Source organism: Kitasatospora paranensis, from assembly GCF_039544005.1.
Lineage (GTDB): Bacteria > Actinomycetota > Actinomycetes > Streptomycetales > Streptomycetaceae > Kitasatospora > Kitasatospora paranensis.
The window spans coordinates 7,058,548-7,170,187 of record NZ_BAABKV010000001.1 but is presented as its reverse complement, the minus strand read 5'-3'; the positions used below and the strand labels follow the sequence as shown (position 1 = coordinate 7,170,187).

Below are 111,640 nucleotides of genomic sequence, written 5' to 3'. Positions count from 1 at the left end.
ATCCGGCGTCAGCCCGGGTACCTGGTGGCGCTGCTGCAGGGGCCGGAGGGGCGGCGGGTCTCGGAGCCGGAGCGGCTACGCCGGCCGCCGACGCGCACGACCGGTACGAGCATGGCGAAGGCGCTGGAGCGGTGGCTGGTCTCCCGGCCCCGGGTCGCACGGGCCTCGCGCACGGTGCAGGCGGTGTACCGGCTGTGGAGCGGCAGCTGGACCTGATCACCGAGGCCGGCGCCGACTTGGAGGCGCCGGCGATGCTCCGGGCGCTGGAGGTTGAGGTCGGGCCGCGCACCGAGGTCGAGGCGGCCATACGGCTGCTGGACGAGCTGCTGCCACCGGGCGACGACGACTCCGAGGCGGAGATGCGCCGCCAGCCGGCCGACCGCTGCAGCACCGTGCGCCCGTTCCTACGGTCATCGACGCGAACGACAAGGCGCTGACGGGAGCCCGGCTCGCGCGTTGACCAGTACTCCCTGCGCGCCGACACGATCGCCGCCGCGAACGCGTCGCTCATCACCGCCCAGGGCCGGGGCGAGGACGACAGGAGGACGAGCAGCCGCACGCGGCGACAACTCGCCGGCGCCATCGGCTACGGACAGGCAGCCTGTTCCCGAACGGGCGTCGCCTCCCGCTCACGGCCATCGCCGCCAGTGCGGATCCAGGCAGGATGCAGGACCGCGAGAATCAGACACGTCAAGGACATGGCGCACCACAACCCGACAGCTCCGGCATGCTCGAGCAACTGTGTGCCGACGACCGGGGCAGCGATTCCGCCGATTCCCCAGCTTGTGCCGTAGACCGCCAGGTATCGCGCCTTCCCGGCGGCGGGGGCCAAGCTTGCGACCAGTGCGTACGCGCGGCCGGTGAGGAGCAGGTCGCCCAGGCTCCACACCATGGTCGCTGCGGTCCAGGCAAGCAGGCCGGGAGCAAGCGCGTATCCGGCCAGGCCCAGGGCCATCAGGAGGTAGCCGCCGGCGAAGGCTGCGGGTGTCGGGAGTGCGGCGAGTCGCTTGCGCCTCAGCAGAGGCTGTCCAGCGGTGATGGTGAGGGCGGACGTGGTGAACAGCAGTCCGGCGTCGGCGGGTTGCAATCCGCGCAGTTCCAGGGACAGGGGTAGCGAGATCATGATCTGGAGATGGACCACCGCGAACAGAGTCCCTGCCGCGAGCATCGCCAGCAACGAACGGTCTCGCCAGGGCGCTACGGCGGCCGCCTGCGGAACTGCCGCCGGCGCGGCGCGGTGGTCTGCGGGCAGGACCAGGTGCACGGTCAGCGCGCAGAGCAGGCAGGTGAGGGCATCGACCACGAACAGCCATCGCAGCTCCCGGCGCCCGATCCCAGCCGCCAGCAGGCCCGCGCCCATGCCGGCCACCGCCAGGGCCGCGTTCATCAGGCCATGGGCGCGGACCTGCTCGCCCGGCGCCACAGCATCCGCGATCATCGCTTGGCTGGGCGGCTCGTAGATCTCGAAGGCCAGCCCCATCAGCACCGCGAAGCAGGCCGCCGGCACCAGGCCGCCGGCCGAGGCGATACCCAGTTGCGCGACCGCGCACCCGGTCAGCCCGACCACGATCGTGCGGCGCCGACCGATGCGGTCGGCCAGTCGGCCGCCGGCCAGGCGCGAGGGGATCGTGGCGAGCCCGAACGCGGCGCCGATGTACCCGGCCACGGCGGTACTGGCACCGAAGCTCGTCGTGATCAGCACAGTGAGAAACGACAGGGAAAACGCTCCCAGTCGGTTCACCGCTCGCGCCGCGATCAACAGCCGCACCGTGCGCGGCAAGCTCTTCCGGCTCTGCGCGGACCTCACGAAGTCAGCCCCCTCGTGCGTGACCGACGAAACGGATATCGTCGGTTGCGTAGGCACGCTAGGGTTCGAAGGAGTGACCGGTCAAGTGATGTTCGATGGTCACGTGGTGAGGCTGCTCGATACAGCCGTCTCCCTCGTCAATGCACTGACCGACGGTGCCCGACAGGGTCGCCCCTACGCCGCACCGAACGGGGATCGGCTCCCATCGGCGGTCCACGAGGCGCTGCAGCTCTCACCCCGTGCCGAGGTCGGGTCGAGCCATGCCGTCTACCTCGCGAACACCGCCCAGCAGATGCGGGCGGTGTTCGCGGCAGTCGACGGCGGCCACATGGATCAGGCGGCCCAGATGGTGAACGCCCTGCTGCGCACCACTGGCGCCCGCCCCCAGCTCGATCGCGTCGACGGTGAGCCCTGGCAAGTCCACTTCCACGGCTCCGACGACAGTCTCTCCGTGGGATGGAGCGCCGGATGCGCCACGGCCCTGGCCCTGGCGATCGGCAGCGATCTCGCCGGACGCCTCGGCGTCTGCACGGCCCCGCATTGCGACCGCGTCTACGTGGACGCTTCCCGGAACGCGGTCCGCCACTTCTGCTCCACGGCGTGCCGGGGCCGAGTCAAGGCCGCAGCCTTCAGGGCACGCAAAGCGTCCCGGGACTGAGGATCTCTCAGGCTCCGGCGTCGGGCCGGCCGGCATTCCTCGCCACGACCGCCATCTCCCGTGCCTGTCGTCAACCGATCGTCTGACGACAGGCGGTCGGCGTCCAATGAACCCGGACATTCCGGGGCACTGAGGCGGCGCCGATCCCATCGGATCCGATGACGATTGCTGACAGGGTTCGACGACAGAAGGGGTCCGATTCTCCGCACGGAAGGGGCGACCGGTCTGGAGTTCACCGGCGGCGGCGAGGCGGCCACGGTGCCCCGGCGGTTCCGGCCCGGCGCAAGGCCCGTCGTGGGCACGAGAGCCGCGTCAGAGCCCTCGCAGCGATCGGACCATGATCGTTCTCGCCGATATCCACGGTTCCATTGATCCCCGGGGCCGAACACCCGGCGCCGGCCGGGTCCGGGCCGGGTAATTAGCTGACCGCTCAATTGCTGATCAGTCAGCGATTCCCCTACGCTGAACCGGGTGACCACTCCCCCGCCCCGCGGACCCGCAGCTCCGCGCCCGGCACCGCCCCCGGACGCACCGGCGGCCCGCGCCGGCTGCGGCTGATCCTGGTGCTCGGCGCGCTCTCCGCGTTCGGGCCGCTGTCCCTGGACATGTACCTCCCGGCGTTCCCGTCGCTGGCCGCCGACCTCGGCGTGCACGACGCCGACGTGCAGCTCACCCTCACCGCGTGCCTGCTCGGGCTCGCCCTCGGCCAGCTGGCGGTCGGCCCGCTCAGCGACAGCCGCGGCCGCCGGACGCCGCTGCTGGCCGGCCTCGCCTGCTACGCCGTCGCCTCGCTGGCCTGCGCGTTCGCCCCCACGGCCGGCACGCTGACCGGCCTGCGGTTCGTCCAGGGGATGGCCGGTGCGGCGGGCATCGTGATCAGCCGGGCGGTGGTCCGGGACCTGTACGACGGGGTCGAGGCGGCCCGGTTCTTCTCGCTGCTGATGCTGGTGAACGGGCTGGCGCCGATCCTGGCCCCGGTGCTCGGCAGCCAGCTGCTGAGGTTCGCCGACTGGCGTGCCGTGTTCGCCGTCCTGGCCGTGATCGGCGTGCTGCTGCTGGCGGCGGCCGCGCTCGCCCTGCCCGAATCGCTCCCGGCCGAGCGCCGGACGGCGGGCGGCCTGGGGCGCAGCGTGCGCAGCTTCGGCGGGCTGCTGGCCGACCGCCGATTCATGGGCCACGCCCTGTCGGCCGGCGCCGTGTTCGCCGCGATGTTCGCCTACATCTCCGGTTCCTCGTTCGTCCTCCAGCAGGTGTACGGGCTCAGCGCGCAGCAGTTCGGCCTGGTCTTCGGCGGCAACGCGCTGGGCCTGGTGCTGCTCGGCCAGCTGAACGCCCGACTGCTGCGCAGCCGGTCCCCGGAGGCGCTGCTGCGGGTCGGGCTGGCACTGTCGGCCGCGGGCGGTGCGGGGCTGCTGACCGCGGTGACGGCGGGCCTCGGCCTGTGGGCGGTCTGCGCCTCGCTGGCACTGGTGGTGGGCGCGGTGGGCTTCGTGATGCCGAACGCAACGGCGCTGGCGCTGTCCGGACAGGCGCAGGCCGGGACGGCCTCCGCGCTGCTCGGCCTGCTGCAGTTCGCGTTCGGCGCGCTCGCCGCGCCGCTGGTCGGTCTCGGCGGCTCCGGGTCGGCGCTGCCGATGGCGTCGGTGATCGCCGCTTTCGCGGCCGCGGCGCTCCTGGTACACGGCTGCTGGCTGCCGCGCCGGTCCGCCTGACGGGCCGCGCGGCGCGTGGAACCCGGCCGTGGGCCTGCGGTGCCCGGCGGGCCTCGTTGCCGCGGCCCGCCGCCGGGCGCAGGCTGAGGGAGGCGGCGCGGTTCGGCGGCGGCGGGCGAGGAGAGCCATGAGCACCCTTGAGGAGCAGATCGAGATCGGGGCTCCGGCGGACGCGACCTGGGAGCACCTGCACCGGGTCGTCGACTACCCGCGCTTCGTGGACGGCGTGCTGCACGCGCACGCCCGCGGCAGCCACCGTGCGCACCTGGACGTGGCCGTGGACGGCGGCCACCGCGAGTTCGACGCCTACTTCACCGACCTCGGCCGGGGCCGGGTGATGACCTGGCAGACGGTCGACGGCCCGCCGCTGCGCGGCGCGATCGCCCTGCGCCCGCTGGGTGCCGGGCGCACCCGGGTGCAGGTCCGCATCGAGTACGAGCCGGCGGCGGTGGCCGAGGTGTTCGGCGGCGGCCACGGGTTCGCCCAGGCCAGCGCGATCGAGCGGACGGTCCGCTCGGACCTGGAGCAGTTCAAACAGCTGGTGGAGGACGAGCAGCGCTGAGCGTCCCCAGGGCCGGGCGTCCTCAGGGCCGACCGCTCTCAGGGCGGACCACTCTCAGGGCAGCGCCTGCTCGGCCCAGATCACCTTGCCGGTGGCGGTGTAGCGGGTGCCCCAGCGCTCGGCGAACTGGGCGACCAGGAACAGGCCGCGGCCGCCCTCGTCCGTGCTCGCCGCGTAGCGGAGGTGCGGGGCGGTGCTGCCGGTGTCGGAGACCTCGCAGATCAGCGTGCGGTCCAGCAGCAGCCGCACGCCGATCGGCTCGCCGCCGTAGCGGATGGCGTTGGTGACCAGCTCGCTGAGGACGAGTTCGGTGGTGAAGGCGAGGTCGTCCAGGCCCCACTCCTCCAGCCGGCGGCTGACCTCGCCGCGGATCACGGAGACGGCGCTCGGGTCGGCGGGGACGTCCCAGACCGCGACCTTCTCGGCGGGCAGCGCCCTGGTGCGGGCGACCAGCAGGGCGATGTCGTCGGTCGGGCTGGCGGGGAGCATCCGGGCGAGCACGGTGTCGCAGGTCTGGTCGGGGGTGCCGTCCGGGTGCTCGGCCAGGGTGACCCGCAGCGTCTCCAGGCCCTCGTCGATGTCCCGGCTGCGGTCCTCCACCAGGCCGTCGGTGTAGAGGACCAGCCGGCTGCCCTCGGGCACGTCGATCTCGACGGCCTCGAACGGCATGCCGACGGTGCCGAGCGGCGCCCCGGCGGGCAGCTCGGGGAACTCGACGCTGCCGTCGGGGTGGACGAGGGCGGGCAGGAGGTGACCGGCCCGGGCCATGGTGCAGCGCAGCGCGACCGGGTCGTAGATCGCGTAGAGGCAGGTGGCGCCGGTGATCGGGGAGTCGCCGTCCGGGGAGGAGTCCTGGTCGAGGCGGTTCACCAGGTCGTCGAGGTGGCCGAGGAGTTCGTCGGGCGGCAGGTCGAGGGCGGAGAAGGTGTGGACGGCGGTGCGCAGCCGGCCCATGGTGGCGGCGGCGTGCAGGCCGTGGCCGACCACGTCGCCGACCACCAGGGCGACCCGGGCGCCGGACAGCGGGATGACGTCGAACCAGTCGCCGCCGACGCCGGCCTGCGCGGGGAGGTAGCGGTAGGCGGTGTCGAGGGCGCTCTGCTCGGGCAGGCCGCCGGGCAGCAGGCTGTGCTGGAGGGTGACCGCCATGGCGTGCTCGCGGGTGTAGCGCCGGGCGTTGTCGATGGAGACGCCGGCCCGGGCGACGAGTTCCTCGGCGAGCGAGCGGTCCTCCTCGTCGAACGGTTCGGGCCGCTCGGAGCGCCAGAAGCTGGCCATCCCGAGGACGACGCCGCGGGCCTGCAGGGGCACGGTGAGCAGCGAGTGGACGCCGTACTCCAGGACGCCGGTGGCCCGCTCGGGCTGGTAGGCCTGCCAGGCCCGGACGGCGGCCCGGAGGTCCTCGGCGATGACGGCGCCACCGGTGACCATGGACCGGGCCCGCGGGGTGCCGGGCACCAGGGGGACGCTGTCGCCGACCGGGATGAACGGCGAGTCGTCGCGGATCCCGCTGTGTCCGACGCGGCGCATCTGGAGGGGGCGCCGTCCAGCCCGACGGCGGGTTCCTCGCCGCGCAGGACGGCCTCGGCGAGGTCGACGGTGACGAAGTCGGCGAAGGCGGGGACGGCGGCGTCGGCGAGTTCCTGGGCGGTACGGGAGACGTCCAGGGTGGTGCCGATGGCGCCGCTGGCGTCGTAGAGCAGTTGGAGGCGCCGGCCGGCGAGTTCGACCCGGCCGGAGAGGGCCAGCAACTCGGTGGAGTCGCGGAGGGTGACGACGTGTCCGGGCGGGCCGCCGTTGACCTCGGTGGAGCGGATGTTGACGGCGAGCAGGCGGTCGCCGGCCCGGACGACCTCGTCGGTGACGGTGCGGCCCGATCCGAACAGGGCGGTGAGCGGCCGGTCGAGGCCCAGGTCGGCGACGGCGCCGCCCTCGGCCTCGGCGGGCAGGCCGAGCAGGCGCCTGGCCTCGTCGTTGGCGAGCACCAGCCGGCCGCTGCCGTCGAGGATGAGCACGCCCTCGCGGACGGCGTGCAGGACAGCGTCGTGGTGCTCGTACATCCGGGTCATCTCGGCGGGGCCGAGTCCGTGCGTCTGGCGGCGCAGCCGGCGCATGACCAGGGCGGTGCCGGCGGTGGCGAGGGCGAGCGCACCGGCGCCGGCGAGCAGCAGCAGCGGAAGCTGCCGGTTGGCGGTGGAGCTGATCTCGGCCGTGCGGATTCCGGCGGAGACGAGGCCGACCACGGTGCCGTCGGGGGCGTCGACCGGCACGGTGGCCTGGACGAGCTGGCCGATGGTGCCGTTGACGGTCTCGATCACGGGCTGGCCGGCGAGGGCGGGGGCGATGTTGCCGACGAACTTCTTGCCGATCCGGTCCGGCTTGGGATGGGTGTAGCGGATGCCGTCGGTGTTCAGGACGACGATGAAGTCGACGCCGGTGGCCTTGCGGGCGGCCTCGGCGCTTGGCTGCAGGACGGCGGTGGGGTTCGGGGAGCGCAGCGCGGCGACGATGCCCGGCGAGTTGGCGTAGGTCTGGGCGACGGCGAGCGAGCGGTTGCGGGCCTCGGCGGAGGTGTCGTGCCGCGACTGCAGCACGAGCTCCGTGCCGGCGGCGACGACCAGCAGGAGCACGATGACCACCTGGAGGACGAAGACCTGGCCTGCGACGGTGCGCACGCTGATCGGCGACCACGGACGTCGACCGGTGGAGTCGGGGACCGGCAGGGTCCGGGATCGGCCCCTAAACCGGACCATATGCCTATGTGTACCCCCGGCGGACCCGGCGGGCCAGAGGTTGGGGCCGATCACCTCGTTCCGGAGATCCGGAGGTCACGGAGGGTGTCCGGCCGCGGGCGCACCGCAGCCGCCCCGGGCGCGGGGCCCGGTGCGGGGGTCGGCGGTGACGGTCAGTAGATCAGGTAGGAGGGCCGGTGGCCCTCGTCGGCGATCTCCCCGTCGGCCACCGAGCGCAGTCGGCGGGAGAGGTCGTCGAGGGCGCGGGAGGCGGCCATCTCCTCGCCGATCCGGGCCAGTGGCCGGTCGTCGCGGCTCTTGACCGCCTCGCCGTGTCCGCTGACGCCCGGCGCGTGCGAGCCGACCAGGCGCGCCTCGCAGAGGGTGTTGACACCGTCCTCGTCGAAGCTGAGCTCTACGTCCCACTGGTTGTGCATCCCGCACCTCCTGGTGCCGTGGCTTCGCTTCCAGCGTGCGCCGCCGGTCGGTGCCCGGGCAAGCAGGGACGCCGGCGGGCCGCGGAATGCCCGCATGTCGGTGAACGTTCAACCGATCGGTGCGGGTCCGCGTGGAGCGCGGATCCGGCCGCCGCGGAGAGGAGTCGCAGTGATCGACGCATACGTGGCCGGGGACGCCGCCGAGCAGTGGCGCTGGGCCGGGCTGTACTTCGACGCCAAGGACTACGCGCAGGCGGCGCGGCTGCTGGCCGAGGTGGTGGAGCACTCCCCGAGCAGGTCGGGCCGCGGCTGCTGCTGGCCCGCGCCTACTACCACTCGGCCCAGCTCACCCGTGCGGAGGAGCAGCTGCGCGAGGTGATCGAACGCGACCCGGTCGAGGGGTACGCCTACCTGATGCTCGGCCGCACGCTGCAGCGCCAGGGCCGGGCCGCCGAGGCCGCCCGGTGGCTGCGGCTGTCGGCCGCCCTCTCGGGGGAGCCGGCCGCGGACCGCTGAGCGGTGGCGCCGGCCCCGGGCCGGGCCCGCGGAGGGGATCCGCGGGCCCGGCCCGGCGGTGCTGCCGGATGGCGGAGGCCTTATTGCATGGGCATGTCATACCCGTGAGACTGGGCGTCCGACCCGGCGACGGCCCGACCGGCCCGCCGCCGGGCCGCCCGTGCCCCGCCGACCGCACCGGAGGACCCCTGTGCGCACGAGGACGATCGTCACCGCCGCAGCCGCCGCCCTGATCCTGCTCGCCGATCCGGCCGCGGCGGCCGCCCCGACGCCGGGCGCACCGGGGATCGGCGACCCGTACTACCCGACCTACGGGAACGGCGGCTACGACGTCTCGCACTACGACATCCGCCTGAAGTACCAGCCCGCCACCGACCGGCTGGAGGGCACCACCACCATCCTGGCCACCGCCACCCAGGACCTCTCCCGCTTCGACCTGGACTTCGCCCTCGGCGTCACCGAGGTCCTGGTCGACGGCCTGCCGGCCCGGTACGCGGCCACCGGCGAACAGGAGCTGGAGATCACCCCCGCCGCACCGCTGGCCCAGGGGCACCGGGCCACCATCGTGGTGCGGTACGCCGGGACGCCGTCCACGGTCAGCCGCTACGGCTTCACCGCCTGGCTGCGCACCCCCGACGGCGGGGTGGCGGCGGGGGAGCCGGAGGCGGCCTGGTGGTGGTTCCCCAGCAACGACCACCCCGCCGACAAGGCCACCTTCGACGTCTCGGTGCTCGTGCCGGACGGCACCCAGGCGATCAGCAACGGCGACCTCGTCTCGCAGAGCTCCCGGCTCGGCTGGACACGCTGGAACTGGCGCGAGGACCGTCCGCAGGCCACCTATCTGGCCACCCTGGCGCTCGGCCGGTTCGACATCACCCGCTCCACCAGCGCCGGCGGCCTGCCCGTGCTCAACGCCTACAGCCGCGACCTCGGCCCGAACGACGGCGCGGCACGCGCCAGCGTCGAGCGGACGGGTGAACTCGCCGACTGGCTGGCCGGCTGGTTCGGCCCGTACCCGTTCGGCTCGGTCGGCGGCTATGTGCCGAACGTCCCGACCGGCTACGCGCTGGAGAACCAGACCCGGGTGTTCTACAGCCCCCGGCAGTTCTCCCGGGGCTCCAACACCTCGGTGGTGGTGCACGAGCTGGCCCACCAGTGGTTCGGCGACACGGTGTCCGTCCGGCACTGGAGCGACATCTGGCTGAACGAGGGGTTCGCCACCTACGCCCAGTGGCTCTGGTCCGAGCACGAGGGCGAGGGCACCGCCCAGGAGCTCGCCGACTGGGTGTACTCCTCGCACGCGGCCGACGACCCGTTCTGGACGGTGAAGCCGGGCGACCCGGGCCCGGAGCACCAGTTCGACGCGGCCGTCTACGACCGCGGCGCGCTCGCCCTCCAGGCGCTCCGGGTGCAGGTCGGCGACGACGCGTTCCTCCGGATCCTCAAGGGCTGGCCGGCCGAGCACCGCTACGGCAACGCGAGCGTCACCGACTTCCGGCAGTACGCCGAGCGGATCTCCGGCCGGTCGCTGACCGGGCTCTTCCGGACGTGGCTGGACACCCCGGCCAAGCCCGCGGCGGGCGCCGTGCCGAACGGCGCCGGCACCGCCCGGCCGCTCGCCGCGCCGCAGGAGCCCCGCTCCTGGGCGCAGATCCACAGCGCGCAGCAGCACTGACCTCGCACGCGGCCCAGCACCGGCCCCGCCGGGCGGTGCGGGGCCGCGCGGCCGGTCAGACCGTGCAGATCCCGCGCTCGCGGTCGACGGTGGCCGCGGCCCGCGAGTACTGCCACTCGGGCGCCAGCACCTCGGCGTCCAGTCGCCCGGCGGCCGCGCCGTCCTCGATCACGTACCCGAAGTCCTCCAGCCAGGCCGGGTAGAGGTTCTTCGAGCCGGCGTAGAAGGCGGCGCCGTCCACCGACACCAGCTTGTGGTGCAGGGCGTACGGGTGGCCGTCCGCCCAGGCGGCGCCCGGCGCGGACCGGAAGGGCGCCAGCTGGAGGCCGCCGCAGAGCACCTCCCGGGCCTTCGCCCCGTCGCCCGTCAGCGTCACCAGCCGAGCCTTCAGGACGTCGCTGATCTCGCTCAGCGAGCGGATCTGCGAGTACCCGCCGCTGCCGACGGCGCCGCGGTTGGCCGGGTCGCTGACCACGATCCTGACCTTGACGCCCGCGGCGAGGCGTTCGGCCAGCACGTCGTAGAGCCGCTGGTCGTAGCGGGGCAGCGGCGGGCAGGTGGCGTTCAGGTCCTGCTGGGAGATCTCGACGTGCCCGGTGGCGCTCGCCACCAGGGCACGCAGCGCGTTCTCCTCCGGGTTGACCGTCTCGTAGTCACGGTCGGCGTTCGTCCGGTCGGGCAGGCCGACGCCGCACCGGGTCGGTGCCGGGTCGAGCGGCGCGGGGCGGTAGGCGGAGGCGGGGTCGGCGGTGCGGATGCCGATGCCCAGGCCGCCGACGGCGATCACCGGGACGTCCCCGGCGGCGGGCGCCACGGGCTCGGCGAGGGCTCGCGGGCAGCGTCCGCCGGCCGGGCCGGCCAGCCAGACGTTCTGGGTGAGGCCGCCGGCGTTGTCGCAGGTCCAGGACCACAGCGTGTCGAGGTAGCGGCTCGCCGAGGTGGCGGCCGGCCCGGTGAGCTCGACATCGGCATCGGTGACCGGGTGCGCGGTGTCGAGGTAGTCGCCCTTCCAGCCGTTGACGCCGCCGGTGATCGCGGTGGCACCGTCCACCACCAGGATCTTGGAGTGGTTCCAGGAGAGCCCGGTGCGCGAGGTGGTGGCGGAGGCGACGATGAGGTCGACGGAGCCGGCGGCCGGCCCGAGCCGGGCGAGCAGTTCCGTCCGGTAGGCGGCAGGGCGGACGTCGAGGTGGTAGAGCGGTGCGGCGCCGACCAGGATCCGCACGGTCAGCCGGCGCCCGTCGGCGGTGGCCGCCCGCAGGCCCGCGACCAGGGCGTCCTCGAAGCCGCCGTTCGGGAACGGGGCGAGCGAGGAGACGTCCACGGTGCGGGTGGCCGCGGCGACGGCAGCGGTGGTCGCCGCGAGGAGGCGGTCGCTGCCGGTCCGGACGCGGCAGGCGTCGTCGCCCCAGCAGCCGGGGGTCTGCAGCACCCCGTCGAAGCGGTTGCCGCCGGTGCGTTGCCAGACCTGTCCCTCCAGGCCCGGGGAGACCTCGCGCAGCGCGGCCTCCACCGCGTCCAGGTGCGGGGTGGCGGACGCGGCGGGCCGGGCCGGGCCGGGCGCGGCGGCGGCCGGCCCGGCGGCGGGCAGCACGCCGAGCGCGGCCGCGAGGACGAGCAGGGGACGGGTGACGCGCCCGTGCGGGCGCGGTCGACGGTCAGACACGGAAGGGAGTCCTTTGGCAGATCACCAACAATCTACCCGATGGTAACTTGACGGACCGCCAGGTGGTCACGCGCACCGGTCACACCCTCCCGGACCGCCCCTTCCCGCCGCTCCGCACCCCGGCCGGCTCCGCGTCGTCCCGCACCAGCAGGCCCGCCTGATCGGCGGTCAGCGGACGGGCGAACAGGTACCCCTGGCCGAGCGGGCATCCCATCGCGGCCAGCAGGTCGCGCTGCACGGTGTTCTCGATGCCCTCCGCGATGACCTGCACCCCGAGCGTGTCCGCGATCCTCGCGATGCCCTCCACCAGGGCGTACTGCTGCTGGGAGTGGCCGAGCCCGTCGATGAACGACTTGTCGATCTTGAGGATCGAGATCGGGAACTCGCGCAGGTAGCTGAGCGACGAGTAGCCGGTGCCGAAGTCGTCGATGGCGATCCGCACACCGAGGTCGCCGAGCATCTGCATGTCGGTGCGGACCCGCTCGTCACGGCGCATCAGCACGCTCTCGGTGAGCTCCAGCACCAGGGTGCCCGGCGCCATCCCGCTGTTCTCGACCACGCGCCGCACAGTGTCCACGAAGCCCGCGTCGCGGAACTGCCGGGCCGAGACGTTGACGCTGACCCGCAGCTGCGAACGCCCCGCCGTCTCGCGCAGCCCGCCGATCTCCCGCTGCCACCGCGCCGCCTCGGCGGCCGCCCGCTCCAGCACCCAGGCGCCCAGCGGCACGATCTGCCCGCTCTCCTCGGCCAGCGAGATGAACTCCTCCGGCAGCACCATGCCGCGCCGCTCGTGCGGCCAGCGCACCAGGGCCTCGAACGCCACCAGCTCGCCGCCGGCCAGGTCGACGATCGGCTGGTAGTAGAGCGCGAAGGCGGATTCGGCGATGGCCGTGTCCAGGCTCTCGTTCAGTTCGTGCCGCTCGACCAGGCCCGCCTGCAGGGCCGGCTGGTAGGTGCACCACTGCCGCTTCCCGGCCGCCTTCGCCGAGTACAGCGCCAGGTCGGCGTGGGTCAGCAACTCGGCGGAGTCCTCGCTGTCCTCCGTGGTCGCCACACCGACGCTGGCCGCCACCCGCACCGCGCCGGAGCTGAGCCGGAAGGGCTCCTCGAAGACCGACAGCACGGCGGAGGCGGTCGCCCCGACGTCCTCCGGCGAGAGCGCGTCCTCCACCAGCACGGCGAACTCGTCGCCGCCCAGCCGGGCCGCGGTGTCCGAGGTGCGCAGCGCGGTGGAGATCCGCAGCGAGACGGCGACCAGCAGCTCGTCGCCGACCGCGTGGCCCTGGGTGTCGTTCACCATCTTGAAGTCGTCGAGGTCGATGAAGAGCACCCCGGTGACCGTGCCGCGCCGGCCGCTGCGGGACAGCGCGTGGCCCACCCGGTCCTGGAACAGCACCCGGTTGGCGAGGCCGGTCAGCGAGTCGTGGAAGGCACGGTGGGTGAGCTCCCGCTCCATCTGGCGCTGGTCGGTGACGTCGCGCAGGGTGAGCACCAGTCCGCCGACGGTGGGGTCGTCGCGCAGGTCGTTCCAGCGCACCTCGGCCTCGATCACGCTGCGGTCGCCGCGCAGCAACCGCCAGTGCTCGCGCTGCTCGGCCTGCTCACGGGTGCGCATCCGGATGAGCGCCTGGTTGACCGCGCGGCTGTCCTCCGGCGGGACGAGGTCGGTCAGCGCGCGGCCGTCCAGGGCGGCATGGCCGAGCACCCGGTCCGCCGAGGAGGAGGCGTACCGGATGGTGTCGTCGGCGCGCAGGATCAGGATGACGTCCGAGGCGCTCTGCACCAGGGTGCGGAAGTAGAGCTCGCTGTTGCGCCGGTTGATCTCGGCGCTCAGCCGGACGCGTTCGACGGCCAGCGCGGCCTGCGCGGCCAGGATGTCCAGGGTGCCCCATAAAGCGGTGAGCCGGTGCTCGGTGCCGCCCACCACGAGGACGCCGATCAGCGGATCGTCCAGCACCCGCTGCTCCAGGACGAGCGGGCAGACCAGCGCACTGGGTGCGCCGTCCAGCCGCCGCACGAGGGCGTCGTCGAGCTCGGTGGCCGGCACCAGCCGGCTCCCGCGGGCCGGGGCGTCGATGGCCGGCAGCTCGTCCTGGCCGGGCTTGGGCCGGCCCTCACCGTTGACGGCCAGCAGCGCCACGTGCGCGGGCTCCGCCGGGAGCAGCGCCGAGGCGGCCGTCCGGACGACCTCCGCGACCTGTTCCACGGTGGCGGCGCCGCCCAGGCCGGCGCCGGCCAGCCGCAGCACGCGTTCGCGCTCCACCGCGTGCCGGTAGGCCAGCACGACGCCCGCGAGCCGGGAGAGCACCAGCAGGAAGAGCACGGCGGAGAATCCGCCGATCACCGCGGCGTTGGTGGCGTCGTTGTGGGTGACGTCGGCCAGCAGCATGGCCGGGGCGATCAGCGAGGCGAGGGTGAGCAGGGCGATCCGGCCGCGGCTGATGTCGGCCGGCTGGGTGGGGATCGGCCGGGTCAGTTCGACCATCGAGGGGTGCAGGGCCGCGGCGCCCCAGGCCAGGTAGAGCACCGCCCAGCCGAGGTCCACCGGTGTGCCGATCCGCCAGGTGCCGTAGAGCTGGATCACCCCGTACAGCACGTCGGAGACGAGCAGTCCGACCGTGCCGACGGTGAGCAGCAGCAGCGCGGGGCTCTTGCCGCCGCGCGGCACCAGCAGCCGCAGCAGCAGGGCCAGCACCAGCACGTCGCCGAGCGGGTAGGCGATCGAGACGGCCTTCTGGAACCAGGTCAGCGAGGGGTCCTGGGCGTACGGGACGATCAGGTACGTCCAGCTGAGCAGGGCCAGGCCGACGGTGAGGGTGAGGGCGTCGATCAGGCTGCCGCGGTCCTGGTGCGCGGTGCGCCAGCGGATGAAGCCCCAGACGCCGAAGCCGTAGAGCAGGTACTCGGCGAGGTAGAAGCCGTCGGCGATGGAGGGGAAGTCGTTCTGGTGCAGGTAGTCCGTCTGGATCACCTGGACGACCTCGCCCGCGGTGAAGCTCAGGTTGGCGACCGCGAGCAGGTACCAGGAGAGCGCGTGCACCGGCCGGTTCAGCCGCACACCCACCAGGATGGCGGCGAAGCCGCTGGTGCCGATCAGCGTCCACCAGACGATGCGGTCGGCCGGGAAGCGGTAGTAGACCGCCGTCAGCAGCACCATCCATGCGATGTAACATGCCATCAGCCGTTGTCGTCGACGCGTCAACCCGGCTACCCCTCGAAGGCGGTGAGCCGCTCGGCTCGGTCGGGCTCGGGAACTGTCAGGGACAGAACGATCCCAATCATACATAGCAGGCACCGGGTGCCTATAGTCGAAATGTCAGAGCGCGTGAATGTCGGGAACGGGCGTGGCGGGCGGCGGAGTCCGTGTTCGTAATCCCGCACCCGAGCCCCGTTTGCGCCACCCTCTCCGCCGTCTGTCGAGGTCACCACCGGTGGACCAGTCGAATCACGTCCAATCTCCCGATTCCGGACAGCACTCCGTTCTGGTGAACGGAGACGGTCAGTACACGATCTGGACGGGCGAGATCCCGGTTCCCGACGGATGGCGGCGGGTCTACGGCCCGACCGGGCGGGAGGCATGCCGGCGCGAGGTCGCGGCCCGCTGGCGCGATCTGCGGCCCACCGGCCGCGGCGCCCCGGGCCGCACCGTGCACGGGCTGTTCCGGGAGCAGGCGGCCCGCAGACCCGGCGCGGTCGCGGTGCTCTGCGACGACGGGCCGCTCAGCTACGCCGAGCTGGACGGGCGCAGCGACCGGCTCGCCGAGGAGCTGCGGGCCGTCGGCGTCGGCCCGGACCGGATCGTCCCGGTCTGCCTGGAGCGCAGCGGCGACATGGTGGTCGGCCTGCTCGCCGCGCTCAAGGCGGGCGGTGCCTTCCTGCCGCTCGACCCGGCCCACCCGGACCTCCGGCTCCAGCAGCTCGCCGAGGACTGCGGCGCCGGGGCGGTGCTGACCAGCAGCGAGCACGCCCGGCTGTTCCCCGGCGCGATCATGGTCGAGGCGTACCGCTCGGCGGGGCCCACCGGCGCCGCCCCGCCGCCCGACCTCACCGACCCGGACGACCTCGCCTACCTCATCTACACCTCCGGCACCACCGGACAGCCCAAGGGCGTGCCGGTCAGTCACCGCACCATGGTGTTCACGCTCTCCCGGGTCGCCGAGGCCTACGGCATGTCCCCCGCCGACCGGGTGCTCCAGCTCGGCGCGCTCGGCTTCGACACCTCGCTGGAGCAGATCTTCACCCCGCTGCTGAACGGCGCCACCCTGGTGCTGGGCGGCCGGCACACCTGGGCGCCGATCGAACTCGCCCACCGGCTGCCCGAACTCGGCATCACCGTCGCCGACCTGACGCCCACGTACTGGCACCGGCTGCTGTCCGTCCTGCCGACCACCGGACGGGCCGCCAGCCCGCTGCGGCTGCTGATCGTGGGCGGCGACACCGTCCCCGCCGAGGACTGCCGCACCACCCTGCGCCGGCTGCCCGGCACCCGGCTGCTCAACGCGTACGGCCTCACCGAGACCGGCATCACCTCCACGCTGGCGGAGATCCGGCCGGAGCTGCTGGCCTCGCCCGCGCACGCGCCCGTCCCGGTGGGCCGGCCGCTGATCGGCACCTTCGTGCACGTCCTCGACGGCGACCTGCGCCCCGTCCCGCCCGGCCAGAAGGGCGAGGTGTACCTCGGCGGTCCGGCCCTGGCCCGCGGCTACTGGCGCAGACCCGTGCTGACCGCCGAACGCTTCCTGCCGGAGGCCTACGCGGGCACGCCCGGCGGGCGGATGTACCGCACCGGCGACACCGGCCGCTGGCGGCCCGACGGCAACCTGGAGCTGATCGGCCGGGCCGACGACCAGGTGAAGATCCGCGGCTACCGGGTCGACCCCGGCGAGGTGGAGTCCGTCCTGGCGGAGCATCCGGGCGTCGGCCTGGCCCGGGTCGTCCCCGGCGAGGGCCCGGACGGCGGACGGGTGCTCGCCGCGTACTACACCTCGCGCGGCCAGCAGCCCGAGGACCTGCGGCCGTTCCTGGCCGCCCGACTGCCGGACCACCTGGTGCCGAGCGTCTTCGTCCCGGTCGACCGGATGCCGGTCACCCCGAGCGGCAAGATCGACCGCGGCGGGCTGGCCGGCAGCGGCCGGACCTCCGGCGGCAACGGCGGCGGGCGCGCCACCGGCACCACGGTCGAGGCGGGGCTTGCCTACCTGTGGGCACAGATCCTGGACGTCGAACACGTCGGGGCCGACGACGACTTCTTCGAGCTGGGCGGCAACTCGCTGCTGGCGATGGAGATGCTGGCCCGGGCCCGGATCATGTTCGGCATCGGCGTGGACCGGATCCGGCTGCTGACCCGCGCGCTGCTGCAGGACCCGACCCTGGGCGCGTTCGCCGCCGTCGTCCGGGACGCCCGGACGGCCCACCCGGCCGAGCCGGGCCAGCTGGTCGACTACGCCACCGAGGCCGAACTCGGCGTCCCCGTGCACCGGTCCGACGGGCCGCCACCGCGCTGGCACGAACCGGGCGACATCCTGCTGACCGGCGCCACCGGCTTCTGCGGCACCCACCTGCTGCACGCCCTGCTGGAGACCACCGGTGCCCGGATCCACTGCCTCGTCCGCGCCCCCGACCGCGAGCACGCCATGGAGCGGCTGCGCGCCGCCCACCAGCGCTACCTCCGCCGCGACCTGCGCTCCGAGCGGGTGGTGCCGGTCGTCGGCGACCTCGCCGAGCCGCTGCTGGGCCTCGGCCGGCAACGCTTCGAGCGCCTCGCCGGCACCGTCGACCTCGTCCACCACCTCGGCGGGCAGGTCAACTTCCTCTACCCGTACCACCAGTTGCGGGCCGCCAACGTGGCCGGGACGCGCGAGATCATCCGCCTGGCCGGGCACTCGCGGGCGATACCCGTGCACTACCTCTCCAGCATGGCGGTGCTCGCGGGGTACGGGCCGGCCGGCGTCGACCGGGTCACCGAGGGCAGCCCGCTGGCCCACGCGGAACGGCTCTCCGTCGGCTACGTGGAGAGCAAGTGGGTCGCCGAGGCACTGCTGCACCACGCGGCGGCCGCCGGGCTGCCGGTCACCGTGCACCGCGTGAACGACGTGACCGGCGACCTGCGGCACGGCGTGATGAACCCCGGCACCGAACTCTGCGCCATCATTCGCTACTTGTGGGACAGCGGCACCACGCCCGCGGTGCACCTGCCGCTGGACTTCGTGCCGGCCGACGTCTTCACCCGGGCCCTGGCGCTGATATCCACCCGGGAGCAGGCCCGCGGCGAGGTCCTGCACCTGACCAACCCCAGCCCGGCCCTGCTCCCCGACCTCGCCGAGCGGCTCCGCGCCCGCGGCCGGCCGATCATCGAACTCCCTTACGACCAGTGGGTGGAGCGGCTGATCGCGTTCGCCAGCAACAACCCGGCGCACCCGATCACCCCGTTCGTCCCGCTGTTCGTCGACCGGGCCGTGGACAGCGAACTCACCATCAGCGAGATGTACTTCCGGCCGACCTTCCCGCTGTTCGACCGGGACAACGCCGATCGCGCGCTGGCGGCCACCGGGGTCGCCGTCCCTCCGGTGGACGCCGCCCTGCTCGACTTCTACCTGGAACGCCTCGAAGCCGCAGGACAGTTGGAGCACGCAGCGTGAGCACTGGCGCCCCCGGGGCAACCGACACGGCCGCCTGGTGGGCCGCCGTCGACCTGTCCGCCGCGGCGGCCGACGGGCCCGCCGCCTTCTGCGCCGACCTCGGCCCGGCCGGCCTGCTGGCCGCGTACCGAGCGGGCGCCTTCCCGATGCCGGCCGCGGACGACTACGCGATGTTCATGAACGAGGCCCGCTGGGAGGACCGGGTCGCGGCGGGCTCGATCGCCATCGTCGATCCCGGCGGCGACGGCGAGGCCTTCCGGGTGCCCTGGTGGTCGCCGGATCCGCGGCCCGTGATCGAGGTCGGCGCCGTCCGCCTCGGCAGCCGGCTCGCGCGGCGGCTGCGCGGCCGGGACGGCTGGACCACCACCGCCGACCGGGCCTTCGACGAGGTGACCGGGCGCTGCGCCGAGGGCCGCCGCCCGACCTGGCTGACCCAGGAGTTGCGCGGCTCGCTGTCCGCGGTGCACGCCATGGGCCGGGCGCACAGCGCGGAGGTGTGGGAGGACGGCGCACTGGTCGGCGGCGTCTTCGGGATCCGGGTGGGGCCGGTGCTCAGCCTGGACTCGATGTTCGGGCTGCGCCCGGACGCCGCCCGCATCGCCGTCGTCGACCTCGCCCGGCGGTTCGCCGAGGCGGGCGGGCTGCTGCTGGACGCCCAGTGGGACAGCCCGCACATCCGCAGCCTGGGTGCGGTCGGCATGCCCCGCGCACGCTATCTCGGCTTCCTCGGCAGCTCCGGGGAGGACGCGGGACCGCCTCCGGGCGACGAGCGTCCCGCCGCCCGGCTGGGCATCGATCCCTGACTCCGGCCGGTCCGCCCGCGCGCGGCCGCCGATCACCGGCCGGCGCCCCACCGGCCGAGCCCGACGGCCCCGCCTCAGCGGCTCCGGTACCAGGCGACCACCTCGGCGAGCACCTCGTCCCAGGGGGTCGGCTCCAGCCCGAAGGTGCGGCGGGCGGCCGTCGAGTCCAGCACGAACGGCCGCTCGAACTGGTACGCCATCTCGTGCACCTCGCGCACCACCGGGTTGACCAGGCCGAGCAGACGCAGCATCACCGCCGGGATCTCGCCGACCTTGACGGGCGCCACCCCGGCCGCCTTCGCCAGGTCGCCGACCGCCTCCCGCTGGGTGCGCGGCTCGTTGCTCGGCACGTGCCAGGCGCGTCCCCAGGCCCGCTCGTCCGCGCCGACCGCGACCAGCAGCCGGGCGACGTCCCCGGTGTACGTCCAGGTGTGCGCGGCGTCGGCACTGCGCAGCACCTGGACACCGCGGCCGGCGAGCAGCCGCGGCACCAGGCGGTCCCCGAGGTGGCTCTCGGCGCCGGGGCCGACGTAGTCCGAGCCGCGCACCTCGGTGGCGCGGATCCGGCCGGCCTCGTGCCGTGCGAGCGCGTCCTGCCACATCTGCGCCCGCACCCGGCCCTTGACGGAGTTCGGGTTCAGCGGGGTCGCCTCGGTCATCGGCGCGGCGACGGCGCCGTAGCCGTAGAGGTTGCCGACGGTGGCCAGCACCGCGCCGGAGCGCTCGGCCGCGGTGAGCATCGCCTCGGCCAGCGGCGGCCAGTCGGTCGCCCAGCGCTGGTAGGCGGGGTTGGCGCAGTTGTAGAGCGCGGCGGCGCCGTCCGCGGCCCGGGCGAGGGCCGGGCCGTCCGTGGCGTCCAGGGCCACCGCCCGCACACCGGCCGCGGTGGACGCCGTGCCGGAGCGGGTGACGACCACGACCTCCTCGCCGCGCTCGGCCAGCAGGCGGGCGGTCTCCCGGCCGACAGGGCCTGCGCCGACGATCACGTGCTTGCTCACGGGGACTCCCAGATGTCGGAATGAGAGAACACTGTTCTCGATGTAGACGAGCGTTGCGCACGCTGGCCAGGCTTGTCAAGAACAGTGTTCTCGGTAGTTGCCCCCGTTCTCGCCTCGTGCGAGGATTCGGCCATGCCGACCCCGCCCAAGACGCCCACCCCCGGGAACGCGCCCGTGTCGAGTTCACCCGGGACATCAAGCAGGTCGCCCGCCGCCAGCTCGCCGAGGTCGGGGCGGCCGCACTCTCCCTGCGGGCGGTCTCCCGCGAGCTGGGCCTCGCGTCGCCCTCCGCCCTCTACCGCTACTTCCCGGGGCGGGACGCGCTGCTGACGGCCCTGATCGTCGACAGCTACGCGGCGGTGTCGGAGGCGGCCGAGTCCGCGGCGGGGAACTCGCCGACCGGCCCCCCTTCGACCGCTGGGTCGGCATCGGCCACGCCGTCCGGGACTGGGCGCTGCGCAACCCGCACGAGTACGCGCTGATCTTCGGATCCCCCGTGCCGGGCTACGCCGCGCCGGAGGACACCGTCACGCCGGGCATCCGGGTGCCGTTCCTGCTCGGGAGCCTGTTCATGCCCGGCGCGCCGGGCGACGCGCAGCCGCAGGACGGCACCGGGGCCGCGCCGGCGCCCCCGGCGGCCGCCGTACCCCGGCGGCCCGCCGAGCGCTTCGGCCGCTGCTCGACCGGCTGCCCGACGGCGTGCCGCCCGAGCTGGTCGTCAGCGGCCTGATGGCCTGGACGTACCTGTTCGGCGCGGTCTCCTTCGAGATCTTCGGCCACCGCAGCGCCGTGGTGGCCGAGCCGCGGGTCTTCTTCGACCACGAGATCCGCCGGCTGGGCGGGCTGCTCGGACTGGCCGGCGCGCCCCGCTGAGCCCCGCCCGGCACGGTCGCCGCGCGGGAATGCTCAGGCCTGCCGGGAGGCCAGGGTGACCACCGTGATGTCCGAGGGCGCCCCGACCCGCACGGGCGGGCCCCACGCCCCGCGCCGCGGGTGACGTACAGCTCGGTGTCGCCGTACCGCTCCAGCCCGGCGACCGTCGGGTTGGCGAGCTCGGCAAGGTAGTTGCCCGGCCACAGCTGGCCGCCGTGGGTGTGCCCGGAGAGCTGCAGGTCGACCCCGTGGCGGACGGACTCGTACACCGTGACCGGCTGGTGGGAGAGCATCACGGCCACCCGGCTGCGATCCCGGTCCCCGAGCGCCCGGTCGAAGTCCGGGCCGTGGCCCTCGGCCGTCCCGGCCAGGTCGTTGACCCCGGCCAGGTCGAAGTGGGCCAGTTCGGTCCGCGCGTTCTCCAACGGGTGGACACCCAGGCTCCGGACGAACTCCACCCAGGGCGCCGCGCCGGAGAAGTACTCGTGATTGCCGGTGACGAAGTACGCGCCGTCGCGGGCCCGCAGCTGCGCCAGCGGCTCGGCGGCCGGGCCGAGGTCGGGCACGCTGCCGTCGACCAGGTCGCCGACGATGGTGATGAGATCCGGCTGGACGCGGTTGATGGTGTCGACGATCCGCTGGGTGTGCGAACGGCCCAGGATCGGCCCGAGGTGGATGTCGCTGACCACCGCGATCCGGTAGCCGTGCGCCCGGCGCGGCAGCTTCGCCAGCGGCACGGTCACCTGCTTCAGCCGCGGCCCGCGCAGCACCCCGTACGCGCCGTTGCCCACCACGGCCAGCGCCGCGCCGCCGGCCGCCACCGCCACGCCGCGCGCCACCAGCAGCCGCCGGGACGGGTCCACGGGGCCACCCGCCACCGGAGTCGGCGCGGGGCCGGACACGGACTCGGACACGGGCTCGGAGGCACCGGTCCCTGCGGACGCGGCGGGCACGGCCACGTCCGCAGGGACCGGCTCCGGCGAGCCGGGCCCGCGCCGCAGCAGCCGGTTCAGCAGCGGCCGGACGGCCTCGCCGACCAGCAGCGCCAGCACGAGGTACAACAGGACCGCGAGCCACAGGTAGCCGGGCCAGGCGAACCACCGCTCCACCGCCAGCGGGAACGCCCGTCCACCGACCAGCGCACCGACCGAGAGCAGGGGCAGCACGACCAGCAGCACCGTCCCGGACCGCCGCCAGCGGCTGCCCGGCGCGGAGACGTCGCGCACCGTGCGGCGCCACACGTACCAGTGCACGGACGTGAGCAGGGCGACAGCCACCACGAGCAGGAGCGCGATCATCATGCGGTCAGTATCGGCGGCCCGGCCGGCCCGCCGGCGCCCGGGGCGCGCACCGAACGCCGCGCCGAAGGCCGCTGCGGACGGCGGCGCAGTCGCCGGGCGCTCCCGGTGACCGTCCGGACACCCTCCGCCGACCGGCGGCGGACGGCGGCCCGACCGGCCTGTGAGGCCCCCACACCGGTCGTCACGACTACTGCCCCCGATAGTCGTCACACTCCGTTGCGGCCATCCGACGGCCGCCGGGCCGCGCCGGGCCGCGGCCACCACGCGACAGAACCCGCTGGTCAGGCCGATTCTCCGGGTCGATCGCAGGGTCGGGGTTTGCCGACGATAAGGGGCGGGTAAACCGCGTCGAAGCGCCCGGGTCCGCCCCGGGCGCTTCGTCATGTCTACGATGCCGCGTCGTAGCGGAGGTCGTTGCCGCCGTCCGGCGGGTCTGCCAAGAATGACCCGGTCGCAAGGCAGCGCGGCCCGATTCCGCCGCGTGCCCCCGCCCACTCCGGCCCGTCGGCCGGGGTGCCCAGGCCGTCCGCACGGCCCCGCGGGCTGTTCCCCCGAACACGCTTCGCGATACCCGTGTGCCCGGAATCGGCCCCGTCCGACGGAAGAGGTTGTCCCCCGCCATGCAGTTGCCCACGAACCTACCGCCGAAGCACCGCCGCAACGCCCTGGTCACGGGCATCGCCACGCTCGCCGTGGCCGGTACGGCAACCCTGGCGCTGGCCCTGCCGCAGGACACCTCGACGGCCGCCGCGGCCGCTCCCGCCGCCGCGGCCGCTCCCGCCGCCGCAGCCGCCCCGGCCACCGCCGCTGCGCCCGCCCCCACCATCGCCCAGCAGCTGGCCGCCGCGCAGGCCCAGGCCGCCGGTCAGAGCGACCCGGCGAAGGCCAAGGCGGACGCGGACGCCAAGGCCGCCGCCGACGCCAAGGCGAAGGCCGACGCGGACGCGAAGGCCAAGGCGGACGCCGACGCGAAGGCCGCCGCCGATGCCCGGGCCAAGGCGGACGCCGACGCCAGGGCGAAGGCCCAGGCAGCCGCCCGCTCCCAGCAGCGCCAGGCCCTCAGGCCCGCCGCCCCCAGCGGCACCCCGCAGCAGATCGCCGCCCAGCTGGTGCCCGCCGGCCAGCTCGGCTGCTTCAGCAACATCGTGTTCCACGAGAGCAGCTGGAACGTCCACGCGGTCAACCGGTCCTCCGGCGCGTACGGCCTGGTGCAGGCCCTGCCCGCGTCCAAGCTGGCCTCGGCGGGCGCAGACTGGCGCGACAGCGCCGCCACCCAGATCAAGTGGGGCCTGAACTACATGAACAGCCGCTACGGCAGCCCGTGCGGCGCCTGGTCGTTCTGGCAGGCGCACCACTGGTACTGACCCGGCCCGGCCCCGCGGCCGCGCACGAGAGAGGCGGGCTCCCCGGGGAGCCCGCCTCTTCGTACACCCCGGCACCGGCCGCCACCATGCATGATCACCCAAGGTCACGACTTGTCGGCAGGGCGTGCGGCCGGAGTGAAGATCCTGCAGACGTTCGATGCCATTTGTCCGTGGTTGTCGCGCTTCACGGCAGTTCCGGGCATTGCGTGGGCGTGTACACGCCTTTAGCCTCCCCGCCATGCCACCCCTCATATCCGTCGTGCTCCCCGCCCACGACCCGAACGGCGGGCTCAAGGAGTGCCTCGACGCACTGCTCGGGCAGTCCTTCCGCGACTTCGAGGTCGTGCTGGTCGTGGACCGCTCCCCCGAGTGCCCGGAGCGGACCGCGGACGCCTACGGCATGCGCGACCCCCGGGTCACCGTGCTCCGGCTCAACGCCGCCGTCGGCATCGGCCGGGCGCGCAACGCCGGCGCCGCCCGCGCCCGGGGCGACTACCTGCTGTTCCTCGACAGCGACCACCTGGTGGACCCGGAGGCGTTCGCCGCGATGGCCGAGCGGCTCGACGCGACCGGCCCGGTGGACGTCCTCCACTTCGGCCACCTGCGCGAGCACGGCGACCGGCTCTGGCCCGGCGGCGCCGACGACGTCCTCGCCGCCGCGGGGCCCGCCGTGACCACCCCCGCCGAGCGCCCCGAGCTGATCGGCACGCCGCCCCTGGTCTGGGACCGGCTGCTGCGGCGCGGCACCGTGCCCGCCTTCCCGGACGGCCACTACGACGAGATCCCGGTGGTGCACGCCACCACGCTCGCCGCCCGGCGGATCGCCGTGCTGCCCCGCCCGTGCGTGACCATCCGCCGCCGGCACACCCTGCACCCGACCGGGTCGCCCGGCGCCAGCCACTTCGACCTGTTCGAGCAGTACGGACGCAGCTTCGAGGCGCTGAACGCGGCACCGGACGCGGAGGCGCTGCGGCCGCACCTGTTCACCCGGATGATCCGGCACTTCCTGTTCGTCTTCGACCTCGCCGGGTGCGTGGACCGGGCCCAGCGGCCGCAGTTCTTCCACCGGGCGGCGGAGCACTACCGCGGCCACCTGCCGGCCGGCTACCGACGGCCCGACGGCCGCGAGGGCGTGAAGTTCTCCCTGCTGGCAAGCGGGGCTTACGCGGCCTTCGAGGTGGCCAAGCTGTCCCACATCGCCCGCGGCGCGGTGTCCGGCCGCCGGTAGTCCCGCGGCGTCCCCCGGCGTCAGAGGTGCGCGGTGCCCCCGTCGGCGGCCATCGCGGCGGCGATCCGGCGGCGGTTGTCCTGCCACTCGTCGTCCGGCACCTTGGGCAGCAGGTCGTCCCAGATCGGCAGGCAGGTGCCGCGCAGCTGCATCATCCCGGCGGGCCTGGCGATCAGCCAGAAGTGCAGGTGGGCCGCACCGTCGCCCCACTTGTTCTGGTGCACCCGGCCGATTCCGCCGAGCGCGGTGACGGCCCGCTCCACGCGCTGGAGCATCGGGCCGAGTTCGGCGGCCCGCTCGGGCGGGAGGTCCACGAGATCGTGGTGACCGCGCGGCTGGAGCAGCACCATGGCGGGCAGCGCCGCAGCCTCGGCGGGCATGGCCAGCCGCCAGTGCTCGTCCGTCCAGACAAAGTCGCCGTCGGGGCGGGCGCACTGGCTGCACGTGGCGGCGCCGTCCTCGCCGTCCCGGGGCGGTTCGGGCAGTTCGGGCGTGTCCAGCACCTTGATCCGGAGGTCGCCCTCGAACGGGAAGACCTCCCAGAACGGGATGCCGTCCGCCGGGAAGGGGATCCGCTCCCCGATCGGGAGCCGGGCGAGGTACGGGGTGACGTGATCATCGCTCATGGTCGGCGAGTCTGCCGGATGACACCCTGTCAGCCCTCCACCGGGGCCTCCTCCCGGTACGCCTCCCGCACCCTCCGGTCGGTGACGCCGCCGCCGCGGGTGGCGGTGGACCGGCCGGCGGAGCCGTTCCTGCGATGATCGGCGCATGACCGCCGCCCTGGAACGCGCCCTGTCCGCCGCCCTGCGGGGTGAGGTCCGCTTCGGCACAGCCGAACGCGCGGTGTACGGCTACGACGCGTCGAACTACCGGCACCTGCCGGCCGGCGTGGTGAAGCCGGCCGACCGGGACGACGTCCGGACGACGCTCGCGCTCTGCCGCGAGTTCGGGGTACCGGTGGTGCCGCGCGGTGCGGGCACCAGCATCGGCGGGCAGGCGATCGGCCCGGGCGCGGTGGTGGTGGACTTCCGGCGCCACCTCGGCAGGGTGCTGTCCGTCGACCCGGACGCCCGGACGGCCCGGGTGGAGCCCGGCGCCGTCCTCGACGACCTCCAGCGGGCCGCCCGCCCGTACGGGCTCAGGTTCGGGCCCGACCCGTCGACGCACAGCCGCTGCACCCTCGGCGGGATGATCGGCAACGACTCCTGCGGCGCGCACTCGGTGGCCTGGGGACGCACCGGCGACAACGTGCGGTCCCTGGACCTGCTGCTGGCGGACGGTACCGAACTGACCGTCGGCGGCCCGCTGGACGCGGCCGGACGCGCCCGGCTGCGCGGCCTGCCCGGCCGGGCGGGCGAGGTGCACCGGGCCGTGCAGGACCTCGCGGAGCAGAACCTCGCGCTGCTCCGGCGCGGTATGCCGGATCTGCCCCGCCGCACCTCCGGCTACACCCTGGACGCGCTGCTCCCGGAACGCGGCCACGACCTCCCCCGCGCCCTGACCGGCACCGAGGGCACCTGCGCCGTCGTGCTCGGCGCCACCGTCGCCCTGGTGCCCGAACCGCCCGCCCGCGCCCTGGTGGTGGCCGGCTACCCGGACGAGACCGCCGCGGCCGACGCGGTGCCCGCGCTGCTGCCGCTGCGGCCGCTGACCGTGGAGGGCATGGCGGCCGACCTGATCGCCGCCCTGGTGGCCGCCGGGCCGCGTCCGCCCGCCCTGGACCGACTGCCCGACGGCGCCTGCTGGCTCTTCCTGGAGGCCGGCGGCGACACGCCCGCCGAGGCGCTCGCCGCCGCCCGCGACCTGGCCGAGGCCGTCCGCCGCGCGCCGCGGGCGGCCGCCGCGGTGGTCACCGACCCGAGCGAGCAACGGCAGTTGTGGGCAATCCGGGAGGCGGGCGCGGGCATCGTCACCCGGCTGCCGGACGGGGGCGAGGCCTGGCCCGGCTGGGAGGACTCCGCTGTCCCGGTGGAGCGGCTCGGCGACTACCTGCGGGAGCTGCGGTCGCTGCTCGGCCGGCACGGCCTGCGGGGCGTCCCCTACGGGCACTTCGGCGAGGGGTGCGTGCACCTGCGGCTGGACTTCCCGCTGACCGATCCCCGGCGGCTTCCCGCGTTCCGGGCCTTCCTGGAACAGGCCGCCGATCTGGTGGTGTCGTACGGCGGTTCGCTCTCCGGGGAGCACGGCGACGGGCAGGCGCGGGCGGAGCTGCTGCCCCGGATGTACCCGCCGGAGATCATCGACCTGTTCGGGCGGTTCAAGCGGATCTGGGATCCGGAGAACCTGCTCAACCCCGGTGCACTGGTGGATCCCCGCCCGTTCGACGCCGACCTGCGCTTCCCCGGCCGCGACCTGCCGCTGACCCTGCCGTACGAGCAGGACGGCGGCAGCCTGCTGACCGCGGTGCACCGCTGCGTGGGAGTCGCGAAGTGCGTGGACACCACGAGCGGCGTGATGTGCCCGAGCTACATGGCCACCGGTGAGGAGCGGCACTCCACCCGCGGCCGTGCCCGGCTGCTGGCCGAGATGCTGCGCGGCGAGGCGGTCACCGACGGCTGGCGGTCCGAGGAGGTCCGGGAGGCGCTCGACCTCTGCCTCGGCTGCAAGGGCTGCGCGAGCGACTGCCCGGTCCATGTCGACATGGCGACGTACAAGGCCGAGTTCCTCCACCAGCACTACCGCCGCCGACTGCGGCCCGCCTCGCACCTGTCGCTCGGCTGGCTGCCGCTGTGGCTGCGCGGCGCCGCGCTCGCCCCGGGCCCCGCCAACCGGCTGCTGCGGCACCGGGGTTCGGCGTCGGTACTGAAGCGGCTGGCCGGCATCGACCGGCGCCGGGAGCTGCCGCAACTCCCGGAGCAGCGATTCACCGCCTGGTTCCGGGCCTGGCGGGCGGCCCACCCCGTCCCGCCCGGCGCAACGCCGGTGCTGCTCTGGCCGGACAGCATGGCCGAGCTGCTCGACCCGGAGCCGGCCCGGGCCGCCGTGGAAGTGCTGGAGCACCTGGGGTACGAGGTGCGACTGCCGCACGGCCCGGTCTGCTGCGGGCTCACCCTGATCTCCACCGGCCAACTCGCGCTCGCCCGAAGGGTCCTGAGGCGCAGCCTGCGGGCCGTTCCAGCCGGGCTGCCGGTGGTCGGCGTGGAGCCGAGCTGCACGGCGGCGCTGCGCGAGGAACTGCCGAGGCTGCTCGGCCCCGACGGCGCGGGCGACCTGCCCGGCCGGATCCGCACGTTCGCGGAGTTCCTGGACGGGTCGGGGGCGGAGCTCCCCGGCTGGCGACGACCGCGATCGCCCAGGTGCACTGCCACCAGCACGCGGTGCTGGGCACCGCGGCGGACCGCCGGGTCGAACGGCGGCTCGGGGTGGAGACCGAGGTGCTGGACTCCGGCTGCTGCGGGCTGGCGGGCAACTTCGGGATGGAACGCGGACATTACGAGGTGTCGGTGGCGGCGGCCGAGCGGGTGCTGCTGCCTGCGGTACGGGCCGCGGGGCCGGAGGTGACGGTCCTCGCCGACGGACTGAGCTGCCGGACTCAGATCGCCCAACTCGCCGACGGCCGAAGGGCGGTGCACCTGGCCGAGCTCGTCCGGCGGGCTCTCCGGGAGGCATCGGGAGCCGCAACCGGGGAGAGCCGCTGACGCGGCACCCGACGGTCGGCGCGAGCGGCCCGCCCACGGCTGCGCGAACGGATCGCGTCCGACCCCTACTCACCGGGACTACCGAGCAGTAGCCTCACCGGGCCGCACCACCCCGCGGCCCGACCGCCCTGGAGGCCCGATGCGCCCGCTCCTGTCCAGACGCGCCCGACTCGCCGTCGTCACCGCCGCGTTCGCCGCCTCGGCGCTCGGCCTGTCGGCCGTCCCGGCCGCCGCGGCGCCCTCGTCCCGCTCCTCGGACCTCCCGCGCCACTACCTGGCCCTCGGCGACTCGCTGGCCGCCGGCTACCAGTCCACGCCGGACGGCGGGCACGTGGTGGGCCGCGGCTACGCGCAGGACATCGCCCGCACCCTGGGAGAGCGCGCGGCGGCGAAGAAGCGCGCCTTCGACTTCACCGACCTCGGCTGCCCCGGCGAGACCACCGGGTCCATGATCAACGGCGGCTGCCCCTACCCGCACCCGTACGCCGGCTCCCAACTGGCCGCCGCCGTCCGCTACCTGCGCGAGCACCGCCACGACAAGGTCCTGGTGACGATCGACATCGGCGCCAACGACGTGGACGGCTGCGCGGCGGGCGGGACGATCGACCTGCCCTGCGCGCTGAACGGCGTCGCCCAGGTCGGCCGCGGCCTGTCGGCCATCCTGGCGCAGCTGCGCGAGGCCGCGGGCCCGCAGACCCGGATCGTCGGCATGAACCTCTACGACCCCTTCCTCGCCGCCTGGATGACGGGCGACCAGGGCCGTACGACGGCCGCGCTCTCGGTGCCGCTGGCGAACGTGCTGAACGCCACCATCGGGCTCGCGGACGCCGCGCACGGCGTGCCCACCGCCGACGTGGGCGCCGCGTTCAGCACCAATGCGTTCTCGCCGACGGTGCCGCTCGGCGGGCAGCAGGTGCCGCTGAACGTGGCCCGGATCATGCAGTGGACCAACATGGCCCGCGGCGACATCCACGCCAACGACACCGGCTACCAGGTGATCGCGGACACCTTCCTCGCGAAGATCTGACCGCGGCGCCGCGCGCGGAGGGCCGGGCGGCGCACCGCCGCCCGGCCGTACACCCCGCCGGCCCGCTCAGTCCTTCTCGGCGCAGATCGTGGTGACGAACTCGGCGACCCGTTCCTGCGGCATGTGGCGGGCGATGTCGGCCTCGCTGATCATTCCGACCAGCTTGTGGTCGGGGTGGTTGATCACCGGGAGCCGCCGGACCAGGTGCTGTTCCATGATCCGCAGAACCTGCTCGGCGTCCTCGTCCTCCTCGATCACCATCGGACGGCCGATGGCGAGGTCGACGGCCCGGACCCGGTTCGGGTCGAGCCCTCTGCGACGCACTTCAGCACGATGTCCCGGTCGGTGAGGATGCCCAGCAGCTTCTGGTCGTCCCCGCAGATCGGCAGTGCACCGACACCCCGCTCCCGCATCGTCCGGGCGGCGTCGGCCAGGGTGTCGTACTCGCCCACGCACTCCGCGCCCGGGTGCATGATCTCTCCGGCTGTGGTCATGGTCGAACCTCCCGACTGGCTCACGCCCCTGCCCCTCCATCGTGGTCCCCGCTCCGGGGCACCGCCACCTCGGCGCCGTCGGCCTGCCCGTCGGCCTCCGCCGGGCCGGGCGCCCGCTCGAAGGCGTCCTGCAGCGGGGGTCGAACGGCGAGTGGGCCAACACCTCGTCGAGGGCGGGCAGATCGGGCAGCTCCAGCTGCTCGGGCCCGACCGGCCCCGGCGCTGCCGCGGCCGCGGCGGCCGGCTTCTCGGTCACGCTGTCGAGGAAGCGCAGGAGCTCCACCGGGAAGGGCAGCACCAGGGTCGAGTTCTTCTCCGCCGCGACCTCCACCACGGTCTGGAGCAGCCGCAGTTGGAGCGCAGCCGGGGTGGCGCTCATGATCGCGGCCGCCTCGGAGAGCCGTGCGGACGCCTGGAACTCGCCGTCCGCGGTGATGATCCGGGCGCGCCGCTCGCGCTCCGCCTCGGCCTGCCGGGACATCGAGCGCTTCATCGACTCGGGGAGTGCGACGTCCTTGATCTCCACCCGGTCGATCTCGACGCCCCAGCCGACGGCCGGGGTGTCCAGCATCAGCTCCAGACCCTGGTTGAGGGGCTCCCGGTTGGCCAGCAGGTCGTCCAGCTCGCTCTTGCCGATGATCGACCGCAGCGAGGTCTGCGCGACCTGGGAGATCGCGAAGCTGTAGTCCTGGACGTTGACGGTGGCCTTCACCGGGTCGATGACCTTGAAGTAGACGACCGCGTCGACCCGTACCGTCACGTTGTCCCGGGTGATCCCCTCCTGGGCCGGGACGGGCATCGTGACGATCTGGACATTGACCCGGCGCAGCCGGTCGGCCACCGGCATGATCATCGCCAGCCCGGGCCGGCGGACCTCGTCCAGCACCCGGCCGAACCGGAACACCACACCGAGCTGGTACTGCTGCACCACCCGCAGGCTCAGTCCGGCACACACGGCCAGGACGATCAGCAGCCCCAGGATCGCTTCGACCACCAACATCGCGTCACCTCGCACACCCGCAGGCCGCCCCACTCTCCACGCTACTCCGGCCGCCCGCCGGAGCGCGGACGGCCGGGCGGGGCCTGCCGGGCGGACGGGTTCTAGGATGCGGGCATGGCCTCCCCTGCACCCGGTCGTGCCCGGTCAGCCGCACCGGGCTGGCCGGAGCCCCCGGCGCCGGTCCTGGACCCGGTCGAGGCCGTCGCCGCGACCGGCAGTCTGACCGAGCTGGACACCGCGGTGACCGGCTGCCGGGCCTGTCCGCGGCTGGTGGAGTGGCGGGAGGAGGCGGCCCGGACGAAGCGGCGCGCCTACCTGGACGACGACTACTGGGCGCGCCCGATCCCCGGCTTCGGGCCTGAGGACGCCGCCCTGGTGATCGTCGGCCTGGCCCCCGCCGCGCACGGCGCCAACCGGACCGGCCGGATCTTCACCGGCGACCCGTCCGGCGACCTGCTCTACGCCGCCCTGTACGAGCTGGGGCTGGCCTCCCGGGCGGAGGCCGTCCGGCGCGGGGACGGCCTGCGGCTGCACGGGGTGCGGATCACCGACCCCGTCCGCTGCTGCCCGCCGGAGAACCGGCCGAGCCCGACCGAGCGCGACACCTGTCGGCCGTGGATCACCCGCGAGTTCCGCTACCTGCGGCCGAGTGCGCGCGCCGTCGTCGCCCTGGGCGGGTTCGCCTGGCAGGCCGTCCTGCCCGTGCTCGCGGAGTCCGGCTGGCAGGTGCCACGGCCGCGCCCGGTCTTCGGCCACGGCGCCCGGGCCGCACTGCCGGCCGCGGACGGCGGCCCGGGGCTGCACCTGTTCGGCTGCTACCACGTGAGCCCGCGCAACACCTACACCGGGCGGCTCACCCCGGCGATGCTCACCGACCTGCTGGCCACCGCGGCCGCCGCCGCAGGCCTGCGCTGACCCCCGGTCGCGGACGGGCCGCCGGCCGCCGCGTGCTCAGAACGTCGGCCGTCTGCGGGCCCGCCGCCAGACCGCCGGCAGCTCGGCCCGGGCCCGCGCCGCGGCCGCCCGCTGCTGCTCGAAGAGGACGCCGTACGCGAAGGCCGGGCCCGTCCCGGCGAGACCGTGCAAGGTCCGGCGGGCGAGCACGGCGTCCTGGTGGGCGCCGAGCAGGTCCTGGAGCTCCTTCATCCGCCGCGTGAACGACTGCGCCGCGGCGCCGGCCGGCTCGCCCGCGTACCGGGCCCGCTTGGCGGCCTTCCGGGCCTCGTGCAGCGCCTGGTCGGTGGGCTCGCCGGGGGCGGCCTCCCGGGCGGCCCGGATCCGGCGGCCGGTCCGGCGCTGTTCGCGACGGGCGATCCGGGCGAGCTCGCCGCTCGCGGGCCGATCCGCGCGAACGGTCAGCCGCGGTTCGGCCACCAGGGCGCGCAGCCCGGCCAGCAGGGCCGGCAGCCGGGGACCGTCCAGGGCCGCGAGCGCCTGCGGCCTGGCGCGGGCGGTCTGCTCGGCGGACCACCGGCCGAGCGCCGCAGCGGCCTCCTGCGGCCCGCACTCCGGCGGCAGCTCCCGGGCGGCCGCGGTGAGCCGTTCGCCGAGCACCTCGCTGTCCCGGGCGAGCCCGAGCGCCGCAGCGAGCTCGCGGAGCTCGCCCACCAGCGCCGTGGTGTCGGCGGCCAGCAGCGGCCGGTACGCCTGGAGGGTGCTGCGCAGCCGCCGGGAGGTGATCCGCATCCGGTGGACGGCGTCGGGCTCGTCGGCCCGGACGGGGCCCTCGAGCGCGGCCAGCGCCTCGGTCTGGCGGGCGAGCCAGGCGGTCAGCAGCTCCCCCGCGGTCGGTTCGTCCCGGTGCGGCACGGCGGTCACCCTTCTGCGGGGTCTCCAGCGTAGGCCGGACCCGGTCCGGGGCGGCGACCCGGCACGCCCGGGGCGCCCGGGGCGGGGCGGCCGGCTTGCCACCGGCCGGCGGGCGACGCTTATGCGGGCTTGATCGGCGCACTGGCATACTCGCTGTCCATGACCGGTGACAGGACGACGAGAGCCCTGCGGGCCGCGGTGTTCACCGCGCTCGCCGTGCCGCTCGCCGCCCTGGGCCAGGTCGTGCTGACCGGCCGGCAGCTGCCGCTGACGCTCGTCGCGCTCTGCACGGCGGCCGTGTTCCTGCTGGCGGTCGCGCTGGCGGGGGCCGCCAGAGCCTGTGGCGGCTCTGCGCCGTGATGGTCCCGGTCGAGCTGCTGCTGAACACCGCCTTCAACCTCGGCCAGGACGGCTGCACCGCGGTCGCCGCCCGGTCGCACGGCGTCGACCTGCTGGTCTGCGGCGGCGGCTCGGTGCACGGCGACACCCTGCTCTCCGGCTGGTCGGGCGGCTCCGCCGGATCGGTCCGGCTGCTGGTCCTGCTGGTGCACCTGGCGCTGGCCCTGGCCGCCGCCCTCTGGCTGCGGCTCGGCGACAGCGCGCTCGGCGCCGTCGGCGAGGCGCTGCGCACCCTGCGGTCCGCGGCGCGCGCCCCTGGCGGGCGCTGCTGCTGCTCGCACCGCTCCCGGCCTGCCCCGCCGTCCTGGCGGCGCTGCCCGACCGCGAGCGGGCGCTGCCCCGCCCCGACGACGTCCTCCTCACCCCGGCACCCCGGCGCGGCCCGCCCGCGTACGCCCTGGCCTGCTGACCGCCACCGGCCCCCGCCGGTCCGCCCGTCGGCTCGCCCCCGTACGCAGGACGCCCCCTTTCCGGTGTGCCCCCGCGCGGCCGTACGGCCCGGCGGCACGCCCGTACCGTGAGGATCGACGGACACCATGACCACGCAGCAGCCCCGCCCCGCCCAGTCCGCCCGTGAGCGCATGCAGGAGGCGCACCGCCGCGAGCAGCGCGCCGCCACCGTCCGGCGGCGGACCGCCGTGGGCGTCGCCGTCGCAGCGGTGATCGCCGTCGTCGGCGGCACCGTGGCGGCCATCTCCACCGCCTCGGACGGCTCCGGCACCGCGGCGGCGGCCGTCCCGGTGACCACGCCCGCCCACACGTCCGGCACCGACGGCACGGTCGTGGTCTACGGCCGCGCCGACGCCCCGCACACGCTCACCGTGTACGAGGACTTCCGCTGCCCGGTGTGCCGGGAGTTCGAGACCTCGGCCGGGCAGGCCGTGCAGCAACTGGCCGACAGCGGCACCTACAAGATCGAGTACCACCTGGCCGCCTTCCTGGACGACAACCTCGGCGGCAAGGGCTCCAGGACCGCGCTGGCCGCCGCGGGCGCGGCCCTCGACCAGGGCGTGGACCAGTTCAAGAAGTTCCACGACGTGCTGTACGCCAACCAGCCCGCCGAGACCAGTGACGGGTTCGGCGACACCAACCGGATCCTGGAGCTGGCCGGCAAGGTGCCGGGCCTGAAGACTGCGGCCTTCACCAAGGCCGTCACCGAGGGCACCTACCTGCCGTGGGCCTCCAAGGTCGCCAAGGCCTTCAACTCCAGCGGCGTCAACGGCACCCCGACGGTGAAGCTGGACGGCAGGACGCTTTCGGTCTTCGACGGCGCGGGCAAGCCGGTGACGCCGGAGCAGTACACCGCGCTGATCCGCAGCACGATCGGGGGCTGAGCCGTGCAGACCACCGCCACCGTCCCCGCGTCCGAGCCCGCCACCGCCACGCGGGCGGTCCCCGTCCCGGCCGGCCGGGCGTTCTCCTGGCTGCTGCTGGTCGGCGGCCTGCTCGGGCTGGCCGCCTCCGCGGTCCTGACCTTCGACAAGCTCCGGATGCTGGAGAACCCGGGCTACCGGCCGGGATGCAGCATCAACCCGGTGATCAGCTGCGGTTCGGTGATGCGCACCGCGCAGGCCTCGGCCTTCGGCTTCCCCAACCCGCTGATCGGCCTGGTCGCGTTCGGAGCGCTCGCCGCGGTCGGCGCCGGCCTGCTGTCCGGCGCCGCCCACCGCCGGTGGTTCTGGCTCGGGCTCCAGGCGGGCACGGCGTTCGGGCTCGGCTTCGTGATCTGGCTGATCAGCCAGGCGCTGTACGAGATCGGCGCCCTCTGCCCGTACTGCATGGTGGTGTGGGCCGTGGTGGGGCCGCTGTTCTGGTACACCCTGCTGCACAACCTGCGGACGGGCGTCCTACCCGCCCCGCGCGGGCTCACGGCCGCCCTGACCCGCTACCACTGGGCCGCCCCTGCCCTGTGGTACCTCGGTATTGCGCTGCTGGTGCTGAACAGGTTCTGGTACTACTGGCGCACGCTGATCTGATGGGGCGTTCCTGATGGCTCCCACCTGGGATTTTCCGGGTGGGAGCCGTCAACACGTCTCCGCCGGGCCGTCTCCGCCGGGCCGTCACGGCCGCGCGGCGGGTGGCGGGTGGCGGGTGGCGGGTGGCGGTGGGATCGTCCCGCAGGAGACGCCGAGGCAGGTGAGTTCTCACCGGTCGGTGGCCCTCGCGTGGCGCGGTTCGTACAGGTGCACCTCGCCGCCGCCCGGCAGGCGGAACGCCGTCACCCTCCCCAGCCGGCCGCGGTGACCGGCCGGGTGAACTCCACACCCCTGGCGGTCAGGTCGCGCACCGTGGCGTCGACGTCGTCGCACATCAGGTAGAGCTCATGCGCCCCGGGGCCGTCCGTGGGGTGCACGGCCAGCTCGGCCGGGGGCAGCGCGAAGATCAGCCAGCCGCCTCCCGCGTCGACGTTCGGCCACTCCAGCACGTCGCGGAAGAAGGCCCGGTCCGCCTCTTCGTCGCGGCTGTGGATGATGACGTGCGCACCGTTGATCATGCCCTCAGGGTAGGTCCGGGGGCCGGGCGGTGCCGCGCGACGCCACCCGGCCGGCCAGCCGCGGGCCATCGCGAAGCCGCCGTCCAGTGGGTCGGCCTCGTATGGGGCCGGTCTCGCCGAAAGCGAGGGTCGGCGGCCTCCGCGCCGGGTACCGCTCGGGCCCGTGGCCATCGCCCGACCGGGCAGTGGCCCGCCTTGCGGCCGCCGGACGTCGGGCGACATACTTCCACCGCAGAAACGGAGCATCACATTCCGCCGTGGCACCACCCGCGATCGGCGCTCCTGGTGCAGACAGCCCGGTGGTGCACACAGCCCGGCCCACGGCCGGACCACACCTGATCGAGCACACCCCAGAGGCCACCGCCATGCCGAATGACCAGCGCGCCCCGGCGGCCGGGCCCCAGGCCTGGAAGGCTGTGCGGTTCCGCCCGACACCGCTTCAGCGCATGGCCCCCGCCGCCCTGGGATCCGCTGTTGCCGTCCTCCTCTTCGAGCTCCTCCTCCGGGCCAACGGCGAGCCGCTGTTCCAGCGGGACTCGGTCCATGCCGGCCTGGTCGTCCTTACCATGCCCGTGTGGAGCCTGCTGCTGGGCCGCGAGTTCGGCATCGAGCTGACGCCTCACCGGGTGGTTGTCCACGGCAGCCACCGACGTGCCGTCGACTGGCACACCATCCAGGACGTCCGGATCGAGGAAGGTCCATCGCCCTGTACCAGTTCAACGGGAAGCGAACGGTGCTGCGGGCACCCCACGCGAGGTTCGACCACGACTTCGCCGAGAAGTTCGCGGTGATCGACGGCTGGTGGCGCCACCACCGGGCCCTCTGACCGCACGCAACGGCGTACGGCCGTCAGGCCACGGGGGCCGCGACGAGTTCGACGACCTCGGCGGGCCCGGCCCGGAAGGCGGGGCTGGCGGCATCGGCCTCGATCATGTGCGGCGTGACGTCGTGGGCGGCGAGGGCCGCCTTCGATGCCCACCGCTCGATGAGGACGAAGCGTTCGGGCTCGCCGCTCACCTGGTGCAGGTCGTACTGCAGGCAGCCCGCCTCGGCCCGCACGAGCGGAGCGAGGCGCTCGAAGGCGGCGATCTGCTCCCCGCCGCGACCCGGCAACGTGGTGATCAGGATGACGAGCTGCACCGGCTGTGACATGCCCGGCAGCCTACCGTGCCGCCCCGAGGGGGACTTGACGGGAGGGACGGCCGCTCAGTCCGCCGGACCGGGCAGGACCGGGTACGGGACGAAGGTACTGGTGTGCTCGTCCACGGCCGGCGGGCGGCCGAGGGCCGGTGCGGCGCGCTGGGGGCAGGCCGGGCGTTCGCAGACCTTGCAGCCGAGGCCGATCGGGGTGGCGGCCGCCCGGTCGCCGAGGTCGAGGCCGGCCGAGTAGACGAGCCGGGAGGCGTGCCGCAGTTCGCAGCCGAGGCCGATCGCGAAGGTCTTGCCGGGACGGCCCCACCCGCCCGGCGAGCGGGTGACCGCCCGCGCCGTCCACAGGTAGCGGCGGCCGTCCGGCATCGCGGCGACCTGGACGTGCACCCGGCCGGGCGCGGCGAACGCCTCGCAGACGTTCCACAGCGGGCAGGTACCGCCGGTGCGGGAGAAGTGGAAGTCGCTGGCGGACTGCCGTTTCGAGACGTTCCCGGCCCGGTCGACCCGGACGAAGGAGAACGGCACGCCACGCAGCCCGGGCCGCTGCAGGGTGCTGAGGCGGTGGCAGACGGTCTCGTAGCCGACGCCGAAGTGGTCGGCGAGGTGCTCGATGTCGTACCGGGAGCGCTCGGCCTCGGTGTGGAACGACGTGTACGGCAGGACGAGCGCGGTTCCTCGCCCCGGACGCCCTGCGCTTCCTGATCCGCCTGCACGACGCCTTCGCCGGGCGCCGCGCCGACCTGCGCGCGGAGCGCCTCCGCCGCGCCGCCGTCCTGGCCGGGACGGGCACCCTGGACTTCCTCCCGGAGACCCGCGCCGTCCGGGAGGACCTCACCTGGCGCATCGCACCGGCCGCGCCCGGCCCGGCCGACCGGCGGGTGGAGATCACCGGGCCGCCCGAGCGCCGGATGACCGTCAACGCGCTCGACTCCGGTGCGCAGGTCCGGCTCGCGGACTTCGAGGACGCGACCGCGCCGACCTGGCACAACATCGTCTCCGGCCAGCTGAACCTGCTCGACGCGATCGAGCGCAGGATCGACGACACCGCGCCCGACGGGAGGCGGTACCGGGTCGGCGACAGCCCGGCCACCATCGTCGTCCGCCCGCGCGGCTGGCACCTGGACGAGGCCGACCTGCTGATCGACGGCCGCCCGGCCGTCGCCGCCCTCGTCGACCTCGGGCTGTACCAATTCCACTGCAGGCGGCGCGAGCACGCCGCCGGGCTCAACGCGGGACGCTGGGACCACCTGTTCAGCCTGATCAAGAACTTCGCCGGGCACGGCCGGCGGTACGTGCTGCCGGACCGGGCGCAGGTCACCATGGGCCAGCCGTTCCTGCGCGCCTGCACCGACCTGCTGGTCCGCACCTGCCAGCGGCGCGGCGCCCACGCGATCGGCGGCATGGCGGCCGCCGTCCCGAGCCGGGACCGGGAGGCGAACGCGGCCGCGCTCGCCAAGGTCCGCCTGGACAAGGAGCGGGAGGCCGGCGACGGGTTCGACGGCTCCTGGGTCGCCCACCCCGGCCTGGTCGCCACCTGTCGGGCGGTCTTCGACGGGGTGCTCGGCGGACGGCCGCACCAGCTGGACCGTCGCCGCGAGGACGTGGCGGTGACCGCCGCCGACCTGCTCGCCGTGCACCGCACCCCGGGCTACCCCACCCACGAGGGCGTGCGGTCCAACGTCGCGGTGGCCCTGCGCTACCTCACCGCCTGGCTCGGCGGCTCCGGCGCGGTCGCCGTGTCCGGCCTGATGGAGGACGTCGCGACTGCCGAGATCGCCCGCTGCCAGCTCTGGCAGTGGCAGCACCACTGCTCACGGCTCACCGGCGGCGCCTACGCCACCGGGACATGATCGGGCGGCTCGTCGACCGCGAACGCGCCGCGCTGCTCGCCGAGGGCGCCGACCAGGCGCTGGTCGACGACGCCGTGCGGATCCTGCGGGAGACCGCGCTCGGCGACCGGCTGCCCGCCTTCCTGACCACCGAGGCCTACGCCCGCCATCTCGTCCGCGTCGCCGCCTTCACGGCCCGGGAGGCAGCGGGCGCGGCGGGCGCAGCGGGCCGCCGAAGCGCACCGGCACGCCGGGCGAGTACAGCACGCTGACCGGCGGCCCTGCGGGCCGGGGCAGTCCGGCGGCGGCGACCAGGTCCTCGCTGCACCCGGTCAGCTCGGCGCGGTGCAGCGGCCAGCGCGGGTGGGTGTTCGGCAGGTACATCGGGCGGCCGAAGAAGTCGCCGTGCAGGCCCCAACGGGCCGTCAGGAAGTGCTCCAGCGCGGTCGGCTCCGGGATCGGTTCGCCGATCCGGACGGAGATCCTGCTGTGCGCACCGCGCGGCCCCGGCCAGCGGCGGACGCTGGTGTAGGTGCGGGTGTCGCCGTCCCGGTCGATGGTCATCCGGGCCCAGACGTACGGCAGCCGGAAGCCGAGCCGGGCCATCGCGACCGGGACGAGCCGGGAGGCCTCCAGCGAGCGGAACACCACGCCGCGCCGGCCGTGCCCGTCCACCGAGTAGAGCCGCACGTTGGTCTCAGGGAACGTCCCGAAATACGGCACGCCCGGCAGCCGGAACCACCCCACCCGGTGCATGCGGAAGGCCACCAGGCCCACGTACGTCATCCCGTCGTGCACGTCGGGCCGGGTGCCGGGCGGGAGCAGCGGCGCCACGTCCGCCGGGTCCGCCGCCCAGTGCAGGAAGGTGAGGTCGAGCCAGGACTGGGTCAGCAGCGTGCCGGTCACCTCCCGCGCCGGATCGGGCGTGACGGGTTCCGTCGCTGGTCCGGCGGCGGCATCCGGGCCGGGTGGGCGAGCGGTCGGGGCCATGGTTCGAGCATAGGCCCGGGACGGGCCCGCGGGCCCGCGTCAGCGGCTGGTGACGATGCCGGCGACGAGGCTGATGGTGGTGGCCAGGATGCTGGCGCCGAAGACGTACGACAGCAGGCAGTGACGCAGGACGACGGCGCGGAGCGCGGAGGTGGAGACGCTGGTGTCGGAGACCTGGTAGGTCATGCCGAGGTTGTAGCTGAAGTAGAGGAAGTCGCTGTACCGGGGCGCGTCGCCGGTGTTGAAGTCGATCCCGCCGACGGGCGGCAGGTAGTAGACGTACGCGTAGCGGGTGGCGTACATCAGGTGCAGGGCCGCCCAGGCCATGAACACGCCGCAGAGCGCGGCCGCGGCCGCGGCGTGCCGGAAGCGCGGGTCGCCGACCAGGAGCAGCAGCACGATGGCGATCAGTCCGCACAGGGCGGTCGCGACGACGACGATCTCCTCGACGAACGGCCGGAACTCCTCGCGCCGGACGTTGCGGTGGGTGGCGGCGGCGTCCATCGGCCACAGGACGACCCATCCGACCACGACGAAGAGCGTCTCCGCCGCCACGATGCCGGTGAGGATCCCCAGCGGCCTGGTGGTCAGGGCGCCCACGGCCGCGCCGACGACCGCCCCGATGACGACGGAGCCGGCGAGTCGCGGGACGGCGGCGAGCGCCGGCCGGTGGTTCATGGGAGCCCCGGGGTGTGATGCCTCGGCAGACCGGCGGAGGTGCCTCAGGCTTCCAGTACGACCACGGCCTCGTCCGTGTAGGTGCGGAAGGTCAGCGTCTCATGGAAGTACAGCTCGACACCGGTCGCGTCGTGCCCCGTGTAGCCGATCGCCACGTCCTGGCCGAGGACGAGTTCGAAGTCGCCGCCGCGGGTGGAGAGGACGAAGGCGCCGCTGAGGGCCGGCGCCCAGATCGGGGCACCGTCCAGCATCCGGCCGAGGTGGGCCGCGATCGGGTGGCCGTGGTCGGAGGTCTCGCTGACCGCACGGTACTCCTCGGCACCGAGCAGGAGGGCGTACGGGCCGTCGACCCCGGCCAGCCGCAGCGAGGTGAGGGCCCGGCCGACCGCGTCGGGATAGTCGCGCGGTTCGGCGGGCAGCGGCAGCACCGGGTTGGAGGACCGGGCGCGCAGTCCGTCGACACCGGCTGCTCCGTACCCGTCGAAGATCGTCCGGTCCTCGACGAACGCCATGGTGCGCGCGGCGTCCTTCACGGGCTGCCAGTCGGAGTCCTTCGAGCCGCGCTCGACGTCGTCCACGGCGGCCCGGGCGACCGTGAACGGGACCCGCAGCTCGACGACCGGCTGCGCGCCGCGCAGGCGTGCCGTGACTCCGGGAGCGGGCGCGGCGATGTCGGCCAGGTGCCCGGTGCCGACGGCGGCGAGCTCCGGACCGACCGGGTCGGGGACGTCGACGACCCGGCGGCCCGCGACGTGGCGCCGGAAGGTCCGGCGGGCCTCGGTCTCGATCTCGGCCCAGGCCGCCGGGGTGATCGGGGCGAGCTCGCGGTGCAGGTTGTTGCCGGCGGGGGTCGTCATGGGGCGGGGGCTCCTTTCAGGCTGCCGATGCCCAGGGAGTCTCCGAGGCGGGCGGCGCAGGCGGGTGCGGCGGGGAGGTCGTCGAGGAGGTCCGCGCTCGGCACGAAGAACAGGCCGCCGGTCACGGCCGTCGAGAAGTCGAGGATGCGGTCCGTGGTGCCGGGCGGATCGCCGAGGAACATGTTGCGCAGCATCCGCTCGGTGACGTCGGGCGTCCGCGCGTAGCCGATGAAGTAGGTGCCGAACTCGCCGCTGCCGACCTGCCCGAAGGGCATGTTCGCGCGGACGATCTGCCGTTCGGTGCCGTCCTCGTCGACGATCGTGTTGAGCGCGACGTGCGAGTCCGCCGGCTTGACGTCGTCCGGCAGTTCGACGTTGGCCGCCTTCGTCCGCCCGACGACGTGCTCCTGCTGTTCGGCCGTCAGGGCTGTCCAGGCCGCCATGTCGTGCAGGTACTTCTGCACGATCACGTAACTGCCCCCGCGGAACGGCGGATCCTCGTCGCCGATGAACACGGCCCCGGCCGCCGCCGTGCCCTGCGGGTTCTCGCTGCCGTCGACGAAGCCGAGCAGGTCCCGCTCGTCGAAGTACGTGAAGCCGTGCACCTCGTCGACCACGGTCACCGCGGCGCCCAGCCGCTCCGTGATCAGCCGGGCGAGTTCGAAGCACAGGTCCATCCGGCGGGCACGCAGATGGAACAGCAGATCACCCGGCGTGGCCGGGGCCCGGTGGCGGGGGCCGTGCAGGGGCCGGAAGGAGTGCAGGTCGCGCGGCCGCGGTCCGCCGACGAGGCGGTCCCACCCCTCGGAGCCGACACCGGCGACGCAGCTGAGGCCGTCCTCGGGGGCGCGGAACGCCACCGACCGGGTCAGTCCCGCCAGCTCCTGGAGCGCCTCGCGGACGACCCCCTCGCCCCCGGATGCCACGGTGGCCACCAGGAAGACGGCGGCCCGGGAGGGCGGCAGGACGACGGGCTGGGGTACGACCATGGAGCTCCCATCGGTGGATAATGGGGCAGAACGCGCAAAAGTGGACAGCGTCAGCGTATCCACGCGGGCACCGCGGTGCAGCCCGGCCGCGCGGTGGCGCGCCCGTGCAGGCACCGGCCGTCCCCGGAGCCGGCCGGCGGGCGCGCGCATCGGGGGCGCGGCCTGCGCGCACGTGCCGTTCCGCCCGCCCGTTCCCGCATCGTGGAGGGGTTGAGACCCGTGACCACCGACCGTGGCAAGGCCCGTGACCAGCAGGACGAGGTGGAGCCCGCCGTGGGCCCCGCCCCCGCCGGGGAGCCGGAGTTCCACCCCTACCACCACCCCGCCGCGGGCTGGGGCGCCGCGAAGAGCGTGAGCGGCTTCCTGGTGCGCGAGGGCGCGGTGGTGGACGGCTCACGGGCCATCATGCGGATGAACCACGAGAGGACGGGCTTCGACTGCCCCGGATGCGCCTGGCCCGACGACACCAAGGGCCTGCACCTGGACATCTGCGAGAACGGCATCAAGCACGTCACCTGGGAGATGACCGGCAAACGGGTCGGCCGGGAGTTCTTCGCCGCCCACTCGGTCACCGAGCTGTCCGGGTGGAGCGACTACGACCTGGAGAACCAGGGACGGCTGACCGGACCGATGGTCTACGACCCCGCGTCGGACCACTACGTCCCGATCAGCTGGAAGGACGCCTTCGAGGTGGTCGGCGCCGCCCTGCGCGGGCTGGACGACCCGAACCAGGCCTCGTTCTACACCTCCGGCCGGCTCGGCAACGAAGCCACGTTCCTGTACCAGCTGATGGCCCGTGAGCTGGGCACGAACAACCTGCCGGACTGCTCCAACATGTGCCACGAGGCGAGCGGCCGGGCCCTCCAGGCATCCCTGGGCACCGGCAAGGGGACGGTCGACCTCAAGGACTGGGAGAGCGCCGACGCGCTGTTCATCCTGGGGGTCAACGCCGCCTCCAACGCGCCCCGGATGCTCACCGCCCTCGCCGAGGCGCACCACCGCGGCGCCCAGATCGTGCACATCAACCCGATCGTCGAAGCGGCCGCGACCCGCACCATCGTCCCGCACGACTTCGTGGACATGGCGATCCTCCGGACCACCCGGACGAGCACCCTCAACCTGCAGCCCCGGATCGGCGGCGACATGGCGCTGCTGCGCGGCATGGCCAAGGCCGTCCTGGAGCAGTCCGAAACCGATCCCCGGGCGCTGGACCGGGAGTTCATCGACCGTCACACGGCGTACTTCGACGAGTACCGCGCCCTGTGCGAGGCCACGCCGTGGGAGGAGATCGAGACCCAGTCCGGACTGGGCCGGGCCGACATCCTCGAAGCGGTGCGGGTGTACAGCGAGGCCGACCGCACCATCGTCAGCTGGTGCCTGGGCCTCACCCAGCACGAGCACGGCGTCGACACCGTCCGGGAGATCGTCAACCTGCTGCTGCTCCGCGGCAATCTGGGCCGCGAGGGTGCGGGCCCCTCCCCGTGCGCGGTCACAGCAACGTCCAGGGCAACCGCACCTGCGGCATCGACCACCGCCCCTCGGAGGAGTTCCTGGACCGGCTCGCCGCGGCCTGCTCGATCGAGCCGCCCCGGGCGCACGGCCTGGACACCGTCGCGACCATCAGGGCGATGCACCGCGGCGACGTGAAGGTGTTCGTCGGCATGGGCGGCAACTTCGCGCTCGCCGCGCCCGACACCCCGTACACCTACGAGGCGCTGCGCGCCTGCGAGCTCACCGTCCAGGTGAGCACGAAGCTGAACCGCAGCCACCTCGTGCACGGGCGGCGGGCGCTGATCCTGCCGTGCCTCGGCCGCACCGAGAAGGACCACCAGCGGCGGGGCATCCAGAGCACCTCCGTCGAGGACTCGATGAGCATGGTGCACCTGTCGCGCGGCATGAAGCGCCCCGCCTCGCCGCACCTGCTGTCCGAGCCGGCCATCGTCGCCGGCATGGCCCGTGCCGCGCTGCCCGACAGCAGGACGCCCTGGGCCTGGTACATCGAGGACTACGACCGCATCCGCGACACCATGGCCAAGGCGCTCGACGGCTTCGAGGACTTCAACCGCCGCGTCCGCCTGCCGCTCGGCTTCCGCCTCCGGCAGCCCGCCCGGGAGCTGGTCTTCCTGACGCCGTCCGGGCGCGCGGAGTTCTCCACCGCCGCCCTGCCCGACGTCGTGCCCGCCCCCGGCACCCTGGCTCTGGGCACCATGCGGTCGCACGACCAGTGGAACACCACGATCTACTCCGACAACGACCGCTACCGGGGCATCAAGAACCTGCGCACGCTGGTCTTCATGAACCGGGCCGACATGCGCGAGCGCGGGATCGCCGACCTCGCCCCCGTCGACGTCACGAGCACCGCGAAGGACGGCAGCCGGCGGTCCGTGCACGGCTACCTCGCCATCCCCTACGACATCCCCCGGGGCTGCGCGGCCGGCTACATGCCCGAACTGAACGTGCTGTGCGCGCTGAGCGACCACAGCACCCAGAGCGATCAGCCGATCATGAAGCACCTCCGGGTCACCATCGACCCGGCCGCCTGATCCGGCCCGCCCGGCCCGACCCGCCCGGCCCGACCCGGCCGGCTGTCCGTCCGTCCGCCCGCCCGTCAGCCGACGGGCTCGCGGCGGACGGTGCACAGGCCCCACAGGGCGATGGTGGCGGCGCCGATGACGATGATCGACCAGAGCGGGTAGGCCGGAATGGAGAGGAAGTTCGCGATGATCAGCAGAGCGGTGATGACGATGCCCGCGACCCGCGCCCACCGCGCGAGCCGGAACAGGCCGAGCCCGACCAGGACGGCGATCACGGCGAGCACCACGTGGATCCAGCCCCAGGCGGTCAGGCTGAACCGGAAGGCGTAGTCCGGAGCGGGGGCGAACACCGGATCGTCGGTGATCGCCATGATGCCGCGGAACAGGTTGAGCACACCCGCGAGCAGCAGCATCACGGCGGCGACCGCCACCACGCCGCTGGCCAGCGCGTTGCGGTCGCCCCCGCTCTTCACCGCGTTCGGCATCGTCCCGCCTCCGTTCCCGGCGCCGCCGACCGCGGTCCGGGCGGTTCCGGCGATCCGGACAGTTCGAGGGCAGCTCATCAGCCGGGGCGGCGCAGCGCACGTCCCACTGGTCCGATCGGGGCCCGCCCCGGGAGGTCAGACGGGCAGGGCTCCGGCCGGAGCCGGATGGCGGCCCGCCCAGTCGAGGCACACCACGAGGGCGTCGTCCTGCGGGGCGTCGTCGCGGTGGGCGGCGAGTTCGGTCAGGATCCCGCGGGGCACCTCGGCGGCCGGCAGCAGCCGGGTCGCCAGGATGGCGCGGGCCAGCGCCGTCGCGCCGTAGGCCTCGCCCGCCTTCGAGGCGACGGCGTGCACGCCGTCGCTGACGAAGATCAGCCGGTCGCCGCGCTCCACCCGGATGCGCTGCGCCTCGTACGGGGTGTCGTCGGCCAGGCCCAGCGGCAGCTGCGCCTCGAACGGGATGTGCCGGACGGCGCCGTCCCGCAGCCGCAGCAGTTGCGGGGAGCCGGCGTCGACGATCTCGACCAGGCCGGTGTCCAGGTGGAACTCCAGGAGGAGGACGGAGACGTGGGCCTCGCCCCGGTACTGGCCCCAGACCGCCTGGTCGGCCAGGGCCGCCTGGTCGGCGATGTCGACACCCGCGCGGCGCGCGTTGCGCAGCGCGTTGATGGCGAGGTTGGTGAGCAGCGAGGCGTCGATGCCCTCGCCCATGCCGTTGGTGATGGTCAGGGTGAGCCGGTCCTCGGTGGCCGACCAGTCGAAGTTGTCCCCGTGGATGGCGTAGGCGGGCTCCAGCTGGGCGCCGATGGCGTACTCCTCACGGGTGCAGGCACGGGCCGGCAGCAGCTGCCACTGCATCTCGGCGGCCAGGGTGAGGCGGTCCTTGCGGCGGGCCTGGAGGTAGAGGTCGGTGTCCCGCTCGGCGACGAGGATGTGGTGACCGAGGATCTCCGCGATCTCGCGGAACTCCTCCTGCCGCTGCGGGGTGAGCTCGGCGCTGTCCACACCGAGGCTCAGGACGCCGAGGCGGTCGCCCCGCACGGTGACCGGCAGGTGCACCACCACCGTGCCGCCGCCGTCGCCGTCGCCGCCGTGGCCGCCGCCGGGCCCGGGTGCGGGCTCCGTGCAGGGCTGCTGGGACCCGAAAGCCCGCCCGGACGCGCCGGTGTGCACGGCGAGCGGCCGGGCGGTGTGCGGGAGGTCGGTGACCCGCTGGAGCACCGTCAGGCTGTAGTCGGCGAGCAGCAGTTCGACAGTGCGCACGCCGTACCGGCGGGTGAGGACCGCGCGCGTGGCGTCGAGCAGCGCGTAGGGGGCGGCGGCGCGCAGCGCGCGCTCGACCGCGGACAGGTCGGCCGTCATCCGCGATCCCCTCCCGTCCGCACGCCGGCGGATTCGGCCGACGGGTTGCCGCCCGCCGGGACGGGGATGCCAGGATGGAGCCATGGACCCCGCCTCCCCGTTCCCGGGCCGCGACGACGCGACGACCGCATCGTCCGTGGTGGAACTGCTGGAGGTGCTCTGGGGCGGCGGCCGCGACCTGGCCGCGGGCCCGGTCTCCGTCTCCCAGCTCCGCGTGCTCTACGTCCTGGCGGAGAGCGACGGCATCAACCTCCGCACGCTCACCGAGACCCTGGACTCGCGCCCGTCCTCGGTCAGCCGGCTGTGCGACCGGCTGGAGGCGATCGGGCTCGTCCAGCGCAGCGCCAGCACGACCAGCCGGCGCGAGCTGCAGCTGCACCTCACCGCTGCCGGGCTGGCCTTCCTGGACGAGCTGCGCACCGCCCGGGAGCAGGCGCTCGCCGAGGTACTGGACGCCATGCCGGCGGCCGACCGCCGGGCCCTGGTGACCGGCCTGAAGGCCTTCCGGACGGCCACCGTCCGGCAGACGGCGGGCGACGCCGCAGGGCCGGCGGCGGCACGGACGGCCTGACCGCTCCGGGGCCGGCCGGCGATCGTTGCCGAATGTGGAATGTTGTCGAATGGCAAACGTTGCCCCTAGGGTGGGAGCACCGCAACTTGCGGTCCCGGGCGCCGCCGTGCGCGCCGCCCGGCGAAGGGAGGCCTTCATGGCCGAACGACCGGCACCACCCGGCCACCTCACGGTGGCCGTCACCGTCCATGCGGCGGTCGCCCATCTGCACGTGTCCGGCGAGCTGGACATGGACACCGCACCGGAGATCGACTCCGCCGTCGGCGTGGCCCTCCTCGGCCGCCCCCGCATCGTGATCCTCGACGCCGCCACCCTGTCCTTCTGCGACTGCGTCGGGCTCGGCACGCTGCTGCGCGCGGGCCGCCGCGTGTCCGGCACGGGCGCCACCTTCCACCTGGAGGGTCCGTCGCCGCAGCTGCTGCGCCTGGCCGCCCTCACCGGCACCTCGGACGCCCTGGGACTGCCCGCCCCCTGCGGCGAGGACGGCATCCCGGGGCCGCGGGTCCACACACCCGCGGTCGGCGCGGGGCGCTGAACCCGCGACCGAGCCCGCACCCGCACCCGCACATCGTCGACCTCCATCACCCGCGCTCCTCTCGCTCTCGTCGCCGGGGACGCCGGGCGCCTGCCCGGACGGCGGCCGGTCATGCACCGGCGCCCGATCCCGGCCCCGCGGCCCGCCGGCCGGCCGATTGTGAACCGTAGGTAACAGATTGGTCTGGACCACTTGTGGTGGTAGCCAAAGCGGGGCCGGTTGGGGAGCATGGACCGCCTGATCGTCCCCGGCGAGGGCCAGGGCCCGGGGCGGTCACGGGCGAAGGAAGACGGGATGGCGAACGCATCCGAGAACCCGGCCGACGACGGCGACAGGCCGTGCCGCCCGGAGCACGGAATCCCGGTGGTGCGCGCATGGAGCCACAGCGGCACCCGGTGCGCACCGCTGGAGGACCGGCCGGCCCCCGGCCGGGTGCACCTGCGCGGCGGCCCGCTCGACGGCGCCCACCTGGAATCCGGGGGCGGCAGCGGCCCGGGCGGCACCCGCCGCGGCATCCGGCTGATCGCGTACGGGGCCACCGCGCCCGTCGGGCTGGCGCTCTACGTCCCGGAGCCCGGCCGTTCCGACTCCCTGACCTGGCAGGGCGACCTCCCCTGACCCGCCTGCCCGGCCCGCCCACCCTGCCCGCCCGGGCGCCCGCGGACACCCCCGGGCGGACGCCTCGGCGCGCCGCGCACAGGGCCGTCCGGCTGGCGCGGCGCCCGGAAGGGGCGTTCCGGGGCCCCCACCGGGTAGGCACAGGACCGGGGGCACTCGGAATTCGGCGGGCCGAACGGAGGCGACCATGAGCGACGACCGCACGGAGGACGACGTGCAGCGGCTCGACAGCAGCGGCGAGGAGCAGGCGGACGCAACGCCGCCGGACCTCCAGGACGCCCTGGACGAACGCGGCTACGACGAGATCCTGGACGAGGGTACTCCCCGCCGGAGCGGCCGCTCGGCGTCACCAAGGCCGGCCTCACCGGGGCCGAGCAGCGCACCGGCGAGAGCCTCGACCAGCGGCTCGCCCAGGAGCTGCCGGAGGTCGCGGAGGAGGAGGGGGACGGCATCGGCGACCTGCCCGACGGCGAGGGCGAGCCGATCGACCGCGAGGTCGGCGCGGAGCGGGCGGGGCGGCTGGTCGCTCCGGACGAGGGCGCCCACGCGAGCACCGACCGGACGCTCTTCGCGTCCGACGTCGGCATCGACGCGGGAGCCGCGGGTGCGGAGGAGGCCGCCATGCACATCGTGCACGAGGAGGACCTCGACGCCGAACCGCCGGCCTGATCCCGCCCCGTCCGCTGCGGCCCGGGCACGATCGCACCGCCGGAGTCCGTACCGGCGGAGCCCGGCACCGGCTGGCCGCGCCGGAGTCGGGCACGGAACGCCGTACGGGAGCAAGCTGGGTCCATGCTGCCCACCGATCAGGGCCGCCCCCGGCGGCCGAGCCGGGCCCTGGTGCTCATCCCGCTCGGTCTGATCGTCGCGATCTGCGCCGTCGACGTGCTCGCGCCGCCCTCGATCCACCTCGGGCCGCTGCTGGTGGCCGCACCGGCGATCACCGCGGCGTTCGCCGGCGCCTGGCTGACCGCCGCCGTCGGTGTGCTCGCCGTCGCGGCGCAGGTCTTCATCGGCGCCGCCCGCGGCGTCCTGGCGACGGAGAACCTGCAGGCCCAGATCGGCGCCCTGGTGCTGGTCTCCGGCCTGATCGTGCTGTTCTGCCTCGTCCGCGCCCGGCACGAACGCCAGCTCACCCGCACCCGGTCGGTCGCGCAGGCCGCCCAGCAGGTCCTCCTGCAGCCGCTGCCCGAGCACAGCGGCCCGCTGGAGATCGCCTCGCTGTACATCGCCGCCGAACAGGACGCCGACATCGGCGGGGACGTGTTCGCCGCCGCCCGCACCGACGACAGCACCCGGCTGCTGATCGGGGACGTCCGCGGCAAGGGGCTGGCGGCCGTCAACCACGCCGCGCTGATCGCCGGCGCCTTCCGCGCCGCCGCCCACCGCCGGGCCACCCTGCCCGCCCTCGCCGTCCACCTCGACGGTGCGATCCGCTGGGACACCACGCAGTGGTCCCCGGACGCGGACGTGGTCAACGAGGCATTCGCGACCGCCGCGCTGCTGGACATCCCCGACCGGGAGCCGGTGGTCCACACCGTCACCTGCGGCCACCCGCCTCCCCTGCTGCTGCGCGACGGGACGGCCCTGCTCCTCGACCCGGCGCACAGCGCCCTGCCGCTCGGGCTCGGCACCCTCGCCGGCCCGGCCGACCACCGCACGGAGACCTTCGCCTTCGAGGAGGGCGACCTGCTGTTCCTGCACACCGACGGGGTCGTCGAGGCCCGGAACGGCGAGGGCGCGTTCTACCCGCTCGCCGAACGGGCCGCCGCCTGGAGCGGTCTCACCCCCGAGCGGTTCCTGCAGCGGCTCTACGCCGACCTGCTCGCCCACACCGGCGGCCACCTCGGCGACGACGCGGCGATGGTCGCCGTCCGCCGTCGACGGCCCGCCCACCGGGACGGCCCCGCGCCGGCCGGCCGAACCGGCACCGGAGCGCCGGGCGCGGGCTGACCGGGGACGGAGCATGCCGCGCCCGGAGCGGTCAGGGCCGGAGCGGTCAGGGTCTGCCCTCCGAGGACTGGTGTGCGGCGCGGACGAGGTCCGTCACCACCGTCCCCAGCTGCCCGGAGGCCCGCTGGAAGGTCCCCCGGGCGTCCGGTGTGGTCATCCGGCCCGACAGGGTGCCGGCGAGCGCGGCCACGCTCTCCAGCAGCGACGCGACGCCGGCCAGCACCTGCTCCTGCTCCACCAGCGGGACGTCGTCGCCCAGCCTGCGGGCCGGATCGAGGGCGAGCCGGCGCAGCTGCCCGTCCACGTCGCGGATCGCCGACGCGATCGCGTGTTCCCCAGCCATGAGCGCTCCCTGCTCCCGTCGGCGGGCCGGCGCGGTTCGCCCGCCCCCGGCAGTCTGCCTGCCGGAGGGCGCCGAGCACCCGGACGCCGCGCCGAGCGCCTCACCGGGACTCCCGCCCGCAGGGGCCGGGCGGTCCCGCCGGGCCCGGACCGTCCGGCCGGGGGCGACCGGGTGTCCGGAATGTGGACAGGATCCGGGCCCGTCTGGACAGGCGTCCAGGTGGGATGCGAACCTCCCGCCATGCTCCGGATCACTCGCCGGGCGGCGGACCGCCGTTCCGACCTGCTCCCGGTGCCCTCCTGTCGTCGCGCGGGCTGCTGTCCCTGCTGCTGACGCCGGCCGGGGAGGCACCGCGGATGCGGTGTCCCGTACCCGTCCGCCCCGCCCGTCCGCCCCTGCCCCGCCGATCCGCCGGCGCGGCCCCGCCGGACGGCAGCACCACCCCTCACCGCCCGTACCGGGCACGTCCCCGGGTCACCCCTGTGCCCCGCCCGCTCCCGTCCCTCCTGGAGTCCCGACATGACCACTGCCTCTGCGAGCCGCACCGCCGGGCGCGCGTCGACGGCCGCCCTCCTCCTCGCCGCCGCGGTGCTCACCGCGTGCGCGCCGCAGGACGCCGGGACCTCCGGCACGGCGGCCGCGAGCGGTGCCGCACCGAGCACGGCGGCGGACTGCGCCAAGGGCGCGCTGGCCACGCACACGGCGGGGACGCTGACGATCGGTACCGACAAGCCCGCGTACGCCCCGTGGTTCTCCGACGACAAGCCGTCGAACGGCCAGGGCTTCGAGTCCGCCGTCGCCTACGCGGTCGCGGACCGGCTCGGCTACCCCAAGGACAAGGTCGGCTGGACGGTCAGCCCGTTCGACAAGGCCTTCGCCCCGGGGGCGAAGGACTTCGACTTCGACATCAACCAGGTCTCGATCAACGACGACCGGCGCAAGTCGGTGGACTTCTCCTCCGGCTACTACGCCGTCCGCCAGGCGGTGGTCGCGCTGAAGGGCTCCAAGGCCGCCTCGGCGAAGAGCCTCGCCGACCTGAAGGGCGTCAAGCTGGGGGCGCAGGTCGGCTCCACGAGCCTGGCCGCCGTGACCGGACAGATCAAGCCGTCCGTGCAGCCGGCCGTGTTCGACAGCAACGACCTGGCCAAGACCGCCCTGAAGAACGGCCAGATCGACGCCCTCGTGCTGGACCTGCCGACCGCGTTCTACGTCACCGGGGCCGAGGTGACGGACGCCCGGGTGGTCGGCCAGCTGCAGAACACCGGCGGCGCCACCGAGCAGTTCGGCCTGGTGCTGGACAAGGGCAGCGCGCTGACCGGCTGCGTCACCCGGGCGGTGGACGCGCTGCGCGCCGACGGCACGCTGGCCCGCCTGGAGAAGCAGTGGCTGTCCGACGCGGTCGCCGCGCCGGTCCTCTCGTGAGCACCGCCGCGGCCGAGGGCGGGACGCCCGCGGACGGTGCGGAGAACGCGTACCGCCCGTCCGCCCGGCGGCTCGCCCGCGAGGCCCACCGGCGGCGCCGCAGCCGCCGCTCGGCCCTGATCGCCGCGGTGAGCACCGCGGTCACGGCGCTGGCGCTGTACCTGCTGGTCGTCAACTCGCCCGGCTGGCAGCGCACCCGGGAGACGTTCTTCAACGCCGCGTACGCCCGGCAGGCACTGCCGGAGGTGCTCCGCGGCCTGCGGATCAACCTCGAACTGATGACCGTCTGCGGCGCGCTGATCCTCGTCCTCGGGCTGGTGCTGGCACTGCTGCGCACGCTGCGGGGCCCGGTGTTCCTGCCCGTACGGCTGCTGGTCACCGCATACGTGGACTTCTTCCTCGGCCTGCCGATGATCATCTGCCTGCTCGTCATGATCACCGGCGTGCCGGCCCTGCGGCTCACCGGCGTCACCACCGACCCGCTGCTGCTCGGCGGCGCGGCCCTGGTGCTGACCTACTCGGCGTACGTCTCCGAGGTGTTCCGGGCCGGCATCCAGTCCGTCCACCCGAGCCAGCGGGCCGCCGCCCGGTCGCTGGGTCTGACGGGCGCGCAGACGATGCGGCACGTGGTGCTGCCCCAGGCGGTGCGGCGGGTCGTACCGCCGCTGCTCAACAACCTGGTCTCGCTGCAGAAGGACACCGGCCTGGTGTCCATCGGCGGCGTGATCGACGCCGTCTACGCGGCGAAGATCATCACCGCCCAGACCTTCAACTACACGCCGTACCTGGTGTCGGCGCTGGTGTTCATCGTGCTCACCGTACCGCTCACCCGGTTCACCGACTGGGTGACGGCCCGGACGGACGGCCGCCGCCAGCAGGGAGGTGCGGTGTGACGCCGCAGAATCAGGACGCGCCGGTGCTGGCCTTGGAGGAGGTCCGCAAGACCTTCGGCGACCACGTCGTCCTGCGCAGCGTCGACCTCGCGGTGCCGGCGCACTCGGTGACCGTGCTGATCGGCGCATCCGGCTCCGGCAAGTCCACCCTGATGCGCTGCGCCAACCTGCTGGAGGAGATAGACGACGGCGCGATCCTGCTGGACGGCGAGGAGATCACCGCCCCCGGGGTCGACCAGGACGCCGTCCGACGGCGGATCGGCGTGGTCTTCCAGCAGTACAACCTCTTCCCGCACCTGTCGGTGCTGGAGAACGTCACCCTGGCCCCGCGCCGGGTCCACCGGATCGCCCGCGCCGAGGCCGACGCGCGCGCGATGGAGCTGCTCGGCCGGCTCGGCCTCGCCGACAAGGCCAAGGAGTACCCCGACCGCCTGTCCGGCGGCCAGCAGCAGCGGGTCGCGATCGTCCGGGCCCTGGCCGGGAGCCCGCGGCTGCTGCTGCTCGACGAAATCACCGCGGCACTGGACCCGGAACTGGTCGGCGAGGTGCTGGCCGTCGTCCGGGACCTCAAGGAGCAGGGCCTGACCATGGTCGTCTCGACCCACGAAATGGGCTTCGCCCGCGAGGTCGCCGACCAGGTCTGCTTCCTGGACGCCGGTGCCGTCCTGGAACGCGGCACCCCGGAGCAGCTGTTCGGCGACCCGCAGCACGAGCGCACCCGCCGCTTCCTGCGCCGGATCACCGAGGCCGGCCGGTTCGTCCCGCAGAGCTGAGGCCGCCTCAACCGGGCCCCGGTCCCCGGACGTCGCGAGCGGCGCCCCGGGGGCCGCGGTCCGCCGGACGCGCGGGCCCCGCTCCTATGCTCGGGGCATGGAGCAGAACGAGGTACTGAAGCGCGTGATCGGCATCCTCACGCAGGCCGGGACATGGATCCACGACCTGCCGGCCGCCGACGACAGCGACCTCGACACCGAGCAGGGGATCGTCTCGGACCTGCTGAACGACGTGATGCCCGTCGTCGCGATCCCCTCGAACGCGAACGCCGAGGAGATCGCCTCGATCGTCAGCGAGGCGCTGGGCGGCCGCATCCTCCAGCTCACCACGGCGTTCGCCATGGCGTTCTGGGAGCTGGCCGAAGTCCACGACACCGGGCGGACGGACCTGAGCTCGCTGGACGTCCTCCAGGCGCTGGCCCTGCGCGCCGAGACCGAGCCGGGCGCCTGACCGGAGAGCAGCCCGTCGGCCGCGGCACGGGCGGCCGGGGCGCCCCCGACGAGCCGTGGTACTGCCGGCTCCCCCGCCCCGCACACCGTTCCCCCGCAACCCCGCCATGCCCCCGGCACGACCGGTCACGGATCTGACGTACAGGCACGATCCTTTCCCGTCAGGGCCCTGGCGGGCTTGCGGCATGACGGTAAACCGCCAGGCGAATCCCGCCGGCCGGCGCCCCGACGACAGCAGGATGTCCTCTGCCCCAGTTCCCCCAGACCCGGAGGGCATCTCCCTTGCCGTTCTCATCACCGCGCCGTCGCGGGCTCATAGCCCTCAGCACGGCACTCATCGCCCTGACGGTGACCCCGTCGGGGGCGCTCGCCGCCGGGCAGGACGCCGCGACCGCGGCCCCCGCCAAGGCGTCCGGCACCGCGGACACCCACACCGTCACCCTCATCACCGGCGACAAGGTCACCGTCACCACCCTGGCCGACGGCAAGAGCGTCGCCGACGTCCGGCGGCCCGAGAACCTGACGGGCGGTGTCCAGACCCAGACCGTCGGCAAGGACCTGTACGTCTACCCGACCGAGGCCCTCCCCTACCTCGCGGCGGGCGTCCTCGACCAGCGCCTGTTCGACGTCACCCGGCTCATCGCCGACGGCTATGACGACGCGTCGGCCGCCGATCTGCCCCTGATCGTGCAGTACGGCGACACCGGAGCCTCGCGGGCCGCGGCCGCCGCCCCGCGCGGGCTGCGGGCCAAGGGCGACCTCGCGGCGATCCACGGCGCGGCGGCCGCGGCCGGCCGGTCCACCGCGGCGAACCTCTGGCAGGACCTCACCCCGGCCGGCGCCCTGGACCGGGCCAAGTCCCGGTCGGCGGGCAACAACGCGCAGTCCGCGCAGAGCCGCGCCCGGCAGCCCGCCGCCGCGGTGTTCGGCGGCAACATCAGCCACATCTGGCTGGACGGCAAGGTCAAGGCGACCCTGGCCGACAGCACCGCGCAGATCGGAGCCCCGGACGTGTGGAAGGCCGGCGACGACGGCACGGGCGTCGACGTCGCCGTCCTGGACACCGGCGTCGACGCCGCGCACCCGGACCTCGCCGGGCAGGTCGCCGCCTCGCAGAGCTTCGTGCCCGGCGAGGACGTGACCGACCGCCACGGCCACGGCACCCACACCGCCTCCACCGTGGCCGGCACCGGCGCCGCCTCCGGCGGCAAGGAGAAGGGCGTCGCCCCGGGCGCCCACCTGCTGATCGGCAAGGTCCTCAGCAACGAGGGCTCCGGCGACGAGTCCTGGATCATCGCCGGCATGCAGTGGGCGGCGCAGACCGAACACGCCAAGGTCGTCAGCATGAGCCTCGGCTCCGCCGGGACCAGCGACGGCACGGACCCGATGAGCCAGGCCGTCAACGACCTGAGCGCCAGTACCGGCGCGCTCTTCGTCATCGCCGCCGGCAACACCGGCCCAGGCGGGATCGGCTCGCCCGGCGCCGCCACCTCGGCCCTCACCGTGGGCGCCGTCGACTCCTCCGACGACCTCGCCTGGTTCTCCAGCTGGGGCCCGCGCCGGCCCGACGGCGCGCTCAAGCCGGAGCTCACCGCACCGGGCGTGGACATCCTCGCCGCCCGCTCGCAGTACGCGCCGGAGGGCTCCGGCTCCTACCTGACCATGAGCGGGACGTCGATGGCGACGCCGCACGTGGCCGGCGCGGCCGCGCTGGTCGCCCAGCAGCACCCGGACTGGACCGGCCGGCAGATCAAGGACGCCCTGGTCAGCACCGCGCACGAGACCCCGGCGATCCCGGTGAGCCAGGGCGGCTCCGGCCGGCTGGACGCCAAGGCCGCCGCGCTGGGCACCGTCACCGCCACCGCGACCGCCTGGTCCGGCTTCTACGGCTGGCCCCACACCGCGGACAAGCCGTCGGCGCAGACGATCACCTACACCAACACCGGCAGTGCCGACGTCACCCTGAACCTCACCGCCAAGGCCGCCGGCCCGGACGGCAAGGACGCCTCCCCGGCCTTCGCGCTCTCCGCCCGCACGCTGACCGTGCCGGCCCACGGCACGACCTCGGCGACCGTCACCGGTGACCCGGACTCCGCACCCTACGGCGCCACTTCGGGCCAGGTCGAGGCGACCGACGCGGCCGGCACGGTGCTCGCGCACTCCCTGATCGGGCTCGACCGCGAGGACGAGCGCCACAACCTCACCGTGAAGACCGCCGACCGCGCCGGCGCGCCCGTCCCCGGTGTGGCCGTGCTCTACCGCACCGGCGACGACACCCCCTTCCCGGTGCAGATCCCGGACAGCGGTTCGGTCACCCTGCGCCTGCCCAAGGGCGAGTACTCGGCGCTCATGTACGCCGACCTGCCCGGTGCGGCCGGACCGGACGACATGGGTCTCGGCGTGCTGTCCGTGCCGCAGATCCAGCTGGACCGCGACCGCGAGGCCGACCTCGACGCCCGCCAGGCCCACCAGGTGGCCTCGATCGTGCCGCAGCCGGCCGAGAACCAGCTGACCCGGGTGGAGTGGAACCGCGTCGCGGGCGGCTTCACCTTCAACGAGAACTACCTGATGCCCATCGCGTTCACCAGCGTCTGGGCGCAGAGCACGGCGAAGGTCACCAGCGGCGACTTCCACTTCGACACCCGCTGGCGCAAGGCCGCCCCGCTGCTGACCGTCGGCGCCACCCAGAAGCGCTTCCCGGACCAGAACTTCCCGGACGTCGTGGTGCAGTCCGGCGCGACCCGGCTGCCGGCCGGCACCTCCGACCTGGACGTCGTCTACGCCGGCCGCGGCACCGCCGCCGACTACGCCGGGCTGAACGCCAAGGGCAAGGCCGTCGTGGTCTCGTACGACCGCAAGGCGGACTTCACCGCCCAGCACCAGGCCGACACCGCCCAGGCGGCCGCCGCCGCGGCGGCCGGCGCCGAGCTGCTGCTGGTCGTCAACGACAACCCGGCCCGGCTGAGCACCTGGTACGGCTCGGCCGACTACGGCAGCAACAGCCCGATCGAGGTCGCGAGCCTCCAGCCGGCCGAGGGCGCGGCCCTGATCTCGGCGACCGGTCGGCCCGGGCTCAAGCTGCACGTCCGCTCCACGCCCGTCTCCCCGTACGTCTACGACCTCGTGGAGCGGCACGACGGCGCCGTCCCGGCCACCGACCTGACCTACCGTCCGCAGCCCCAGGACCTGGCCCGGATCGACTCCCGCTTCGCCGGGCAGCCGGGCGAGCCCGGCAGCAACGGCCGGTGGGACATGCAGGACTTCGACCAGTACGGCGTCGGCTACGCGACCGTCCAGGCGCTGGGCACCACCCGCACCGACTGGGTCACCCCGGGCAACGGCGCGTTCCGCTGGTACGAGCAGTCCGCCAGCCCCGCGGTGGAGGAGCGCTCGCTCATCACCGACCCGGCCAAGGGCTCCCGGACCGCCGGCGACTGGTTCCTGCCGGTCTACCACCCGCGGCTGAACGAGAGCCAGTCGCTGCCGAACCGGCAGGGCGACTACTTCGTCCTCAACATCCCCGGCTGGGGCGAGGGCGGCAGCGGCCACGACGGCTTCGACCAGAACCTGTGGGAAGCGAGCGACCGGATGCACGAGACGGTGACGCTCTACCAGGGTGACACCAAGCTGGGATCGACCGTCTACCAGCAGCTCGGTGCCCAGGCCCCCAGCAGTGCCCCGCTGGCCTACCGGCTGGTCGCCGAGACCAGCCAGAGCGGCGTCCTGCCGACCTCTCCGGCCACCCGCACCGAGTGGGGCTTCACCTCCGGCAACGGCTGGTTGCGGCTGCCGCTGATCCAGCTCGACTACGGCGTGACCACCGACCTCTCCGGCAACGCCGCCCGCAGCACCGCGCTCACCCTGGCCGCCTCGCACCTCGACGGGGTGACCGGCGCCGGAACGATCGACGGCGCCACCCTGAGCGTCTCGTTCGACGACGGCTCCAGCTGGGTGCCACTGAGCCTGCACCGCACGGCCGACGGCCGGTGGACGGCCGACGTGAAGGCCCCGAAGTCGGCCCGCTACGTGTCGATCCGCGGCACCGCCGAGGACGACAAGGGCAACACCGTCACCCAGACCGTGCTCCGCGCGTACGGCGTGAAGTAGCGCCGACCGGGAGGGGCCGCGCTCCCCACGGCCCCGGCCCCTCCCGCTCCCCCGACCACTCGTCACCGCACCGGCAGGCGCACCGCACCGCGGGCCGCCGGCGCCATCCCCCTTGGAGTCGTCATCACCGACCACCGGATCCCCCGCGTGCGCCGGCACCGGAGCGCGGGTGCTGCCCTCGCCTGCGCGGCGCTGCTCGCCGGAGCCTTCGCCGTCGCCCCCGCCTCGCAGGCCGAGGGCAGCGGCAGCGTCCGCACCCTCGCCGGCACCCACCCGGCCTGGGCGCAGCCCTCGGCCGACCGGGGCGCCCTGCCCACCACCACCGCCATCGCCGTACGGGTCTACCTGGCGGGCCAGGACCCGGCCGGCCTGGCCGCGTACGCCCGGGCGGTCTCCACCGAGGGCGGCGCGCAGTACGGCGCGTTCCTGACGTCCGCGCAGGTGCAGCAGCGCTTCGGCGCGACCGCCCGGCAGGTCGCCGATGTGAAGTCCTGGCTGGCCGGCGCAGGCCTGAAGGTCACCGCGACCACCGCCCATTACGTCGACGCCACCGGCGACAGCGCCGCCGGCGGCAGGGCCTTCGGCACGGGCATCCACCAGTACACCGTCGACGGGACGACCCGGCGGGCACCGGTCGGCGACGCGGTCGTCCCGGCCGGGGTCGCCTCCGCCGTGCTGGGCGTCACGGGCCTGAGCACGGAGACTCCGCGGGCGAGGCCGCACTCCGTCGCCGTCCGTTCCACCGCCGGGAGGACCGGCACGGCTCCCGGCGCCTCCACCTTCCCCACCACCCCCACCTGCTCGGACCACTGGGGCCAGAAGAGGGTCACCGCGGGCCCGACCGGCTACGCCCCGGCCACGACCTACGACCAGTGCTCGCTGGCCCCCTCGCAGCTGCGCACGGCGTACGGCATCACCGGCTCCCACCTGACCGGCAAGGGCGCCACGGTCGCCGTCGTGGACGCCTACGGCTCCGCGACCATGGCCGCGGACGCCGACCGCTTCGCCACCCTGCACGGCGACCGGCCGTTCCGGCCCGGCCAGTACACCGAGCTGGTGAACCGCGCCGGGTGGAACAACCAGGACGCCTGCGGCGGCCCCGAGGGCTGGGCCGGCGAGGAGGCGCTGGACGTCGAGATGGTGCACGGCCTCGCGCCGGACGCGAACGTCCTCTACGTCGGGGCCGACTCGTGCTCGGACCAGGACCTGCTGAGCGCCCTGTCGACCATCGTCGACCGGCACCTCGCGGACGTCGTCTCCAACTCCTGGGGCGAGATCATGCACGGCGCGTTCGGGGACATCCCGCCCGCCGAGATCGCCGCGTACGAGCAGGTCTTCCAGCAGGGCGCCATCCAGGGCATCGGCTTCGACTTCTCCGCGGGCGACTGCGGCGACTCCTCCCCGGCCGCCGCCGCGACGGGCGTCAACTGCGACCCGAGCACCAGCCGCGCGCAGGCCGACTGGCCCAGCTCGGACCCGTGGGTGACCTCGGTGGGCGGCACCGCCCTGGCCACCGCCGACGCCAAGGGCGGCTACGGCTTCGAGACCGACATGGGCACGCTGCGCTCCGGGCTCGCCCCGGACGGCGGCAGCTGGCAGCCGTTGCCCGGCGCCTTCTACTTCGGCGGGGGCGGCGGCACCAGCGAGGACTTCGCGCAGCCCTGGTACCAGACCGGCACCGTCCCCAGGAAGCTCGCGAACACCCTGATGACCGGCGCCAAGGCGCCGTCGGCGCGCCGGGTCACGCCCGACGTCGCGATGAACGGCGACCTGTACACCTCCGTCCTGGTCGGCTACTCCCCCGGCGGCACGTACAGCGAGGGCGGCTACGGCGGCACCAGTGTCGCCGCTCCGGAGTTCTCGGCCGTGCAGGCCCTCGCCATCGAGGCCCGCAAGGGCAGCCCGCTCGGGTTCGCCAATCCCGTCCTGTACGCGCGGGCCGGCAGCGGCGCCTTCCACGACGTCGTCGACCAGGCCGCCGCGAAGGACCAGCCCCCGCTCAGCGCCGTCGCCGACCAGGGGCTGGTCGGCGGCACCCTGCGGGTGCGCCTGGTCGCTTTCGGCGAGGACACCACGCTCAACGCGGTCAAGGGCTACGACGACGCCACCGGCCTGGGCTCACCGACCGCCGGCTACCTGACGTCCTTCCGGTAGCCCCGGCCCCGGACCGGGCACGCGCGGCCACGGCACCGCCCCCGCGGTGCCGTGGCCGTGCGCGTCCCGACCTGCCCGCCGGGCGGCGCCTCGCTAGCATCGGTCGGGCCGGAGCACTGTCGTCGAAACCGAGGCGGACCGCATGGCCACACTCGTCTCCGTCAACGTGGGCCTGCCGAAGGATGTCCGGTGGCAGGGCCGGACGGTCCGCACGGCGGTCTGGAAGCAACCCGTCACCGGCCCGCGCACGGTCCGCCGGCTGAACATCGACGGTGACGGCCAGGGCGACCTCGGCGGGCACGGCGGCGAGATGCGCGCCGTAATGGTCTACCAGCTCGACTCGTACCGCCACTGGCAGCGAGTCCTGGGCCGGGACGACTTCTCGTACGGCCAGTTCGGCGAGAACTTCACCGTGGACGGGCTGCCCGACGACGAGGTGTGCATCGGCGACCGCTACCGGATCGGCGGAGCCGTCTTCGAGGTGACCCAGCCCCGGGTGACCTGCTACCGGGTCGGGCTGCGGATGGACGAGCCCCGGCTGCCGGCCCTGCTGGTGACCCACCGGCGGCCCGGGTTCTACCTGCGGGTCCTCACCGAGGGCGAGGTCGAGGCCGGTCAGGAGATCGTCAAGCTCTCGGACGGGCCGGGGCGGATGACCGTCGCGGAGGTCGACGGCCTGCTGTACCTGCCCGAGCGCCCCCGGGACAGGATCGCCCGCGCCCTGGGCATCGACGCGCTCAGCCCCGGCTGGCAGTCGTCGTTCCGCGCTCTGCTGGAGCAGCCCGACCACGCACCGGGCGCCGCCGGGAACCCGGGCCTCAACCCCGAGGGCGCCGACCCGCGCCCGGCCTGGGACGGCTTCCGCCCGCTCACCGTCACCGCCGTGGCCGCCGAGAGCGACAGCATCGTCTCGCTCTGCCTCGCCGACCCGGACGGCCGCCCGCTGCCCCCGCGGCGCCCGGCCAGTACCTGACCGTCCGCCTCGTCCCGGAGGCCGGCGCCGCGCCGCTGGTCCGCAGCTACTCGCTGTCCGGTCCGCCGTCCGCGGAGGGCTACCGGATCAGCGTCAAGCGGGAAGCAGAGGGGGCCGCCAGCCGGTGGATCCACGCCCACGTCCGCGCCGGTGGCGAGCTGGCGGCCGCGGCACCGCGCGGGTCGTTCACGCTGAGACCGGGCGCGGGCCCGGTGGTGCTGGCCTCCGCGGGGGTGGGCGCCACCCCCGTCCTGGCGATGCTGCACGCGCTGGCCGACACCCGGCCGGACCGGGAGGTCTGGTGGCTGCACGGCGCGCGGCACGGCGGCGACCACCCGTTCGCGGCGGAGAGCCGGCGCCTGCTCGCCCGGCTGCCCGACAGCCATGTCCGGATCTGCTACAGCGCGCCCCGGCCCCAGGACCGGGAGGGCGTGGACTACACCGACCGCGGCCGGCTGTCGGCCGCGGTGCTCGCCCGCCTCGACCTGCCGGCGGACGCCGACGCCTACCTCTGCGGGCCGTCGGCGTTCATGGCCGACCTCACCGGGGCGCTGACCGCCACGGGCCTGGCCCGCGACCGGATCCACACCGAGGTGTTCGGCGCGGGCCCCGCCCTCACCCCGGGAATCGCCGCCGCCGCGGCCCCGCGCCCGCACCCGCCCGCAGGGCCCGCGGGCGATGGCCCCGCGGTGTCCTTCGTCCGCAGCGGCCTCACCGTCCCGTGGCGGCCGGAGTTCGGCAGCCTGCTGGAGATGGCCGAGGCCTGCGGCGTCGCGGTGCGCTGGTCCTGCCGCACCGGGGTGTGCCGCACCTGCGAGACCCGGCTCATGGAGGGCGCGGTGTCGTACGACCCCGCGCCGGTGGAGGCCCCGGCCCCGGGCAACGCCCTGGTCTGCTGCGCCCGGCCGGACGCGGACGTCGTGCTCGATCTCTGAGAACCCCTGCCGGCTCCGAGGGCCCTGCCGGGCCCGGGGCCCACGGGTTGTCGGCCGATCGGATGAGCCCACCGGCGGGTCGGCCCGGTCCGCACGGGCCCCGTGGAAGGCTGCCTGCATGAGTGCCGAAGGAGGCAGCACCGGGAGAGCGGGGGCCGCGACGGTCGTCCTCGCCACCCTGGCGGCGGGGCAGTTCCTGATGGCGCTCGACAGCTCGGTGATGAACGTGTCGATCGCGACCGTGGCCGACGACGTGGGTACCACCGTGAGCGGGCTGCAGGGCGCCATCACCGCCTACACGCTGGTGATGGCGATGCTCATGATCACCGGCGGCAAGGTCGGCGCGATCATCGGCCGCAAGCGCGCCTTCACGATCGGCTGCGTGATCTACGGGTGCGGCTCCGCGACCACGGCGGTCGCCCCGAACCTGACCGTGCTGCTGATCGGGTGGTCACTGCTGGAGGGCATCGGGGCGGCCCTGATCCTGCCCGCGATCGTGGCCCTGGTGGCGAGCAACTTCGCCGTGGAGCGCCGCCCCGCGGCCTACGGGCTGGTCACCGCCGCCGGCGCGATCGCGATCGCACTCGGGCCCCTGATCGGGGGCATCGCGACCACGTACTTCTCCTGGCGCTGGGTGTTCGCCGGCGAGGTCGTGGTGGTGCTCGCCATCCTCGTGCTGGCCCGCCGGGTGGCCGACGCCCCGCCCGACCGACGGCCGCGGCTCGACGCCGTCGGCGCCGTGCTGTCGGCCCTGGGCCTCGGACTGTTCGTCTACGGCGTGCTGCGCTCCGGCACCTGGGGCTGGTTCCAGCCGAAGCCCGACGCGCCCTCCTGGCTCGGGATCTCGGCGGTGATCTGGCTGATGATGGCCGGGCTGTTCCTGGTCTGGCTCTTCTTCCGCTGGGAGCGCCGCCTCGTCCGGAAGGGCACCGAGCCGCTGGTCGACCCCGAACTGCTGGGCAACCGGCAGCTCACCGGCGGCCTGACGATGTTCTTCTTCCAGTACCTGGTGCAGATGGGCGTGTTCTTCGTCGTCCCGCTGTACCTGTCCGTCGCGCTCGGCCTGTCGGCCCTGATGACCGGGGTGCGGATCCTGCCGCTCTCCCTCACGCTGCTCGCGGCCGCCGTCGCGATCCCGCGCTTCCTGCCGGACGTCTCCCCGCGCCGGGTGGTACGGCTGGGCGTCCTCGCCATGCTCGCGGGCGCCGTCGTGCTGCTGGCCGCCCTCGACGCGGACGCCGGCGCGGAGATCGTCACCATCCCCCTGCTGCTGATCGGCTTCGGCATGGGGGCACTCGCCTCCCAGCTCGGATCGGTGACCGTGTCGGCGGTGCCGGACGAGCAGAGCGCCGAGGTCGGCGGGATCCAGAACACCGTGACCAACCTCGGCGCCTCGATCGGGACGGCCCTGGCCGGGTCGATCATGATCGCCGCCCTGACCTCCTCCTTCCTCGCCACCATCGAGCAGAACCCGGACGTCCCGGCCCAGGCCAAGACCCGGGCGAGCACCGAACTCGCCGGTGGCGTGCCCTTCCTGTCGGATGCCCAGTTGCAGGCCGCCCTCGACGACGCGAACGTGCCGTCCGGGACGGCCCAGGCCGCCCTGGACGCCAACGCCGCCGCCCGTCTGGACGGCCTGCGGGCCGCACTGTCCGTCCTCGCCTTCGCCGCGTTGATCGCTCTCTTCTTCACCCGGCGCATCCCGGCCACCCAGCCCCGTTCCGCCGGCGGACCGGCGCCCTCGGGCAGCTGACCGGCGGCCTCGCCCCTCGTCGGCGGCCGTGCACCTCCCTCCATGAGGATCACGCCCGGCCGACGGAGACCCGGCCGGGACGGAGAAGCGGCAGCGGACGGCGCGGACGAGGCACCTGCACAGCGGGTGCGACGGGCACGGCGGGTGGGACCGGCGCAGCGGGTGGGACCGGCGCAGCGGGTGGGCCTGGCGACCATCGCACGCGACTGGGGGGTGGATCGGCTCGATCGGCTTCGGCGGGCCGCCAGCGCACATCGCCCTGCTGCGCCGGCTCTGCGTCGAGCGGCGGGGGTGGCTGTCCGCCGCGGAGTTCGAGGACGGCGTCGCCGCCACGAGCCTGCTGCCCGGGCCCGCCTCGACCCAGCTGGCGATCTTCACCGCCTGGCGGCTGCGGGGCGTACCCGGCGCGCCGGTCGGCGGTGCGGCGTTCGTCGCACCGGGCCGGGTGCTGATCCTGGCGCTGGCCGCGGTGTTCCTGTCGGACAGTCCGCCCGGATGGGTGCTGGGGGCCGCGGCCGGCACCGGAGCGGCGGTCGCGGCGGTCGCCGTCCATGCGGCGTGGGCCCTGATCCCGGCCGGCCTGCAGCGGGCGGCGGGAGGCGGCTCTCAGGGCCGTCCGGTCGCCGTCAGGGGGCGCTGTGGCCGAACGCCGAGGACCAGTCCGAGGGGCGGTCCGAAGAGGCGGACGATTTCATCGGCGGACATCGACGCGACCGGTTCCAGCCGCAGCACGAACCTCGTCACGATCAGCCCGGCCATCTGGGCGCAGAACGCCCCGGCCCGCCGGTGGGCGTCCCGGCCGCCGATCCGGGCGGCGATCTTGTCGATCATCTCGCGCTCGATGACCTCCTTGACCAGCGCGGCCGTGGCCTCGTCCTGGGTGGCGCCGGCGAGCATGCCGCGCAGCGGGGCGCCGGCCTGCGGGTCCTCCCAGGCCGCCAGCAGGGCGCGCAGGGTCCGCTGCGGGAGGGTCGCCAGGTCGCCGTCGAGGGCGTGCAGGAGGATCTCGGCGGGGTTCGCCGAGAGGGCCAGGGCCGCGCCGAAGAGGCCCTTCTTGGAGCCGAAGTAGTAGCTGACCAGGGCGAGGTCGACGTCCGCCTCGGCGGCGACCGCGCGCAGGGTCACGGCGTCGTAGCCGTCCGAGAGGAAGCGCCGGCGGGCCACGGCGAGGATCTGGGCCCGGGTGTCGGGGCTCCCGGTGCGACGGCCCCGGCGGGCCGGTTTATTCATCACCGTTGAAATACTAGTCGGGCCGGGGCGAGTCTGGGCGCACCGATCCACACCGCCCCGGGAGGCGCAAACCCCATGTCTGCCACCGCACCGCCCACCGCCCCGGCCGAGGCCGGTCGCGGCATCCGCCACGGCGCCGTCCTCGCCGTCACCTGCCTGGCGCTGGCCACCGTCGTGTCCGCCATGGCCTCGCTCAACGTGGCACTGCCGGACATCGCCCGGGAGACCCACGCGAGCCAGACCCAGCTCTCCTGGATCATCGACGCCTACAGCCTGGTCTTCGCCTCCCTGCTGCTGCCCGCCGGCGCACTGGGCGACCGGTTCGGCCGACGGCGCGCCCTGCTCGCCGGTCTGGCGGTGTTCGGCACCGGGTCGCTGCTCGCGACCCTCACCGCCACCCCGAATGCGCTGATCGCGCTGCGTGCGCTGCTGGGCGTCGGCGCCGCCCTGGTGATGCCGGCGACGCTGTCGACGATCACCAGCACCTTCCCGCGCGCGGAGCGGGCCCGGGCGGTCGGCGTCTGGGCCGCCGTGGCCGGCGCGAGCGCGGTGGTGGGGCTGCTCACCTCCGGCCTGGTTCTCGAACTGGGCTCGTGGCGTGCGGTGTTCCTGCTGAACGTGGTGCTGGCGGCCGGGGCCGTGATCGGCACCCTGGTGTTCGTCCCCGAGTCGGCGGAGCCGGGGCGGCCTCCCGGGACACCGTCGGTGCCGTCCTCGCGGTGGCCGGGCTGGGCGTGCTCGTCTACAGCGTCATCGAGGCCCCCACCCGCGGCTGGGGCAGCCCGGTCACCCTCGGCGGGATCCTGCTCGGGCTGCTCGTCCTCGCCGGCTTCGTCCGCTGGGAGCTGACCCGGCGGCACCCGCTGCTCGACCCGCGCCTGTTCGCCAACCCCCGGTTCGCGGCCGGTTCGCTCTCGATCTCGCTGCAGTTCTTCGCCTTCTTCGGCTTCGTCTTCGTGATGATGCAGTACCTCCAACTGGTGCGCGGGGACAGCGCGCTGGCGGCAGCGGTGGGGGTGCTGCCGATGGCGGCCGCGATGGCCCCGAGCGCGCGGCTCTCCCCGGCTGACCGCGCGGCTCGGTGTCCGCAGGCCCTGGGTCGCCGGACTGCTGGTCGCCGCCGCCGGCCTGACCGTGCTGGCGCAACTCGACCGCGCCACCCCGTACGGGCTGGTGGCGACCGGGCTGGTACTGCTGGGCGCGGGGATGGGCCTGGCGATGACGCCGGCCACCACGGAGATCACCGACGCGCTGCCGCCGGCCCTGCAGAGCGTCGGCTCCGCGATGAACGACCTGGCGCGGGAACTCGGCGGCGCGCTCGGGATCGCGGTGCTGGGCAGTGTCCTGAGTGCTGCCTACCGCAGCCATCTGCCGCTGCCCGGGATGCCGCCGCAGGCGGCGGAGGCGGCGCGCTCCTCGCTGGCCGCGGCCACCGCGATCGGCGGGCCGGTGGTGGCCCGCGCCCAGTCGGCGTTCGCCGCGGGCCTGCACGCCGCCCTGCTCGGCGCCGCGGGGGTGGCGGTCGCGGCGGCCGTGGCGGTGGCACTGCTGCTGCGCCGGGCGGACGCCACCGCCCCGGCCGCGGAACACGGCGAGGACGTCCTCCCCGGCACCGGGGCCGGGCAGGACGCGGAGCCCGCGCTGACGGTGATCACCGGCGGCGCCTCCCGCTGACCCCGCATCCGACCGGCACACCATCCGGGCCCGCAGAGCCGACCCCTGGAGGGAGTTGGCTCTGCGGGCCCGCCTCGTGCCGGACGCGGGACTAGTTGTGGCCGGGCACGGCGCAGAAGTTGCGCCAGTCGCCTCCGGACCAGGGTGCGGTGAACCGGGTCGAGAAGTCGGCCGCTCCGTTGGACTTGTAGAAGACGAAGTTGCCGTCGTCCTGGACCTGGGCCCAACCTCCGGATGCGCCGTTGTCCCCGCGAATCGTGCACGCGTTGACTCCGTCCGCCCGCATGAGCTTGATGCCGCCGGTGGAGGCCGACCAGTCCAGCGAGACGACACCGTCGTTCCACGTCCCGGAGGCCCACATGACGGCATTGTCGCGGGCGCGGTAGACGACCAGATTGCCGTCGGACTGGAACTTGATGTAGATGCTGTTGGGCCCCGGCTGACCGCTCAGCGGCCACGAACCCCACGTGGTGTTGTTCGCCGCCTGCCAGTCCGCCTGGGACGTGACGAAGTAGGCGCACCTGGTGTCGGCCGACGCATTGGCGGCGGAGAAGAGCAGGCCGAATGCTGCCAGCGCTGCGACCGTACCGCCCTTGGCGAGCTTGTGCTTGAGAGGCATGGTGTCCCTTTCAGGATGGACATGAGTGACCTGTGTCGAGCTGTTGAGCCGTGTCGGCGGGGCCCTGGGCCGGGCACTTCGAGGCCGCGGTGTCAGCCGCAGTGGCTGTTGTACCGAGTTGCCCAAGTCCCCAGGTAGCCCGCCCAGTCGACGCACTGGCCGGCCGTGCCGTAGACGTAGACCGGACCGGCGTAGTACGTGAAGTTGCCGGAGTTGGGGACCCAGCCGCCTCCGGAGATCGCGATCTCCGCCACCGTCCAATTGGCGACGCCCGGAGTATTGGTCACCGTGACCACGCAGTTGCTGAATCCGTCGTAGGTCAGGTAGACCGTGCCGCCGGCCACCGGCATGGAGTCGACCACGCCGTAGCCGGAGCCGCAGGCACCGTTGTACGACGCGGCATGCGCCGCGGTCGGCGCGGCCACCACGGCCGCACCGGTGGCGGCCAGCACCGCGACGCCCGTCGCGAGATTCCGGATGCCTTTGAGCATGCTTCACCACTTCCGAAGAGAGCACTGAGGGAGGCGGAACCGACGGCACCGCACGGCTGCAGGGGGTGAGCCACTCCGACCCTGGCGGCCAACGGCGGTGACGACCAGGCAGAAGGCACTGGCAGAAAAATCGGCAGTCTCCCGACCGGCATTGTTGTGGTGTACTCGTCAGAACACCACGGGAGGACCGGGCGGGGGCATGGTGGACCGGGAGGGACTCGGCGCGGTACTCCGCGCCCGGCGGATCCGAGCAGGACTGACGCAGGAACAGCTCGCCGAACGCTCGGGGCTGAGCGTGCGGGCGATCGGGGACCTGGAACGCGACAAGGTCGCCAGGCCGCACCGCGAGTCCGTACGCCTCCTCGCCGAGGCACTCGGCCTGTCCGCCGACGACCACGAAGGCCTGCTGCGCCTGGCACGTCACTCATCACCAACGCCGTTGCCAGGGACGGCATCAGGGCCGGCCGGTGGCACGGCGGACCACCCGGCGTCCGCTCGCCCGGGCGGAACGGTCGCCCCCGGGGTGGAGCTGCCGGTGATCGGGGTGGAGCCGTCGGCGATCGATGCGCCCGCAGGGGAGGTCGAGAGCCCGGCGGCGGGCTGCGCCCCAGCGTCACCCCCGGCTGCGCCTCCGCGTGCTCGTGGCCGGCGAAGAACGGTCGTGGCCGCGACGGCAGCGGTGACCGGCTGCCTCGCGGCCGCCGTCGTGGCGCTGTGGCCGGCGCCGCTCGGCGGCATCGCGACCCGGCTCTCCGGGAGGCCCGGCGATGTCGTCCCCGCCGGGCGTACCGGCTATGTCGGCCGGATCGCCGCCGACGCGCAGATCGTCTCCTCCGCGGGAACGGACCTTCGGATCGACCGATCGGTCGGGGCAGGCGACACCCTCGTGGTGGCACTCATGCTCACAAGCACCAGCGCGGGCCCGATCACCGTCACCGACACGGCGGGCAACCACTACACCATGGTCGCGGACGTCACCGACCCGTACCGCCACCGCGTTGCGCTCTTCGCCGCGTTCAGGGTCAGCCCGTTGCACGGCGGCGACCGTCTCGGCATCACCTGGCCGCAGGCCAGCAAGCACCATGTCGCCGTCGAGGAGTTCCAGGGCATGTCCGCAGCCAAGGGCCAAGCCGCGGGAGCGGGCGCCTACACCGATCACAGCAGCCGGAGCCTCGCGGTCGGCATCGCCGCCGGCTGTGCCCCCGGAGACCTCGTCGTCGGGGCGATCGGGAGCAACAGCGGCCCCGCGCCGACCCTGACGCCGGGTTGGCAGCGCCTGCCCGAACTCCAGCTCTCCTCCTACCGGCTCACCGTCGTCCTCCGTCGCGCCACCACCCGCGAGGAGTGCGTTCTCACCGGCACCAGCCAGGCCCAGTGGGGGGCGGTGCTCGTCAGCCTGCAGGCCGATGAACCGTCCCGGTAGGGCCGTCCGGCGTTCACCCGGACCAGGACCCTCGGGAAGGCGCTCGACTCCCTCGCCGGATTCGGGGCTTGCAGAAGAGCACGGAATCCACACGATTTCCGGATAATCCCTCCACGGCCTGTTCCGGTTCCCGTAAGTTGCCGGCCGTGACCACCCAGAACTCAAGCCGAAGACTGCTGCCCGCAGCCGCCCTTCTGACGCTCGCCCTGTTCGGCGCCGCCTGCGACCCGGAGACCGGTGCCGCCGCCGGTCCGGCCCCGGCCGCCGCCACCAGTGCGACCGGCGCCGCCTCCCCCGCGGCCGACCCGAGCACCGCGGCCCCGGCGGCCGCTCCGTCCTCGGCGCAGCCGACCGACGCGAGCCCCTCCGCCACCGATCCGGCGCCGGCCACCACGGCGGCGGCTCCCACCACCCGGGCGCCGGCCACCAAGGCGGCGCCGGCCCCCGTGCACACCACGCCGGCGCCGGCCCGGACGACGGCCAAGGCCGCGCCCACCACCAAGGCGCCCGCCGGGTCGTGCGCCCACCACACCACCGGCGTCTGCGGCTGGGACGTCGGCCTCACACCGGTGTCGAGCAGCGAGACGGCCGAGTGCAACGACGGGACGGTGTCCTACTCGGCGACCTTCTCCGGAACCTGCTCGCACCACGGCGGCGTGCGCTACTGGTTCAAGTGACCGTCGGCGCCAGGACGTCGCCGGCCAGCCGGGCCGCCTCCGCCAGTGCGGCGGCGGCCTCGGCCCGGAACAGCCCGTGCGCCCGTGCCGCGAACCCCGCGGGCGCCCCGGGCAGCCTTCCGGCGGCGTCCACCGCGCCCTTCTCGTTGATCAGCCAGTGCCCGGCCCGGGCGTGCAGCGCCTGGGCGAGCAGCCCGACGGCGCGGAACAGGCAGCCGTGCAGATAGGTGGCGTCCTGCGGCACCTTGGCGGCGTTCGCGAGCAGGAAGGGCACCTCGAAGCGGGCCTGCGCAAGGAACGCCTCGCGCAGCGGGCCGGGGTAGCCCTCCACGATCTCGCCCTGCAGTCCGGCCAGTTCGCCGGTCGGGTCGGCGAGCACCCGTCCGAGTGCCAGCTCGCCGACGTACGCGGTGGACACGAAGCCCAGCGGGTGGCCGATCTGGAACCCGGTCTCGTACCGGCCCGCACGCGCCTGCGTCCAGCAGTCGCGGACCCGGTCGACGTCCCGGTAGATCCAGTCGACGGCGGCCGGACCGATCCGCAGCCAGCCACCGCCGTCCACCCAGGGCCCCACCCGCCGGGCTCGGTGATCTCGACCGGGCGACCGGTGACCTCCCGGGCGAGCGCCCGCAGCGCCGCGGTGTCCAGCGGGGGCCGGTAGTACAGCCCGAGGTCGTGGTCGGAGTCCGGGCGGTGGGTGTCCCGGGCCCGGCTGCCGCCGAGGCAGACACCGACGACGCCGCCCACGGCGGCCAGCCGGCGGGCGAGTTCGGCACGTTCCGGGTCGCCGAAGGCGGGGCCCGAGCCGGCGGACGGGCTGCTGTCGGTGGTCACCGCACGATGCTCCCGTACGCCGCGGGCGCCGGCCACCGGTTTCCGGCCGGTCAGACGAGCGGCTTGCCCATGCAGACGCTCTGCGGGGAGTCCTTGTAGTAGCCGAACTTGGTGATCGGCAGGTACCCCTCGGAGCCGTAGAGCGCGATCGCCTCGGGCTGCTCGGTGCCGGTCTCCAGGACGAGCCGGGTGCGGCCCGCGGCCAGCGCGGTGGCCTCCAGGTGACGCAGGACGGCGCGGGCGAGGCCGCGCCCGCGGGCCCGTTCCGCCACGTACATCCGCTTCAGTTCGGCGTCGCCGTCGCGCAGGCCGTCCCGGTCGGCCTCCTTGGCCCGCCAGCCGCCGCACGCGACCGCCTCGCCGTCCAGGTACCCCACCACGAACAGGCCGTACGGCGGGTCGAAGTGGTCCTCGTGCATCGACGTCTGGTCGATGTCTCCGTAGCGGCGGACGTACTCCTGCTGCACCTCGGCGGCCAGTCCGGCGGCGTCGGGGTGGCCGTAGCCGGTGGTGCGGATCTCCAGGGGGACATGCTCGACATGGTTCGCAAGCCTACGGGTCCGCGCCCGCGGCCCTCCGGCCGGGTCGGCCGGAGGGCGCAGCTCAGCGCCCGGCGACGAAGCGGTCGACCAGCGCGTCCTTGCCGAACATGCGGGCGGTGTCGAGCGCCGACGGCGTCCCGGCCGCCGGGTCGGCGCCGCCGTCCAGCAGGGCGCCGATCACGTCGTCGTAGCCCTTGAACACCGCACCGGCGAGCGGCGTCTGGCCGCGGTCGTTGGCCCGGTCCGCCTCGGCCCCGCGGGCCAGCAGCGCCTGCACGGCGGCGGCGTGGCCGTGGTAGGCGGCCAGCATGAGGAGGGTGTCGCCGCGGTCGTTGGAGAGGTTCGCCGGCGCACCGGCGTCCAGGTAGGCGGCGAGCAGCTGGGCGTCGCCGGCCCGGGCGGCGTCGAAGAGCCGGCCGGCGAGTTCCACGACCTCGGCGTCGGGCGTCTCGGGAGCGTTGTCGGCCATGGCGGGGCCTTTCAGACGAGGGTGCGATTCCGTACGGCACCGTAGCGGACGACGCGGGGGCCCGATGGTCACGCATCCGTTCGAGCGAATTTCCGGGACCCGCCGAACGCCGCTCCGCCCGGCGGGGAGGCCTGTCAGCGCGGTACCCCCGGGACTGGGCCTCGGTGCGCATACCTCCGATGAGAAGGCCCGGGGCAGATCCACCCGTTTGCCACATTCCATCATCTATTACTTTTTGTCACGATGAAGTCACTTTCCGCAACACTGTCCCCGCCACCCTCATCGAGGAGCTGACCACGTGATCCTCTCCATTTCCGGCATCGTCCTCTTCGGCACCATCGCCTTCCTCTTCTTCCGCCGGGACGGACTCAAGGTCTCGCACGCCCTGGTCTCCGCACTGTTCGGCTTCTACGTCGCAGGCTCCTCGATCGCCCCGAGCATCACGGCCGGCGGGGCGAGTCTCGCCAGCCTCATCGGCGGCATCAAGTTCTGATCCGGCGGCACCGTCCCGGCCCGGGCGCGGATCCCACCGCCCCGGGCCCGGACCCCGAGGTCGCCCCACCCGCCGGAGCCCCTCCCGGCCGCGGCACCTCCTCCATCCGTGTCCCACCGCTCGGGGAGCCCGTCATGTCCCTCACCCGCCACCTCGGCCGCGGCCGCGACCTCGCCCGCACCGCGGGCGACCACGCCGCCGACATGTTCGCACCGCTCACGCTCATCGCCCGCGGGCTGCGCCACCACGCCGAATGGACCAGGAGCCGCTGGGCCTCCACGCCCAAGGAGCGCCGCGGCCCGACACTGTTCCTCACCGCTGCGCTGGCGCTCGGTGTGTTCCTGCTGCCGCACGGCCTGCTGTTCGCCCTGGTCGCGCTGGCCGCCAGCGCCGCCTGGGCCGGCCGCCGCCCCAAGGCCGCCCCGACTGCCGAGCCGGACACCGGCGACCTCAAGCTCGCGGCGCTGTACGCGGCCCTCACCCCGTACCTGGCCGGGCCGGACGACATCAGCCCGCTCTACAGCATCGACGGCCACTACAAGACGGCGTTCAGCGGCTGGGAGTTCGACGCCGACGGCCGGCTCGCCGCCCTGGAGGTGGCCTACCCGGCGTACTTCACCGACACCGAGCCCGCCGCCCGGGCGCGGATCGAGCAGGTCGTCCAGGGCAAGGCCGGCCGCGCCCGCGAGTACCGCTTCGACTGGGACGAGGAATCGAACCGGCTCCGGGTGACCGCACTGGCCCCACTGCCGACCGACATCGCCGCCCAGCCGTTCGTCACCGCGCCCGGCGAGATCGTGCTCGGCTTCACCGACGCGCAGGGCAGCAGCCGCACCATCCCGGTCCTCCAGGCCGGCACCACGGCGCAGCAGCCGCCGGTGGTCTGGCGGGTCGGGCCGCGCTCCGCCGAGCCGCACCTGCTCGCGCTCGGCTCCGCGGGCTCCGGCACCTCCACCCTGCTCCGCTCGATCGCCCTCCAGGCCCTGCCGTACGGCGACCTGGTGGTGATCGACGGGGCGGGCACCGGCGAGCACGCCTGCCTGGTCAACCGGCCCGGCGTGCACACCGTGGAGACCAGCCTGCACGGCGCGGTGGCCGCCCTGGAGTGGGCCGCCAAGGAGACCGAGCGGCGGCTCGGCCTGCTCAACGCGGCCCGGCACACCGGCATCGCGGCACCCGAGGACACCACCCGGCCGCTGTGGCTGCTGCTCGACCACCCCACCGAGCTGAGCGAGCTGGCCCAGGCCGAGAACCGGCCGGACCCGCAGGACCTGCTGGAGATCCCGCTGCGGCACGGGCGGGCGGCCCGGGTCACCGTCGTCGTCGCGGAGGACCTGGAGGCACTGGACCGGCTGCGCCCGACCGTCCGGGCGACCACCCGGGCCAAGGTCGTGCTCGGCCCGGCCGGCGCCGACCTCGGCCGGGCCGCGCTCGGCACCGCGCTGGACATCACCCCGGCCGCGCACACCCCGGCCGGCCGCGGCTACGCCCGGATCGGCGCGGCCGCACCCGTCCGGCTGCAGGTGCCCGCCACGGTGGACCCGCTGGACGAGGACGCGCCGGCCCAGCTGCGGGACGCGGTGATCGGGCTGCTGCCGCACCGCGACACCCGGACGGAGGCCCCCGCGCCGAGCACCCCCGCCGCCCTCCCCGACCCGGCCGCGGCGGTCGCCTCGGTGACCGAACGCGCCGAGGAGATGGTCGCCGAACTGGGCGCCGACCTCGCCAAGGACGCCAAGGGCGTGCGATCGCACCCGGCCCGCTGAGCCGTCCGGGTCCTCCGGGAATGCGGCATTCGGACGATCGCCGTGCGCGCCAGGAGTGGCACTGAGGGTGACATCACCGATCAGATGTGACAAATCGGGCGCAGGTGGGTACAAACGTGGGCGGCACGACAGGCGACGCATGTCCTCGGACGGGAATCTTCGTCGACGGCCGAGCGTTGACCGAACGACGAAGACAGCGACCACTAGTCCTGTGGGCCATAAGCCCGGGAGGCACGATTCATGAGCGAGCGAGCTCTCCGCGGCACGCGACTCGGGGCCACTAGCTACGAGACCGACCGCGGTATCGATCTGGCTCCCCGCCAGACCGTCGAGTACGCATGTCAGAACGGACACCGATTCGAGGTGCCCTTCTCCGTGGAGGCGGAGATCCCCTCGGTGTGGGAGTGCCGATTCTGTGGCCAGGAGGCCATGCTCCTCGACGGCGAGGAGCCGGAGGAGAAGAAGACCAAGCCGACGCGTACCCATTGGGACATGCTGATGGAGCGCCGGACACGGGAGGAGCTGGAGGAGGTGCTGGCCGAGCGGCTGGCCGTGCTCCGCTCCGGCGGGATGAACCTCGCGGTTCACCCGCGTGACAGTCGCAAGAGCGCATGACCGCGCTCCCCGGTGACGGGGAGCGCACGACGGAGGGCCCCGGGCAGCGCAGCCGGGGCCCTCCGTCGTGCTCGCGGTCGTGCTCGCGGTCAGGTGGTGACGGCGCTCAGGCGGTGACCGCGGTCAGCCGGTGATCGGCGGGCGGTACTCGGTGTCCGGGCGCGGCCCGCCGGGCCCCGGCTCCACCACCTCGCCCTGGACGATCTTGCCGTCCGGCCGGTGGATACGCAGCTGCTCCTGCAGGCGCACCGCGTCGGCGAAGCGGTCCGCACCCACCGGGGCCGTCGACCGCAGGGCTCCGGCGGCCAGCCGGCGGGCCGCCATCCGCCACAGCGCCCGGGTCGGCGGGAAGAGCAGGGTCAGCGCCAGCACGTCGGACAGCAGACCCGGCAGGATCAGCAGCACGCCGGCCAGCACGGTGAGGCTGGTCGAGGTCTGGGCCTGCTGCGGCTTGGGGTCACGGCTCTGCTCGACCAGCGCGGCGAAGGCCCGGCGCCCGGCCCGCTTGATCACCCATCCGCCGAGGAACACACCGGCGAGCAGCAGCACCAGCACGGTGAACCAGCCCAGCTGCGAGGCGACCACGGTGAGCAGCCAGATCTCCAGCACGAGCCAGGCGGCGATCAGCAGGGGCGTCACCCGCCGCAGCAGGCTGCGCGGGGCGGGACGGGCCGGTGAGTCTTGCTGGGTCACGGTAGGGATCCACTCCGTCGTGGTGCGTTCCGGCGCGCCCGGGGGCACGGCGGCCGGCACCTCCGGCCGCGGCTGGGGCGCGTCCGGCCGTGCGCGCGGCGGCAGGCGGACGGGCCCTAAGGCACCACCTGGTCCAACGGCTCCGGCTGCGCAGGTGTTCCGCCGGAACGGCGGCGGCGGACGGCGCCCGCCGCGACCGCACCGCAGGCCAGCAGGCCCGCGAGGGCGAGTGCCCACTCGGGCCCGGCCCCCACCCGGTCGGCGACGGTGCGGGAGTCGCGCAGCGGTACGGAGGCGTTGATGATCGCGGGCGTGAGCTCCTTGGTCTGCTGGAGCACCGAGCCGTCCGGCGCGATCACGGCGCTGATGCCGCTGGTCGCGGCGATCAGCACGGCCCGGCCGTGCTCGACGGCGCGCAGGCGGCTCATCGCGAGCTGCTGCTCGGTCTGGCCGGTGCGGTTGTAGGTGGCGTTGTTGGTCTGCACGACCAGCACCCGGCCGCCGTCGTCGACGGTGTCGCGGACGATCTCGTCGTAGGCGACCTCGAAGCAGATCACGTCGCCGATCCGCGCCGGGCCGAGCTGCATGACGCCGTTGTGGTCGCCGGGGTAGAAGTCCCGGGCGACCCGCTGCAGCCGGGTGATCACCTTGGACAGCTCCGCACGGAAGGGCACGAACTCGCCGAACGGCACCGGGTGCTGCTTGGTGTACGAGGCGCCCGGGCCGGTGGTGGGGCTCCAGACGATGCCCTCGTTCTGGACGTGCTGGGCGTCCGGCCCGTCGACCAGCGCGCCGACCAGAGTGGGCACGCCGACGGCCTTGACCGCCTGGTCGATCCGGACGTACGCCTCGGGGACGGAGAACGGGTCGAGGTCCGAGGCGTTCTCGGGCCAGATCACCACGTCCGGCTTGGGGCCCGGCCGGCGGCGATGTCGGCGGCGAGCTTCTCGGTCTCGGTCGCGTGGTTGTCCAGGACCTGCATCGGGCGGCCGAGGAAGTCCATGCCGGGGTGCGCCACGTTGCCCTGGATCAGCGCGACCTTCAGGGTGTCGGCGCCCTTGGTGGGCACCGGCACGACCAGTCCGGCCAGCAGCGAGGCGATGGCGCCGAGGCAGGCCAGCGCGGCCGCGCGCGGGGCCCGGCGCGGGCCGCGCAGCCGCAGCACCGCCCAGGCCAGCAGGGTGCCGCTCAGCGCGACGGCGAAGGTCACCAGCGGGGCGCCGCCGAGCGCGGCGAGCGGGGTGAACGGGCTGGCGGTGTTGGCGAAGGCGAGCCGCCCCCAGGGGAAGCCGCCCAGCGGGAGGCGGTCGCGGGCCCACTCCTGGGTCACCCAGAGGCAGGCCGCCCAGAGCGGCCAGGTGCGCAGCCGGGAGACCGCGGCCAGGGCGGCGCCGAGCGCCGCCAGGAACAGCGCCTCGATCACCGAGAGGCCGACGGTGGCGTCCCAGCCGACCACCCGCAGCCACGACAGCAGCCCGAGGAAGAACGGCAGGCCGTACGCGAAGCCCGTCCAGGCGCCCTGGCGCAGGGTGCGGCCCCGGGTGAGCAGCGAGAGCGCGGCGACGCCCACGATGGACAGCGGCCACAGGTCGTAGGGCGGGAAGGCGGCGGCGGACAGCAGGCCGCAGAGGGCGGCCAGGGCCGTCCTGGGCAGGCCGGCCCGGATCCGCGCCAGGCGTCCCGGCCGGGTCGGTGCGGCCGTCGCTTCCTCGTCCGCCACCGGCTGCTCCTGTTCCACCGGCAGTGCCACCTGCGCACCATCTCTCTTGCTGTGCCGCCCATGTCATCGGCTCGCCCGGACTCGGGTGCCGTGCCAAGACGGTACCCCGGATGGGTGCGGCCGCGGACGACGGGGTGGCGGCGGTCACAGGGCGCGGGCGGGCCTCAGGACGCGGGCACGGACGCCGGGATCGGGGCGCGCGGTCCGGGCAGCCGGGGGCGTCCGACGGGGTGCGGCCGGGCGGTCTGAGCAGCAGCAGGGCCGCCCCGGTGAGGGCGATCGCGACGATGCCGTCCAGCCAGTAGTGGTTGGCCGTGCCGACGACCACCAGGTAGGTGACGGCCGGGTGCAGCAGCCAGAGCCACCGCCAGCGGCTGCGGGTGGCGGCGATCAGCCCGACCGCGACGGTCAGGGCCCAGCCGACGTGCAGCGAGGGCATCGCGGCGAACTGGTTGGAGAGGCTGTCGGTGTCCGGGTCGCCGTAGACCGTCGGCCCGTAGACCTGCGCGGTGTCGATCAGGCCGGTGACGTCGAGCATCCGGGGCGGGGCGAGCGGCAGCAGCAGGTGCAGGGCCAGGCCGGCGCCGGTCAGCGCGGTGAGGACCCGGCGTATCCAGACGTAGTGGGCCGGGCGGCGCCAGTACGTCCAGACCAGGAAGAGCACGGTGGCCGGGAAGTGCACGGTGGCGTAGAAGGCGTTGGCGGCGTGGATCAGCAGGTCGCTGTGGAGCAGGACGCGCTGGACGTCGTCCTCGTCGGGCAGGTGCAGGAAGCGCTCCAGCTGCCAGACGTCGCCGGCGTTGCGGAACGCCCGCGGGACGTGTCCCTCGGCGGCGATCCGGCCGAGCCGGTACACGGTGTAGAGCGCGCCGATGAGCAGCAGTTCGCGCAGCAGCGGTGGGCGGCGGTCGGCGGCCTGCTCGGCAGGCGGCCGGACGTCGAGGGGCATGGGCGTCCTGTCGGGTCGGGTCGGCGGGTCACGCGCGGGGCGGGGTGCGGGCGGGGCTCAGAGGCCGAGCGCGGGGAGGACGACCGCGTCGACGTACTCCGCGAGGTAGGCCGGGTCGGCCTCGGCGCCCTCCAGCAGCGGGCGGGCGGCCAGCGCGCCGAGCACCATGTGCGGCACGAAGCGGGCGGCGGGTCGGCCGGGGGTGATCTCGCCGCGGTCGGCGCCGCGCCGGAGCATGGTGTCCAGTGCGGCGTTCTCGGGCTCGACGACGAGGGTGCGGAAGGCCCGCATCAGGTCCGGGTCCTTGTGCAGGGCCTGGCCGAGGGCGCGCATCAGGGAGGCGTCCCGGACGGAGGTGCCGCAGCGCAGCCGGACGAGTTCGTGCAGGTCGCCGCGGAGGGTGCCGGTGTCGATGTCGGCGGCCGTGATCGGGCGGCAGCTGCGCAGGGCGGCGACGACGAGTTCGGGCTTGCCGCCCCACTGGCGGTAGAGGGTGGCCTTGCTGGAGCGGGTGCGCGCGGCGATGGCGTCCATGGTGAGCGCGTCGTACCCGGCTTCGCGGAGCAGGTCGATGACGGCGCTGTGGAGCTCGCGTTCGCGGTCCTCGGAGAGCCTGCTGCGGCGGGCCCTCGGCTCGGCGTCCGGCATGACGGCGACCTCCCGGCGAACGGCGTGGAACGAAACGGTTTCGTACCGACGATACGCCTGTGCACGGAGCGTCGCGCGCGGCCCCCGGACATGCGGCGGGGGCGGGCGGACCGGCAGCCGGTCCGCCCGCCCCCGATGGGCCGCGGAGGTCAGGCCAGGTGCACGGTGCGGCCCCGGACGACGGTGCGCAGACAGGCCGGGAGCGCTCCGCCGGGGGTCAGGTCGGGCAGGCCGGGGGTGCCCGAGCGCGGGTCGGTGGACCAGCCCGCGACCCGGGAGTCGGGCGCCTGTACGACGAGCTCGCCGACCGCCCAGATCGCGTAGCTGGCGACCGCGCCGGGCACCAGGACACCGTCGGCGTCCCGGCCCAGGGCCCGCCAGCCGCCGCGGGTGTGCGCGGTGAACGCGGCCCGCACCGAGATCCGGTGCTCGGGGGTGCGGTGGAAGGCCGCGGCGCGGACCGCGCCCCACGGGTCGAGCGGGGTCACCGGCGCGTCCGAGCCGAAGGCCAGCGGGACACCGGCCTTCAGCAGCGCGGCGAACGGGTTGAGCGCGGCGGCCCGCTCGGCCCCCAGCCGCTGCGCGTACATCCCCTCCGGGCCGCCCCAGGCGGCGTCGAAGGCCGGCTGCACCGAGGCGGTCAGGCCGAGCTCGGCGAAGGCGGCGACGGACTTGTCGTCCAGCGCCTCGGCGTGCTCGATCCGGTGGCGCCGGGCCCGGACGGCGGCGAGGCCGACCCGGTCGGCGGCGGCCCGCACACCCGTGACGACCGTGTCCAGGGCGGCGTCGCCGATGGCGTGGAACCCGGCCTGCAGGCCGGCCTCGGTGCAGGCCACGACGTGGTCGGCGACCTGATCGGCGGTCAGGTAGGCGGTGCCGGTGTGGCCCGCGTCGCGGTAGGGCGCGTGCAGGCAGGCCGTCCGCGAGCCGAGCGCGCCGTCGACGAACAGGTCGCCGGCGGCGCCGACGGCGCCGAGCCGGCGGGCGGTGTCGACGGCGCCGAGTTCGCCCCAGTAGCCGAAGACCTCGGGGCCGGCAGCCTCTGCGGCGAGCGCGAGCAGCTCGGCGAGGTCGGCCTCGGAGGAGATGTCGGGGCCGGCGCACTCGTGGAGGGCGCCGATGCCGAGCTCGGCCGCGCGGGCCAGGGTGGCCTGCTGGGCGGCGCGGCGCTGGGCGGGCGTCAGGTGGGCGAGCGCGGCGCGGCGCACCGCGTGGTGGGCGGCCTGGCTCAGCGGGCCGTCCGGGTGGTGGCCCGCGAGCGCGTCCAGGCCCTCGGCGAGGGCGCGCAGGGCGGTCGAGGCGAGCGCGGAGTGCACGTCGGTGCGCGAGAGGTAGGCCGCGCGGCCGGCGGTGGCGGCGTCCAGTTCGGCGAGGGTCGGCGGCCGGCCCTCGGGCCAGCCGGTCTCGTCCCAGCCGTGGCCGATCAGGACACCGTCGCCGGCCTGCGCCGCTTCGGTGATCCGGCGCAGCGCCTCGGCCAGCGAGGGGCAGCCGGTGAGGTCCAGGCCGGTGAGGGCGAGCCCTGCGGAGGTGGCGTGCACGTGGGCGTCGACGAAGGCCGGGGTGACCAGGGCACCGGCGAGCTCCACCACCTCGTCGGCGGTGGCCGCGTAGGCCTCGGCGGCACCGTCGCTGCCGACCCAGGCGATGTGTTCGCCCTCGACGAGCATCGCGGTGGCGAAGGGGTCGGCGGGGCTGTAGACGTTGCCGCCTCTGAGCAGCACGGTCCGGTTGGTGCGTTCGGTCATGGGCCCCAGTCTGCACCCCGGGCCGGGCGGGTCAGAGTTTCGGGGGCGCGCCTCGTACGGGGTGGAGAGCACGACGGTGGTGCGGGTGGAGACGCCCGCGGCGGAGCGGATCCGGGCGAGCAGGTCCTCCAGGTCGCCGGGGGCGCCGACGCGGACCTTGAGGATGTAGTTCTCGTCGCCGGCGACGCTGTGGCAGGCCTCGATCTCGGGCAGGCCGACCAGGCGGTCCGGCGTGTCGTCGGGGGCGCTGGGGTCGAACGGCTTGACCGAGATGAACGCGGTCAGCGCGAGGTTCACCGCCTCCGGGTCGATGATCGCGGTGTAGCCGCGGATCACGCCGCGCTGCTCCAGGCGGCGCACCCGCTGGTGCACCGCCGAGGTGGACAGGCCGGTGGCCTTGCCCAGGTCCGTGTAGCTCATCCGGCCGTCCTCGAGGAGCAGCTGGACGATGCGCTGGTCGAGATCCTCCACAACGCGCAAACCTACTCGATCCGGCGGTGGCCCGTCTGCGGCGCGGTGGTGGCACCGGGGGCGCATCCGGGGGCACATGCCACCGGGATGTGGCGAAGGACACACTCCGTGCATCACCGTGCACCGCGGTGCAGGGTTATGACACCCCGTCGGAGGGAAATGCTGCTGATGGCCGGGGCCGACACGACGGCCGGCCGGATCCGAGGGGGATCACATGCCTGCTACTGACCACCGCGCGCGCAGCGAGGACGAGGAACGCACCGAGTCGGAGTACCTGCTCGGGGTGGACCCGGGCGACGCCGAGACGTGGGAGATCGTCCGGGTGCACTGCCCCGCGTGCGACCGGCCGATCGCCCTGGTCGGCGACGAGGAGCGGCTCCCGCAGCACGCCGTGCTGCCCACCGCCTGGCACCCCTTCGCCGCGGCGCTCTGCCCCGGCACCGGTGCCGCCACCGACGAGCTCGCCGAGTGCGAGGAGGCCGCCGAGGACGGCGGCGCTGGGCTCGCCGCCCTTCTCAGTCTGCCGGCCGAACTCGACTGGCGCACTCAGCCGTTCTCGCACGCGGGCGCCCCCGGCGACAGCCCGGTGGTGCGCATCCCCGCCCAGCGCGGCCGCTCCGCCCGGCGCTGACCGCCCGGCGCGCGAGGATCGGGCGCCGGGCGGTCGAGCCCGGCGCTACTTCCCGGTGAGGTGCCGTCCGATCACCAGCCGCTGGATCTGGTTGGTGCCCTCGACGATCTGCAGCACCTTCGCCTCCCGCATGTACCGCTCGGCGGGGTAGTCCTGGGTGTACCCGTACCCGCCGAGCACCTGCACGGCGTCGACGGCCACCTGCATCGCGGTGTCGGTGCAGAACAGCTTGGCCATCGCCGCCTCCTTGGAGAAGGCGAGGCCGGCGTCCCGGCGGCGGGCCGCGGCGAGGTACAGCGCGCGGCCGGCCTCTATCCGGGTCGCCATGTCGGCCAGCATGAACGACAGGCCCTGGAAGTCGGCGATCGGCCGGCCGAACTGCTGACGCGTCCGGGCGTAGTCGACGGCGAGGTCGAGCGCGGCCTGGGCGACGCCGACCGCGCAGGCGGCGATGCCGAGCCGGCCGGAGTCCAGCGCCGCCAGGGCGATCTGGAAGCCCTGGCCCTCGTCGCCGACCAGCCGGTCGCGGTCCACCCGCACCCCGTCGAAGTGGAGCTGGGCGGTGGGCGAGGAGCGCATGCCCATCTTGTGCTCCGGCGGCGCGGGGTTCAGGCCCGCGGCGTCGCCGGGCACCAGCAGGCAGCTGATGCCGCGCGCGCCGTCCTCGCCCGTCCGGACCATGGCGCTGTAGAAGTCGGCGTGCCCGCCGTGGGTGATCCAGGCCTTGGTGCCGCTCACCACGTACTGGTCGCCGTCCAGGTCGGCGCGGGTGCGCAGGGCCGCCGCGTCGGAGCCGGACTGCGGCTCGGAGAGGCAGTAGGCGCCCAGCTGCTCGCCGCCGAGCATCCCGGGCAGCCAGCGCTTGCGCTGCTCGTCGCTGCCGAAGGTGGCGAGGGCGTGGCAGGACAGGGTGTGGACGCTGACGCCGAGGCCGACGGCCAGCCACCCCGCGGCGAGCTCCTCCAGCACCTGGAGGTAGACCTCGTAGGGCTGGTCGCCGCCGCCGTACTGCTCCGCGTACGGCAGCGAGAGCAGGCCGGCCTCGCCGAGGGTGCCGAAGACCTCCCGCGGGAAGCGGCCGGCCGCCTCGTCCTCGGCGGCCCGCGGCCGGAGCTCGCGGTCGACGAGGTCCCGGGTGAGGGTCAGCAGCTCACGGGCCTCGTCGCTGGGCAGCTGGCGGTCCACCGGCTTGGTGGCGGGAAGGCTCATGGCGGGGCGTCTCCTCGGTCGGGGCCGGTCCGCGGGTTCGGCGGGTCCGGCACGGAAAGGTGCAGGTCAGGTCGGTCGTCACCGGATCGCGGTGAACGACCGTTCACAAGCCTGGCGAAGTGAGTATGCCCGAAACGCGCCGCTCCGTCACCGCCTGCGGGCCGGAGGCCGCCTACCGGCCGCCCGGCGGGCCCGCCGCAGGCCCGGCCGTAGGCTGGCGGCATGACCGACCTGGGCGATCTCGCCGCGCGCATGGGCGCGCTCCCACCCTCCGTGGGGCCCGTCCGGCTGGTCGCGGTGGACGGGCACGCCGGCTCCGGCAAGACCACCTTCGCCGGACGGCTGGCCCGAGCACTGGGGGCGCGCCGGTGGTCCACCTGGACGACCTGGCGACGCACGCGGAGCCGTTCGGCTGGACGGAGCGGCTGCGCGCCGGCGTGCTGGAGCCGTTCGCGCGCGGCGAGGCCGGGGCGTACCCGGTGTACGACTGGACGCGGCGCCGGTTCGGCCCCGTCCGGCGGGTGCAGGCCGCGCCGGTGGTCCTGCTGGAGGGTGGGTGCGGGCCGCCGGGCGGTGCGCCCGGCGCTGGCCCGCCTGGTGTGGATGGAACTTGACGGCCCGACGGCCAACGCCCGCGGACTGCTGCGCGACGGCCCCGCCCTGGAAGCGTTCTGGGCGGGCTGGTCGCGGGCCGAGCGGGCGCACTTCGCCACCGACCCGACCCGGCCGTACGCCGATCTGCGGGTGGACGGGGTCACCGGACGGATCCTCGACGACACCCTCGGTGAGCCCGCATCACCCTCTTGACCTGGGGCGTCTCGACGATCTACCTTTCTTCACGGCGCGAGATTGGTTGATCTCGCAACTACAGACGCGGCATCTCCGGCTTGTTCCCCCGTGAGCCGGAGATGCCGTCCCCTTTCCGCCCGCCACTCCGGTTTGCGCCCAACGGCCCCTCGGGTACGGATATTTGGCCCGGCGCGGCACCCTTCCGGATCAGCCCGGCCCCGGTACGATTCCTGGTAGGCGCGGAAGCGCCCGGGGGCTGCGCGAACTGACGGACGGTCCGTCCGGCGATCCGTCGGCCGGCCGGGCCTCGATGCACGGCGGGGGGCGTGGGGTGAGGGTGGACAGCGGTAACGGTTCCCGCGGCACTGGGCCGCACAGGCAGGCCGACCGCGCATGGCTGCGCGGCATGGACGCCTACGCGGCGGGTTCCTACTCCCGTGCGGAGGAGGAGTTCCGGGCCGCCGTCCGGCTCGACCCCGGCATGGCCGACGCCTGGCTCGGACTGCACGCCCTGCGCTGCGACACCGCCGGCGCCCTGCTCGCGATGCACCGCCACCGCGCCCGCTTCGGCGAGCAGCGCACGCGCCACCGGCGCCCGCTCAGTTCCTGGTACTGGCTGGGCTGGTGGGTGCAGCCCGTGCTGGAGGACGAGCGCGACCTCGCCCTCGCCCACGCCTCGCACTGGCTGGACGGCCGCCACCTCGCCGAACTCGACCGCGCCCTCGCGGACTGCCCGCCCGCCGCCGAGGACTCGTCCGTCCGCTTCCTGCACGCCTGCCGCTCCTACCTGGTGAAGGACTGGGAGCAGCTGATCCGCGACACCGACCGGCTCCTCGACGACCCGGTGCTCGGCATCGAGGCCGGGCTCTTCGGCGGCATGGCCAGAGTCCGGCTCGACATGTGCGCCCAGGCCCAGGCACCGCTCGCGGCCTCGCTGGCCCGCTGCCGCTCGGAGCAGCCGCAGCGCAAGGAACTCCGCTACTGGCTGGCCCGGGCCTACGAGGGCGCCGGGCGCAGCGCCGCCGCGCTCCCGCTCTACCGGTCGGTGCACCGGGCCGACCCGGCGTTCATGGACACCGCCACCCGGCTCGCCGCGATCACGGCCGAGGACGGCGCCCTGGACGGCCTGCTGGACGGTGCGGACACCGTCACCGTCCTCCCCGAGCCCGAACCCGAGTGGGAGACCGCCGGGCCCGCGGCCCTGCCCGGCGCCGCCGCCGACCTGCCCGAGGCGGCCGACTTCGGCTCCTTCGGCGAGTACGCCGAGGACGGGGACCAGCCCGACCTGCCGGACCTGCCCGCGCTGCCCACCGCCGGCGGCCCGGCCGCTCCGGTCGGCCTGCCGGCCGAGGCGCCGGCCGGGCCGTACGGCGAACCCGTCGCCGAACGCTCCGGCACCGCCGACGGCCTGACCGCCGCTCCCCCGCGTACCGCCGACGGCGCCCCGACCGCCGGGCCGGCCACGGCCCTACCGATCGGGCCCGGCCGCCAGCAGGAACTCGAGGCCGCCCTCGCGGAACTCTCCCGGATGGTCGGCCTCGACCCGGTCAAGCGCCAGGTCAGAGCACTCTCCGCGCAGCTGCGGATGTCGCGGCTGCGGGCCGAGCGCGGGCTGCCCGTCCAGCCGCCGAAGCGGCACTTCGTCTTCTCCGGCCCGTCGGGCACCGGCAAGACCACCGTCGCCCGGATCCTCGGCCAGGTCTTCCACGCCCTCGGACTGCTCTCCGGCGACCACCTGGTCGAGGCCCAACGGGCCGACCTGGTCGGCGAGTTCCTCGGACAGACCGCGGTCAAGGCGAACGAGCTGATCGACTCCGCCCTGGACGGCGTGCTCTTCATCGACGAGGCGTACAGCCTCTCCAACTCCGGTTACAGCAAGGGCGACGCCTACGGCGACGAGGCGCTCCAGGTACTGCTGAAGCGCGCCGAGGACAACCGCGACCGGCTGGTGGTCATCCTGGCCGGCTACCCGGAGGGCATGAACCGGCTGCTGTCCGCCAACCCGGGCCTCAACTCCCGCTTCACCACCCGGGTCGACTTCCCCAGCTACCGGCCCGCGGAGCTCACCGAGATCGGCCGCAGCCTCGCCCTCACCGGCGGCGACGGGTGGGACACCGACGCCGCCGAGGAACTCTCCTCGATCTGCGGGCACGTCGTCACCGAGGGATGGATAGACGAGCTCGGCAACGGCCGGTTCATCCGCACCCTGTACGAGAAGTCCTGCGCCTACCGCGACCTGCGGCTCTCCGCCCAGGCCGAGCTGCCCAGCCGGGAGGACCTCGCCACCCTGCGGCTGCCCGACCTGCTCCAGGCCTACGGCGAGCTGATCGACGGCCGCGCCGGCTGAGCCGTTCCGGTGACGGCCGGGCGGCTGCCGCCAGGCGCGGGCTGGCCGCCGGGGCCCGGCTGGTATCAACGAGCGTGACCCCCACCCTGCACCGGCCCGACCCGCAGACCGCGGCACTGCTGCTGCTCACCGTCGTCACCGGCGTCGTCGAGGCGGTGAGCTTCCTCGGGCTCGGCAAGGTGTTCACCGCCGTGATGACCGGCAACGTGCTCTTCCTGGGCTTCGGGCTGGCCGGTGAGGACCTGTCGATCATCGGCTCGGGGATCGCCCTGCTCGCGTTCGCGGTGGGCGCGTTCGGCGGGCACTGGACGAACCTGTGGCTGGTGCGCCGACGCGGCGCCCGGTGGGCCCCGATCGCGGTGACCGGGGTGGGTGTGCTGCTGGTGGCCGCCGCGCTGGCCGCGCTCGGGTTGGACCGCCAGGCGTCCTCGCCGTCCGGCCGGGATCTGGCGGTCATCTCCGTCCTGTCCGCCGCGATGGGCTGGCGCAACGCGACCACGCTGCGGATCGCCGCACCGGGCCTGCCCACCACCGTGGTCACCCGCGGCCTGACCGGCCTGCTCCGGGTGCACGCCGCGCTGGACGCCCGCGGGCGGCCCTGGCGGCGGCCGTGGCGATGCTGTTCGGCGCCGCCGTCGGCGCGCTGCTGCTGGACGCCGGGCTCACCGTGCCGCTGCTGGTCGCCGCGGCGACGGAGCTCGGCGCCGGCGCGGTGTTCGCCGCGACCGGCGGCGTGCCGGTCGAGGAGTGACGCCCCGGCCGGCGGCGGCCGGACGGGGCGCCGGTGTCAGTGCGCGGCCTCGCGGTGGTCCGGGTCGTGGACCTCGCCCACCAGCTCCTCCAGGACGTCCTCCAGGGTCACCACGCCCAGCTGGTGGCCGTCCTGGTCCACCACGGCGGCCATGTGGGCGGCGGCGCGGCGCATGGTGCCGAGCGCGTCGTCCAGCGGCAGGCTGGCCCGCAGCACGGTGACCGGGCGGCGCAGCCGCTCCGGCATCGGCGCGTCCGGGTGCTCCACGTCGAGGATGTCCTTGAGGTGCAGGTAGGCCGTCACCGTGCCGTCCGGGCCGGCCACCGGGAAGCGCGAGTAGCCGGTGCGGACGGCGAGGGTCTCGATCTCCCGGGCGGTCACACCGGTGGGGACGGTGACCAGCTGGTCGGGGTGAGCAGCACCTCGCTGACCGGGCGCTCGCCGAGTTCGAGGGCGTCCTCCAGGCGTTCCTGGCGGCGCTCGTCGAGCAGTCCGGCGTCGCGGGAGTCGGCGAGCAGGAGCAGCAGCTGCTGGCTGTTGTAGACCGACTCGACCTCGTCCTTGGTCTCGACCCGCAGGAGGTGCAGGAGGCCGTTGGCGAAGGCGTTCAGGAAGCGGATCACCGGGGTCAGCAGCCGGGCGAGGGTGTCGAGCGGCGGGCCGAGCCAGAGCGCCGCCCGCTCCGGGCCGGCCAGCGCGATGTTCTTGGGCACCATCTCGCCGATCACCATGTGCAGGAAGACCACCAGGGTCAGCGCGATGACGTAGCTGAGCAGGTGCATCAGCGAGGTGGGCACCCCGATCGCGTGCAGCGGCCCGTGCAGCAGGTGGGCGATGGTCGGTTCGGCGAGCGCGCCGAGCAGCAGCGAGCAGACGGTGATGCCGAGCTGTGCGGCGGCGAGCATCGCCGAGACGTTCGACAGGGCGTGCAGCACCGTGCGGGCCCGCCGGTTGCCGGCCTCGGCGAGCGGCTCGATCTGGCTGCGGCGCACCGAGATGACGGCGAACTCGGCGCCGACGAAGAAGCCGTTCCCGAGCAGCAGCAGCACCGCAGCGGTCAGCTGGAGCGCGGTCATCGGTGCTTCTCCTCGGAGTCGCCGGCCAGGTCGGGGTCGATCCGCTGGATACGGACCCGGCCGGTGCGGTGGCGGTCGACGGCGAGCACGGTGAAGCGCCAGCCGGGAAGTTCGGCCTGCTCGCCGACGGCGGGCAGCTTGCCGAGCAGGTCGGCGAGCAGCCCGCCGAGCGTCTCGTAGGGCCCCTCGGGGGCCTGGAGGCCGATCACCTCCAGCTGGCCGATCCGGGTGAGGCCGTCGGCGTCCCAGACCGGCAGGCCGTCCTCGGAGGGCATCGGGCGCAGATCGGGGAGATCGGCCGGGTCGTGCTCGTCCTGCACCTCGCCGACGATCTCCTCCACGATGTCCTCGACGGTGACCACGCCGGCGGTGCCGCCGTACTCGTCGACGACGATGGCCATCGGCTGCTGGCGGCGCAGCCGCTCCAGCAGGAGTTCGGCCGGCAGGGTCTCCGGGACGAGGAGCGGTGCGACCGCCAGGTGGGCGACCCGGGTGTGGCCGCGGCGCGCGTCCGGGACGCCGAGGGCGTCCTTCAGCGTGACGGTGCCGGTGACCTCGTCGAGGTTGTGCACGTACACCGGGAAGCGGGACAGGCCGGTGGCCCGGGCCAGGTTGAGCACGTCGGCGGCGGTGGCGTCGTGGTGGAGGGCCACCACGTCGACGCGCGGGGTCATCACGCTCTCGGCGGTGAGCTCGCCGAGGCCGAAGGTCCGCACGAACAGCGTCGCGGACTGCTGGTCTATGGCGCCCGCCCGGGCCGAGTGGCGGGCGAGGGCGACGAGTTCGGCAGGGCTGCGGGCGTGCCCGAGCTCCTCCTGCGGTTCGATGCCGAGCGCCCGGACCACCCGGTCGGCCGAGCCGTTCAGGAAGCTGATCAGCGGACGGCAGGCGGCCGAGAAGGCGCGCTGCGGGGCGGCGACGGCGTACGCGACCTGGAGCGGCCGCGAGATCGCCCAGTTCTTCGGGACGAGCTCGCCGATGACCATCTGCAGCACGGTGGCGCCGACCAGGCCGACGATCACCGCGGTGCCGCGGGCCGCCGACTCGGACAGGCCGACCGCGGTGAACACCGGGGAGAGCAGGACGGAGAGGGCGGGCTCGGCGAGCATGCCGACGACCAGCGAGGTGACGGTGATGCCGAGTTGGGCGCCGGAGAGCTGGAAGGAGAGGTGCCGCAGCGCTTCGGCGAGCTTGCCCGCGCGCCGGTCGCCGGCGCGGGCGGCGCGCTCGACACTGCCGCGCTCCACGGTGACGAAGGAGAACTCGGCGGCGACGAAGAGGCCGTTGGCGAGGATGAGCAGCAGTGCGGCGGCGAGCAGCAGCCAGGCGGTGATCACAGTGCCGCCTGCCTTCCGCGGGCGGGAAGCGAGGCGGCGCGGGTACTACCGGACGGATCGTCCATGGACGGGGAGAGCACTCCTCAGGTCGGATCGTGGCGGCGCCGGTCCTTTGCCCCGGCTTTACCAGCGTAGACGATACCGAACGAGTGTAGGGATCCCGGCCCCGGACGCCTCAGCGCCGCGCCGTACCGCGGTCGTCGACCAGGTCGCGCAGCGACCGGGCGGCGCTGATCGCCTGCTCCCGGCCGGCCGCGGGCTGGATGCCGACCGCGGCGAGCGAGGTGCCGTCGGCGAGGTCGAGGACCACCCAGGGGTCGCCGGCGCGCAGGTTGACCCGGAGGATCTCGGCCCAGGCGAGCCGGCGGGTGCGGACGAAGTTGACCACCGTGACGCCCTGGTCGTCGGCGCTCACCCGGGGCCGGGCCAGCATCAGGCCGACGGCGGCGAACAGCAGGCCGCAGCAGACCATGGCGACCCGGTCGTTGGCCTGCCAGTTGGCCGGCATCGCGAAGGCGACCACGGTGAAGACGACCACGAGCACGGCGCAGAGCGGCAGCAGGACGTAGCGGTTGCGGCGCGGGGACCAGGTCACCGGCAGCGGGGCAGGGGTGGACAACGCGGTGGCTCCAGTGGAGCGGGCGGGGGCCGGTGGGCCCCCGCCCGGAGATCGGTCAGAGACGGCAGGCGTGGATGTTGGTGACGAGGATGGCCCGGGCGCCGATGGCCCACAGGTCGTCCATGATCCGCTGGGCCTCCTTGCGGAGCACCATGGCGCGGACGGCCACCCAGCCCTCGGTGTGCAGCGGCGAGACGGTCGGCGACTCCAGGCCGGGGGTGAGCGCGACGGCGTCGCCGACCCGCTCGGCCCGGATGTCGTAGTCCATCAGCACGTAGCGGCGGGCCACCAGGACACCCTGCAGGCGTCGCAGGAACTGCTCCACCCGGGCGTCGTCGCCGGCGCCCTTGGGCCGGATGACCACCGAGTCGGAGACCAGGATCGGCTCGCCGAACACCTCCAGACCGGCGTTGCGCAGGCTGGTGCCGGTCTCCACCACGTCGGCGATGACGTCGGCGACCCCGAGCTGCACCGCGGTCTCGACCGCGCCGTCCAGCTTGGTGACGGTGGCCTTCACGCCCTGCTCCGCGAGGTGCTGCTCCACCAGCCCGGTGTAGGAGGTGGCGATCCGCAGGCCCTCCAGGCCCTGCACGTCCTCGACGGCGACGCCGACCGGGCGGGCGAAGCGGAAGGTGGAGCCGCCGAAGCCGAGCGCCAGCACCTCCTCGGCGTCCGCGCCGGAGTCCAGCAGCAGGTCGCGGCCGGTGATCCCGACGTCGAGCCGGCCGGAGCCGACGTAGACGGCGATGTCGCGCGGGCGGAGGAAGAAGAACTCGACCTGGTTCTCCGGGTCGACCAGCACGAGTTCCTTGGGGTCCTTGCGCTGGCGGTAGCCGGCCTCATGCAGCATCTCCGCCGCGGGACCCGAGAGAGAACCCTTGTTGGGAACGGCGATGCGGAGCATGGGAGGGGAGTCCTTCGCTGTGGTAGGGATGGCTGGCACGGCGGTCAGAGGTGGGCGTACACGTCGTCGAGCGTCAGCCCGCGGGCGATCATCATCACCTGAAGGTGGTACAGCAGCTGCGAGATCTCCTCGGCCGTCTGCTCGTCCGACTGGAACTCGGCGGCCATCCAGACCTCGGCGGCCTCCTCGACGACCTTCTTGCCGATCGCATGGACGCCCTGCTGGACGAGCTGCGCGGTACGGGAGGACGAGGGTCGCCGCTGGCGGCCTTCTGCTGGAGCTCGGCGAAGAGCTCCTCGAATGTCTTCGAAGCCATGATGAGCTCACCTTACGGGGTGCGGGCTGACCGACGGTAAACGGTTCCGGACCGTGGACAGTCGGATGGACCGACGGCCGGTTACCGCCAGGGCTCGGTGACCCCGCGCAGCGCGACGGCGGTCGCGACGGCGGCGGTGACCGCCTCGTGGCCCTTGTCCTCGGCGGAGTCCGGCAGGCCCGCGCGGTCCAGCGCCTGCTGCTCGTTGTCGCAGGTCAGCACACCGAAGCCGACCGGGACACCGGTGTCGACGGCGACCTGGGTGAGGCCCGAGGTGGCGGCCTGGCAGACGTAGTCGAAGTGCGGCGTGCCACCGCGGATCACCACGCCGAGGGCGACCACGGCGTCGTAGCCGCGCTCGGCGAGGTGCTTGGCGGCGACCGGCAGCTCGAAGGTGCCGGGCACGCGCAGCACGGTCGGCTCCTCGATGCCGAGCTCCTTCAGCGCCCGGTGGGCGCCGTCCAGCAGGCCGTCCATGACCTGGACGTGCCACTGCGCGGCGATCACCGCGACCCGCAGGTCGGCGCAGTTCTTGATGGTCAGCTCGGGGGCTCCGTGGCCGCTCACGTGCGTACTTCCTCTGTGATCAGGGTCGGGTGGGTCGGATGGTGCGGGTGGTTCAGGAGTCGGCGTCGAGCCACGGCAGGTCGTGGCCCATCCGGTCCCGCTTGGTGCGCAGGTAGCGCTCGTTGTGCTCGCCGACGTGCACGGCGACCGGCAGCCGGCCCTTCACCTTCAGGCCGTGCTCGGTGAGCGCCGCCTGCTTGTGCGGGTTGTTGCTGAGCAGGGTCAGCGAGCGCACGCCGAGGTCGGCGAGCATCTGGGCGCCGATCGAGTAGTCCCGGGCGTCGGCGGGCAGGCCGAGGTCCAGGTTGGCGTCCACGGTGTCGCGGCCCTGCTCCTGGAGCTCGTAGGCGCGCAGCTTGTGGGCCAGGCCGATGCCGCGGCCCTCGTGGCCGCGCAGGTAGAGGACGACGCCGCGGCCGGCCTCGGCGACCTGGCGCAGCGAGGCCTGCAGCTGCGGGCCGCAGTCGCAGCGCAGCGAGCCGAGGACGTCGCCGGTGAGGCACTCCGAGTGGAGCCGGACGAGGACGTCCTCGCCCTCGGGGAGGCGGCCGTCCGCGTCGAGGCCGCCGGCGATCAGCGCGAGGTGCTCGACGCCGTCGATGGTGCCCTTGTAGCCGACCGCGGTGAAGTCCCCGTACTCCGTGGGCAGCGCGGTGACCGCGGCCCGGCCGACGTGCAGCTCGGTGCGGCGGCGGTAGGCGATCAGGTCCTCGATGGAGATGATCGCGAGGCCGTGCTCGCGGGCGAAGGCGACCAGCTCGGGCAGCCGGGCCATGGTGCCGTCGTCGTTGACGACCTCGGCGATCGCACCGGCCGGGGCGAGGCCGGCGAGCCGGGAGAGGTCGACGGCGGCCTCGGTGTGGCCGGGCCGCACCAGGACGCCGCCGGCGGCGGCGCGCAGCGGGAAGACGTGGCCCGGCCGGGTCAGGTCGGCGGGCTCGGTGCCCGGCGAGGCGAGCAGCCGGATCGTCCGGGCCCGGTCGGCGGCCGAGATCCCGGTGTCGACACCGTCGCGGGCGTCCACCGAGACGCTGTACGCGGTGCCCTTGCGGTCCTCGTTGACGACCGTCATCGGCGGCAGCTTGAGCCGGTCGAGCTCGTCGCCGGTCATCGGGGCGCAGATCACGCCGGAGCTGTACCGGATGGTGAAGGCCAGCAGCTCGGGGGTGGCGGCGGAGGCGGCGAAGACGATGTCGCCCTCGTTCTCGCGGTCCTCGTCGTCGACCACGATCACGGCCCGGCCGAGGGCGATGTCCGCGATGGCGCGCTCGACCGGGTCGAGGACGAGGTCGTCGGTCTGGTTGGCGGTCATGCCGTGACTCCCTGCGGGACGTTGGCGGTCGAGGGACGGGTGGTGCGGGTGCTCAGCCACCAGGCGCGCAGGCCGAGCAGCACCAGCACGAAGTAGATGCTGTAGGTGAGGCCGGAGAAGGCGTAGCCGCTGTGGAAGGCGAGCGGGACGCCGACGACGTCGACGGCGATCCAGGCGAACCAGAACTCCACCCAGCCGCGGGCCTGCGCGTACATCGCGGCGAGCGTGCCGACGAAGATGTAGGCGTCCGCCCACGGGCTCCAGGACCAGCTGGGGTTGGCGAAGTAGACGCCGGCCAGGGCGACGGTGCCCAGCCCGAGGGCGCCGGCCAGCAGCGCCCGCTCGCGCCAGGAGGCGAACCGGACGGCGATCCCGCCGTTCGCGCGGTGCCCCTGCTGCCAGCGGGTCCAGCCCCACGCGGCGGCGGCGATCACGATGACCTGCTTGCCGATCAGGCCGGGGTTGGGCGAGGCCCCGCCGAGGTAGGCGGCGATCAGGACGGCGCCGGAGAGCAGCTGGACGGGCCAGCTCCAGACGTTGCGGCGCCAGCCGAGCGCGAGGCCGGCGAGGCCGAGCAGGTTGCCGAGCATGTCCGCCCACACGACGTGCTGGCCGAAAGCGGTGAAGGCGGTGCTGCTGAGCCAGTTCACGAGGCGTCCTTGGCGAGGTGCTCGGGCAGGGTCCGGGTGTCGAGCAGCCGCTCGACGTACTTGGCGAGGACGTCCACTTCGAGGTTGACCGGGTCGCCGGGGGCCTTGGCGCCGAGCGTGGTCAGTTCGAGGGTGGCGGGGATGAGCGAGACGCTGAAGGAGTCCAGGGCCGCGTCGACCACGGTGAGGCTGACGCCGTCGACGGTGATCGAGCCCTTCTCCACCAGGTAGCGGGTGATCGACTGCGGCAGCGAGAACCGCAGCACCTCCCAGCGCGGCAGACCGGCGGCGTCGAGGTCGCCGGGGGCGCGGGAGAGCAGTTCGCCGGTGGCGTCGACGTGGCCCTGCACGAGGTGGCCGCCGAGCCGGGCGCCGAGCGCCATGGCGCGCTCCAGGTTGACCCGGGAGCCGGGCTTCAACGCGCCGAGGCTGGAGCGGTGCAGGGTCTCGGCCATCACGTCGGCGCTGAACTCGCCCGTGTCGGCGGCGAGTTCCTCGGGGCTGTCGACGACGGTCAGGCAGACGCCGTTGACCGCGATGGAGTCGCCGTGCTTGGCACCGGAACAGACCACCGGGCCACGCAGGCGGATGCGCGAGGACTCGCCGATCTCCTCGATGGAGACGACCTCGCCGAGCTCTTCGATGATGCCGGTGAACACCCGGGTACTCCTCGCGCTTAGGGCGCGGACTCCGGGGCGGCAAGGGAGATGACGCGGACGACAGCACACCGACGGACCCCGGCCACGGCGCCTTCGCCGGGGCAGAGCCCTCCGATCCACCTGCACACCGCGGCCCTGGTCGGACCGCGGACACACTCGTCCGCCGCGCACGCCTCCCATCCGGACTTTAACCGTCGGTCCAGGAATTTCACCTGGTCAACCGGCCGCTGGCTGCGGACGGGTCGCGGACTGTAACCGCCGGTTCGGATTTTCACCGACCCCGGAGTGCGCTGAACGTCACTACTTCTGACGTCATTCTGCCACGACCGGCCGCGCAGCATCAGGGGGCGGTGCTGTGGTCTGTTTCACTCCGGTACCGGACGGTCACCGGGAATAGCCGGGCAGGTGCGGGCGCCCCGGCGCGCCGGGCCACCGCCCGGTGCACCGGGGCCCGCTGGCGGGGCGTCAGGGTCTGGGCAACCGCACCTCGCGGGCATGGCGCTCCCGGCGGGCGGCGTCCCAGTCGCCGGTGCAGTACACCGACAGCTGCGCGACGGCCCCGTCCCGGACGTCCGCGCGGAACAGTTCGCGGCAGTACCAGTCGCCGTCGGCGTCCTGCCAGCGCTCCTCGACCTCCAGCACGAAGCCGGTCGCCGTCGCGTCGAGCCGGCGGCGGGGCACGGTGCCGGTCGCCGGATGGCTCTGGCGGCGCATCGCCACCAGCTCGTCGCGACCGATGGCCTGCAGCCGCCACTGCGGGAGGCTGAGGTCGCAGAACGCGTCGGCGGTGAACAGCCCGTCCGGCGCGCTGCCGGTCTCCAGGAACTCCACCAGGGCGTCCGCCAGCACCTCGACCGTGCGGGTGCGCGTGCCGGTGGTCATGCCGTCGCCCCCTGCAAGGCGCGGGCGATCGCCGCCATCGTCCGCTCCAGCTCGGCGGCCGGGCTGAACTCGACCAGCTCGGTGCCGGCGAAGATCAGCGGCAGGTGGCCGGGCGCGGCGTAGTAGGCGTCGCCCGCCCTGAACTCCTCGTCGTGGTCGGCGTACCGGAAGACCACCCGGCCGGTCGCCACCAGCCCCCAGTGCGGGCAGGGGCAGCGGCCGCCGGGCAGCCCGCGGAACAGCTCGGCCGGGTCGGCGTCCTCCTTGTGCGTCTCGAAACCGACGGTGTACCCGTCGAGTCGGGCATAGCGGCCCTCGATCGCCGGCTCGTCCAGGACGAGCGGCGCCTCGGCCTTCGATGTGCGGGGCATGGCTGGCTCCTCGTGCGCTCGGATACCCACCGGGCGTGCGATGCGGCCGCACGATGTGCCGGCCGGCCGCACGAGCGCGCCGCCCCCGGGCGCCGTCGGCCTCACAGCCGCCAGTCGGGCCGCTGCTCGGGCCGGTACTCGCACAGCGTGCCGGTGCGCACCGACGCCTCCAGGTGGCGGGCCAGCTCGGGGTGGACGGCGCCGATCCGGGCGACGGCGGCGCGGATCCGGGCGGTCACCGCCGTACGCGCCCGTTCGGCCGCGGAGCCCGTCCGGCGCACCCGCCCGCCCAGCCCGTACGCGGCCGAGAGCTGGTCCACCAGGAAGTCCCGCTCGACGGCGAGCCGGGCCGAGCGCTCGCCGTCGCCGGCCGCGTCGGCCTCGTCCGCCTCGGTGCCCAGGTCGGCCAGGCGGCGCCGGTACGCGGCCCGGGCGGCCGCGTCGACCGCCTCCCCGGTGTCGGCGGGTGCGTGCAGCCCGGTGTCACGGCCGGCGGGCGGGGCCGCGGGCCCCGGGGCGGTCGCGAGGTCGAGCGCGGGGACGGGCGTACCCGGCCGGGCCAGCAGCACCGCGAGGTCGCGCAGGCCCTTGCTGTCGGGCACCCGGGCCTCACGGCCCCCGTACCGCAGCAGCCAGAGCGCGCCCTCCCGGCGGAAGACCTCGACGGCCCCGGCGGCCCCGGCCGACGGGGCGGCGGGTACCGGCGGGGTGCCCGGCGGGAGCGCCCCGGCGCCGGCCAGGGCGGCCCGGGCGGCCCCGGTGTGCCGGGCCGCCGCCGCCGGATCGTCCGTCGCGGCCGCCAGCAGGGCCAGGTGGTGCTCGACCGGTCCGCGGACGGCCGCGCCGATCCCCTCCACCGCCCAGAGCCCCGCGTACGGGGCGAGCAGGCGGTACAGCTCGCGCGCGGCCGGGTGCCCGCCGAGCAGGCCGACCGTCTCGGCGGCCTGCGCGAGCATCGGCAGCCACTCGCTGTCGCGCGGCGCCCCGGCCAGCCGCGGTGCCACCGCCGTCAGCCGCCGGGCCGCGTCGTCGGCGCGGCCGCACTGGGCGGCGAGCAGGGCCAGGGTGACCCGGGGCCAGACGCCCGGCATCTCCTCCAGCCCGCCACCGGCCGCCAGGGCGGCCAGCCCCGCGCGATCGCCGGTCGCGGCGAGCATGCACCAGCGCTGGGTGGTGGTCAGGATCGCCGCGTTCTCGCTGCCGGCCCGCCGGCCGGCCTCCTCGGCCTCGGCGAGGTGCCGCCCGCAGTCCTCGTACCGGCCCTCCAGCAGGGCCCGCGCGCCGCGCCACAACGGGACGTACCAGGCGTAGAGCGGGCGGCGCAGGGCGTCGGCGAGCGCGTCGAAGGCGAGCACCTCGGCGTCGGCCCCGGCGTGGTCGCCGGTCTCCAGCAGGGCCACCAGGCGCAGCCGCCGGCCGAGGAGCTCCAGCGCCGGGTCGGGCAGCGCACGGGCCAGGCCGACGATCTCGTCCGCCCAGGCCGAACGGTGCCGGCAGTGGTCGGGCCCGGAGCGGGCGTCGCAGAGGGCGGCCAGGGCGGAGCCGAGCGCCGCGGGTGCGGCGGCGGTGCGGGCGAGCCGGACGGCCTCCTCGGCGAGCGCGATCCGCCGCTCCTCCGGCTCGACCAGGGCGGCTGCCACCGAGAGCCGCGCGGTGACGGCGGCGCGCAGCCCCGGCCGGCCGTCACCGAGCAGGCCCCGGGCCTCGGCCAGCAGGTCGAGCTGGGCGCGGTCGAGCAGGCCGATCTCGAAGCCGACCGGGCCCGTCCCCAGACCGAGCGCGGCGCGGGCCAGCAGATCGGCGCGGCCGGCGGCGCGGGCGAACCCGGCCGCCCGGAGGCAGGCGGTGCGGGCGGCGGCGGGCTCCCCGTGCCGAACCGCGCGGCCGCCAGGGCGAGGTGGAGTTCGGCCAGGCCGTCGGGCGGGGCGTCCGGGTCGGCGTCGGCCGCGGCCGTGTACCAGCGGACGGCATCCTCGTAGGCCAGCAGGGCGGCCGCCCCGTCCCCGGCGAGCCGGGCCTGTTCGGCGGCGCCGGTCCGGTGCTCCGGGCCGGCCAGCAGGAGGTGGCGGGCGATCCCGGCGGGGCCGCCGTCGCCGGGCCGGGCCCGGGCGGCGAGTGCGGCCGCCGCCCGGCGGTGCAGGTCGGCCCGGTCGGCGGCCGGGACGGCGTCGTGGACGGCCTCGCGCAGCAGGTCGTGCCGGAAGGCCCCGGTGCCGGGCTCGGGGTCGTCGGCCAGCAGTCCCGCGTCCCGGGCCCCGGCGAGGTGGCCGGGCAGCTCGCCGGGGCCGCACGCCAGGGTCTCGGCGAGGAGGTCGAGCCGGAACGGGCTGCCGAGGACGGCGGCCGCGGCCAGTGCCCGCCGGCCCTCCGGTGCGAGGTGCGCGGTCCTGGCCGCCACTGCGGCCCGGACGCCCGCGGGCGGGGGCCGTGCAGGCCGTCCTCGGAGCCGATCAGTTCGGTCAGCAGGAAGGCGTCGCGACCGGTGCGCTCGACGGCCAGCCGGACGTCGGCGGGCCCGGGGTCGGCACCGGTGGCGGCTGCCAGCAGCCGGGCGACGTCCGGCTCCCCCAGCGGGCCGAGCGGGAGTCCGTCGGCGCGGCGCAGCAGCTCGGCCCGGTCGTCGTCCCGGCCCGGCCAGTCCGGGTCGCCGTCGCGGGCGGTGACCAGCAGCAGGAGGGGCGCGGTGCGGGCGGCGGCGGCCAGTTCCAGCAGCAGGCGCAGGGAGGACGGGTCGGCTGCGTGGACGTCGTCCAGGACGAGCAGCAGCGGGCGGCGCGCCGCAGCCGTCCTGACCAGCTGGACGGTGTCGCCGGTGAGGCGCAGCCGGGCGCCCTCCGGGTCGGAGGCGGGCAGCAGTCCGGCCGCGCGACCGGCGAGCAGGGCGCGCAGCGGCGGGGAGGCGCGCACCGCGCGGGCGCAGGCGGGGTCGTCGGCGGCGAGGTCGGCGAGCAGCCGGGCCCAGGGCCGGAACGGGCTGCCGTCGGCGCCCGACGGGCACCAGGCCCACAGGACGCGGAAGCCGTCGGCGCGGGCCGCGGCCTCCTGGGCCGTCCTGGTCTTGCCGACCCCGGCCGGGCCGGTCAGCGCCAGCAGGCCGCCCCACCCCGTGCGGGCCCGGTCGGCGGCGGCGGCGATCCCCGCCAGCACCCGCCGGCGGCCGACGAACGGCAGCGGTCCCATCTCGCGTCCTCCCGGTGCCCGCGGGGCCGACGGTCCGAGCCTAGAACGTGCCGGCGGCGTCCCGCCCTCCGGCGGCGGCCGGGCCCGTCGGTGGGCGGTGGAAATACGTTCCGCCGATCGGGGTGCTGGGCTAGATTTCCCGTACGTGACCTCACAGACCGCGGCCGGCGGCCGCCTCTTCGACGCTCTGCAGTCCTCCTCCGTGCGGGCGGTGTCCGAATTGCGGGAGGTGTACGAGGCCCCGGCAGACGCCGCGGTGCGCAAGCAGGTGGACCGGCTCCTCGACCCGGCCCGGCAGCTGATCGGCTGCGCGCCGCTGGTGATGGTGGCGAGCGTGGGTGCGGACGGGCGGTGCGACGTGTCGCCGCGCGGCGGGCCCGCGGGCTTCGTCGCGGTGCTGGACGACCGGACGCTGGCGATCCCGGACGCCACGGGCAACCGGCGGCTGGACAGTCTGCACAACATCGTGGAGACCGGCCGGGTCGGCCTGCTGTTCGTGGTGCCCGGCCGGGACACCACGCTGCGGATCAACGGGCGCGCCTGCGTGTCGACGGATCCGCGGCTGCTGGAGCGGCTCCACGCCGTCGGCAAGCCGCCGCGGAGCGCGATCGTGGTGGAGGTCGACGAGGTGTACGGGCACTGCCCGAAGGCGTTCCTGCGGGCCGGCGCGTGGAAGCCCGACCAGTGGCCCGCCCCGGGCGAGCAGCCCAGTTCGGCCGAGGTGACCCTCTCCCACCTGCGGGATCCGGAGCTGAGCCTGGCCGACATCCAGCAGTCCGAGCGGGAGTCGCTGCTGCACCGCTACGAGTGAGCCCGCTCCCCGGGCCCGGCCCGGCCGGCCCGGCTGCGGCCAGCAGCACGGCCGCGGCCGCGCGGGCCTGCCGTGCGGGGGCGGAGCTGCCGGTCAGGGCCGCGGTGGTGATGGCGCCCTCGGCGAGCAGCAGCAGCTGGTCGGCGAGCGCGTCGGGCAGGCCGGCCGCGGCCGTCAGCGTGCCGAGCCAGTGCCGGAACGCGGCCTTGTGCCGGAGGGCCGCAGCGGCGACGGCGGGTGAGCCGGCGCCGAGTTCGCCGTAGGCGTTGAGGAAGGCGCAGCCGCGGTAGCCGGGCTCGTCGAACCAGGCGGCGAGCCAGTCGAAGACCGCGAGGAGCCGCCCGCCGGGGTCGCTGGTGGCCGCCGTGACGTGGGCGGCGAGATCGCCGCGCCAGCGGGTGTCGCGGCGGAGCAGGTAGGCCTCCACCAGGTCGCCCTTGGAGGGGTACAGCGCGTAGAGCCGCTTGAGGGAGAGCCCGGAGGCGGCACGGACGGCGTCCATGCCAACGGCCTGCACGCCGCGGCCGTAGAAGAGCTGTTCGGCGGCGTTCAGGGCCTGGCTGCGCGCCCCCGTGTCGTTGTCCACGATCACCCGTCTCCTTGCCTGAGAACCATCGCTCTCCTAGGGTAGCGACCAAGCGGAGAACGATCGTTCTCCCCTGCCCCGAGGAGTGCCCCATGCCCGGACAGCGGCCCCCGTCCCGCCGTTCACCGAGGAGACCGCCCGACGGAAGGTCCAGGCCGCCGAGGACGCCTGGAACTCCCGGGACCCGGAGCGGGTCGCCCTGGCGTACACCGAGGACTCCGAGTGGCGCAACCGCGACGTCTTCCTCACCGGGCGCCGCGAGATCGTCGCCTTTCTCACCGCCAAGTGGCAGCGCGAGCTCGGCTACCGGCTCCGCAAGGAGCTGTGGGCGTACACCGGCGACCGGATCGCCGTCCGCTTCGAGTACGAGTTCCACGACGCCGACGGCCAGTGGTTCCGCGCGTACGGCAACGAGAACTGGGAGTTCGACCCGAACGGCCTGATGCGGCGCCGCTTTGCGAGCATCAACGACCTGCCGATCACCGCCGACGAACGCCGCGTCGCCTTCCCCGAGCAGACCTGACCGTGCGTCAGAGATCCACCGGGCCACCGGCGCCGTAGGAACGCACCTGCACACCGGCGCCGTCCGGGCGGACGACGTGCACCCGGCCCGCACCGCGCACCAGAGCCCGCCCGTCGGCGTCGACCGTCAGCGCGGTGTTCTCGTCGATCGCCACGCCGGAGGCCACCATGCCGCCGGCCACCGCCGCGGCCAGCCGGCCCAGCGTGCCCCACTGGCCACCATGCCGCCGGCCACCGCCGGGGCCAGCAGGCCCAGGCCGTCGCCCACCTCGATCCCGTCCAGGTCCTCGGCGGCGTCCTCCGGGCAGACCGGGACCCCATCGGCGAGCCAGCCGCCGACCAGCGCCCGGCCGGCGGCGATCGCGGCACCGGCCGAGAAGCCGGCGTACGGCAGCGGCCGCGCGGCCAGCGCCCGGCCCAGCGGCCCGGCCAGCGCCGCCCGGTACGCCGGGGTCAGGCCGGCCCCCACGAAGACGGCGTCCGCGTCCTCCAGGGCCGCCGGGTCGAAGGCGCCGTCGAGTGGCACGGCGACGGCGTACGGCCGGCACGGCGCGGCGGCCGCGAACGCGTCCGACCAGCGGGCGAACTGCTCCGCCACGTCGCCCTCGTCGAGCAGCACGCAGGCCACCGCCGGATCCGGTCCGGCCTCGGCCAGGAACGGCCCGTACAGCTCCCGGTACAGGCGCTCGTCCCGCCCGCCGCCGATCAGATGAACAGCCATCGCTCCCCCTTGGTCCGACCGCCGGGGCCCGCGCCGCCGACCCCGGCACGTTAGAGGCCCGGACGGCCCGGGGCCAGCGCTTTTCCGCGGCGGAGGCAGCCGGGGGCACGGCGGCCGGACGGCGAGGCGGCCGCGGTCAGCGGGAGCGCAGATCGGCGCCGCAGCGCCAACACTCCGCCGCCGGGGGCCCCTCGGGCACCGCGTCGCACTGCGGGCAGAGCCGGGCCAGCAGGCAGGCGGGTTCGCCGCCCTCCTCGACCGCGGGCCGGGGGGCGTCCGGGGCGGTCTCACGGGTGCCGTCGGCGTCCATCCGGCGAGCGTACCGGGATCGGGCGGCGCGACACAGGGCGTGGCGGCTCGCGCAACGGCCGCGGTGGTGGTGTCCTGGTAGGGACGGGAAGGGTCCCAGAAAGACGCGGAGTAGCGGCGCAAGCCGTGCACCGCGCAATCAGGATCCGCGAGAAGCGGGTAGCCCCTTCCCGTCTCCGGCTGTGCGGCCCCGGTCGGACCACCGGGGAGCACCACGGGGCACCGCGCCCGGTTGCCCGGACGGCGGCGCCCCGTCGGCCGTGCGCCAGGAGGTCAGCAGGTCAGGTTGGACCCCGGGGTGGTGCCGAGGATCGACACGAAGTTCTGGTAGGCGTTGACCCGGCTCTGGACCTGGGCGGGGTTGCCGCCGTTGCACTCCAGGCTGCCGTTGATGCTGCGGATCGTCTCACCGAATCCGGCGCCGTTGACCATGGCGTTGTGCGGGGTCATCGTGCCGGGCCCGGTCTGGGTGTTCCAGTACCAGAGGCCGGTCTTCCAGGCCACTGCGGCGTCGGTCTGCACCAGGTTGGGGTTGTGCAGCAGGTCGATGCCGAGTGCGTCGCCGGCGGCCTTGTAGTTGAAGTTCCAGCTGAGCTGGATCGGGCCGCGGCCGTAGTAGGCGGACTGCCCGGCGGGGCAGCCGTAGGACTGCGAAGTGTCGCAGTAGTGCGGGTAGTTCGCGGTGTTCTGCTCGACGATGTACACCAGGCCGCCGGTCTCGTGGCTGACGTTGGCGAGGAAGGCCGCGGCCTCCTGCTTGCGCACGGTGTCACTGCCGGTCGCCGCGAACGCCGGGTAGGCGCTCAGCGCGGCGGTCAGGCCGCTGTAGGTGTAGAAGGAGTTCCGGTTCGGGAACATCTGGTTGAACTGGGCCTCGCTGACGGGGAATCCGCCCGGGTTGGGGGTCTGCGTCGGGCCGGTCGTCGAACCGGAGCAGGTGTACGGGTCCCAGTACCAGGTGCTGATCACGGGATCGTAGCCCGGGTTGTCGTGGGACGCGCGGTAGAGCAGGCCGTTGGTGTACTGGACCACCGTGCCGGCGGTGTACGACTGGCCGGCCACCCAGGCGGGGTAGCTGCAGCTTCCGCCGGTGGGGGTCGGGGTGCTGCCACCGCCGCCGCCACAGGTGCCCTGGTCGGCCCAGACACCCGAGCCGCCGGTGCTCGGGGCCTCGTTCTGGGTCCACCACTTGGCGTTCCAGTTGTGGCCGTTGTACGAGGCGGAGTTGCCGCTGGTGTAGACGGTCGAGGAGTTCCACGGAGTTGCGCAGGTCGCCGCGGAGGCGGCGGACGGCAGGGCGAACGCCAGGCCCGCGACGGCCGAGGCTGCGGCAAGGAACGCCAGGAAGCGGCGTTTGACCGACTTGGAGCGGTGCTTGACTGACACGTGATCACCCCTTGGTGCGGTGGGGGCCGCACGGGATCGAGGACGGGGACCGCCCCGCGCGGGCCCGAGGCATGCCAGGAGCCGGCCGGTGTCGACGGCCGAGGTTACGGGCCGGTACGGGGCTGATGAGGACTCAACCGTGCTGGTCTATACCTGTCAAGCAGTTCAGGCGATCCCAGGCCACCGTTAGGACGGAGTTAAGGGACGGCCCCCCGATCCGAGGACCGGGGTGCGATCTCGACCGGATCCGACGACCCGTCGGGCCACCGCCCCTCGGCCGGTGAAGGCCGCCGCACGACGGGCCGTACGGTGGGAACCCGACGTCGATGGGGGGAACGCGAGTGCGGTACCAGGTGACGGTGGATGTCGCGGCGACGCCGGAGCGGGTGTGGGCGGTGCTGGCCGACATCGAGGGCTGGCCCCGCCGGACGGTGTCGAAGGCGGGCTTACGCCTGCTGTCCGACGGCCCGGTGGCAGTGGGGAGCGAGGCAGAGGTCCGGCAGCTCAAGCCGGCGACCGAAGTGTGGCAGGTCACCGGCATGGAGCCGGGGCGCAGCTTCGAATGGCGCTCCCGCAACCCGGCGTTCACCACGATCGGCACCCACCGGATCGAGCCGCTCGGTGCGGACCGGTCCCGGGTGGTGCTCGGCGTGCAGCAGATGGGATTCATGGCGCCGCTGCTCGCCCTGGCGTACGGCAGGCCGACCCGCCGGTACGTCGACATGGAGGCGGCCGGGCTGAAGCGGTACTGCGAGGCGCAGGGCCGCTGAGCGATGCGGGCCCGAGCCCTGCACCGCCCAGCGGCCCCATGGCTTCGCTGTCGCCGTCAGGACACCGCCGCCTAGCGGGACAGCAGCAGGTTCACGTCCCCGAACTCGTGCCACAGGTAACGGTGCTGCAGTGCCTCGGCATAGCACCTGGCCAGCAGCGGACGACCCGCGACGGCCTCCAGCATCAGCAGGTGCGAGGCGCGCGGTTCGTGCCAGCCGGTGAGCAGTCCGTCCACCGCCCGCACGCCCCGCTCCGGGGTGATCACCAACTCCGTCCAGCCGTCGGCGGCATGCACCCGCCCGTCCTCGCCGGCCGCCGACTCCAGGGCGCGGACGACCGTGGTGCCGACCGCCACCACCCGGCCGCCCGCCGCCCGCACCCGGCCGACCAGGCGCGCCGTCGGCTCCGGCACCCGGAACCACTCCGCGTACGGCGCCTCGTGCGCCTCCGGGGAGGCCACTCCGGTGTGCAGCGTGATCGGCGCGAACAGCACTCCGCGGGCGGCCGCCCGGGCCACCGTGTCCGCGGTGAACGGCCGTCCCGCGCTGGGCATTTCGCTGCTGCCGGGCACGGAGGCGAAGACCGTCCGGTAGGCCTCGACCGGCCAGTCGCGGTCCACGTAGCCGTACCGGATCGGCCGGCCGAACCGGGTCAGGTAGCCGGTGGGGCCGCCCGGCAGGTCGAGCCGGGCGTGCCACAACCGCGTCGTGAAGGGGGCGGTGAGCTCGGCCCGGCCGCCGCCCGGCAGGGTGATCCCAAGCCCCGCCCGGGCGGGTGAACTCCCCTGCTCGTAGGGGACGGTGGCGCCGGCGGTCGGGCAGCGCAGCTCCACCAGGTGGTGGCCGCGCGGATCCGGCCGGGCGCCGGAGAGGTGCAGGGCCACCCGGTCGCCGCCCGGCAGCCGCCCGTCCAGTGCGGCCGGCAGCATCGCGGAGTCGTTGACCACCAGCAGGTCCCCCGGGTCCAACAGCCCCGGCAGGTCGGCGAACCGGTGGTGCCCGGTGCGCAGGCCCGGCCGCCGGCCGACCAGCAGCCGGACACCGTCCCTGGTCAGTCCGCGGGCCTCGGCCGGGGCGCGGGCGGACAGTTCGGCCGGCACGGTGAAGTCCCACCCGTCCGACGGGTCCGGCCCGGCGGCCGGCCCCGGGTGAACGGCGGTCGCCATCTCAGGCCCTCGCGCCGGCGAGCAGGCCGGCGGCCCGGTACCGGCCGGAGGCGGGGCGGTCGCGGAGCAGCGTGAGGACGGCGGGCACCACGGTCGCGGGCAGCGGCCGGTCGGAGATGTCCTCGCCGGGGAAGGCCTCCTGGTGCATCCGGGTGCGCATGTCGCCAGGGTCCAGGGCCCAGACCCGCAGCGCGGGCTCCTCCGCGCCGAGGATCGCCGTGGCGTGGTCCAGGGCCGCCTTCGACGCCCCGTAGCCGCCCCAGCCGGGGTAGGGCTCGACGGCCGCGTCCGAGCTGAGGTTGAGCACGGCGCCGCCGTGGCCGCGCAGCTGGGGCAGCAGCAGCTGGGTCAGCGCGATCGGGGCGAGCACGTTGACCTCGAAGGTCTCCAGCAGGCCCGGCAGCGGGAAGTCCGCCAGGGCGGGCATCGGCGCACCGGCCGGGTCGCGGCCGGTGAGGGTGGAGGCGTTGTTGACCAGCAGGCGGGCGCCGCCGAGGGCGGCGGCGGCCGCGGCGAGGCGCTCCCGGTGGGCGTCGTCGACGACCGAGCCGGCCGGGGCGGCGACCTCGGTGACGGCGGCGAGCTCGGCCTCGACGGCGGCGAGTTCGGCGGCGCCCCGGGCGGTGAGCACCAGGCGCCAGCCGTCCAGGGCGAGCGCGCGGGCGAGTTCCAGGCCGAGTCCGCGGGAGGCTCCGGTGACGACGGCGACGGGCGGTGTCTGCGAGGTGTCCATGGCACGACTCTCCCGCCGCACCCGCGGTCGGCGGATCGGCCGCCGGCCCCGGCGGCGGGTGGTCCGTTGGGCCTACGGCCGGGGCCGTAGGCCCACGCCGAGGGGGCTCCCGGCAGGGCGGTCCCGCCGACGGCCGCCCGCGGACGCGGTATGCGGCGGCGGCCGCGTACCGCGCCCGCGGTACGCCAGGTGTCTGCGGACGGCTGACGACACCCGGGTGCCGGGGCGGCAGGGTTGAGTACACCGGGGAGAGGGCCCGCGGCCCGTGGGGGCCGACGGGCCGGACGAAGGCGTCCGCCCCCGTCCCGCCCCGAGGGCACACCGCCGGCCGCGCACGCCGCGATGTGCCGTTCACGCCCGGCCCGCCGCAGGGCCAGACTCCTCTGGAGACCGGATGTCCGTGCTTGCCCGCTGGTGCCATCGGCACCGGATCGTGACCGTTCTGCTCTGGCTGGGCCTGCTGGTGGGCCTCGGGGCGGTGTCGGGAGCGGTCGGCACCAAGTACAGCGACAGCATGTCGATGCCGGCCACCGAGTCCAGCAAGGCCATGGAGCTGCTGAAGGGGGCCATGCCGGCCGCCGCCGGCGACACCGACACCGTGGTCTGGCACACCACCGGCGGCACGGTGAACGACCCCGCGGCCAAGGAGCGGATGACCGAGGCGCTGGACGCGATCTCCACCAGCCCCTCCGTCGCATCGGTGGTCAGCCCGTACAGCCCGCAGGGCGCGCAGCAGGTCAGCAAGGACGGCGCGACCGCGTACGCCCAGGTGACCTTCACCGGGAACGCCCGCGACGTCCCCAAGGCGGACGTCCAGCACGTCATCGACCTCGCGAAGCAGGCCCGCACCACCGGGCTGGACGTGCAGCTGGGCGGGCAGGCCGTGCAGAACACCGAGACCGTGATGGGCGGTGCCAGCGAAATCATCGGCATCGTCGCCGCCCTGGTCGTGATGACGCTGGTCTTCCGGTCGCTCTGGGCCGCCGCCCTGCCGATCCTCACCGCCGTGGCCGGTGTCGGCACCGGCGTGGTCGGCACCGGCCTGCTCAGCCACGGCATGAGCATCGCCTCGGTGGCCCCCACCCTCGGCGTGCTGGTGGGCCTCGGCGTCGGTATCGACTACGCGCTGTTCATCGTCAACCGGCACCGCAAGGGCCTGATGGCGGGCCTGACCGTGCAGGAGTCCGTGACCAAGGCGCTGAACACGTCGGGCCGGGCGGTGCTGTTCGCGGGCCTGACCGTGGTGATCGCCCTGCTGGGCATGCTGATCCTCGGCATCGGCTTCCTCAACGGCATGGCGGTCTCCGCCGCGCTGACCGTCGCCCTCACCGTGCTCGCCGCGATCACCCTGCTGCCCGCCATGCTCGGCCTGCTGAAGATGCGGGTGCTGAGCCGCGCGCAGCGCCGGCAGCTGGCCGAGCACGGCCCGGTGCCGGTGCAGGCGACCGGCTTCTGGTCCCGCTGGGCCGCGAAGGTCCAGGCCCGGCCGACCGGCAAGGCGCTGGTCGCCCTGCTGGTGATGGTCGCCGTCTCGCTGCCGGTGCTTTCCCTGCGCCTGGGCAGCTCGGACGCGGGCAACAACCCGAAGTCCACCACCTCCCGGCAGGCGTACGACCTGATGGCCGGTGGCTTCGGGGCCGGCTCCAACGGGCCGCTGCTGCTCGTCGCAGAGGCTCCCACCGCCCAGGACAAGGCCGCCCTGGGCACGCTCGTCACCGAGCTGCGGACCGTCCCCGGGGTGGCCCAGGTCGCGGCCGCGCCGATGCAGGACGGCCAGGCCGTCGGCACCGTCCGGGTCGTGCCGACCACCTCCCCGCAGTCCGCGCAGACCTCCGACCTGATCACCGACCTGCGCGACCGGGTCGTCCCGGCCGCCGAGCACGGCACCGGCCTCAAGGTCCACGTGGGCGGCGCGACCGCGACGGCGGCCGACTTCGCGAGCGTGCTGATCTCCAAGCTGCCGGTGTTCATCGCGATCATCGTGGGCCTCGGCTGCCTGCTGATGATGGTGGCCTTCCGCAGCGTGCTGGTGCCGCTGCTGGGTGTGGCGATGAACCTGCTGACGATGGGTGTGGCGTTCGGCGCGATCGTGGCGGTCTTCCAGTGGGGCTGGGGCTCGGAGGCGCTGGGAGCCGGTGCGGCCGGCCCGGTGGAGGCCTTCGCCCCGGTCATGATCATCGCGATCCTGTTCGGCCTCTCGATGGACTACCAGGTCTTCCTGATCAGCCGGATGCACGAGGAGTGGACGCACACCCGGGACAACCGGCGGGCCGTCCGGATCGGCCACGGCGAGACCGGGCAGGTCATCACCGCCGCGGCCGTGATCATGGCGTGCGTGTTCGCCGCGTTCGTGTTCGGCGGACAGCGGATGATCGCCGAGTTCGGCATCGGCCTGGCCCTGGCCGTCCTGCTGGACGTCCTGGTGCTGCGGATGGTGCTCGTCCCGGCCCTGATGCACCGGTTCGGCCGGGCCAACTGGTGGCTGCCCCGCTGGCTCGACCGGCTGCTCCCGCACGTCTCCGTGGAGGGCGGGCCCGACGCCCCCGCCGCGGAGCCGGGCGGGCACCTGGAGCCCGTGCTGCAGGACGTCTCCCGTTGACCGTCCGCCCGGTGGCGGACCGGGGCCGGGCCGGCGGGCACGCCGGTCCGGCCCCGGCTGCGTACGGTGAGGGGGTGGAGACGGCGTACGCGTTCCGACGGTGGCTGCGGGCCCGTCCGCCGATGGCGGACCTGGCCGTGGCGCTGCTCTGGTTCGTGCTGGCCGCCCCGCTGGCGGTCGCCACCGCGTACCACCAGAACGCCTCGATCTCCGCGTACCTGCTGCTGCTGGCGGTCTCCTGCGTGCCGCTGCTGTTCCGCAGCCGCTGGCCGATCCCGGTGGTGGCGGCGACGGTGGTCGTCGCGGTGGTCGAGTTCGCGCTGATCCCGGGCTCCGGGCCGCAGCCGGTCGCGGTGGCCGTCGCCCTGTACGCCGCCGCGACCCGCACCGACCGGCGGACCGCCTGGCGGACGGGCGCGTGCGCCGCCGTCGCGCTAAGTACGGCCGCGCTGCTCACCCGCCCCACCCTGGAGGACCTGCCGGCCAACCTCGGCCTGATCGCCTGGACGTTCCTCTCGGTGGCGATCGGCGACGCCGTCCGCAGCCGCCGCGAACTGCTCGCCTCTGCCGTGGAGCGCGCCGAACGGGCCGAACGCACCCGGGACGAGGAGGCCCGCCGCCGGGTCACCGAGGAGCGGATGCGGATCGCCCGCGAGCTGCACGACGTGGTGGCCCACCACATCACCCTGGTCAACGCGCAGGCGGGCGTGGCCCACCACCTGATGCGCACCGACCCGGACCACGCCTACCAGGCGCTGGAGCGGATCCGCGACACCAGCCGGGCCGCCCTGGACGAGCTGCGCGCCACCGTCGGGCTGCTCCGCCAGAGCGGGGAGCGGGCCGCGCCGCGGGAGCCCGCGCCGGGCCTCGGCGGCCTCGACGACCTGCTGGAGTCCTTCCGCCACTCCGGCCTGCGGGTCGAGCTGGAACGCACCGGCGAGCCGGTCGGCCTCCCGCCGATCACCGACCTGACGGCCTACCGGATCCTCCAGGAGGCCCTCACCAACACCCACAAGCACGCCGGGCCGGCGACCGCGCGCGTCGCGCTCGACTTCCGGCCGGACGTGCTGCGGATCACCGTCGCCGACGACGGCCGCGGCCGGGGCGCCGCACCGGGTACCGACACCGGTGGCGGCACCGGCTACGGGATGATCGGCATGCACGAACGCGCCCGGGCCGTCGGCGGCACGCTCACCGCCGGGCCGCTCCCCGACCGGGGCTTCCGCATCCACGCCGAACTGCCGCTGCCCGCCGGCGGCGGCCGAAAGGGCTCCAGGCCATGACGATCCGCGTCCTGCTCGCCGACGACCAGGCCCTGCTGAGGGGCACCTTCCGGATGCTCGTCGACTCGGCCCCCGACCTGGAGGTGGTCGGCGAGGCCGGGACGGGCCGCGAGGCCGTGGCGCTGGCCCGGAGCCTGCGCGCCGACCTCGTCCTGATGGACATCCGGATGCCCGACCTCGACGGCCTCGCCGCGACCCGGCTGATCACCGCGGACGAGGACCTGGCGGGCGTCAAGGTCCTCGTGCTGACCACCTTCGAGAGCGACGAGTACGTCGCCGAGGCGCTGCGGGCCGGCGCCAGCGGCTTCCTCGGCAAGGGCATCGACCCCGAGGAGCTGCTCGACGCGATCCGGGTCGTGGCGGCCGGCGACGCGCTGCTCTCCCCCGCCGCCACCAAGGCACTGATCGGCCGGTTCCTCGCCCAGCCCGCCCCGCAGGACCGCGCCGCGCTCCCCGGCCTCGACGTGCTCACCGCCCGCGAGCAGGAGGTCGTCACGCTCGTCGCGGCCGGGCTCTCCAACGACGACATCGCCGAACGGCTGTTCGTCACGCCGCTCACCGCCAAGACCCACGTCAACCGCGCGATGGCCAAACTCGGCGCACGCGACCGCGCCCAGGTGGTGGTCATCGCCTACGAGAGCGGACTGGTGCGGCCGGGGAGCGCCTAGCAGATGGTTCGAACGCGTTCGAGGGAGTCGGGGGCCACCGGGGACACGGCCATCCGCGTACCGCGCGGCGGGGGTCGATCGGCCGTGCACCGACTTATCATCGGACGATCCGACCGGTCTGCGGTGAAAGGCTGCGCCCGCCATGACGATCAGTGAGGCTCTGACGGTCGACCAGGCCGTCGACCGGATGGAGGCGTTGCGGTCCACGCTCCCGACCGGGGACGGGGTGGCCGTCTTCAACCGGATGTACCTGCGGGTGACCCGCCTCGTCCGGGAACGGCTCGGGGAGACGTACTTCGCCGACCCGGCGGGCATGTCCGAGCTGGACGCGGTGTTCGCCGCCCGCTACCTGGACGCGGTGGAGGCCGCCTCGGACGGCCGTCGGCCCGCACCTTGCTGGCGCCCGCTGTTCGAACTGCGGAACCGGCCCGGCATCCACCCGCTGCAGTACGCGCTGGCGGGGATGAACACCCACATCGAGCACGACCTGCCGCTGTCCGTGCTCGACACCTGCCGGCTGCTGGGCAGCCGGCCGGAGGACGTCCGGGCGGACTACCACCGGATCAACGACCTGCTCGCCCAGGTGGAGGCCGAGGTGCGGGAGGAACTGCTGCCGGGCCCGCAGGCACCGGCCGCCGCCGAGGCGCTGCTCCACGTCCTCGGCGTCTGGAGCATCGACCGGGCCAGGGAGGCGGCGTGGGCCACCGTGGAGGCGCTGTGGGAGCTGCGGCACACCCCGGCGGTGGAGGACGCGGTGGCCGGCACGCTCTCCCGGACGGTCGGCATGGTGAGCCGGGCGCTGCTGACCCCGGTGGAGTGATCCACCGGGGCCGGCGGGCGCCCGGCCCGGCCCCGCGTCAGGCCCAGCTGGAGTGCAGCGGCTTGCCCTCGGCGTAGCCGGCTGCGCTCTGCACGCCGATGATCGCCTTCTCGTGGAACTCCTCCAGGCTGGAGGCGCCCGCGTAGGTGCACGAGCTGCGGACACCCGCCACGATCGAGTCGATCAGGTCCTCCACGCCCGGGCGGGCCGGGTCGAGGAACATCCGCGAGGTGGAGATGCCCTCCTCGAAGAGCGCCTTGCGGGCCCGGTCGTAGGCCGACTCCTCGGAGGTCCGGTTGCGCACCGCGCGGGCCGAGGCCATGCCGAAGCTCTCCTTGTACTGGCGGCCGTCGGCGGTGGTCTGGAGGTCGCCCGGGGACTCGTAGGTACCGGCGAACCAGGAGCCGATCATCA

At 74.6% G+C, this 111,640-nt stretch carries 94 protein-coding genes, 19 pseudogenes and 1 riboswitch (1 of these 114 cut by a window edge); of the genes and pseudogenes, 57 read left to right on the top strand and 56 right to left on the bottom strand.

Going from position 1 to position 111,640, the window contains the following annotated elements; genetic code table 11:
• Positions 1-194: 194 nt before the first annotated feature.
• A complete protein-coding gene (locus ABEB13_RS34115) occupies positions 195-437 on the top strand; it encodes a hypothetical protein (protein ID WP_345708556.1) in 243 nt (80 codons plus the stop codon).
• 149 nt (positions 438-586) lie between these two features.
• On the opposite strand, the gene ABEB13_RS34110 is transcribed toward ABEB13_RS34115, so the two are convergent.
• A complete protein-coding gene (locus tag ABEB13_RS34110) occupies positions 587-1,702 on the bottom strand; it encodes an MFS transporter (protein WP_345708555.1) in 1,116 nt (371 codons plus the stop codon).
• Here ABEB13_RS34110 and ABEB13_RS34105 point away from each other — a divergent pair.
• From ABEB13_RS34105 to ABEB13_RS34095, 3 genes are all read left to right on the top strand, one after another.
• Complete coding sequence (locus ABEB13_RS34105) at positions 1,692-2,465, top strand: CGNR zinc finger domain-containing protein (RefSeq protein WP_345708554.1); 774 nt, start codon at positions 1,692-1,694, stop codon at positions 2,463-2,465. The two genes, ABEB13_RS34110 and ABEB13_RS34105, sit on opposite strands and share 11 nt — an antisense overlap.
• Positions 2,466-2,899: 434 nt before the next feature.
• Complete coding sequence (locus ABEB13_RS34100) at positions 2,900-4,177, top strand: Bcr/CflA family multidrug efflux MFS transporter (RefSeq protein ID WP_345708553.1); 1,278 nt, start codon at positions 2,900-2,902, stop codon at positions 4,175-4,177.
• Between the two features lie 127 nt (positions 4,178-4,304).
• A complete protein-coding gene (locus tag ABEB13_RS34095) occupies positions 4,305-4,739 on the top strand; it encodes an SRPBCC family protein (protein ID WP_100887271.1) in 435 nt (144 codons plus the stop codon).
• A 54-nt stretch (positions 4,740-4,793) separates the two neighbouring features.
• On the opposite strand, the pseudogene ABEB13_RS34090 reads toward ABEB13_RS34095, so the two are convergent.
• Both ABEB13_RS34090 and ABEB13_RS34085 read right to left on the bottom strand, forming a co-directional pair.
• Positions 4,794-7,492 (bottom strand): annotated as a pseudogene (locus tag ABEB13_RS34090) (SpoIIE family protein phosphatase).
• Positions 7,493-7,644: 152 nt separating this feature from the next.
• Positions 7,645-7,908 carry a dsRBD fold-containing protein gene (locus ABEB13_RS34085; RefSeq protein WP_345708552.1) on the bottom strand — a complete coding sequence of 88 codons (264 nt, stop codon included), beginning with the start codon at positions 7,906-7,908 and terminating at the stop codon, positions 7,645-7,647.
• A 94-nt stretch (positions 7,909-8,002) separates the two neighbouring features.
• Between ABEB13_RS34085 and ABEB13_RS34080 the strand changes: the two are divergent.
• Positions 8,003-8,424: pseudogene (locus ABEB13_RS34080) on the top strand (tetratricopeptide repeat protein).
• A gap of 190 nt (positions 8,425-8,614) precedes the next feature.
• Positions 8,615-10,099 carry a M1 family metallopeptidase gene (locus ABEB13_RS34075; RefSeq protein ID WP_345708551.1) on the top strand — a complete coding sequence of 495 codons (1,485 nt, stop codon included), beginning with the start codon at positions 8,615-8,617 and terminating at the stop codon, positions 10,097-10,099.
• Positions 10,100-10,154: 55 nt separating this feature from the next.
• On the opposite strand, the gene ABEB13_RS34070 is transcribed toward ABEB13_RS34075, so the two are convergent.
• Both ABEB13_RS34070 and ABEB13_RS34065 read right to left on the bottom strand, forming a co-directional pair.
• Positions 10,155-11,765: a phospholipase D-like domain-containing protein gene (locus tag ABEB13_RS34070; RefSeq protein WP_345708550.1), complete on the bottom strand. Its 1,611-nt coding sequence runs from the start codon at positions 11,763-11,765 to the stop codon at positions 10,155-10,157.
• Between the two features lie 79 nt (positions 11,766-11,844).
• Positions 11,845-14,922, bottom strand: a complete 3,078-nt coding sequence (locus ABEB13_RS34065; protein ID WP_345708549.1) for a putative bifunctional diguanylate cyclase/phosphodiesterase — start codon at positions 14,920-14,922, stop codon at positions 11,845-11,847.
• Between the two features lie 172 nt (positions 14,923-15,094).
• Here ABEB13_RS34065 and ABEB13_RS34060 point away from each other — a divergent pair, with 172 nt between their 5' ends.
• Entirely contained in the window at positions 15,095-18,403 is a 3,309-nt protein-coding gene (locus ABEB13_RS34060) for an amino acid adenylation domain-containing protein (protein WP_345708548.1), read from the top strand.
• On the top strand, positions 18,400-19,206 hold the full coding sequence (locus ABEB13_RS34055) for a leucyl/phenylalanyl-tRNA--protein transferase (RefSeq protein ID WP_345708547.1): 807 nt from the start codon (positions 18,400-18,402) through the stop codon (positions 19,204-19,206). Before ABEB13_RS34060 ends, ABEB13_RS34055 begins: the two co-directional genes overlap by 4 nt.
• A 74-nt stretch (positions 19,207-19,280) precedes the next feature.
• On the opposite strand, the gene ABEB13_RS34050 is transcribed toward ABEB13_RS34055, so the two are convergent.
• Positions 19,281-20,204: an NAD-dependent epimerase/dehydratase family protein gene (locus ABEB13_RS34050; RefSeq protein ID WP_345708546.1), complete on the bottom strand. Its 924-nt coding sequence runs from the start codon at positions 20,202-20,204 to the stop codon at positions 19,281-19,283.
• A gap of 116 nt (positions 20,205-20,320) precedes the next feature.
• On the opposite strand from ABEB13_RS34050, the gene ABEB13_RS34045 reads away from it, so the two are divergent.
• Genes ABEB13_RS34045 through ABEB13_RS34035 form a run of 3 tightly spaced genes read left to right on the top strand, consistent with a single transcriptional unit; the run spans position 20,321 to position 21,077 of the window.
• Positions 20,321-20,686, top strand: coding sequence for a TetR/AcrR family transcriptional regulator (locus ABEB13_RS34045; RefSeq protein ID WP_345708545.1), 366 nt, complete (start codon positions 20,321-20,323; stop codon positions 20,684-20,686).
• Positions 20,632-20,934 (top strand): TetR-like C-terminal domain-containing protein, encoded by a 303-nt coding sequence (locus ABEB13_RS34040; protein ID WP_345709920.1) that lies wholly within the window; start codon positions 20,632-20,634, stop codon positions 20,932-20,934. Before ABEB13_RS34045 ends, ABEB13_RS34040 begins: the two co-directional genes overlap by 55 nt.
• Entirely contained in the window at positions 20,934-21,077 is a 144-nt protein-coding gene (locus ABEB13_RS34035) for a hypothetical protein (RefSeq protein WP_425559975.1), read from the top strand. The genes ABEB13_RS34040 and ABEB13_RS34035 overlap by 1 nt, the downstream gene beginning before the upstream one ends.
• Positions 21,078-21,110: 33 nt before the next feature.
• Here the strand turns inward: ABEB13_RS34035 and ABEB13_RS34030 are convergent.
• Positions 21,111-22,378 (bottom strand): annotated as a pseudogene (locus ABEB13_RS34030) (metallophosphoesterase).
• 620 nt (positions 22,379-22,998) lie between these two features.
• Between ABEB13_RS34030 and ABEB13_RS34025 the strand changes: the two are divergent.
• Both ABEB13_RS34025 and ABEB13_RS34020 read left to right on the top strand, forming a co-directional pair.
• Positions 22,999-23,742, top strand: coding sequence for an aggregation-promoting factor C-terminal-like domain-containing protein (locus tag ABEB13_RS34025; RefSeq protein WP_345708544.1), 744 nt, complete (start codon positions 22,999-23,001; stop codon positions 23,740-23,742).
• Positions 23,743-23,980: 238 nt separating this feature from the next.
• Complete coding sequence (locus ABEB13_RS34020) at positions 23,981-24,970, top strand: glycosyltransferase family 2 protein (RefSeq protein WP_345708543.1); 990 nt, start codon at positions 23,981-23,983, stop codon at positions 24,968-24,970.
• A 20-nt stretch (positions 24,971-24,990) separates the two neighbouring features.
• Here ABEB13_RS34020 and ABEB13_RS34015 read toward each other — a convergent pair whose 3' ends face one another.
• Positions 24,991-25,596, bottom strand: coding sequence for an HIT family protein (locus tag ABEB13_RS34015; protein ID WP_345708542.1), 606 nt, complete (start codon positions 25,594-25,596; stop codon positions 24,991-24,993).
• 145 nt (positions 25,597-25,741) lie between these two features.
• Between ABEB13_RS34015 and ABEB13_RS34010 the strand changes: the two are divergent.
• Positions 25,742-28,611: pseudogene (locus ABEB13_RS34010) on the top strand (FAD-binding and (Fe-S)-binding domain-containing protein).
• 139 nt (positions 28,612-28,750) lie between these two features.
• On the top strand, positions 28,751-29,638 hold the full coding sequence (locus ABEB13_RS34005) for an SGNH/GDSL hydrolase family protein (RefSeq protein ID WP_345708541.1): 888 nt from the start codon (positions 28,751-28,753) through the stop codon (positions 29,636-29,638).
• Between the two features lie 66 nt (positions 29,639-29,704).
• Here ABEB13_RS34005 and ABEB13_RS34000 read toward each other — a convergent pair whose 3' ends face one another.
• From ABEB13_RS34000 to ABEB13_RS33990, 3 genes and pseudogenes are all read right to left on the bottom strand, one after another.
• Positions 29,705-29,854 (bottom strand): CBS domain-containing protein, encoded by a 150-nt coding sequence (locus ABEB13_RS34000; RefSeq protein ID WP_345709918.1) that lies wholly within the window; start codon positions 29,852-29,854, stop codon positions 29,705-29,707.
• A 38-nt stretch (positions 29,855-29,892) separates the two neighbouring features.
• Complete coding sequence (locus tag ABEB13_RS33995) at positions 29,893-30,111, bottom strand: CBS domain-containing protein (RefSeq protein ID WP_345709917.1); 219 nt, start codon at positions 30,109-30,111, stop codon at positions 29,893-29,895.
• Positions 30,112-30,610: 499 nt separating this feature from the next.
• A pseudogene (locus ABEB13_RS33990) lies at positions 30,611-31,132 on the bottom strand (SPFH domain-containing protein); the annotation flags it as partial.
• A 114-nt stretch (positions 31,133-31,246) separates the two neighbouring features.
• Between ABEB13_RS33990 and ABEB13_RS33985 the strand changes: the two are divergent.
• The gene (locus ABEB13_RS33985; RefSeq protein WP_345708540.1) at positions 31,247-32,047 is read left to right on the top strand and encodes a uracil-DNA glycosylase; all 801 of its coding nucleotides are present in this window, start codon (positions 31,247-31,249) and stop codon (positions 32,045-32,047) included.
• 36 nt (positions 32,048-32,083) lie between these two features.
• Here ABEB13_RS33985 and ABEB13_RS33980 read toward each other — a convergent pair whose 3' ends face one another.
• Positions 32,084-32,941, bottom strand: a complete 858-nt coding sequence (locus ABEB13_RS33980) for a CHAD domain-containing protein (RefSeq protein WP_345708539.1) — start codon at positions 32,939-32,941, stop codon at positions 32,084-32,086.
• Positions 32,942-33,100: 159 nt separating this feature from the next.
• On the opposite strand from ABEB13_RS33980, the gene ABEB13_RS33975 reads away from it, so the two are divergent.
• Genes ABEB13_RS33975 through ABEB13_RS33960 form a run of 4 tightly spaced genes read left to right on the top strand, consistent with a single transcriptional unit; the run spans position 33,101 to position 35,316 of the window.
• Complete coding sequence (locus tag ABEB13_RS33975; protein ID WP_345708538.1) at positions 33,101-33,301, top strand: hypothetical protein; 201 nt, start codon at positions 33,101-33,103, stop codon at positions 33,299-33,301.
• The gene (locus ABEB13_RS33970; protein ID WP_345708537.1) at positions 33,298-33,861 is read left to right on the top strand and encodes a hypothetical protein; all 564 of its coding nucleotides are present in this window, start codon (positions 33,298-33,300) and stop codon (positions 33,859-33,861) included. Before ABEB13_RS33975 ends, ABEB13_RS33970 begins: the two co-directional genes overlap by 4 nt.
• Positions 33,862-33,876: 15 nt before the next feature.
• Positions 33,877-34,674 carry a thioredoxin domain-containing protein gene (locus ABEB13_RS33965; RefSeq protein ID WP_345708536.1) on the top strand — a complete coding sequence of 266 codons (798 nt, stop codon included), beginning with the start codon at positions 33,877-33,879 and terminating at the stop codon, positions 34,672-34,674.
• Positions 34,675-34,677: 3 nt separating this feature from the next.
• Positions 34,678-35,316, top strand: a complete 639-nt coding sequence (locus tag ABEB13_RS33960; protein WP_345708535.1) for a vitamin K epoxide reductase family protein — start codon at positions 34,678-34,680, stop codon at positions 35,314-35,316.
• 242 nt (positions 35,317-35,558) lie between these two features.
• Here ABEB13_RS33960 and ABEB13_RS33955 read toward each other — a convergent pair whose 3' ends face one another.
• A complete protein-coding gene (locus ABEB13_RS33955) occupies positions 35,559-35,834 on the bottom strand; it encodes a VOC family protein (protein ID WP_345708534.1) in 276 nt (91 codons plus the stop codon).
• A gap of 446 nt (positions 35,835-36,280) precedes the next feature.
• Between ABEB13_RS33955 and ABEB13_RS33950 the strand changes: the two genes are divergently transcribed.
• On the top strand, positions 36,281-36,625 hold the full coding sequence (locus ABEB13_RS33950; protein WP_345708533.1) for a PIG-H family GPI synthesis protein: 345 nt from the start codon (positions 36,281-36,283) through the stop codon (positions 36,623-36,625).
• A 58-nt stretch (positions 36,626-36,683) separates the two neighbouring features.
• On the opposite strand, the gene ABEB13_RS33945 is transcribed toward ABEB13_RS33950, so the two are convergent.
• Positions 36,684-36,986 carry a putative quinol monooxygenase gene (locus tag ABEB13_RS33945; RefSeq protein WP_345708532.1) on the bottom strand — a complete coding sequence of 101 codons (303 nt, stop codon included), beginning with the start codon at positions 36,984-36,986 and terminating at the stop codon, positions 36,684-36,686.
• A 54-nt stretch (positions 36,987-37,040) separates the two neighbouring features.
• Positions 37,041-37,655, bottom strand: a pseudogene (locus tag ABEB13_RS33940) (short-chain fatty acyl-CoA regulator family protein); the annotation flags it as partial.
• 50 nt (positions 37,656-37,705) lie between these two features.
• On the opposite strand from ABEB13_RS33940, the pseudogene ABEB13_RS33935 reads away from it, so the two are divergent.
• A pseudogene (locus ABEB13_RS33935) lies at positions 37,706-39,087 on the top strand (malate synthase); the annotation flags it as partial.
• Here the strand turns inward: ABEB13_RS33935 and ABEB13_RS33930 are convergent.
• Genes ABEB13_RS33930 through ABEB13_RS33915 form a run of 4 tightly spaced genes read right to left on the bottom strand, consistent with a single transcriptional unit; the run spans position 39,005 to position 42,329 of the window.
• Positions 39,005-39,805 (bottom strand): YqjF family protein, encoded by an 801-nt coding sequence (locus ABEB13_RS33930; RefSeq protein ID WP_345708531.1) that lies wholly within the window; start codon positions 39,803-39,805, stop codon positions 39,005-39,007. The pseudogene ABEB13_RS33935 and the gene ABEB13_RS33930 sit on opposite strands and share 83 nt — an antisense overlap.
• A gap of 39 nt (positions 39,806-39,844) precedes the next feature.
• On the bottom strand, positions 39,845-40,483 hold the full coding sequence (locus ABEB13_RS33925) for a DUF1345 domain-containing protein (RefSeq protein ID WP_345708530.1): 639 nt from the start codon (positions 40,481-40,483) through the stop codon (positions 39,845-39,847).
• Positions 40,484-40,527: 44 nt separating this feature from the next.
• Positions 40,528-41,340 carry a family 1 encapsulin nanocompartment shell protein gene (locus tag ABEB13_RS33920; protein WP_345708529.1) on the bottom strand — a complete coding sequence of 271 codons (813 nt, stop codon included), beginning with the start codon at positions 41,338-41,340 and terminating at the stop codon, positions 40,528-40,530.
• The gene (locus ABEB13_RS33915; protein WP_345708528.1) at positions 41,337-42,329 is read right to left on the bottom strand and encodes a Dyp-type peroxidase; all 993 of its coding nucleotides are present in this window, start codon (positions 42,327-42,329) and stop codon (positions 41,337-41,339) included. The genes ABEB13_RS33920 and ABEB13_RS33915 overlap by 4 nt, the downstream gene beginning before the upstream one ends.
• 261 nt (positions 42,330-42,590) lie before the next feature.
• On the opposite strand from ABEB13_RS33915, the pseudogene ABEB13_RS33910 reads away from it, so the two are divergent.
• A pseudogene (locus tag ABEB13_RS33910) lies at positions 42,591-44,872 on the top strand (FdhF/YdeP family oxidoreductase).
• 65 nt (positions 44,873-44,937) lie between these two features.
• Here ABEB13_RS33910 and ABEB13_RS33905 read toward each other — a convergent pair.
• Both ABEB13_RS33905 and ABEB13_RS33900 read right to left on the bottom strand, forming a co-directional pair.
• Complete coding sequence (locus tag ABEB13_RS33905) at positions 44,938-45,348, bottom strand: DUF7144 family membrane protein (RefSeq protein ID WP_345708527.1); 411 nt, start codon at positions 45,346-45,348, stop codon at positions 44,938-44,940.
• Positions 45,349-45,483: 135 nt separating this feature from the next.
• Positions 45,484-46,710 carry a PP2C family protein-serine/threonine phosphatase gene (locus ABEB13_RS33900; protein WP_345708526.1) on the bottom strand — a complete coding sequence of 409 codons (1,227 nt, stop codon included), beginning with the start codon at positions 46,708-46,710 and terminating at the stop codon, positions 45,484-45,486.
• Between the two features lie 82 nt (positions 46,711-46,792).
• Here ABEB13_RS33900 and ABEB13_RS33895 point away from each other — a divergent pair, with 82 nt between their 5' ends.
• The 5 genes and pseudogenes from ABEB13_RS33895 to ABEB13_RS33875 all read left to right on the top strand — a co-directional run bounded on the left by ABEB13_RS33895 (position 46,793) and on the right by ABEB13_RS33875 (position 50,387).
• Entirely contained in the window at positions 46,793-47,281 is a 489-nt protein-coding gene (locus ABEB13_RS33895; RefSeq protein WP_345708525.1) for a MarR family winged helix-turn-helix transcriptional regulator, read from the top strand.
• A 136-nt stretch (positions 47,282-47,417) separates the two neighbouring features.
• Positions 47,418-47,816: an STAS domain-containing protein gene (locus ABEB13_RS33890; protein ID WP_345708524.1), complete on the top strand. Its 399-nt coding sequence runs from the start codon at positions 47,418-47,420 to the stop codon at positions 47,814-47,816.
• A 294-nt stretch (positions 47,817-48,110) separates the two neighbouring features.
• Positions 48,111-48,434, top strand: a complete 324-nt coding sequence (locus ABEB13_RS33885) for a hypothetical protein (protein WP_345708523.1) — start codon at positions 48,111-48,113, stop codon at positions 48,432-48,434.
• A 187-nt stretch (positions 48,435-48,621) separates the two neighbouring features.
• Positions 48,622-49,103: pseudogene (locus tag ABEB13_RS33880) on the top strand (DUF5709 domain-containing protein).
• A 123-nt stretch (positions 49,104-49,226) separates the two neighbouring features.
• Positions 49,227-50,387, top strand: coding sequence for a PP2C family protein-serine/threonine phosphatase (locus tag ABEB13_RS33875; RefSeq protein ID WP_345708522.1), 1,161 nt, complete (start codon positions 49,227-49,229; stop codon positions 50,385-50,387).
• A gap of 46 nt (positions 50,388-50,433) precedes the next feature.
• Here ABEB13_RS33875 and ABEB13_RS33870 read toward each other — a convergent pair whose 3' ends face one another.
• On the bottom strand, positions 50,434-50,730 hold the full coding sequence (locus tag ABEB13_RS33870; protein ID WP_345708521.1) for a hypothetical protein: 297 nt from the start codon (positions 50,728-50,730) through the stop codon (positions 50,434-50,436).
• A gap of 519 nt (positions 50,731-51,249) precedes the next feature.
• Between ABEB13_RS33870 and ABEB13_RS33865 the strand changes: the two genes are divergently transcribed.
• From ABEB13_RS33865 to ABEB13_RS33820, 10 genes and pseudogenes are all read left to right on the top strand, one after another.
• A complete protein-coding gene (locus ABEB13_RS33865; protein ID WP_345708520.1) occupies positions 51,250-52,152 on the top strand; it encodes an ABC transporter substrate-binding protein in 903 nt (300 codons plus the stop codon).
• Positions 52,149-53,045 (top strand): amino acid ABC transporter permease, encoded by an 897-nt coding sequence (locus ABEB13_RS33860; RefSeq protein WP_345708519.1) that lies wholly within the window; start codon positions 52,149-52,151, stop codon positions 53,043-53,045. The genes ABEB13_RS33865 and ABEB13_RS33860 overlap by 4 nt, the downstream gene beginning before the upstream one ends.
• On the top strand, positions 53,042-53,818 hold the full coding sequence (locus tag ABEB13_RS33855; RefSeq protein WP_345708518.1) for an amino acid ABC transporter ATP-binding protein: 777 nt from the start codon (positions 53,042-53,044) through the stop codon (positions 53,816-53,818). Before ABEB13_RS33860 ends, ABEB13_RS33855 begins: the two co-directional genes overlap by 4 nt.
• Before the next feature lie 97 nt (positions 53,819-53,915).
• On the top strand, positions 53,916-54,269 hold the full coding sequence (locus ABEB13_RS33850; protein ID WP_345708517.1) for a hypothetical protein: 354 nt from the start codon (positions 53,916-53,918) through the stop codon (positions 54,267-54,269).
• A 347-nt stretch (positions 54,270-54,616) separates the two neighbouring features.
• Positions 54,617-58,375, top strand: coding sequence for a S8 family serine peptidase (locus ABEB13_RS33845; RefSeq protein WP_345708516.1), 3,759 nt, complete (start codon positions 54,617-54,619; stop codon positions 58,373-58,375).
• A 147-nt stretch (positions 58,376-58,522) separates the two neighbouring features.
• On the top strand, positions 58,523-60,529 hold the full coding sequence (locus ABEB13_RS33840) for a S53 family peptidase (protein WP_345708515.1): 2,007 nt from the start codon (positions 58,523-58,525) through the stop codon (positions 60,527-60,529).
• A gap of 142 nt (positions 60,530-60,671) precedes the next feature.
• Positions 60,672-61,502 (top strand): MOSC domain-containing protein, encoded by an 831-nt coding sequence (locus tag ABEB13_RS33835; protein ID WP_345708514.1) that lies wholly within the window; start codon positions 60,672-60,674, stop codon positions 61,500-61,502.
• Positions 61,503-61,714: 212 nt separating this feature from the next.
• Positions 61,715-62,437, top strand: a complete 723-nt coding sequence (locus ABEB13_RS33830; protein WP_345708513.1) for a flavin reductase family protein — start codon at positions 61,715-61,717, stop codon at positions 62,435-62,437.
• A gap of 118 nt (positions 62,438-62,555) precedes the next feature.
• The gene (locus ABEB13_RS33825; RefSeq protein ID WP_345708512.1) at positions 62,556-64,190 is read left to right on the top strand and encodes an MFS transporter; all 1,635 of its coding nucleotides are present in this window, start codon (positions 62,556-62,558) and stop codon (positions 64,188-64,190) included.
• A 115-nt stretch (positions 64,191-64,305) separates the two neighbouring features.
• Positions 64,306-64,704: pseudogene (locus ABEB13_RS33820) on the top strand (chromate transporter); the annotation flags it as partial.
• Positions 64,705-64,796: 92 nt separating this feature from the next.
• Here the strand turns inward: ABEB13_RS33820 and ABEB13_RS33815 are convergent.
• Complete coding sequence (locus ABEB13_RS33815) at positions 64,797-65,420, bottom strand: TetR/AcrR family transcriptional regulator (RefSeq protein ID WP_345709916.1); 624 nt, start codon at positions 65,418-65,420, stop codon at positions 64,797-64,799.
• A gap of 75 nt (positions 65,421-65,495) precedes the next feature.
• On the opposite strand from ABEB13_RS33815, the gene ABEB13_RS33810 reads away from it, so the two are divergent.
• Both ABEB13_RS33810 and ABEB13_RS33805 read left to right on the top strand, forming a co-directional pair.
• Positions 65,496-66,269 (top strand): MFS transporter, encoded by a 774-nt coding sequence (locus ABEB13_RS33810; RefSeq protein ID WP_345708511.1) that lies wholly within the window; start codon positions 65,496-65,498, stop codon positions 66,267-66,269.
• A gap of 285 nt (positions 66,270-66,554) precedes the next feature.
• Positions 66,555-67,094 carry an MFS transporter gene (locus ABEB13_RS33805; protein WP_345708510.1) on the top strand — a complete coding sequence of 180 codons (540 nt, stop codon included), beginning with the start codon at positions 66,555-66,557 and terminating at the stop codon, positions 67,092-67,094.
• 91 nt (positions 67,095-67,185) lie between these two features.
• Here ABEB13_RS33805 and ABEB13_RS33800 read toward each other — a convergent pair whose 3' ends face one another.
• Complete coding sequence (locus ABEB13_RS33800) at positions 67,186-67,713, bottom strand: hypothetical protein (RefSeq protein ID WP_345708509.1); 528 nt, start codon at positions 67,711-67,713, stop codon at positions 67,186-67,188.
• Between the two features lie 92 nt (positions 67,714-67,805).
• A complete protein-coding gene (locus ABEB13_RS33795; protein ID WP_345708508.1) occupies positions 67,806-68,204 on the bottom strand; it encodes a spore-associated protein A in 399 nt (132 codons plus the stop codon).
• Positions 68,205-68,403: 199 nt separating this feature from the next.
• On the opposite strand from ABEB13_RS33795, the gene ABEB13_RS33790 reads away from it, so the two are divergent.
• Complete coding sequence (locus ABEB13_RS33790) at positions 68,404-69,627, top strand: helix-turn-helix domain-containing protein (protein ID WP_345708507.1); 1,224 nt, start codon at positions 68,404-68,406, stop codon at positions 69,625-69,627.
• Positions 69,628-69,773: 146 nt separating this feature from the next.
• Positions 69,774-70,304: a DUF3761 domain-containing protein gene (locus ABEB13_RS33785; protein ID WP_345708506.1), complete on the top strand. Its 531-nt coding sequence runs from the start codon at positions 69,774-69,776 to the stop codon at positions 70,302-70,304.
• Here ABEB13_RS33785 and ABEB13_RS33780 read toward each other — a convergent pair.
• From ABEB13_RS33780 to ABEB13_RS33765, 3 genes and pseudogenes are all read right to left on the bottom strand, one after another.
• Positions 70,297-71,138, bottom strand: a pseudogene (locus tag ABEB13_RS33780) (nucleotidyltransferase domain-containing protein). The gene ABEB13_RS33785 and the pseudogene ABEB13_RS33780 sit on opposite strands and share 8 nt — an antisense overlap.
• Positions 71,139-71,188: 50 nt before the next feature.
• Positions 71,189-71,662, bottom strand: coding sequence for a GNAT family N-acetyltransferase (locus ABEB13_RS33770; RefSeq protein WP_100892426.1), 474 nt, complete (start codon positions 71,660-71,662; stop codon positions 71,189-71,191).
• A gap of 79 nt (positions 71,663-71,741) precedes the next feature.
• On the bottom strand, positions 71,742-72,149 hold the full coding sequence (locus tag ABEB13_RS33765; protein WP_345708505.1) for an ankyrin repeat domain-containing protein: 408 nt from the start codon (positions 72,147-72,149) through the stop codon (positions 71,742-71,744).
• A 298-nt stretch (positions 72,150-72,447) separates the two neighbouring features.
• Here ABEB13_RS33765 and ABEB13_RS33760 point away from each other — a divergent pair, with 298 nt between their 5' ends.
• The 3 genes from ABEB13_RS33760 to ABEB13_RS33750 all read left to right on the top strand — a co-directional run bounded on the left by ABEB13_RS33760 (position 72,448) and on the right by ABEB13_RS33750 (position 75,023).
• The gene (locus ABEB13_RS33760; RefSeq protein ID WP_100887322.1) at positions 72,448-72,642 is read left to right on the top strand and encodes a hypothetical protein; all 195 of its coding nucleotides are present in this window, start codon (positions 72,448-72,450) and stop codon (positions 72,640-72,642) included.
• Between the two features lie 134 nt (positions 72,643-72,776).
• The gene (locus ABEB13_RS33755) at positions 72,777-74,408 is read left to right on the top strand and encodes an FtsK/SpoIIIE domain-containing protein (RefSeq protein ID WP_345708504.1); all 1,632 of its coding nucleotides are present in this window, start codon (positions 72,777-72,779) and stop codon (positions 74,406-74,408) included.
• Positions 74,409-74,648: 240 nt separating this feature from the next.
• Positions 74,649-75,023, top strand: a complete 375-nt coding sequence (locus ABEB13_RS33750) for an RNA polymerase-binding protein RbpA (protein ID WP_100887323.1) — start codon at positions 74,649-74,651, stop codon at positions 75,021-75,023.
• 123 nt (positions 75,024-75,146) lie between these two features.
• Here ABEB13_RS33750 and fxsA read toward each other — a convergent pair whose 3' ends face one another.
• From fxsA to ABEB13_RS33720, 6 genes and pseudogenes are all read right to left on the bottom strand, one after another.
• Positions 75,147-75,716: an FxsA family membrane protein gene (fxsA, locus tag ABEB13_RS33745; protein WP_345709915.1), complete on the bottom strand. Its 570-nt coding sequence runs from the start codon at positions 75,714-75,716 to the stop codon at positions 75,147-75,149.
• A 116-nt stretch (positions 75,717-75,832) separates the two neighbouring features.
• Positions 75,833-77,466, bottom strand: a pseudogene (lnt, locus tag ABEB13_RS33740) (apolipoprotein N-acyltransferase).
• A gap of 283 nt (positions 77,467-77,749) precedes the next feature.
• A pseudogene (locus tag ABEB13_RS33735) lies at positions 77,750-78,385 on the bottom strand (phosphatase PAP2 family protein); the annotation flags it as partial.
• A 57-nt stretch (positions 78,386-78,442) separates the two neighbouring features.
• Entirely contained in the window at positions 78,443-79,033 is a 591-nt protein-coding gene (locus ABEB13_RS33730) for a TetR/AcrR family transcriptional regulator (RefSeq protein WP_345708503.1), read from the bottom strand.
• Positions 79,034-79,182: 149 nt separating this feature from the next.
• Entirely contained in the window at positions 79,183-80,781 is a 1,599-nt protein-coding gene (locus ABEB13_RS33725; RefSeq protein WP_345709914.1) for an amidohydrolase, read from the bottom strand.
• Between the two features lie 72 nt (positions 80,782-80,853).
• Positions 80,854-81,318: pseudogene (locus ABEB13_RS33720) on the bottom strand (Lrp/AsnC family transcriptional regulator); the annotation flags it as partial.
• A gap of 148 nt (positions 81,319-81,466) precedes the next feature.
• On the opposite strand from ABEB13_RS33720, the gene ABEB13_RS33715 reads away from it, so the two are divergent.
• Positions 81,467-81,883 carry a hypothetical protein gene (locus tag ABEB13_RS33715; RefSeq protein WP_345708502.1) on the top strand — a complete coding sequence of 139 codons (417 nt, stop codon included), beginning with the start codon at positions 81,467-81,469 and terminating at the stop codon, positions 81,881-81,883.
• A gap of 45 nt (positions 81,884-81,928) precedes the next feature.
• Here the strand turns inward: ABEB13_RS33715 and ABEB13_RS33710 are convergent, their stop codons facing one another.
• Complete coding sequence (locus tag ABEB13_RS33710) at positions 81,929-83,092, bottom strand: acyl-CoA dehydrogenase family protein (protein ID WP_100887331.1); 1,164 nt, start codon at positions 83,090-83,092, stop codon at positions 81,929-81,931.
• Between the two features lie 222 nt (positions 83,093-83,314).
• On the opposite strand from ABEB13_RS33710, the pseudogene ABEB13_RS33705 reads away from it, so the two are divergent.
• From ABEB13_RS33705 to ABEB13_RS33690, 4 genes and pseudogenes are all read left to right on the top strand, one after another.
• Positions 83,315-83,899, top strand: a pseudogene (locus ABEB13_RS33705) (uridine kinase family protein).
• A 388-nt stretch (positions 83,900-84,287) separates the two neighbouring features.
• Positions 84,288-86,228, top strand: coding sequence for an AAA family ATPase (locus ABEB13_RS33700; RefSeq protein WP_345708501.1), 1,941 nt, complete (start codon positions 84,288-84,290; stop codon positions 86,226-86,228).
• A 74-nt stretch (positions 86,229-86,302) separates the two neighbouring features.
• Positions 86,303-86,752, top strand: a pseudogene (locus ABEB13_RS40850) (YoaK family protein); the annotation flags it as partial.
• Between the two features lie 86 nt (positions 86,753-86,838).
• On the top strand, positions 86,839-86,979 hold the full coding sequence (locus tag ABEB13_RS33690; RefSeq protein ID WP_345708499.1) for a hypothetical protein: 141 nt from the start codon (positions 86,839-86,841) through the stop codon (positions 86,977-86,979).
• Between the two features lie 36 nt (positions 86,980-87,015).
• Here ABEB13_RS33690 and ABEB13_RS33685 read toward each other — a convergent pair.
• From ABEB13_RS33685 to ABEB13_RS33625, 13 genes and pseudogenes are all read right to left on the bottom strand, one after another.
• Positions 87,016-88,055, bottom strand: a pseudogene (locus ABEB13_RS33685) (hemolysin family protein).
• The gene (locus ABEB13_RS33680) at positions 88,052-89,392 is read right to left on the bottom strand and encodes a hemolysin family protein (RefSeq protein ID WP_345708498.1); all 1,341 of its coding nucleotides are present in this window, start codon (positions 89,390-89,392) and stop codon (positions 88,052-88,054) included. Before ABEB13_RS33680 ends, ABEB13_RS33685 begins: the two are co-directional and overlap by 4 nt.
• A 175-nt stretch (positions 89,393-89,567) precedes the next feature.
• Positions 89,568-90,011, bottom strand: a complete 444-nt coding sequence (locus tag ABEB13_RS33675; RefSeq protein WP_100887337.1) for a PH domain-containing protein — start codon at positions 90,009-90,011, stop codon at positions 89,568-89,570.
• Positions 90,012-90,066: 55 nt separating this feature from the next.
• Entirely contained in the window at positions 90,067-90,915 is an 849-nt protein-coding gene (gene hisG / locus ABEB13_RS33670; protein ID WP_345708497.1) for an ATP phosphoribosyltransferase, read from the bottom strand.
• Positions 90,916-90,959: 44 nt separating this feature from the next.
• Positions 90,960-91,231 (bottom strand): annotated as a pseudogene (locus tag ABEB13_RS33665) (phosphoribosyl-ATP diphosphatase).
• Between the two features lie 81 nt (positions 91,232-91,312).
• A complete protein-coding gene (ribH, locus tag ABEB13_RS33660) occupies positions 91,313-91,798 on the bottom strand; it encodes a 6,7-dimethyl-8-ribityllumazine synthase (protein WP_345708496.1) in 486 nt (161 codons plus the stop codon).
• Positions 91,799-91,850: 52 nt separating this feature from the next.
• Positions 91,851-93,110 (bottom strand): bifunctional 3,4-dihydroxy-2-butanone-4-phosphate synthase/GTP cyclohydrolase II, encoded by a 1,260-nt coding sequence (locus ABEB13_RS33655; RefSeq protein ID WP_345708495.1) that lies wholly within the window; start codon positions 93,108-93,110, stop codon positions 91,851-91,853.
• The gene (locus ABEB13_RS33650; protein WP_345708494.1) at positions 93,107-93,760 is read right to left on the bottom strand and encodes a nicotinamide mononucleotide transporter family protein; all 654 of its coding nucleotides are present in this window, start codon (positions 93,758-93,760) and stop codon (positions 93,107-93,109) included. The genes ABEB13_RS33655 and ABEB13_RS33650 overlap by 4 nt, the downstream gene beginning before the upstream one ends.
• Positions 93,757-94,419, bottom strand: a complete 663-nt coding sequence (locus tag ABEB13_RS33645) for a riboflavin synthase (protein ID WP_345708493.1) — start codon at positions 94,417-94,419, stop codon at positions 93,757-93,759. The genes ABEB13_RS33650 and ABEB13_RS33645 overlap by 4 nt, the downstream gene beginning before the upstream one ends.
• Before the next feature lie 164 nt (positions 94,420-94,583).
• Positions 94,584-94,711: riboswitch (FMN riboswitch) on the bottom strand.
• Positions 94,712-94,884: 173 nt separating this feature from the next.
• Positions 94,885-95,301 carry a hypothetical protein gene (locus tag ABEB13_RS33640; protein WP_345708492.1) on the bottom strand — a complete coding sequence of 139 codons (417 nt, stop codon included), beginning with the start codon at positions 95,299-95,301 and terminating at the stop codon, positions 94,885-94,887.
• Complete coding sequence (locus ABEB13_RS33635) at positions 95,298-95,672, bottom strand: cupin domain-containing protein (RefSeq protein WP_345708491.1); 375 nt, start codon at positions 95,670-95,672, stop codon at positions 95,298-95,300. Before ABEB13_RS33635 ends, ABEB13_RS33640 begins: the two co-directional genes overlap by 4 nt.
• Positions 95,673-95,773: 101 nt before the next feature.
• Positions 95,774-97,312: a hypothetical protein gene (locus tag ABEB13_RS33630; protein ID WP_345708490.1), complete on the bottom strand. Its 1,539-nt coding sequence runs from the start codon at positions 97,310-97,312 to the stop codon at positions 95,774-95,776.
• Positions 97,313-97,355: 43 nt separating this feature from the next.
• Entirely contained in the window at positions 97,356-98,852 is a 1,497-nt protein-coding gene (locus tag ABEB13_RS33625; protein WP_345708489.1) for an AAA family ATPase, read from the bottom strand.
• 187 nt (positions 98,853-99,039) lie between these two features.
• Between ABEB13_RS33625 and ABEB13_RS33620 the strand changes: the two genes are divergently transcribed.
• The gene (locus ABEB13_RS33620) at positions 99,040-99,663 is read left to right on the top strand and encodes an MSMEG_1061 family FMN-dependent PPOX-type flavoprotein (RefSeq protein WP_380232782.1); all 624 of its coding nucleotides are present in this window, start codon (positions 99,040-99,042) and stop codon (positions 99,661-99,663) included.
• A gap of 28 nt (positions 99,664-99,691) precedes the next feature.
• On the opposite strand, the pseudogene ABEB13_RS33615 reads toward ABEB13_RS33620, so the two are convergent.
• Positions 99,692-100,249: pseudogene (locus tag ABEB13_RS33615) on the bottom strand (TetR/AcrR family transcriptional regulator); the annotation flags it as partial.
• Positions 100,250-100,334: 85 nt separating this feature from the next.
• Between ABEB13_RS33615 and ABEB13_RS33610 the strand changes: the two are divergent.
• Positions 100,335-100,772 carry a nuclear transport factor 2 family protein gene (locus ABEB13_RS33610; protein ID WP_345708488.1) on the top strand — a complete coding sequence of 146 codons (438 nt, stop codon included), beginning with the start codon at positions 100,335-100,337 and terminating at the stop codon, positions 100,770-100,772.
• Positions 100,773-100,779: 7 nt separating this feature from the next.
• On the opposite strand, the gene ABEB13_RS33605 is transcribed toward ABEB13_RS33610, so the two are convergent.
• The 4 genes from ABEB13_RS33605 to ABEB13_RS33590 form a co-directional block, all read right to left on the bottom strand.
• Positions 100,780-100,926: a hypothetical protein gene (locus ABEB13_RS33605; protein WP_345708487.1), complete on the bottom strand. Its 147-nt coding sequence runs from the start codon at positions 100,924-100,926 to the stop codon at positions 100,780-100,782.
• Positions 100,899-101,492 carry a hypothetical protein gene (locus tag ABEB13_RS33600; RefSeq protein ID WP_345708486.1) on the bottom strand — a complete coding sequence of 198 codons (594 nt, stop codon included), beginning with the start codon at positions 101,490-101,492 and terminating at the stop codon, positions 100,899-100,901. Before ABEB13_RS33600 ends, ABEB13_RS33605 begins: the two co-directional genes overlap by 28 nt.
• Before the next feature lie 136 nt (positions 101,493-101,628).
• Positions 101,629-101,802, bottom strand: a complete 174-nt coding sequence (locus ABEB13_RS33595; protein WP_345708485.1) for a hypothetical protein — start codon at positions 101,800-101,802, stop codon at positions 101,629-101,631.
• A gap of 272 nt (positions 101,803-102,074) precedes the next feature.
• Complete coding sequence (locus tag ABEB13_RS33590; RefSeq protein ID WP_380232775.1) at positions 102,075-103,187, bottom strand: glycoside hydrolase family 19 protein; 1,113 nt, start codon at positions 103,185-103,187, stop codon at positions 102,075-102,077.
• Positions 103,188-103,513: 326 nt separating this feature from the next.
• Here ABEB13_RS33590 and ABEB13_RS33585 point away from each other — a divergent pair, with 326 nt between their 5' ends.
• The gene (locus ABEB13_RS33585; RefSeq protein WP_345708484.1) at positions 103,514-103,957 is read left to right on the top strand and encodes an SRPBCC family protein; all 444 of its coding nucleotides are present in this window, start codon (positions 103,514-103,516) and stop codon (positions 103,955-103,957) included.
• Between the two features lie 71 nt (positions 103,958-104,028).
• Here the strand turns inward: ABEB13_RS33585 and ABEB13_RS33580 are convergent, their stop codons facing one another.
• Both ABEB13_RS33580 and ABEB13_RS33575 read right to left on the bottom strand, forming a co-directional pair.
• On the bottom strand, positions 104,029-105,123 hold the full coding sequence (locus ABEB13_RS33580) for an S-adenosylmethionine:tRNA ribosyltransferase-isomerase (RefSeq protein ID WP_345708483.1): 1,095 nt from the start codon (positions 105,121-105,123) through the stop codon (positions 104,029-104,031).
• A gap of 1 nt (position 105,124) precedes the next feature.
• Positions 105,125-105,856, bottom strand: coding sequence for an SDR family oxidoreductase (locus ABEB13_RS33575; protein ID WP_345708482.1), 732 nt, complete (start codon positions 105,854-105,856; stop codon positions 105,125-105,127).
• 394 nt (positions 105,857-106,250) lie between these two features.
• On the opposite strand from ABEB13_RS33575, the gene ABEB13_RS33570 reads away from it, so the two are divergent.
• The 4 genes from ABEB13_RS33570 (at position 106,251) to ABEB13_RS33555 (ending at position 111,226) form a co-directional block, all read left to right on the top strand.
• Positions 106,251-108,455, top strand: a complete 2,205-nt coding sequence (locus tag ABEB13_RS33570; protein WP_345708481.1) for an MMPL family transporter — start codon at positions 106,251-106,253, stop codon at positions 108,453-108,455.
• A gap of 74 nt (positions 108,456-108,529) precedes the next feature.
• Complete coding sequence (locus ABEB13_RS33565) at positions 108,530-109,738, top strand: sensor histidine kinase (RefSeq protein WP_345708480.1); 1,209 nt, start codon at positions 108,530-108,532, stop codon at positions 109,736-109,738.
• Positions 109,735-110,406: a response regulator gene (locus ABEB13_RS33560; RefSeq protein WP_345708479.1), complete on the top strand. Its 672-nt coding sequence runs from the start codon at positions 109,735-109,737 to the stop codon at positions 110,404-110,406. The genes ABEB13_RS33565 and ABEB13_RS33560 overlap by 4 nt, the downstream gene beginning before the upstream one ends.
• A gap of 142 nt (positions 110,407-110,548) precedes the next feature.
• Positions 110,549-111,226: a DUF5995 family protein gene (locus tag ABEB13_RS33555; protein WP_345708478.1), complete on the top strand. Its 678-nt coding sequence runs from the start codon at positions 110,549-110,551 to the stop codon at positions 111,224-111,226.
• Between the two features lie 37 nt (positions 111,227-111,263).
• Here ABEB13_RS33555 and ABEB13_RS33550 read toward each other — a convergent pair whose 3' ends face one another.
• Positions 111,264-111,640 carry the 3' portion of a GuaB1 family IMP dehydrogenase-related protein gene (locus ABEB13_RS33550; RefSeq protein ID WP_345708477.1) on the bottom strand. 1,063 nt of this gene lie beyond the right edge of the window, so only the last 377 of its 1,440 coding nucleotides appear in the window; the start codon falls outside the window, past its right edge; its stop codon occupies positions 111,264-111,266.

What these genes read in the sequence shown, in the direction of transcription:
- ABEB13_RS33730 (WP_345708503.1), bottom strand. Translation starts at nt 79,033, where the DNA reads ATGCCGGACGCCGAGCCGAGGGCCCGCCGCAGCAGGCTCTCCGAGGAC.
- ABEB13_RS33995 (WP_345709917.1), bottom strand. Translation starts at nt 30,111, where the DNA reads ATGCACCCGGGCGCGGAGTGCGTGGGCGAGTACGACACCCTGGCCGAC.
- ABEB13_RS33800 (WP_345708509.1), bottom strand. Translation starts at nt 67,713, where the DNA reads ATGCCTCTCAAGCACAAGCTCGCCAAGGGCGGTACGGTCGCAGCGCTG.
- ABEB13_RS33755 (WP_345708504.1), top strand. Translation starts at nt 72,777, where the DNA reads ATGTCCCTCACCCGCCACCTCGGCCGCGGCCGCGACCTCGCCCGCACC.
- ABEB13_RS33570 (WP_345708481.1), top strand. Translation starts at nt 106,251, where the DNA reads ATGTCCGTGCTTGCCCGCTGGTGCCATCGGCACCGGATCGTGACCGTT.
- ABEB13_RS33810 (WP_345708511.1), top strand. Translation starts at nt 65,496, where the DNA reads ATGTCTGCCACCGCACCGCCCACCGCCCCGGCCGAGGCCGGTCGCGGC.
- ABEB13_RS33865 (WP_345708520.1), top strand. Translation starts at nt 51,250, where the DNA reads ATGACCACTGCCTCTGCGAGCCGCACCGCCGGGCGCGCGTCGACGGCC.
- ABEB13_RS33930 (WP_345708531.1), bottom strand. Translation starts at nt 39,805, where the DNA reads ATGGCCCCGACCGCTCGCCCACCCGGCCCGGATGCCGCCGCCGGACCA.
- ABEB13_RS33655 (WP_345708495.1), bottom strand. Translation starts at nt 93,110, where the DNA reads ATGACCGCCAACCAGACCGACGACCTCGTCCTCGACCCGGTCGAGCGC.
- ABEB13_RS34025 (WP_345708544.1), top strand. Translation starts at nt 22,999, where the DNA reads ATGCAGTTGCCCACGAACCTACCGCCGAAGCACCGCCGCAACGCCCTG.
- ABEB13_RS33825 (WP_345708512.1), top strand. Translation starts at nt 62,556, where the DNA reads ATGAGTGCCGAAGGAGGCAGCACCGGGAGAGCGGGGGCCGCGACGGTC.
- ABEB13_RS33635 (WP_345708491.1), bottom strand. Translation starts at nt 95,672, where the DNA reads ATGCCCCGCACATCGAAGGCCGAGGCGCCGCTCGTCCTGGACGAGCCG.
- ABEB13_RS33625 (WP_345708489.1), bottom strand. Translation starts at nt 98,852, where the DNA reads ATGGGACCGCTGCCGTTCGTCGGCCGCCGGCGGGTGCTGGCGGGGATC.
- ABEB13_RS34015 (WP_345708542.1), bottom strand. Translation starts at nt 25,596, where the DNA reads ATGAGCGATGATCACGTCACCCCGTACCTCGCCCGGCTCCCGATCGGG.
- ABEB13_RS33955 (WP_345708534.1), bottom strand. Translation starts at nt 35,834, where the DNA reads ATGATCAACGGTGCGCACGTCATCATCCACAGCCGCGACGAAGAGGCG.
- ABEB13_RS34095 (WP_100887271.1), top strand. Translation starts at nt 4,305, where the DNA reads ATGAGCACCCTTGAGGAGCAGATCGAGATCGGGGCTCCGGCGGACGCG.
- hisG (WP_345708497.1), bottom strand. Translation starts at nt 90,915, where the DNA reads ATGCTCCGCATCGCCGTTCCCAACAAGGGTTCTCTCTCGGGTCCCGCG.
- ABEB13_RS33905 (WP_345708527.1), bottom strand. Translation starts at nt 45,348, where the DNA reads ATGCCGAACGCGGTGAAGAGCGGGGGCGACCGCAACGCGCTGGCCAGC.
- ABEB13_RS33870 (WP_345708521.1), bottom strand. Translation starts at nt 50,730, where the DNA reads ATGGCTGGGGAACACGCGATCGCGTCGGCGATCCGCGACGTGGACGGG.
- ABEB13_RS33555 (WP_345708478.1), top strand. Translation starts at nt 110,549, where the DNA reads ATGACGATCAGTGAGGCTCTGACGGTCGACCAGGCCGTCGACCGGATG.
- ABEB13_RS34085 (WP_345708552.1), bottom strand. Translation starts at nt 7,908, where the DNA reads ATGCACAACCAGTGGGACGTAGAGCTCAGCTTCGACGAGGACGGTGTC.
- ABEB13_RS33765 (WP_345708505.1), bottom strand. Translation starts at nt 72,149, where the DNA reads ATGGCCGACAACGCTCCCGAGACGCCCGACGCCGAGGTCGTGGAACTC.
- ABEB13_RS33975 (WP_345708538.1), top strand. Translation starts at nt 33,101, where the DNA reads ATGACCGGTGACAGGACGACGAGAGCCCTGCGGGCCGCGGTGTTCACC.
- ABEB13_RS33700 (WP_345708501.1), top strand. Translation starts at nt 84,288, where the DNA reads ATGGACGCCTACGCGGCGGGTTCCTACTCCCGTGCGGAGGAGGAGTTC.
- ABEB13_RS33875 (WP_345708522.1), top strand. Translation starts at nt 49,227, where the DNA reads ATGCTGCCCACCGATCAGGGCCGCCCCCGGCGGCCGAGCCGGGCCCTG.
- ABEB13_RS34035 (WP_425559975.1), top strand. Translation starts at nt 20,934, where the DNA reads ATGGCCTGGACGTACCTGTTCGGCGCGGTCTCCTTCGAGATCTTCGGC.
- ABEB13_RS33640 (WP_345708492.1), bottom strand. Translation starts at nt 95,301, where the DNA reads ATGACCACCGGCACGCGCACCCGCACGGTCGAGGTGCTGGCGGACGCC.
- ABEB13_RS33915 (WP_345708528.1), bottom strand. Translation starts at nt 42,329, where the DNA reads ATGGTCGTACCCCAGCCCGTCGTCCTGCCGCCCTCCCGGGCCGCCGTC.
- ABEB13_RS33925 (WP_345708530.1), bottom strand. Translation starts at nt 40,483, where the DNA reads ATGAACCACCGGCCGGCGCTCGCCGCCGTCCCGCGACTCGCCGGCTCC.
- ABEB13_RS33900 (WP_345708526.1), bottom strand. Translation starts at nt 46,710, where the DNA reads ATGACGGCCGACCTGTCCGCGGTCGAGCGCGCGCTGCGCGCCGCCGCC.
- ABEB13_RS33575 (WP_345708482.1), bottom strand. Translation starts at nt 105,856, where the DNA reads ATGGACACCTCGCAGACACCGCCCGTCGCCGTCGTCACCGGAGCCTCC.
- ABEB13_RS33815 (WP_345709916.1), bottom strand. Translation starts at nt 65,420, where the DNA reads ATGAATAAACCGGCCCGCCGGGGCCGTCGCACCGGGAGCCCCGACACC.
- ABEB13_RS33885 (WP_345708523.1), top strand. Translation starts at nt 48,111, where the DNA reads ATGGCGAACGCATCCGAGAACCCGGCCGACGACGGCGACAGGCCGTGC.
- ABEB13_RS33725 (WP_345709914.1), bottom strand. Translation starts at nt 80,781, where the DNA reads ATGACCGAACGCACCAACCGGACCGTGCTGCTCAGAGGCGGCAACGTC.
- ABEB13_RS33920 (WP_345708529.1), bottom strand. Translation starts at nt 41,340, where the DNA reads ATGACGACCCCCGCCGGCAACAACCTGCACCGCGAGCTCGCCCCGATC.
- ABEB13_RS33595 (WP_345708485.1), bottom strand. Translation starts at nt 101,802, where the DNA reads ATGGACGCCGACGGCACCCGTGAGACCGCCCCGGACGCCCCCCGGCCC.
- ABEB13_RS33985 (WP_345708540.1), top strand. Translation starts at nt 31,247, where the DNA reads ATGGCCTCCCCTGCACCCGGTCGTGCCCGGTCAGCCGCACCGGGCTGG.
- ABEB13_RS33945 (WP_345708532.1), bottom strand. Translation starts at nt 36,986, where the DNA reads ATGTCACAGCCGGTGCAGCTCGTCATCCTGATCACCACGTTGCCGGGT.
- ABEB13_RS33850 (WP_345708517.1), top strand. Translation starts at nt 53,916, where the DNA reads ATGGAGCAGAACGAGGTACTGAAGCGCGTGATCGGCATCCTCACGCAG.
- ABEB13_RS33965 (WP_345708536.1), top strand. Translation starts at nt 33,877, where the DNA reads ATGACCACGCAGCAGCCCCGCCCCGCCCAGTCCGCCCGTGAGCGCATG.
- ABEB13_RS33950 (WP_345708533.1), top strand. Translation starts at nt 36,281, where the DNA reads ATGGCCCCCGCCGCCCTGGGATCCGCTGTTGCCGTCCTCCTCTTCGAG.
- ABEB13_RS33560 (WP_345708479.1), top strand. Translation starts at nt 109,735, where the DNA reads ATGACGATCCGCGTCCTGCTCGCCGACGACCAGGCCCTGCTGAGGGGC.
- ABEB13_RS33715 (WP_345708502.1), top strand. Translation starts at nt 81,467, where the DNA reads ATGCCTGCTACTGACCACCGCGCGCGCAGCGAGGACGAGGAACGCACC.
- ABEB13_RS34020 (WP_345708543.1), top strand. Translation starts at nt 23,981, where the DNA reads ATGCCACCCCTCATATCCGTCGTGCTCCCCGCCCACGACCCGAACGGC.
- ABEB13_RS34060 (WP_345708548.1), top strand. Translation starts at nt 15,095, where the DNA reads ATGTCGGGAACGGGCGTGGCGGGCGGCGGAGTCCGTGTTCGTAATCCC.
- ABEB13_RS33710 (WP_100887331.1), bottom strand. Translation starts at nt 83,092, where the DNA reads ATGAGCCTTCCCGCCACCAAGCCGGTGGACCGCCAGCTGCCCAGCGAC.
- ABEB13_RS34005 (WP_345708541.1), top strand. Translation starts at nt 28,751, where the DNA reads ATGCGCCCGCTCCTGTCCAGACGCGCCCGACTCGCCGTCGTCACCGCC.
- ABEB13_RS33585 (WP_345708484.1), top strand. Translation starts at nt 103,514, where the DNA reads ATGGGGGGAACGCGAGTGCGGTACCAGGTGACGGTGGATGTCGCGGCG.
- ABEB13_RS33600 (WP_345708486.1), bottom strand. Translation starts at nt 101,492, where the DNA reads ATGGCTGTTCATCTGATCGGCGGCGGGCGGGACGAGCGCCTGTACCGG.
- ABEB13_RS33580 (WP_345708483.1), bottom strand. Translation starts at nt 105,123, where the DNA reads ATGGCGACCGCCGTTCACCCGGGGCCGGCCGCCGGGCCGGACCCGTCG.
- ABEB13_RS33890 (WP_345708524.1), top strand. Translation starts at nt 47,418, where the DNA reads ATGGCCGAACGACCGGCACCACCCGGCCACCTCACGGTGGCCGTCACC.
- ABEB13_RS34000 (WP_345709918.1), bottom strand. Translation starts at nt 29,854, where the DNA reads ATGGAACAGCACCTGGTCCGGCGGCTCCCGGTGATCAACCACCCCGAC.
- ABEB13_RS33750 (WP_100887323.1), top strand. Translation starts at nt 74,649, where the DNA reads ATGAGCGAGCGAGCTCTCCGCGGCACGCGACTCGGGGCCACTAGCTAC.
- ABEB13_RS33895 (WP_345708525.1), top strand. Translation starts at nt 46,793, where the DNA reads ATGGACCCCGCCTCCCCGTTCCCGGGCCGCGACGACGCGACGACCGCA.
- ABEB13_RS33835 (WP_345708514.1), top strand. Translation starts at nt 60,672, where the DNA reads ATGGCCACACTCGTCTCCGTCAACGTGGGCCTGCCGAAGGATGTCCGG.
- ABEB13_RS33790 (WP_345708507.1), top strand. Translation starts at nt 68,404, where the DNA reads ATGGTGGACCGGGAGGGACTCGGCGCGGTACTCCGCGCCCGGCGGATC.
- ABEB13_RS33795 (WP_345708508.1), bottom strand. Translation starts at nt 68,204, where the DNA reads ATGCTCAAAGGCATCCGGAATCTCGCGACGGGCGTCGCGGTGCTGGCC.
- ABEB13_RS34065 (WP_345708549.1), bottom strand. Translation starts at nt 14,922, where the DNA reads ATGGTGCTGCTGACGGCGGTCTACTACCGCTTCCCGGCCGACCGCATC.